General features: G+C 63.0%; 79 protein-coding genes (1 of these 79 running past the window's edge). 42 read left to right on the top strand and 37 right to left on the bottom strand.

Features of this window, described 5'->3' with window-relative positions:
* Both hrpB and NKJ37_RS18010 read right to left on the bottom strand, forming a co-directional pair.
* Nucleotides 1-1,630: ATP-dependent helicase HrpB (gene hrpB / locus NKJ37_RS18015; protein WP_352774516.1), on the bottom strand; the 1,630-nt coding region annotated here is incomplete at its 3' end.
* Between the two features lie 47 nt (nucleotides 1,631-1,677).
* Nucleotides 1,678-2,568, bottom strand: a complete 891-nt coding sequence (locus NKJ37_RS18010) for a DMT family transporter (RefSeq protein WP_023811623.1) — start codon at nucleotides 2,566-2,568, stop codon at nucleotides 1,678-1,680.
* Between the two features lie 28 nt (nucleotides 2,569-2,596).
* Here NKJ37_RS18010 and NKJ37_RS18005 point away from each other — a divergent pair, with 28 nt between their 5' ends.
* The 15 genes from NKJ37_RS18005 (at nucleotide 2,597) to NKJ37_RS17935 (ending at nucleotide 16,449) form a co-directional block, all read left to right on the top strand.
* A complete protein-coding gene (locus NKJ37_RS18005; protein ID WP_023811622.1) occupies nucleotides 2,597-3,286 on the top strand; it encodes a PIG-L deacetylase family protein in 690 nt (229 codons plus the stop codon).
* Nucleotides 3,287-3,563: 277 nt separating this feature from the next.
* On the top strand, nucleotides 3,564-4,895 hold the full coding sequence (locus tag NKJ37_RS18000; protein ID WP_352774514.1) for an ABC transporter substrate-binding protein: 1,332 nt from the start codon (nucleotides 3,564-3,566) through the stop codon (nucleotides 4,893-4,895).
* A 112-nt stretch (nucleotides 4,896-5,007) separates the two neighbouring features.
* Nucleotides 5,008-5,955 carry a carbohydrate ABC transporter permease gene (locus tag NKJ37_RS17995; RefSeq protein WP_502902000.1) on the top strand — a complete coding sequence of 316 codons (948 nt, stop codon included), beginning with the start codon at nucleotides 5,008-5,010 and terminating at the stop codon, nucleotides 5,953-5,955.
* Nucleotides 5,952-6,902: a carbohydrate ABC transporter permease gene (locus tag NKJ37_RS17990; protein WP_023811619.1), complete on the top strand. Its 951-nt coding sequence runs from the start codon at nucleotides 5,952-5,954 to the stop codon at nucleotides 6,900-6,902. The genes NKJ37_RS17995 and NKJ37_RS17990 overlap by 4 nt, the downstream gene beginning before the upstream one ends.
* Nucleotides 6,899-7,105, top strand: a complete 207-nt coding sequence (locus NKJ37_RS17985; RefSeq protein WP_352439744.1) for a hypothetical protein — start codon at nucleotides 6,899-6,901, stop codon at nucleotides 7,103-7,105. Before NKJ37_RS17990 ends, NKJ37_RS17985 begins: the two co-directional genes overlap by 4 nt.
* A 2-nt stretch (nucleotides 7,106-7,107) precedes the next feature.
* Complete coding sequence (locus NKJ37_RS17980) at nucleotides 7,108-8,220, top strand: ABC transporter ATP-binding protein (RefSeq protein WP_023811617.1); 1,113 nt, start codon at nucleotides 7,108-7,110, stop codon at nucleotides 8,218-8,220.
* Entirely contained in the window at nucleotides 8,213-9,226 is a 1,014-nt protein-coding gene (locus NKJ37_RS17975) for an ABC transporter ATP-binding protein (RefSeq protein ID WP_023811616.1), read from the top strand. Before NKJ37_RS17980 ends, NKJ37_RS17975 begins: the two co-directional genes overlap by 8 nt.
* Nucleotides 9,227-9,281: 55 nt before the next feature.
* The gene (locus tag NKJ37_RS17970) at nucleotides 9,282-10,925 is read left to right on the top strand and encodes a dihydroxyacetone kinase subunit DhaK (protein ID WP_023811615.1); all 1,644 of its coding nucleotides are present in this window, start codon (nucleotides 9,282-9,284) and stop codon (nucleotides 10,923-10,925) included.
* A gap of 48 nt (nucleotides 10,926-10,973) precedes the next feature.
* Nucleotides 10,974-11,576 carry a dihydroxyacetone kinase subunit DhaL gene (gene dhaL, locus NKJ37_RS17965; protein WP_023811614.1) on the top strand — a complete coding sequence of 201 codons (603 nt, stop codon included), beginning with the start codon at nucleotides 10,974-10,976 and terminating at the stop codon, nucleotides 11,574-11,576.
* Entirely contained in the window at nucleotides 11,573-11,962 is a 390-nt protein-coding gene (gene dhaM, locus NKJ37_RS17960; protein ID WP_013528085.1) for a dihydroxyacetone kinase phosphoryl donor subunit DhaM, read from the top strand. Before dhaL ends, dhaM begins: the two co-directional genes overlap by 4 nt.
* Before the next feature lie 21 nt (nucleotides 11,963-11,983).
* Nucleotides 11,984-12,286, top strand: coding sequence for an HPr family phosphocarrier protein (locus NKJ37_RS17955; RefSeq protein WP_023811613.1), 303 nt, complete (start codon nucleotides 11,984-11,986; stop codon nucleotides 12,284-12,286).
* Nucleotides 12,270-13,856, top strand: a complete 1,587-nt coding sequence (gene ptsP, locus NKJ37_RS17950; RefSeq protein WP_128302875.1) for a phosphoenolpyruvate--protein phosphotransferase — start codon at nucleotides 12,270-12,272, stop codon at nucleotides 13,854-13,856. Before NKJ37_RS17955 ends, ptsP begins: the two co-directional genes overlap by 17 nt.
* A gap of 11 nt (nucleotides 13,857-13,867) precedes the next feature.
* Entirely contained in the window at nucleotides 13,868-14,290 is a 423-nt protein-coding gene (locus NKJ37_RS17945; protein WP_128302874.1) for a hypothetical protein, read from the top strand.
* Between the two features lie 89 nt (nucleotides 14,291-14,379).
* Complete coding sequence (dhaK, locus tag NKJ37_RS17940) at nucleotides 14,380-15,366, top strand: dihydroxyacetone kinase subunit DhaK (protein WP_128302873.1); 987 nt, start codon at nucleotides 14,380-14,382, stop codon at nucleotides 15,364-15,366.
* Nucleotides 15,367-15,429: 63 nt separating this feature from the next.
* Nucleotides 15,430-16,449, top strand: a complete 1,020-nt coding sequence (locus NKJ37_RS17935; protein ID WP_023811609.1) for a nucleotidyltransferase family protein — start codon at nucleotides 15,430-15,432, stop codon at nucleotides 16,447-16,449.
* A 7-nt stretch (nucleotides 16,450-16,456) separates the two neighbouring features.
* Here the strand turns inward: NKJ37_RS17935 and NKJ37_RS17930 are convergent, their stop codons facing one another.
* The 4 genes from NKJ37_RS17930 to NKJ37_RS17915 all read right to left on the bottom strand — a co-directional run bounded on the left by NKJ37_RS17930 (nucleotide 16,457) and on the right by NKJ37_RS17915 (nucleotide 19,377).
* Nucleotides 16,457-17,434 (bottom strand): phosphoenolpyruvate carboxykinase (ATP), encoded by a 978-nt coding sequence (locus NKJ37_RS17930; protein ID WP_023811608.1) that lies wholly within the window; start codon nucleotides 17,432-17,434, stop codon nucleotides 16,457-16,459.
* A complete protein-coding gene (locus NKJ37_RS17925) occupies nucleotides 17,431-17,865 on the bottom strand; it encodes a lasso peptide biosynthesis B2 protein (protein WP_023811607.1) in 435 nt (144 codons plus the stop codon). The genes NKJ37_RS17930 and NKJ37_RS17925 overlap by 4 nt, the downstream gene beginning before the upstream one ends.
* Nucleotides 17,865-18,350, bottom strand: coding sequence for a PqqD family protein (locus tag NKJ37_RS17920; RefSeq protein ID WP_245273226.1), 486 nt, complete (start codon nucleotides 18,348-18,350; stop codon nucleotides 17,865-17,867). The genes NKJ37_RS17925 and NKJ37_RS17920 overlap by 1 nt, the downstream gene beginning before the upstream one ends.
* A 244-nt stretch (nucleotides 18,351-18,594) precedes the next feature.
* Nucleotides 18,595-19,377, bottom strand: a complete 783-nt coding sequence (locus NKJ37_RS17915) for a DUF2259 domain-containing protein (protein WP_352774509.1) — start codon at nucleotides 19,375-19,377, stop codon at nucleotides 18,595-18,597.
* Between the two features lie 209 nt (nucleotides 19,378-19,586).
* Between NKJ37_RS17915 and NKJ37_RS17910 the strand changes: the two genes are divergently transcribed.
* The 3 genes from NKJ37_RS17910 to NKJ37_RS17900 all read left to right on the top strand — a co-directional run bounded on the left by NKJ37_RS17910 (nucleotide 19,587) and on the right by NKJ37_RS17900 (nucleotide 23,687).
* A complete protein-coding gene (locus tag NKJ37_RS17910) occupies nucleotides 19,587-21,494 on the top strand; it encodes a propionyl-CoA synthetase (protein WP_352439747.1) in 1,908 nt (635 codons plus the stop codon).
* A gap of 115 nt (nucleotides 21,495-21,609) precedes the next feature.
* Nucleotides 21,610-22,692: an acyltransferase family protein gene (locus tag NKJ37_RS17905; protein WP_023811604.1), complete on the top strand. Its 1,083-nt coding sequence runs from the start codon at nucleotides 21,610-21,612 to the stop codon at nucleotides 22,690-22,692.
* A gap of 236 nt (nucleotides 22,693-22,928) precedes the next feature.
* Nucleotides 22,929-23,687, top strand: coding sequence for a metallophosphoesterase family protein (locus NKJ37_RS17900; protein WP_023811603.1), 759 nt, complete (start codon nucleotides 22,929-22,931; stop codon nucleotides 23,685-23,687).
* A gap of 74 nt (nucleotides 23,688-23,761) precedes the next feature.
* On the opposite strand, the gene NKJ37_RS17895 is transcribed toward NKJ37_RS17900, so the two are convergent.
* The 6 genes from NKJ37_RS17895 to NKJ37_RS17870 all read right to left on the bottom strand — a co-directional run bounded on the left by NKJ37_RS17895 (nucleotide 23,762) and on the right by NKJ37_RS17870 (nucleotide 31,462).
* Nucleotides 23,762-26,149 carry a polysaccharide biosynthesis tyrosine autokinase gene (locus tag NKJ37_RS17895; RefSeq protein WP_352439750.1) on the bottom strand — a complete coding sequence of 796 codons (2,388 nt, stop codon included), beginning with the start codon at nucleotides 26,147-26,149 and terminating at the stop codon, nucleotides 23,762-23,764.
* Nucleotides 26,150-26,374: 225 nt separating this feature from the next.
* On the bottom strand, nucleotides 26,375-27,271 hold the full coding sequence (locus NKJ37_RS17890) for a UTP--glucose-1-phosphate uridylyltransferase (protein ID WP_013528099.1): 897 nt from the start codon (nucleotides 27,269-27,271) through the stop codon (nucleotides 26,375-26,377).
* Nucleotides 27,272-27,345: 74 nt separating this feature from the next.
* Nucleotides 27,346-28,314: a glycosyltransferase family 2 protein gene (locus tag NKJ37_RS17885; RefSeq protein ID WP_352439751.1), complete on the bottom strand. Its 969-nt coding sequence runs from the start codon at nucleotides 28,312-28,314 to the stop codon at nucleotides 27,346-27,348.
* Nucleotides 28,304-29,254, bottom strand: a complete 951-nt coding sequence (locus NKJ37_RS17880; RefSeq protein WP_023811600.1) for a glycosyltransferase family 2 protein — start codon at nucleotides 29,252-29,254, stop codon at nucleotides 28,304-28,306. The genes NKJ37_RS17885 and NKJ37_RS17880 overlap by 11 nt, the downstream gene beginning before the upstream one ends.
* Complete coding sequence (locus tag NKJ37_RS17875) at nucleotides 29,254-30,249, bottom strand: glycosyltransferase family 2 protein (RefSeq protein ID WP_023811599.1); 996 nt, start codon at nucleotides 30,247-30,249, stop codon at nucleotides 29,254-29,256. Before NKJ37_RS17875 ends, NKJ37_RS17880 begins: the two co-directional genes overlap by 1 nt.
* Nucleotides 30,250-30,289: 40 nt before the next feature.
* Complete coding sequence (locus NKJ37_RS17870) at nucleotides 30,290-31,462, bottom strand: glycosyltransferase family protein (protein ID WP_023811598.1); 1,173 nt, start codon at nucleotides 31,460-31,462, stop codon at nucleotides 30,290-30,292.
* A 184-nt stretch (nucleotides 31,463-31,646) separates the two neighbouring features.
* Between NKJ37_RS17870 and NKJ37_RS17865 the strand changes: the two genes are divergently transcribed.
* Both NKJ37_RS17865 and NKJ37_RS17860 read left to right on the top strand, forming a co-directional pair.
* Nucleotides 31,647-33,143, top strand: a complete 1,497-nt coding sequence (locus tag NKJ37_RS17865; RefSeq protein WP_023811597.1) for a lipopolysaccharide biosynthesis protein — start codon at nucleotides 31,647-31,649, stop codon at nucleotides 33,141-33,143.
* A 52-nt stretch (nucleotides 33,144-33,195) separates the two neighbouring features.
* A complete protein-coding gene (locus tag NKJ37_RS17860) occupies nucleotides 33,196-34,218 on the top strand; it encodes a phosphoribosyltransferase family protein (protein WP_023811596.1) in 1,023 nt (340 codons plus the stop codon).
* Between the two features lie 142 nt (nucleotides 34,219-34,360).
* Here NKJ37_RS17860 and NKJ37_RS17855 read toward each other — a convergent pair whose 3' ends face one another.
* The 8 genes from NKJ37_RS17855 to NKJ37_RS17820 all read right to left on the bottom strand — a co-directional run bounded on the left by NKJ37_RS17855 (nucleotide 34,361) and on the right by NKJ37_RS17820 (nucleotide 42,844).
* Complete coding sequence (locus NKJ37_RS17855; RefSeq protein WP_023811595.1) at nucleotides 34,361-35,440, bottom strand: glycosyltransferase; 1,080 nt, start codon at nucleotides 35,438-35,440, stop codon at nucleotides 34,361-34,363.
* Between the two features lie 74 nt (nucleotides 35,441-35,514).
* The gene (locus NKJ37_RS17850) at nucleotides 35,515-35,964 is read right to left on the bottom strand and encodes a hypothetical protein (RefSeq protein ID WP_023811594.1); all 450 of its coding nucleotides are present in this window, start codon (nucleotides 35,962-35,964) and stop codon (nucleotides 35,515-35,517) included.
* 13 nt (nucleotides 35,965-35,977) lie between these two features.
* Nucleotides 35,978-37,420 carry a GMC oxidoreductase gene (locus tag NKJ37_RS17845; RefSeq protein WP_023811593.1) on the bottom strand — a complete coding sequence of 481 codons (1,443 nt, stop codon included), beginning with the start codon at nucleotides 37,418-37,420 and terminating at the stop codon, nucleotides 35,978-35,980.
* A gap of 92 nt (nucleotides 37,421-37,512) precedes the next feature.
* Nucleotides 37,513-38,844, bottom strand: coding sequence for a UDP-glucose dehydrogenase family protein (locus NKJ37_RS17840; protein WP_023811592.1), 1,332 nt, complete (start codon nucleotides 38,842-38,844; stop codon nucleotides 37,513-37,515).
* A 67-nt stretch (nucleotides 38,845-38,911) separates the two neighbouring features.
* Nucleotides 38,912-39,769: an endo-1,3-1,4-beta-glycanase ExoK gene (exoK, locus tag NKJ37_RS17835; protein WP_127289886.1), complete on the bottom strand. Its 858-nt coding sequence runs from the start codon at nucleotides 39,767-39,769 to the stop codon at nucleotides 38,912-38,914.
* Nucleotides 39,770-39,917: 148 nt separating this feature from the next.
* A complete protein-coding gene (locus NKJ37_RS17830; RefSeq protein WP_023811590.1) occupies nucleotides 39,918-40,313 on the bottom strand; it encodes a single stranded DNA-binding domain-containing protein in 396 nt (131 codons plus the stop codon).
* 282 nt (nucleotides 40,314-40,595) lie between these two features.
* Nucleotides 40,596-41,618 carry a glycosyltransferase family 2 protein gene (locus NKJ37_RS17825; protein ID WP_023811589.1) on the bottom strand — a complete coding sequence of 341 codons (1,023 nt, stop codon included), beginning with the start codon at nucleotides 41,616-41,618 and terminating at the stop codon, nucleotides 40,596-40,598.
* A 95-nt stretch (nucleotides 41,619-41,713) separates the two neighbouring features.
* A complete protein-coding gene (locus NKJ37_RS17820) occupies nucleotides 41,714-42,844 on the bottom strand; it encodes a nucleotidyltransferase family protein (protein WP_023811588.1) in 1,131 nt (376 codons plus the stop codon).
* A gap of 512 nt (nucleotides 42,845-43,356) precedes the next feature.
* On the opposite strand from NKJ37_RS17820, the gene NKJ37_RS17815 reads away from it, so the two are divergent.
* The 6 genes from NKJ37_RS17815 to NKJ37_RS17790 all read left to right on the top strand — a co-directional run bounded on the left by NKJ37_RS17815 (nucleotide 43,357) and on the right by NKJ37_RS17790 (nucleotide 49,304).
* A complete protein-coding gene (locus NKJ37_RS17815) occupies nucleotides 43,357-43,509 on the top strand; it encodes a lasso peptide (RefSeq protein ID WP_013891488.1) in 153 nt (50 codons plus the stop codon).
* A gap of 136 nt (nucleotides 43,510-43,645) precedes the next feature.
* Nucleotides 43,646-43,960 carry a PqqD family protein gene (locus NKJ37_RS17810; RefSeq protein WP_023811587.1) on the top strand — a complete coding sequence of 105 codons (315 nt, stop codon included), beginning with the start codon at nucleotides 43,646-43,648 and terminating at the stop codon, nucleotides 43,958-43,960.
* Nucleotides 43,944-44,552 carry a lasso peptide biosynthesis B2 protein gene (locus NKJ37_RS17805; protein ID WP_352629834.1) on the top strand — a complete coding sequence of 203 codons (609 nt, stop codon included), beginning with the start codon at nucleotides 43,944-43,946 and terminating at the stop codon, nucleotides 44,550-44,552. Before NKJ37_RS17810 ends, NKJ37_RS17805 begins: the two co-directional genes overlap by 17 nt.
* On the top strand, nucleotides 44,549-46,471 hold the full coding sequence (locus NKJ37_RS17800) for a lasso peptide isopeptide bond-forming cyclase (RefSeq protein WP_352774506.1): 1,923 nt from the start codon (nucleotides 44,549-44,551) through the stop codon (nucleotides 46,469-46,471). The genes NKJ37_RS17805 and NKJ37_RS17800 overlap by 4 nt, the downstream gene beginning before the upstream one ends.
* Complete coding sequence (locus tag NKJ37_RS17795; protein ID WP_352774504.1) at nucleotides 46,468-47,454, top strand: phosphoenolpyruvate carboxykinase (ATP); 987 nt, start codon at nucleotides 46,468-46,470, stop codon at nucleotides 47,452-47,454. Before NKJ37_RS17800 ends, NKJ37_RS17795 begins: the two co-directional genes overlap by 4 nt.
* An 8-nt stretch (nucleotides 47,455-47,462) precedes the next feature.
* Nucleotides 47,463-49,304 (top strand): ABC transporter ATP-binding protein, encoded by a 1,842-nt coding sequence (locus tag NKJ37_RS17790; protein ID WP_352774503.1) that lies wholly within the window; start codon nucleotides 47,463-47,465, stop codon nucleotides 49,302-49,304.
* A 97-nt stretch (nucleotides 49,305-49,401) separates the two neighbouring features.
* On the opposite strand, the gene NKJ37_RS17785 is transcribed toward NKJ37_RS17790, so the two are convergent.
* Nucleotides 49,402-49,677: an exopolysaccharide production repressor protein gene (locus NKJ37_RS17785; RefSeq protein WP_023811582.1), complete on the bottom strand. Its 276-nt coding sequence runs from the start codon at nucleotides 49,675-49,677 to the stop codon at nucleotides 49,402-49,404.
* A 600-nt stretch (nucleotides 49,678-50,277) separates the two neighbouring features.
* Here NKJ37_RS17785 and NKJ37_RS17780 point away from each other — a divergent pair.
* On the top strand, nucleotides 50,278-50,955 hold the full coding sequence (locus tag NKJ37_RS17780) for a sugar transferase (protein ID WP_023811581.1): 678 nt from the start codon (nucleotides 50,278-50,280) through the stop codon (nucleotides 50,953-50,955).
* Between the two features lie 100 nt (nucleotides 50,956-51,055).
* Entirely contained in the window at nucleotides 51,056-52,321 is a 1,266-nt protein-coding gene (locus NKJ37_RS17775; protein WP_352774524.1) for a polysaccharide biosynthesis/export family protein, read from the top strand.
* A gap of 356 nt (nucleotides 52,322-52,677) precedes the next feature.
* Here the strand turns inward: NKJ37_RS17775 and NKJ37_RS17770 are convergent, their stop codons facing one another.
* From NKJ37_RS17770 to NKJ37_RS17750, 5 genes are all read right to left on the bottom strand, one after another.
* Entirely contained in the window at nucleotides 52,678-53,991 is a 1,314-nt protein-coding gene (locus tag NKJ37_RS17770) for an O-antigen ligase family protein (protein ID WP_023811579.1), read from the bottom strand.
* A 201-nt stretch (nucleotides 53,992-54,192) separates the two neighbouring features.
* Nucleotides 54,193-55,020: an SDR family NAD(P)-dependent oxidoreductase gene (locus tag NKJ37_RS17765; RefSeq protein ID WP_352774501.1), complete on the bottom strand. Its 828-nt coding sequence runs from the start codon at nucleotides 55,018-55,020 to the stop codon at nucleotides 54,193-54,195.
* Nucleotides 55,021-55,108: 88 nt separating this feature from the next.
* Complete coding sequence (locus NKJ37_RS17760) at nucleotides 55,109-55,603, bottom strand: acetone carboxylase subunit gamma (RefSeq protein WP_352673324.1); 495 nt, start codon at nucleotides 55,601-55,603, stop codon at nucleotides 55,109-55,111.
* Entirely contained in the window at nucleotides 55,600-57,804 is a 2,205-nt protein-coding gene (locus NKJ37_RS17755) for a hydantoinase B/oxoprolinase family protein (protein ID WP_352774499.1), read from the bottom strand. Before NKJ37_RS17755 ends, NKJ37_RS17760 begins: the two co-directional genes overlap by 4 nt.
* Nucleotides 57,805-57,817: 13 nt before the next feature.
* On the bottom strand, nucleotides 57,818-59,977 hold the full coding sequence (locus tag NKJ37_RS17750) for a hydantoinase/oxoprolinase family protein (protein ID WP_352774498.1): 2,160 nt from the start codon (nucleotides 59,975-59,977) through the stop codon (nucleotides 57,818-57,820).
* Between the two features lie 112 nt (nucleotides 59,978-60,089).
* Here NKJ37_RS17750 and NKJ37_RS17745 point away from each other — a divergent pair, with 112 nt between their 5' ends.
* Entirely contained in the window at nucleotides 60,090-60,866 is a 777-nt protein-coding gene (locus tag NKJ37_RS17745; RefSeq protein WP_023811574.1) for a helix-turn-helix transcriptional regulator, read from the top strand.
* Between the two features lie 49 nt (nucleotides 60,867-60,915).
* Here the strand turns inward: NKJ37_RS17745 and NKJ37_RS17740 are convergent, their stop codons facing one another.
* Together NKJ37_RS17740 and NKJ37_RS17735 are read right to left on the bottom strand one after the other, a co-directional pair.
* Nucleotides 60,916-61,110, bottom strand: a complete 195-nt coding sequence (locus NKJ37_RS17740) for a type II toxin-antitoxin system RelE/ParE family toxin (RefSeq protein ID WP_352774522.1) — start codon at nucleotides 61,108-61,110, stop codon at nucleotides 60,916-60,918.
* A 102-nt stretch (nucleotides 61,111-61,212) separates the two neighbouring features.
* Nucleotides 61,213-61,494, bottom strand: coding sequence for a type II toxin-antitoxin system ParD family antitoxin (locus NKJ37_RS17735; protein WP_352774496.1), 282 nt, complete (start codon nucleotides 61,492-61,494; stop codon nucleotides 61,213-61,215).
* Between the two features lie 279 nt (nucleotides 61,495-61,773).
* Between NKJ37_RS17735 and NKJ37_RS17730 the strand changes: the two genes are divergently transcribed.
* From NKJ37_RS17730 to NKJ37_RS17720, 3 genes are all read left to right on the top strand, one after another.
* Nucleotides 61,774-63,948 carry an alpha-ketoacid dehydrogenase subunit alpha/beta gene (locus tag NKJ37_RS17730; protein WP_352751727.1) on the top strand — a complete coding sequence of 725 codons (2,175 nt, stop codon included), beginning with the start codon at nucleotides 61,774-61,776 and terminating at the stop codon, nucleotides 63,946-63,948.
* Nucleotides 63,949-64,032: 84 nt separating this feature from the next.
* Nucleotides 64,033-65,595 carry an ABC transporter substrate-binding protein gene (locus NKJ37_RS17725; protein ID WP_352774520.1) on the top strand — a complete coding sequence of 521 codons (1,563 nt, stop codon included), beginning with the start codon at nucleotides 64,033-64,035 and terminating at the stop codon, nucleotides 65,593-65,595.
* A 118-nt stretch (nucleotides 65,596-65,713) separates the two neighbouring features.
* Nucleotides 65,714-66,943 carry an aminotransferase class III-fold pyridoxal phosphate-dependent enzyme gene (locus NKJ37_RS17720; protein WP_352439769.1) on the top strand — a complete coding sequence of 410 codons (1,230 nt, stop codon included), beginning with the start codon at nucleotides 65,714-65,716 and terminating at the stop codon, nucleotides 66,941-66,943.
* Between the two features lie 33 nt (nucleotides 66,944-66,976).
* Here the strand turns inward: NKJ37_RS17720 and NKJ37_RS17715 are convergent, their stop codons facing one another.
* On the bottom strand, nucleotides 66,977-67,714 hold the full coding sequence (locus NKJ37_RS17715) for a GntR family transcriptional regulator (RefSeq protein WP_027039784.1): 738 nt from the start codon (nucleotides 67,712-67,714) through the stop codon (nucleotides 66,977-66,979).
* A 146-nt stretch (nucleotides 67,715-67,860) separates the two neighbouring features.
* On the opposite strand from NKJ37_RS17715, the gene otnK reads away from it, so the two are divergent.
* Both otnK and NKJ37_RS17705 read left to right on the top strand, forming a co-directional pair.
* On the top strand, nucleotides 67,861-69,234 hold the full coding sequence (gene otnK / locus NKJ37_RS17710) for a 3-oxo-tetronate kinase (RefSeq protein WP_352774493.1): 1,374 nt from the start codon (nucleotides 67,861-67,863) through the stop codon (nucleotides 69,232-69,234).
* Nucleotides 69,234-69,872 carry a class II aldolase/adducin family protein gene (locus tag NKJ37_RS17705; protein WP_352774491.1) on the top strand — a complete coding sequence of 213 codons (639 nt, stop codon included), beginning with the start codon at nucleotides 69,234-69,236 and terminating at the stop codon, nucleotides 69,870-69,872. The genes otnK and NKJ37_RS17705 overlap by 1 nt, the downstream gene beginning before the upstream one ends.
* Before the next feature lie 170 nt (nucleotides 69,873-70,042).
* Here NKJ37_RS17705 and NKJ37_RS17700 read toward each other — a convergent pair whose 3' ends face one another.
* The 5 genes from NKJ37_RS17700 to NKJ37_RS17680 are packed head-to-tail and all read right to left on the bottom strand — an operon-like array spanning nucleotide 70,043 to nucleotide 75,317.
* The gene (locus tag NKJ37_RS17700; RefSeq protein WP_352551173.1) at nucleotides 70,043-71,314 is read right to left on the bottom strand and encodes a CaiB/BaiF CoA transferase family protein; all 1,272 of its coding nucleotides are present in this window, start codon (nucleotides 71,312-71,314) and stop codon (nucleotides 70,043-70,045) included.
* A 39-nt stretch (nucleotides 71,315-71,353) separates the two neighbouring features.
* On the bottom strand, nucleotides 71,354-72,385 hold the full coding sequence (locus tag NKJ37_RS17695) for an ABC transporter ATP-binding protein (RefSeq protein WP_352774490.1): 1,032 nt from the start codon (nucleotides 72,383-72,385) through the stop codon (nucleotides 71,354-71,356).
* Nucleotides 72,382-73,458: an ABC transporter ATP-binding protein gene (locus NKJ37_RS17690; protein ID WP_352551177.1), complete on the bottom strand. Its 1,077-nt coding sequence runs from the start codon at nucleotides 73,456-73,458 to the stop codon at nucleotides 72,382-72,384. Before NKJ37_RS17690 ends, NKJ37_RS17695 begins: the two co-directional genes overlap by 4 nt.
* 3 nt (nucleotides 73,459-73,461) lie before the next feature.
* Nucleotides 73,462-74,304, bottom strand: a complete 843-nt coding sequence (locus NKJ37_RS17685; protein ID WP_352774488.1) for an ABC transporter permease — start codon at nucleotides 74,302-74,304, stop codon at nucleotides 73,462-73,464.
* Nucleotides 74,304-75,317 carry an ABC transporter permease gene (locus NKJ37_RS17680; RefSeq protein WP_023811560.1) on the bottom strand — a complete coding sequence of 338 codons (1,014 nt, stop codon included), beginning with the start codon at nucleotides 75,315-75,317 and terminating at the stop codon, nucleotides 74,304-74,306. The genes NKJ37_RS17685 and NKJ37_RS17680 overlap by 1 nt, the downstream gene beginning before the upstream one ends.
* Nucleotides 75,318-75,501: 184 nt before the next feature.
* Here NKJ37_RS17680 and NKJ37_RS17675 point away from each other — a divergent pair, with 184 nt between their 5' ends.
* From NKJ37_RS17675 to NKJ37_RS17655, 5 genes are all read left to right on the top strand, one after another.
* Complete coding sequence (locus NKJ37_RS17675; RefSeq protein WP_023811559.1) at nucleotides 75,502-76,311, top strand: IclR family transcriptional regulator; 810 nt, start codon at nucleotides 75,502-75,504, stop codon at nucleotides 76,309-76,311.
* A 134-nt stretch (nucleotides 76,312-76,445) separates the two neighbouring features.
* On the top strand, nucleotides 76,446-77,198 hold the full coding sequence (locus NKJ37_RS17670; protein WP_352551182.1) for an SDR family NAD(P)-dependent oxidoreductase: 753 nt from the start codon (nucleotides 76,446-76,448) through the stop codon (nucleotides 77,196-77,198).
* A 212-nt stretch (nucleotides 77,199-77,410) separates the two neighbouring features.
* Nucleotides 77,411-78,760, top strand: coding sequence for a glucoamylase family protein (locus NKJ37_RS17665; protein ID WP_352774518.1), 1,350 nt, complete (start codon nucleotides 77,411-77,413; stop codon nucleotides 78,758-78,760).
* Nucleotides 78,750-80,282 (top strand): mercuric reductase, encoded by a 1,533-nt coding sequence (locus NKJ37_RS17660; RefSeq protein ID WP_023811556.1) that lies wholly within the window; start codon nucleotides 78,750-78,752, stop codon nucleotides 80,280-80,282. Before NKJ37_RS17665 ends, NKJ37_RS17660 begins: the two co-directional genes overlap by 11 nt.
* A 225-nt stretch (nucleotides 80,283-80,507) precedes the next feature.
* Entirely contained in the window at nucleotides 80,508-81,677 is a 1,170-nt protein-coding gene (locus tag NKJ37_RS17655) for a glycosyltransferase (RefSeq protein WP_032909249.1), read from the top strand.
* 100 nt (nucleotides 81,678-81,777) lie between these two features.
* On the opposite strand, the gene NKJ37_RS17650 is transcribed toward NKJ37_RS17655, so the two are convergent.
* The 3 genes from NKJ37_RS17650 to NKJ37_RS17640 all read right to left on the bottom strand — a co-directional run bounded on the left by NKJ37_RS17650 (nucleotide 81,778) and on the right by NKJ37_RS17640 (nucleotide 85,094).
* Nucleotides 81,778-82,752, bottom strand: a complete 975-nt coding sequence (locus NKJ37_RS17650; RefSeq protein WP_352439775.1) for a hypothetical protein — start codon at nucleotides 82,750-82,752, stop codon at nucleotides 81,778-81,780.
* 235 nt (nucleotides 82,753-82,987) lie between these two features.
* On the bottom strand, nucleotides 82,988-83,563 hold the full coding sequence (locus NKJ37_RS17645) for a DUF1349 domain-containing protein (RefSeq protein WP_352719537.1): 576 nt from the start codon (nucleotides 83,561-83,563) through the stop codon (nucleotides 82,988-82,990).
* Nucleotides 83,564-83,654: 91 nt separating this feature from the next.
* On the bottom strand, nucleotides 83,655-85,094 hold the full coding sequence (locus tag NKJ37_RS17640) for an aldehyde dehydrogenase family protein (protein ID WP_352751718.1): 1,440 nt from the start codon (nucleotides 85,092-85,094) through the stop codon (nucleotides 83,655-83,657).
* Nucleotides 85,095-85,362: 268 nt separating this feature from the next.
* On the opposite strand from NKJ37_RS17640, the gene NKJ37_RS17635 reads away from it, so the two are divergent.
* From NKJ37_RS17635 to NKJ37_RS17625, 3 genes are all read left to right on the top strand, one after another.
* On the top strand, nucleotides 85,363-86,022 hold the full coding sequence (locus NKJ37_RS17635; RefSeq protein WP_352751717.1) for a TetR/AcrR family transcriptional regulator: 660 nt from the start codon (nucleotides 85,363-85,365) through the stop codon (nucleotides 86,020-86,022).
* A gap of 212 nt (nucleotides 86,023-86,234) precedes the next feature.
* Nucleotides 86,235-88,646, top strand: coding sequence for a GcvT family protein (locus NKJ37_RS17630; protein WP_352751715.1), 2,412 nt, complete (start codon nucleotides 86,235-86,237; stop codon nucleotides 88,644-88,646).
* 82 nt (nucleotides 88,647-88,728) lie between these two features.
* Nucleotides 88,729-89,920 carry the 5' portion of a sarcosine oxidase subunit beta gene (locus NKJ37_RS17625; protein WP_352751713.1) on the top strand. Its footprint extends 62 nt past the window's final position, so only the first 1,192 of its 1,254 coding nucleotides appear in the window; the start codon lies at nucleotides 88,729-88,731; its stop codon lies beyond the right edge, outside the window.

Raw genomic sequence — 89,920 nt, 5'->3', positions numbered from 1 at the left:
GTCTCTCTCGTCCTGTACCCCCGGGTGGGGGCGCGCGCCGCCGGCCCGCCGCCCGGCCCGCGGGGCGCCGGGGGGGGGCTGCAGCGCTCGGCCTACCCCCACCCCGCTCCGCTTCGCGGATCGACCCTCCCCACAAGGGGGAGGGTGAAGAGGTGCCGGCCTGCCGCGCCAGCCGTTCGGCGAGCTGCTTGGCGGCGGTAGCGCGCGGAGATCTTTCCCCGCGAAAGCGCATCAGCCGTCGCTCCAGATCGGCGCCGTCGCCACCAAGACCCCGTTCGGTGAGCAGCACGGCAAGCATCGCCGCCTCGAAGGCATGGCCGCTCCGGGCTGCCTCGGCAACCATGTGCGCCAACCGCACCGGCAGAGCGAGCTTGCGCATCGCTGCACCCGCCTCCGTCAGGCGCCCCGTCTCGTCGATGGCGTCCAGCGCGCGCAACAGCCCCTTTGCCTCATTAAGGGCCGGAACAGGCGGCGGATCGAGAAAAGCGAGCCCTGCCGGATCGGCAACGCCAAAGGCAGCGCAATCGAGCAGCAGTCCGGACAGATCGGCCTCGAGGATTTCCGGCGGCGTGAAAGTGGGAAGTGCAGCCGTCTGCTCGGCCCGCCACAGCCGGATGGCGACGCCTGGCTGCGTGCGTCCGGCACGGCCGGCGCGCTGGTCGGCGGAAGCCTTGCTGACGCGCACGGTCTCCAACCGGGTGAGGCCGCTGGCCGGCTCATAGCGCGGCAGCCGCGAAAGGCCCGAATCGATGACGACGCGCACGCCGTCTATGGTGATCGAGGTTTCGGCGATCGAGGTGGCCAGCACCACCTTGCGGCGGCCGGCCGGCGGCGGCTTGATCGCCGCGTCCTGCGCCTTGCCGTCGAGCATGCCGTAGAGCGGCACGATGTCGGTTTCAGTGCCGACCTTGCCGGCCAGCCGCTCGGCGGTTCGCTCGATCTCGCGTTGGCCGGGCAGGAAGGCAAGCACGCTGCCGATCTCGTCGGCAAGGGCTGTGCGGATCGCCTTGGCCATCGCGTCCTCGATGGCGATGCCGGCGGGACGCTCGTCATAGCGGATGTCGACAGGGAAGGCGCGACCCTCGCTCTCGATCACCGGCGCGCCCGACATGAGTTTGGCGACACGTGCGCCGTCGAGCGTCGCCGACATCACAGCCAAGCGCAGGTCCGGCCGCAGCGCACCCTGCACGTCGAGCGCCAGTGCGAGCCCAAAATCGCCATCGAGCGAACGCTCGTGGAATTCGTCGAAAATGACAGCCGAAACGCCGGGCAATTCGGGATCGTCGAGGATCATGCGCGCCAGCACGCCTTCGGTGACGACTACGATCCTGGTCTTTGCCGAAATGCGGTTTTCCATGCGCATGGCATAGCCGACGGTGGCGCCAGGTTCCTCACCAAGCAATTCAGCCATCCGGCGGGCGGCGGCGCGGGCGGCGAGGCGGCGCGGTTCAAGCAGGATGATCTTGCCGGCGCCGAGCCAAGGCGCGTCAAGCAGCGCCAGCGGCACCAGCGTCGTCTTGCCGGCGCCCGGCGGCGCCACCAGCACGGCGCTGTTGCCATGGCCGAGCGCTTCCCTCAGCGCCGGCAGCACGGCAGATACAGGAAGCTCCGGCAGGGGTTTTGTGGTCATGGCGCCCGCATATCAGCGGTTGTGGCCACGGCGCAACCAGAGACGGTTCAAAGCCGGGTGCGCGAAAACGGGTTCCAGCGCACGGTGCCCAGCCGCGCTTCCTCCCGCACCATGGTCAACAGGCCGGCGCCGCCAACGACCGCCAGACCAACCAGCGACAGCCCGTCCGGATATTCCTGGAAGAACAACGCGCCGAGGACCACCGCCCAGGCGATCTGCGAATAATGCGTCGGCGCAACGCGGTTGGCGGGCGCGTATTTCATGGCCAGCAGTTGAAGGAATTGTCCACCTGCGGTGAAGGCTCCGGCCATTGCCAGCCACAGCAACTGCTTTCCGCTGGGAACAGTGAAGGCGGTGGCGGCGGCACCGATGCCGTTGAACAGCAGGCCGCAACCGACCAGCACGCCGAGCATGGTGGTGCGCTTTTCCTGCTGCGCCAGCGAGCGCATCAGGATGACGCTGATGGCGGCGAGGAAGGCAACGCCGAAGGCGGCAAGATGGCCGAGATTGAGCTCGCGAAAGCCAGGCCGCACCACCAGCATGACACCGGCAAAACCGGCGACCACCGCCAGCCAGCGCCAGGGGCCGACCTTCTCCTTGAGGATCACCGTGGAGAGGATGGTGACGCAGAGCGGCGCCAGGAAGATCAGCGCATAGGACTCGGCCAGCGGAATGGTGGTGAAGGCGTAGACGCTGAGCACGCCGGAAGCGATACCCGCCCAGGCGCGCGCCTGCACCGCCCATGGCCTTTTGGTGCGCCAGAAATCGCGCCAGCGTTCGCCCGCAGGTCGCGTGAAGAATAGGAAGAAGCCCGCGAACAAGGTTATGAAAAAGCCGATCTCGAAGATCGTGAGCTGACCGCCCAGGCTTTTGACAACGGCATCGCTGCCCGAATAGCTTGCGTAGGCGATCAGGGCGAGCAGGATTCCGTTCGTCACGTTGTTCCAGTTCCGGGGAGAGAGTGATTTGAAAATCCTAGCGCTCGGTGCGCATCCGGACGACATCGAGATCTTCATGTTCGGTACGATGGCCGCCTATGCCGCGCAAGGCGCAGAGCTCACTTTTGCCATGGCCACGGATGGTGCCAGGGGCGGCACGAGTGATCCCGCTGTTCTCGCTCGTGTCCGTCGCGATGAAGCAACGGCCGCGGCTGCGCTGGTAGGCGCAATGCCACGCTTCCTCGACTTCCCGGACGGCGAGTTGGTGGCCGATGCAGCGCTGATCGGAGCTCTGAAAGCACTGATTGGTCAAACCGGCCCGGATCTGGTGATCACGCATGCGCCCAACGACTATCACGCCGACCATCGCGCGCTGTCGGACGGCGTGCGCATCGCGGCGTCTTTCGCCGTCCCGGTGCTGCATGCCGACACGATGGGCGGCACCGGTTTTTCGCCGACGCACTACGTCGACATTTCCGGGTATGCCGACGTCAAAGCTGAGGCGATCCGAATGCATCAGTCGCAGGATCCCGACCGCTTCGTCGACATCGCGCGGACACAGAACGCCTTTCGCGCCGGCCAGTGCAACAGCGCGCAAGGCTCATCGGCCGAAGCGTTCCGTTTCGAACCGTCGTTCCCGTTCGCCGATATCCGCGCGCTGCTGCCGCCGGCGCCGCCAATCCGCAAGGTGATGGTGAGCACCAGAAGGGTGGATTGAAAACCGAGGCTGCCCCACGTCCTGGTCAGAATCGGCCTGAAGAGCTTCGGTAGGCCGACCAGCGACCCGCGCTTTTCCCAAGGTTTTCAGACATCGCCATAAGCATGCTGCGGCGCAGCAACGAATTCGCTTGCCTTGTTTAGTAAAAATTGCATCACTAAACAAATTACTAAACATCCGCAGCGTGACCGCGCCGCCATGTTTGGGCCCCTGAGGAGAGGGGTTGAGGGCTTTTTGAAACCGTCATCCGGGCGCGTTTCGCAAATGGGAGGAAGTCATGAAATCGAGCTTGAAACTGGCGTTGGGACTGACCTCGGCGATCACAGCGTCGACAGCCGTCTCGAATGTCGCGCACGCTGAAGACCTGACGCTGTGCTGGGCCGCTTGGGACCCGGCCAACGCGCTTGTCGAACTGTCCAAGGATTTTACCAAGGAAACCGGCATCGGCATGAAATTCGAGTTCGTGCCGTGGACCAATTATGCAGACCGTTTCCTCAACGAGCTGAATTCGCACGGCAAATTGTGCGACCTGATCATCGGCGACAGCCAGTGGATCGGCGGTTCGGCCGAGAACGGCCACTATGTCAAGCTGAACGACTTCTTCGACAAGGAGAAGATCAGCATGGACGACTTCGTGCCGGCAACCGTCGTCGGCTATTCGGAATGGCCGAAGAACACGCCGAACTACTGGGCGCTGCCAGCCATGGGCGACGTCGTCGGCTGGACCTATCGCAAGGACTGGTTCTCCAAGCCGGAGCTGCAGAAGGAATTCAAGGAGAAGTACGGCTGGGATCTCGGTCCGCCGACCACCTTCGACCAGTTGAAGCAGGTCGCCGAGTTCTTCCAGAAGCGCGAGATTGACGGCAAGACCGTCTACGGCGCCTCGATCTATACCGAGCGCGGCTCGGAAGGCATCACCATGGGCGCCATGGACGTGCTCTACAGCTACGGCTTCCAGTACGAAAACCCGAAGAAGCCCTACGAGATGGAAGGCTTCGTCAACTCCGAGAAGTCGGTGAAGGGCCTGGAATTCTACAAGGCGCTTTATGATTGCTGTACCCCTCCGGGCGCGTCGAACAGCTACATGGGCGAAGGCGTCGATGCCTTCAAATCCGGCCAGGTGGCGATGCACATGAACTTCGCCTTCACATGGCCGGGCCTGCAGAAGGACGAGAATGTCGGCGGCGACAAGATCGGCTACTTCGTCAACCCGAAGGGTCCCGACGGTGAGCAGTTCGCCCAGCTCGGCGGCCAGGGCATCTCGGTAGTGTCCTATTCCGACAAGCAGGAGGCGGCGCTGAAATACATCAAGTGGTTCGCCAACAAGGACGTGCAGGCCAAATGGTGGTCCCTCGGCGGCTATTCCTGCCTCAACGCGGTGGTCAAGGATCCGAAGTTCCCGGCCAGCCAGCCCTACGCGCAGACCTTCCTCGACTCGATGGCCATCGTGAAGGACTTCTGGGCCGAGCCGAGCTACGCACCGCTGCTGCAGGCTTCGCAGAAACGCTTCCATGACTATGTCGTGGCCGGCCAGGGCTCGGCCAAGGATGCGCTCGACGGCCTGGTCAAGGACTGGACGCAGGTCTTCCAGGACGACGGCAAGATGTAACCCCGGCTCCTCCCGAGCTAGGGCCCTAGCGTCCCGTGCCGCCCTTGGCACGGGACGCAGTTCAGATAAATTCCATGACAGAGACGACCAAGTGACCGAAGCAGGACTCACCATGCTCAATCGGACTGCGGAGAACGTTGCCCGGGCGACCCCGGAACCGTTGGCCGGCAAGGTCCGGGGCATCAGCGACAAGGGCCTCGCCTGGCTGTTCATCTCGCCGACAATCCTGTTGCTGCTGGCCATCAACATCTTTCCGCTGTTCTGGGCGATGTATCTGTCGTTCACCAACTACCGGGCCAACCGGCCGAACGAGGTGGTGAAGAATCTCGGCTTCGCCAACTACCAGCGCATCCTCGGCGACAAGGATATCTGGATCGCCATGCAGACGACGGCGCATTTCGTGTTCTGGACCATCCTGTTGCAGACGCTGATCGGCTTCACGCTGGCCTGGCTGATCGACAGGAAGTTTCGCGGCCATGCCTTCTGGACGACGCTGATCCTGGTGCCGATGATGCTGTCGCCGGCGGTGGTCGGCAATTTCTGGCGCTTCCTCTACGAGCCGCAGATCGGCCTGTTCGCCTACGCCATCTCCTTCGTCACGAGGATCCCGCCAACCGATATCCAGATGCTCTCCAACGTGTCGCTGGCGCCGTGGTCGATCATCATCGTCGACACGTGGATGTGGACGCCCTACGTGATGCTGATCTGCCTCGCCGGCTTACGCTCGATCCCCGAATACATCTACGAGGCGGCCGAGGTCGACCGCGCCTCCAACTGGCGGCAGTTCTGGTCGATCACGCTGCCGATGGCGCTGCCCTTCATCATGCTGGCGGTGCTGTTTCGCGGCATCGAGAACTTCAAGATGTTCGACATGGTCAACCTCTTGACCGGCGGTGGGCCGGGCTCGACCACCGAGGTCGCCTCGATCACGCTGAAGCGGCAGGCTTTTGAGAGCTGGCGCACCGGCTACTCCTCGGCCTTCGCCATCATCCTGTTCGTCGCGGTGTTCGGGCTGGCCAACATCTACGTCAAGGCGCTCAACAAGGTGAAGCAGAGATGAGCCTGACCACTGCCCACTCGGTCGTCGCACCGTCCACGAATTCGAAGCGCATCGCCGGCACGATCATCGTGCTCTACGCGCTGATCTCGATCGTGCCGCTGCTGTGGATCTTCGCCACCAGCTTCAAGACGCCGCCGGATTCGATCGCCTATCCGCCCAAGATCCTGTTCCAGCCCAGCCTCGAAGGCTACTGCAATCTGTTCACGACGCGGACGCGGCAGACGCCGGAATACATCAACTCGCTGGGTCCCGCGACGGGCTTCTGCGACGAGACCACGCGCAAGCGCAACATGGTGATCGCCGGCCCGTCCAACTTCCTGCCGCGCTTCGTCAATTCGCTGATCATCGCCTTCGGTTCGACCTTCTGCGCCGTGTTCCTCGGCACGCTGTCTGCCTATGGCTTCTCGCGCTTCAAGGTGCCGCTCGCCGACGACCTTTTGTTCTTCATCCTGTCGACGCGCTTCATGCCGCCGATCGCTGTCGCCATTCCGATCTACCTGATGTACCGCGAGCTTGGCTTGTCGGACACGGCGCTCGGCATGATCCTGCTCTACACGGCAGTCAATGTGTCGCTGGCTGTATGGCTGCTGAAAGGCTTCATCGATGAGATCCCGCGCGAATATGAGGAGGCGGCGATGATCGACGGCTATACGCGGCTGCAGGCCTTCTGGCGCACAGTGCTGCCGCAGGCGACGACCGGCATTGCCGCGACCGCCATCTTCTGCCTGATCTTCGCCTGGAACGAGTATGCGTTCGCGGCACTCCTGACTTCCGGCACCGCGCAGACTGCGCCGCCCTTCATCCCAACCATCATCGGCGAAGGCGGCCAGGACTGGCCGGCGGTAGCGGCCGGCACGACGATCTTCCTGGTGCCGATCCTGGTCTTCACCATCCTGCTTCGCAAACAATTGCTGCGCGGCATCACCTTCGGCGCGGTGCGCAAATGAGCCTGACCAAGCCTGATAAACGCAAATCGCGCTGGCCGGTCTGGGCACGGCGCGGGCTGATGGAAAACATCGCGACGGCGCTGATCGCCATCGGCTTCCTGATGCTATTCCAGCCCTTCGTGCTGTCGCTCTACACCTACTCCTTCATCACCATGCTCGCCGGCACCGTGATGTTCATCATCGTCTCGAAATTCCCGGAATAATCATGGCCGAAATCCGCGTCCAGCACCTGAGAAAGGCCTTCGGCGATTTCGTCGCCGTGCAGGATTCCAACTTCGTTGTCGAGGATGGCGAGTTCTTCGTCATGCTCGGCCCGTCCGGCTGCGGCAAGACGACGACCTTGCGCATGATCGCGGGACTCGAATTGCCGACCGGCGGCCAGATCCTGCTCGGCGGCGACGACGTCACCATGCTGCGGGCCCGCGAGCGCGACATCGCCTTCGTCTTTCAGCTCTTCGCGCTCTATCCGCACATGAATGTGCGCAAGAACATCGGCTTCCCGCTCCTGGCGCAAGGCATGCCTTCGGCCGAAATCCGCACCCGTGTCGAGGAGACGGCGAAGCTGCTGCGCATCGACCATCTGCTCAACAAATCCGTCTCCGGCCTGGCCGGCGGCGACCGCCAGCGCGTCGCGCTCGGCCGCGCCATCGTGCGGCGGCCAAAATGCTTCCTGATGGATGAGCCGCTCGGCACGCTCGACACCGAATTCCGCGATCTGATGGTCCGCGAGCTGCGCGAGCTGCACAACCGCATCCACGCCACGACGGTCTATGTCACGCACGACCAGATGGAAGCGATGTCGATGGCCGACAAGATCGCGGTGATGAACCATGGTGTCATCGAACAATTCGGAAGCCCACGCGAAATCTACGACCGCCCGGCGACCATGTTCGTCGCCGACTTCATCGGCTCGCCGCCGATGAACTTTCTGGGATTTGGCGGCGGACTCGCCAAGGGCGCCAGGGAGATCATCGTGCAAGGTGCAAAGGTGGCGGTGCCGGAGGTGCGCGAGGACATCGCACCGAGCGACATGGCGCTCGGCATCCGCCCGGAGCACATACGCTTCGACGACGCCTCCAAGCTGCGTGGCGCCATCTATGGCACCGAATATCTCGGCACCACGCAGATCGTCGCGGTGGAGACGGCGGACGGCATCATCAAGGCGCGCGTGCCGGCTGAAATCCGGCTCTCGACCGGCGATCATGTCGGCCTGACGCTGAGCAGCGCGCGGCTGTCGCTGTTCGAGAAGGGGTCCGGCCGCGCGGTGAGAACCGCGATCCACGATGTCGCCTCGGAGCGGAGGGCCCAGCATGGCTGAGGTGCACATCAAGAACGTGACCAAGAGTTTCGGCGACCATGTCGCCGTCGACGGCCTCGACCTGCACATAGCAGATGGTGAATTCGTCGTGCTGCTCGGGCCGACCGGGGCCGGCAAGACAACGACGCTGCGGCTCATCGCCGGGTTGGAACGGCCGGATACCGGCACGATCGAGATCGGCGGACACAATGCCACGACACTGTCGCCGGCGGAGCGCGACACGGCTTTTGTGTTCCAACAATATTCGCTCTATCCGCATCTGTCGGTGTTCGACAATCTCGCCTTCCCGCTGCGCTCACCGGCCCGAAAGATGCCGGAAGAGCAGATCCGCCGCCGGGTCGAGGAGGTGGCCAGGATGGTGCGCATCCATCACAAGCTCGCCAATCGCTCGACCAAGCTTTCGGGCGGCGAAATGCAGCGCGTTGCCATCGGCCGGGCGCTGGTGCGCAAGCCCTCGATCTACCTGATGGACGAGCCGCTGTCGTCGCTCGATGCCAAGCTGCGCGGCGATCTCAGGCTCGAGCTGAAGCGCATCCAGACCGAACTCGGCGCCACCATGCTTTATGTCACGCATGATCAGATCGAGGCGATGACCATGGCCGACCGTATCGGCATCCTTGCCGATGGCGTGCTGGTGCAGATCGGTTCGCCGCGCACCATCTATTCCGAGCCGGCAAACCTGCATGTCGCGGCAAGGCTCGGCCAGCCGGCGATCAATCTTCTGCCAACCGGACTGCTGCCTGACGGCGGCGCACCGGCCGGGACCAAGACGATCGGCGCGCGCACCGAACATCTTTCGATCGCGAAGGCCGCGAATGGTCACGCCGACGGCGTTGTCGACTGGGTGGAGCATCTCGGTGATCAGAACCATTTGCATGTGACGGTAGGGACCAAGAAACTGGTGACGCTGACCGATCCCGACACGGATCTGGCGCAGGGCGACAGAGTGGTGATCCGCTACCGGGCGCCGCTGTATTTCGACGCCGATGGACAGCGATTGATGTGAGCGGTTTTCGGTGATTCAGCACCGGTTTTGACTTTGCCAGTACGGGACGAATTCGATGAAGCACTTTTTCAATCGCAGGGAAACGATCGTCACCGAGGCGCTCGACGGCCTGTTACGGACCATTGGCTCCGGCGATCTCGCGCGCCTCGACGGCTATCCCGAGATCAAGGTCATCCTGCGCACCGACTGGGACAGGACGAAAGTCAGCGTCGTCTCCGGCGGCGGGGCCGGGCACGAACCGTCCCATGCCGGCTTCGTCGGCAAGGGCATGCTGACGGCGGCGGTTTCGGGCGAGATCTTTGCCTCGCCAAGCGTCGAGGCGGTGCTGGCAGCGATTCGCGCGGTCACCGGTTCGGCCGGCTGCCTGCTGATCGTCAAGAACTACACCGGCGACCGTCTCAATTTCGGCCTCGCGGCAGAGAAGGCGCGCGCCGAGGGTTTTGCCGTCGAGATGGTGATCGTCGCCGACGACATCGCGCTGCCCGACATTGCCCAGCCGCGCGGCGTTGCCGGCACCTTGTTCGTCCACAAGATATCAGGCCACCTGTCGGAGACCGGGCACGATCTTGCCGATATAGCGGCTGTCGCGCGAGCGGCAGCGAAGGACGTTGTTTCGCTCGGCATGTCGCTGTCGTCCTGCTCGATTCCCGGCCAGCCGCACGAAGACAGGTTCGGCGAGAACGATGGCGAGCTCGGCCTCGGCATCCATGGCGAGCCGGGCGTCGAGCGGATTGCGGTGCAGAGCGCCGACAGGCTGGTGGCGATCATGGCGGCGCGCCTAGCGGCACGGCTTGATCCCAAGGCCGGCCACGCCTTGCTGATCAATAATCTCGGTTCGGTGCCGCCGCTCGAAATGTCCGTTATCGCCAACGCAGTGCTTGCCTCGCCGCTGGCCAAAACCATCAAGCTGGCGATCGGCCCGGGCCCGCTGATGACGGCGCTCAACATGAACGGCTTCTCGCTGTCGCTGATCCGGCTCGACCCCGCGCGCGAGACGGCCTTGCAGGCGCCGGTCGGTCCGCACGCCTGGATGCCGGCAAAGCCGGTTGTGCCGCCTGCCGTGGTGCCGATGGCGAAAGCGGCCGGACAGAGCGCGGCACGCAAGCCCAGCCAGGATGCACGGACCCGCTCTCTTCTCGTCACCATCTGCGAACGACTGATCGCGCTGGAAACCACGTTGAACGGGCTCGACGCCAAGGCGGGCGACGGCGACACGGGCTCGACGGTGGCGACCGGCGCGCGCAGCATCCTCGAGCGGCTTGATGCGCTGCCGCTTGCCGAGCCGGCGGCGACCCTTGGCGCGATGGGCGACATTCTGAGCGCCTCGATGGGCGGCTCCAGCGGCGTGCTGCTGTCGATCTTCTTCACGGCGGCGGCGCAGGCTCTGGATAGCGGCGCGAGCTTGGCCAAGGCGCTGCTTGCCGGCCTTGAGCGGATGACCTTTTATGGCGGCGCAAGGATGGGGGATCGTACAATGGTCGATGCCCTGGAGCCTGCCCTCAGAGCGCTCGATGCCAAGAGCCTGGACGAAGCGGCTATCGCGGCTCGCCATGGTGCCGAGGCCACCGCTGCCATGGACAGGGCAAAATCCGGGCGGTCCGCCTATGTCGGCAGCAAGCTGCAAGGCGTGGCCGACCCCGGCGCCTATGCAGTGGCCGAGGTTTTCGCGGCGGCGGCCGCGCTCCACGAAGCGGCCTGATTCATGCTCCAGTTGTCGAATGAGCGTTCTTTCGATACTGCGGGTGACATGGCGGCATTGAACCTTGCCCGGCTGATCGCGGCCGCTGCGGATACCATTGCCGCTCACGCCGAGGAGTTGACGGCGCTCGACCAGGCGATCGGCGACGGCGACCACGGGCTGAACATGAAGCGCGGCTTCGAGGCCGTGCGCGCCGAAGCCGAAGCATTTTCGGCCAAACCGCTGCCCGATGCCCTGAAGGCGATCGGCACCAAGCTGGTGATGACGGTCGGCGGCGCCTCCGGCCCGCTATTCGGCACCCTGTTCCTGGCGCTCGGCAAGGAGATTTCAGCGGCGCCTAATCGCGCCAATCTGACGGCAGCGTTCGGCAAGGCAATCGAAGCGGTGGCCGCGCGGGGCAAATCGCAGATCGGACAAAAAACCCTGCTCGACGTGCTGCAGCCGGTGCATGACGCGCTGCTGCAGGGAAAGACAGCTCTTGAAATCGCCGATATCGCCGACGCGGCGGCCGAGGCGACCGTGCCTATGAAAGCCTTGCGTGGCCGCGCCTCGTTCCTTGGCGACCGCTCGATCGGCCACATGGATGCCGGTGCACGTTCGACCGCGCTTCTGGTGCGCACGATCGTCGAAACGTTGGAAGGTCAGCCATGAGCAATGTCGGCATCGTCATCGTTTCGCATTCGCCGCTGGTTGCCGAGGGCACGGCCGACATGGTGCGCCAGATGGTGGGCGACGAAGTGCCGCTTGCATGGTGCGGCGGAAACGGCCATGGCGGGCTCGGCACCAATGTCGAGGCGATCATGGGCGCCATCGACAAGGCCTGGTCGGAAGCCGGTGTCGCCATTCTGGTCGATCTCGGCGGTGCCGAGACCAACTCGGAAATGGCGGTGGAGATGATCGGCGAGCCACGCTCGCACAAGATCATCGTCTGCAACGCGCCGATCGTCGAAGGCGCGGTGATGGCGGCGACCGAGGCCTCAGGCGGCGCCTCGCTCAGGGAAGTGGTGGCGACGGCGCACGAATTGTCGCCGTCGTGAGTGAACGGGAAGCTTGAAGACATGTCCGCATCCGCCGAAGCGACCGTTGTCGTCACCCACGAGGTGGGCCTGCACGCGCGTCCTTCGGTGAAGTTCACCAAGCTGGCCAAGACTTTCGCCGCCGAGGTGGAAATAGCGCTGGCCGCCAACGGGCCATGGTTCGACGCCAAGAGCATCGTCAAGGTGATGGCGGCCAAGGCGCCGAAAGGCACGCTGCTGCATATCAGGGCCAGCGGCGACGGCGCCGATGATGCCGTCGATGCGCTGGTCGAGCTGGTGCGCCGCGATTTCGACGAAGGCACGGACCATGTCCGAACCGCTTAGGCTGCAAGGCATTTCGGCCTCGGCCGGCTATGCCGAAGGGCCGCTGTTCGATCTCGACCAGACTGTCGGCTCCTATGTCGGCAAAGAAACGGCCGACGACGAGAAGGCGGCGCTCGAAACCGCAATCGCCATCGCGGCGGGCCGCCTCACCGCATTGATAGACGCGGCTGAAGGCGACGCCGCCGACATCCTCGAGTTCCAGATCGCCATGCTGGAAGATGATGCGCTGAGCAGCCCGGCCTTTGCCGCTATCCACGCCGGCCAGCCGGCCGATCAGGCATGGCGGCAGGCGCTCGACGCCGAAATCGCCGGCTACGATGCTTCCGACCAGGATTACTTTCGCGCACGTGCCGCCGACATACGCGACATCAGGGATCAGGTGCTGCGGGCACTGACCGAGGCTGGTGACGTCCAGGTTCCAGCCGGCGCCATTCTCTGCGGCGAGGACATCGCGCCGACGCGCTTTCTCGAATCCGACTGGAGCAGCGGCGGCGGCATCGCGCTGAAGGCGGGCAGCACAGCCAGCCACGTCGCCATGCTGGCGCGCTCGCGCGGCGTGCCCATGATAGTCGGGCTTGGTGCTTTGCCGGCTCACTTTGCCGGCATTGCACTGCTCGATGCCGAACATGGCGGCATCGTGCTGTTGCCGTCCAAGGCTGAAATCGACGCCTTCCGCCAATTGTCTTCGTCGTTCACGGTGCGCCGCGACCAAGCCGGGACTTTCCTGGCGCGGCCGGCGGCGACCAGGACCGGCACGCCGGTACGCGTGCAGGTCAACATCGCCGACCCGTCCGAAGTCGACGGCATCGACATCGCCACCTGCGACGGTGTCGGCCTGATGCGCACCGAATTCCTGTTCGGCAAGTCGCTGCCGGATGAGGAGACGCAGTATCGCGCCTACCGCAAGGTGCTGGAGTGGGCCGGCGACAAGCCGGTGACGATCCGCACCGTCGATGCCGGCGGCGACAAGCCGGTGCCAGGCTTCACGGTCGACGAGAGCAATCCGTTCCTCGGCCAACGCGGAATCAGGCTGTCGCTGGCAAGACCGGAGGTGTTTCGTGTACAGATCCGTGCGCTGCTGCGCGCCGCCGTGCATGGCAGTCTGAAAGTGATGTTCCCGATGATCGCCATTGTTGAGGAATACAGGCAGGCAGCGGCGATGTTCGCCGAGGAGCAGGCGGTGCTTGCCACGCGCGGCATCGCGCACAAGATGCCGCCGCTTGGCATCATGGTCGAGGTGCCTTCGGTGGCGATCGTGCCGGAAGCCTTTACTGATGCCGCCTTCTTCTCGATCGGCTCCAATGACCTCACCCAGTATGTCATGGCGGCTGCCCGCGATAACGCTGCCGTGGCGCATCTCAATTCGGTCCGTCATCCAGCCGTGCTGCGGCTGATCGCTGCCGTGACCGCGTTTGGCGAACGAGAAAAAATACCGGTCAGCCTGTGCGGCGATGCCGGCGGCGATCCCGCCTCGATACCGTCACTGCTCGAGGCCGGCCTGCGCGATCTTTCCGTCGCTCCGGCGCAACTCGCCATGGCCAAGGCAGCCATCGCGGACGTTTCTGTCTAGGCGCGGCTGGCATGGTCGACATCAAACCCGAACCTGGCTCCGAGGAGGCGATCCGCGCCTACAAGACGATCCTGTCGCACGTCATCGACCAGCGCCCATCCGGCATGCGCCAGCGCCTTGCCGATGCGCTCGGCAAGCACCGCAGCTTCGTCACGCAGATTTCCAGCCCGGCCTATTCGATCCCGATTCCGTCAAAACATTTGCCGGCTATATTTTCGGTGTGCCATTTCAGCCCGGCCGAGCGTGACCAGTTTCTCGCCGCCTACCATCAGGCGCATCCGGGAAAAATGTCGATCGCATCAGGCATGCGCAAGACGCGGCATGTCTCGCTGATCGTGCCGGATTTCGGCGACGACAAGCAGAACGCCGCGCTCGACAAAGCGGTAAACGACTTCATCCAGAAGATCACCAGCATCACTGGCAAGGGTAGCTGATCGAACGCTTTGTTTTACGCAATTCCGGAAAAAACGCGACACACTTTTCCTGGAATTGTTTGGAAGGCCTATTTCCGGAGGAGACGATCGTGAAGAAGTTCATGAACTCGGTGGACACGGTGCTGACCGAGAGCCTCGACGGATTCGTGGCCGCCCATGCCGACATCCTGGTGCTTGGCGACGCGCACAAATTCATCCGGCGCAAGACCTTGCGGCCGGGCAAGGTGGCGCTGATCTCGGGCGGCGGCTCCGGCCACGAGCCGCTGCATGGCGGCTTTGTCGGTCACGGCATGCTGGACGCCGCCTGCCCCGGCCAGGTGTTCACCTCGCCGACACCGGACCAGATGCTGGCGGCGGCGCAAGCCGTCGACACCGGCGCCGGCTGCCTGTTCATCGTCAAGAACTATGAGGGCGACGTGATGAACTTCGACATGGCGGCCGAGATGTCGGAAGGCGTCCAGCAGATCGTGACCAATGACGATGTCGCCGTCGAGAATTCTTCTTATACGACGGGCCGGCGTGGCGTCGCCGGCACGCTGGTGGTGGAAAAGATCGTCGGCGCGGCGGCCGAACATGGCCTGGCGCTGGCGCCGTTGAAGGCGCTGGGCGACCGCGTCAACACGGCAACCCGCTCGATGGGCGTGGCGCTGACCAGTTGCACGGTGCCGGCGGCGGGCAAGCCGACTTTCGGCATCGGCGACGGCGAGATGGAATTCGGCGTCGGCATCCATGGCGAGCCCGGTCGCCGGCGCGACACGTTGAAAAGCGCCGATGCGATCGCGCAGGAGATTTGTGCCGCGATCCTGGGCGATCTCGGCGACAAGGCGAAAGGCCCGGCGCTGCTGTTCGTCAACGGCTTCGGCGGCACGCCGCTGATGGAACTCTATCTGATGTACAACAGCGCACGGCTGATCTTCGAGAAGCGTGGCGTGACGGTGGCCCGTTCGCTGGTCGGCTGCTACGTCACTTCGCTCGACATGGCCGGCTGCTCGATCACGCTGACCATGCTCGACGACGAGACGACCGGATTTTGGGATGCGCCGGTACACACGGCAGCGCTGCGCTGGGGTATGTAAAGCTGGCTTCCACCCTGCTTTTCTGCAACATCTTTCCCTTCAATCGCAACATTGTCCGGGTTGATGCTGCCACCGCTTACCCCTGCCGAAGAAAAGCTGCTGCTGCGCTACGCAGATCCGGAAGCGCCGACTGTCGACGTCGATAATTTGTCGGCAAAGACGCTGATGTCGCTGCTCGACAACGCCGAATTCCATGGCGTCCTGCCGATCATGCTGCGCAAGCTCAGCGGCGACGCGCAACTGCCATCGGATCAGGAGTTGGGAGACAAACTGGAGGACCTGCGCCAGAAAGCGACGATCGCCACCGGCCAGTCGATGCTGTTGAAGTATCATGGCGACCGCATCATGAAGGGACTGGCGGCGGACAATATTCCGGCGCGGATCGTCAAGGGGCCGGCCTTCGCGCGAAAGCTCTACCGCAACGTCGCCGACAGGCCGTTCACCGATATCGACATCCTCGTCGAACCCGCCAATCTGGCCAGGGCAAACCGGGTGATCGCGGCATGCGGCTTCGAGCTTGGCAGCAACGAGGCCGAATCCTACGAATTGCAGGAATTCAAATGGCTCGAAAAGGAGAATTCCAGCCTGCTGGTCGAACTGCATGGCGACCTCGTGCATGACACCGGCATGCGGCGGCGCCTGTCGCTGGGTTTCCCAGAATTGCGCGCCATTGACGGCGACGCGACCGACACGCCGGCGGCTCTTCTGACGATCGCCATCGTTCACGCCGCCGGCGGCCACAAATTCCACCGGCTGCAGCTTTGCGTCGACGTGCTGCAAGGGGTGCGGGCGCTGCAGTCGCCGGAAGCGGAAACATGCCTGTTCGATGCTGCCCGCATGACCGGCATCGAACTCGAACTGGCTGTTGTGCTCGATGTGACGGGCCAATTGTTCAAGGAGAGCCGAGCGCTTGAACTCGCCGCCCGGATCAAGCCCGATCTCTCGATACGGCTGGCCAAGCGGTTGATCACCACGAATACGCTGCTCGGCGTCAATTCCAGGGACAGACTGGGCTCGCGCCTGCGCCGCGACGCCTTCCGGTGGATCCAGAGATTGGCCAAGGCCAGGCCGCAAGTAGCCTGACTTGACGTCAATCCAGGGTGGCGCTGATCAGCGCCGCAGCGTCAGCCGGGCGCGCGCCCACCTCCAGCCGGAAGGTCGGCACCGCATTGACCAGCCCGCCGATGGTCGCCAGCCGGCGCTTCTGCATGGGCAGCAGCCCGGTCATGCCCGTGCGGACATTGTCCACTGCCAGCGCCACCATTGCGTCGGTCCCGGCCATGGCGACGAGCCGGGTCTGGCTGTCGGCGGAACGCGCCAGGTGCAGGAGGGCCGCCACCGGCCGGGCGGTCGCGTTTTCGACCCGAACGATCCCACTCAGCCTTTCAAGCGGGACGGGCTGTTCGCTGTTGCGATCCCACGTCTGGCCAAGGCATCGCGCCACCTGCGGGATCATTTCGGCAGTCTTCTGGTGGATTTTTACGGCGCGCGGCAAGCCCCAGGCGACGACCTTGCCAGAAGCGACATTCAGGATCATGGCGTCGTCGGAGCAGAGGCCAAAGCCCTGTGTTGCCAGCGCGAGCGACGTCGTGGTCTTGCCGGTGCCGCTCGGAGCATGGATCAGCACCACCGCATCGCTGTCCGGCAACGTCAAGCCGGCAGTGTGCAGCATATGCTGGCCACCGGCGTCGAGCGCGGCGTCGAGCACCAGCATTGCCGGTGTCCACGCGGCTTTCGCGCCAGGGCGGATCCGGAGTTCGGCCCAGCCCGCCACGCCATTGATGGCAACGGTCTGACGCTCGGGAAAGACCAGATGGATGATACCACCATCCTCGATCATCCGGCAGTGACCATCCTCCGGCACCTCGCCATCGAAGACGAGGGATCCGTTGGGTGCCTCGTCCAAGGTGACTGTCTCGGCGATCTCGAGACGAAAGTCCGGCTCGACGGGTTCCGCGATACGCAGGCTGCCCAGCATCCGGTCGAAATCCTGCCACAGCTCGGGGCGCTCGGCCGATATGCCAAGGATCAGGCCGTTGAGGCCATAGCAGGCTGAAGGTCTGGTCAAGCGGGGCGCGCCTTTACGGCATCGGCATGATGACGATAGATTTCGACCATGCCGGGAAGCTTGTCGCTGACCACCGGCCTGCCATCGAGGCAGACCCAGCAATGCGCTGCCAGGCGCTGCGCTTGCATCGACTGCGGATCGACGCCGAAGCGCAGGTCCGGATCGAAACCGGCTAGGCGCAGGAAACGATGACCTAGCAGACCCTCCCTCAGGCACCTGCGGTCACGCATCAGCCAGGGATGGCGGACGGCGCGGTTGACACTCGCGACGATGTAGGCGGACGGCAGACCGCGATAGGGCGTCGACGAGGCGAGCGGCGCCCATTTGAGCACCTCCTCGAAGCTCCGGTTGGTGACAAGGACCGGCATCAGCCGCGCGCTTGCCCAGAGATGGCAGCGAAACAGAGCGCGCAGGAGCGGGCCGTCAGCCATCAAGCACCTGGCGCGGCGAGGATACCTTCAGAGATCAGATCCGTGGCCAGTGCCGCCATGTCCTGATCGAGCGTCCCCTTGTCAACCTCGAACTCCTCGCAAAGCAGGTCGACGATCTGGTCGAGGTTGCGCGCGCCGTCCACCTTGTCGAGAAAGGCTTCGGTCGTGCCGTTGCATGTATAAAGCTGGCCGCTGCGCGCCAAAAGCACGACTGCGCCATCGCCCACATGCTGCACGGAGGCATCCTCGGCTAGCCGCAGAACGGTTCCAGAGACTATTTCCACCACGCCCCTCCAAGCCACGCTCATCCCGGAAATCAGATAGCGCGGAGGTGGAGCGCTGTCTATCAGCCGATCATGGGAGCCCAGTGCACCGGACCAACGGCTTTGCTGACAGATTCTCCGCCCCAGTCGCGTTAGAACCTGCTCGGTTGCGTCTTCCCGGCCGCATTCGTCCCAGAAATAGTCATCGGTGAAATGTGACAAGCAGCGGGCCGGCCGGCAGCGGACGTTGCATTTCTTCCCCTAAGTAAGATAAAACCTGTCCGGGTATTGGGGAGATAGCGTATGCGTTACAATTGGGAGCGAGCTCCGACGAGCTTCGAACGTCACAGAAAAGCGCTGGCTACAGCCATTTTGATCGCTGGCGGCATTGGCTTCATGCTTGTGGCCCTGCCGATCTAGAAACAACCTTCAGACACAGCGGCTGCCGGCGCCTGGGCGCAACCTCTCAGCGTGGCTGCCCGGTCACCGCGAGGAAGCGACGATCGCGCCCCTCGAAACCCTGGCTGAAACGCTGGACCAGCACGACGATCACCGCCGGCTTGCCGGCCGGGGTGAATTGGTAGGATTCCGACAGGCTGTAGGAGGTCGGGCAGTTTCTTGAGCCCGGCACGGTCTTGTCCTCGTGCAGGATCTTGATCGGCTTGCCATCCTGGCCTTGGAGCGTCAGCCGGAAGCCGAGCGCCTTGCCTGCCTTCTCACCTTGAAGTGGCTTTTCCCCTTGAAGTGCCTGGTCGCCTTGCTGCGTCGCATCGAAACTCGCCGAACAATCGGTCGCGCTGGCCGCCAGGATTTCGTCGAGCTGGATGGTCGAAATGCCTGTTTCGCCATGGAGCGGCGCCAGCCATTTCCGCGACACCTGTTCGAGGCGGGAGATGTCGTTGTAGGCAACCATTTCGCCCGGGAAGGTAAACTTGTCGGAAGCGGCCTGCTCGGCCACAGATGTGATCGCATATTGGGCGAGAACGGGCGCTGCCTGAGCGGCGGCCTGCGCCCCCGCCTGCTCCAGGGTCAGTGTCGCTTCCTCCGTCTCGTCGACGACGAGGATCGGCTTGCCGCCAACCACCTGATCCGTACGGGTATCGATGATATCGATCTGCGACCAGCCGGAGTCCGAGACACCGGCGTCGAGCGTTCCATATTGCTCGAAGGCGAAATAAGCGCCATCCGGCGAAAAGCCGATGATGTGCCGTGCCGCGGCATCGCCGGCTTCAGCGGTTCCGGTGGACATAGCAAGTAGGGCGCCCGTGACCGATGATTGCGCAAAGCGCCCGATGAACCGCACAGCAGCAAACATCACCAACCCCAATCCTGTCTCGCAATTCATAGCTGCTTGCCCCCAAGCGCCAGGTCGATGCCGTCGCCACAATGGCGTGGATTTGCGGCCAAGGTTAGAGCGCGCTATCTGGAAGGAAGAAAACATTTCCCGGGGAGGTACGGATGGCTTCACGCTATCACGAGGTCTATGAAGGCTGGAAGCGCGACCCGGAGCGCTTCTGGGCGGACGCGGCTAGCGGCATCGACTGGTATTCGCCCTGGGACAAGGTGTTCGACGCCGCGGCCGGCGTCTATGGCCGCTGGTTCACCGGCGCCACCTGCAACACCTGCTACAACGCCATCGACCGCCATGTCGCGGGCGGGCGCGCCGATCAGATCGCGCTGATCCATGACAGCGCCATCACAGGAATGGTCAGGAAGTTCACCTATGCCGAGCTGAAGCGCGAGGTGGTTGCACTCACCTCTGTGCTGAAGAATCGCGGCATCGGCAAGGGCGACCGCGTCATCATCTACATGCCGATGGTGGCCGAGGCGGCCATCGCCATGCTCGCCTGCGCCCGCATCGGCGCGGTGCATTCGGTGGTCTTCGGCGGCTTTGCCTCGCATGAGCTTGCCACCCGCATCGACGATGCCAGGCCGAAGCTGATCATTTCGGCATCCTGCGGCCTGGAGCCGGGCCGCGTCGTTGCCTACAAGCCGTTGCTCGACAAGGCGATAGAGATCTCCCGCCATAAGCCGGACGCCTGCCTGATCCTGCAGCGCGACCAGTTGCGCTGCGAGATGAAGGAGCATTTCGACATCGACTATGCCGATGCGGTCGCCCGCGAACGGGCAGCGGGCGCCAATGTCGATTGCGTGCCGGTGCTGGCCACCGATCCGCTCTACATCATCTACACATCGGGCACGACCGGCCAGCCCAAGGGCATCGTTCGTGACAATGGCGGCCACATGGTCGCGCTGAAATGGACGATGGAAAACGAGTTCGGCGTCAAGCCGGGCGAGGTGTTCTGGGCGGCGTCCGATGTCGGCTGGGTGGTCGGCCATTCCTACATCGTCTATGGACCGCTGCTGCATGGCTGCACCAGCATCCTGTTCGAGGGCAAGCCTGTCGGCACGCCCGATGCCGGCACCTACTGGCGGGTGATAGCGGAGCATGGCGTGGTCGCGCTGTTCACCGCGCCGACCGCATTCCGCGCCATCAAGGGGCAGGACCCGAAGGGCGAGTTCATTGCCAAACACGACCTCTCGAAATTCCGCACGCTGTTTCTTGCCGGCGAGCGCGCCGACCCGGAAACCATCAAATGGGCGGAGCAGAAGCTAGGCGTGCCTGTGGTCGACCATTGGTGGCAAACCGAGACCGGCTCGCCGATGACGATCAATCCCGCCGGCCTTGGCCTGCTGCCGGTGAAATACGGCTCGCCCGGCGTGCCGATGCCCGGCTACGACATCCGCGTGCTCGACGATGCTGGCCATCAGGTGCCTCGCGGCACACTGGGCAATGTGGTGGTCAAACTGCCGCTGCCGGCCGGCTGCCTGCCGACGCTGTGGCATGCCGACGCACGGTTCCGCCAAGCCTATCTCGACGAGTTCCCCGGCTTCTACAAGACGGCGGATGCCGGTATGGTCGACGACGACGGCTATCTCTACGTCATGGCCCGCACCGACGACATCATCAATGTCGCCGGCCACCGGCTTTCGACCGGCGCCATGGAAGAGGTGCTTTCGGCCCATCCCGATGTCGCCGAATGCGCGGTCATCGGCATTGCCGACGCCATGAAGGGCCAGGTTCCGCTGGGCTTCGTGGTGTTGAACGCAGGTGTAACCCGCGATGTCGGCTCCATCGAGAACGAGGTGGTCGGCCTGGTGCGCGAACGCATCGGCCCGGTAGCCGCCTTCAAGACGGTGGTGACGATCAAGCGCCTGCCCAAGACGCGTTCGGGCAAGATCCTGCGCGGCACCATGCAGAAGATCGCCGACAAGGAAGAATGGACCATGCCGGCGACGATCGACGATCCGATCATCATCGAGGAGATCACCAAGGCCCTGAAGGACCGTGGGATCGGCCTTTGAGCGGCTGAAGGCTTTGGCTTGTCGAGGCCGCTTTTCGGATCGACGAGCAATCTTTTATTGTGCAACGCAGCAATGCGCCCTACAGTGCTTGCGGGGGGCCATCGACACAGGTCGCATGGCTCAAAAGAAGATTACATTTGGCGGCGTCGACATCCTGCGCTTTCTCGCCGCCCTCATGGTCATGGTTTACCACTATGGCTTCTGGGTGTGGGCGTATCCGGACGGTGTTTCGGCGCGCGCGACGGGCGGCGTTCCCCCGCAGCCGGCAATAGGCGCCTGGGTCGAATCCGGCTGGGTCGGCGTCCAGATCTTCTTCGTCATCAGCGGTTTCGTCATCGCCTTCAGCGCCGAAAGGTCGACACCCCTACAGTTTTTCGAAGCAAGGGTGAAACGGCTGGCGCCGGCGGTTTGGATCTGCGCACCGGTCACGGCGGTGGTGCTGCTGCTTGTCGGCCTCAGTTGGCCGACCGATGCCGTTATCAGGCTCCTACGCACCGGCCTGTTCGTTCCGTACGCGCCTTGGGTGGACAGCGTCTACTGGACGCTGGGCATCGAGATCGCCTTCTATGCTATCGTCTGGATCTTACTCAGCCTTGGCCGCTTCCATCTGATGGAGATTGTGGCCGTCGCCATCGGCTTGGTCAGCACGCTGTTTTGGTGCCTGTATTACCCGCTCGGCTGGGCCGATCTTGCCGAAACACGCACGCTCGCCCTGCTTCTGGTGCATCACGGCGTTTTCTTCGCCACCGGCGTCATGCTGTGGCTGATGCGCTTCAAGGCGGTGACAGGCGCCCGACTTGCCTTCTGCGCCCTGTTCCTGGCCGGTGGTGTGCTGCAGATCGCCAGTTCGGTCGACGTTCATATCCTGAAGGTCGGGCGGGATATGCCGTTCGCGCCGCCGATCCTCATCTTCCTCATCGGCATCGCGCTGATGGCATGGTCGCTGCGGCTCGACCTTTCCTGGAGCGGCTGGCGCCGGATCGGCCTGATGACCTATCCGCTCTACCTGCTGCACGATGTCGTCGGCGCGGCCCTGCTCGGCATCCTGGTCCGCGCCGGTCTGCCACATCTGTTCTCGATGGCGGTCGTCGGCGCGACGATGATCGCGGCAAGCTGGCTGGTGGCGATCGAGGCCGAACCACGCATCCGGCTGCTGCTCGACCACACCGTTTTCCGTTATCGGCTCAAGGCAGCCTGACGACGATCCGGCATTACCGGCCCAACGGCCGACGTAAAGCATGTCGCGCCTGAGCGGATTCAGGCTTTGTTTCCACACAGGCCGTTCTTCCAAAACCGAGCTCATTTTTGGGCGACATGCATTGGCGGTCCCAACCCGGCGTGGTTGCATTTTCCACGATTGCGGAATTCTCCGTTTTGGTCAAGATATCAGGCGCTTATGCCTTCCGCATGAGAGTTCGCCTCGAGACGCCGCACGTGACCCTGTTCCAGCGAAAACCCCGCATCGCGGCGCGTCCGCGCCTGGATATCGACATGCAGGATGCCGTTGTCTACGCGATCGGCGACGTGCATGGCTGCTACAAGGAACTCCGCGCCCTGGAGCAGAACATCCTGCTCGATTCGCTGCGCTTCCAGAGCCGCAAGATCATCGTCATGCTTGGCGACTACATCGACCGGGGGCTCCAGTCGGCGCGGGTGCTCGATCACCTTCTGGCGCCGGCGCCGAAAGGGTTTCAGCGCATTTGTCTTGCGGGCAACCACGAAGTGGCCATGCTGAACTATCTCGACGGACATTTGTCGCGCGAGCCCTGGCTGGCGACGGGCGGCCTGCAAACCCTGTTTTCCTACGGCATCGATCCGGCGCGCCTCACCAGCCTCTACGGGAGCAGCGCGCAGATCGACAGGCGCATAAGGGAGATCATTCCAGAGGATCACGTCAGCTTCCTACGCGGGCTGCCGATCATGGTCCGTTCGCGGAAGTTCGTGTTTGTCCACGCCGGCATCAGGCCCGGCGTCGACCTTGCGGCGCAAACCGACCACGACCTAATTACCATCCGTTCGGACTTCTTCGAGGCAACACACCTGCTCGACCGCTGGGTGGTGCACGGGCATACGCCGGTGGATGTCCCGAAGCTCGAAGGGCGCCGGCTCGGCATCGACACAGCCGCCTTCCAGAGCGGACGCCTGACCGCCGTCAGGATCGCCGACAAGCAAGGCAGGCTGATCTTCTCCTGACGCATCGATGTTCAGGTGTGCTGACCTGAAGATCGATACACCTCAAAGTGGCCCCACGCGCGCAATGACCGATGTCAGACCGGCGCCTTGCCGCGCACTTCCGACTTTTCCAGATAGTAGCTCGAATATTTATCGAAGAACTTTTCCGAGCCACCGAACGATCCGTATTTGGCCAGTTTCTTCAAATCGACCTTGTTCAGCACCGCGCCGACGATCTTGTTGGCGACATAGGGTTCGGATTCCAGCATCGACCTGACCATCGCGCGAGGCGTGCGCCCCCACTCGGTGACCAGGACAAACCCGTCGACCAAGGGGGCGAAGGCCTTGGCGTCGACCACCGGTCCGAGCGGCGGCAGATCGACGACGATGTATTCGAACGTCTCCTTGGCGTTCTCGATGAAGCGCCGCATGCCGGCCGAGGAGAGAAGTTCGCTGGTATGCGAGAAGTGACCGCGCAGCACCGCCGGGATGATCGCCAGCTTCGTCTGCCTGTCGATCTTGCCGACAGACTGCCAAGTCTGGCCGCTGACAACCGCTTCCATCAAACCCTGCTCGGCTTCCATGCCAAGGCCCCGGCTGAGGCCGGGATTGCGCAAGTCGCCGTCGATCAGCAGCGTCTTGGCGCCATTGGCGGCAAGCAAGCCCGCGAGATTTGCCGCGACCGTCGACTTGCCCTCGCCGGGAAGCACCGAGATAATGCCGATGACGCGGCTGCCTTGCCCTTCCATCACGACGTCGAAGGCGATCTTGGCGCTGCGCAGCGTTTCGGAGAACATCGAGGCTGGAGAATCGATGCTGACCCGCATGCGCGCCCGCCTTTCGGCCGCCGACAGCGATTGAGTGGTCTTAGCGTCCACCTGGATATCGCCCGGCTTTTCTTCCTTGCCGAGCTTGCCGCCGATCGTCGGCAGATAGCCGAGGAATTTCAGGTTGACGCGGTCGCGCACGTCCTCGCCGGTCCTGAAGAAGCGTTCATTGAACTCGTTCAGCCCACCAAAGCCGGCGCCCATCAGCAGGCCAAGCACCAGCGAAAGTCCGAGCACGACGATGGTGCGCGGGCTTGACGCGGCAAACGGCATCGAGGCGTCCGAGATGATGCGGATTTTGCCGACCGGGAAGGATTGCTGCTGCGCGGCTTCCTCGTAACGACCCAGGAATGTTTGATAGAGCGTGGTGAGCGCCGTCGCCTGCTGATCGAGTTCACGCAGCTTGACTTGCGTCTGGTTGTCGACGGAACTCTTGCCTTGCGCGGCCGCGACGTTGGCCCTGAGCGCGGTCTCGCGTGCCTGCGCCACCTCATATTCGTTGCGATAGCTTTCGGTCAGCTGCTTCAGCTCGCCGAAAATCTGCGTCGATATGTCGGCCTTCTCCTTGGAGAGAGCCACCGCCTGCGGGTGCTCGGGGCCGAAATTCGCCTCGACGTCCTGCAGCCGCTTGGCCACTGTGAGGTAGCGGGTCTTGAGCGCCGATATGACCGAACTGCTTGGCTGGTCGCTCGATATGGCGGCATCTTTGAAGGCGTTTTCGGAGCCGCTGTCGACAATGGCCTTGTACTGCTGGTAGCGGGCGCTGGCGCGTGCGGTGTCGGCCTGCGCCACGATAAGCTGGGCGTTGAGGTCGGAAAGCTGCTTGTCGCTCATCAGCTGGCCATCGCTGTTGGCGGCCAGCCCATGTTCGGCCCTGAATTTCTCAACCGCGAGCGAAGCTGCCTGCGAACTCTGGCGCAGCTCCGTCAACCGGCCCTGCAGCCACACCGCAGCCCGCTCGGTGGCATCGAAGCTCGCATCGAGCTGATCGGCGAGATAGGCATCGGCATAGGCCTTGGTGATGGCGTTTGCCAAGGCCGGATCCGTCGCCTGATAGCCGAGCGCGATGACGTAGCTTCGGCCGACGCGTTCCGCCCGGATCTCGTTCTGCAGCTTGAGGATAGCGTAGTCGCGGCGCGACGTGGCGATCAGCGCATCGCGGGCGGCGGGGTCGAGCTTGCTGAAGTCGGCGCCACCCGGAAGGGAAGGGCTGGGGCGGACATACTGGATCACGCTGCGGATGAGGCCTATGCCTTGGGCAAGCGCCGACTGGGGCGGATTCATGAACGTGTCGTTCTGGTCGAGCTTCAGCTTGTCGACGACCACGGCGGCAAGCCGCGTCGAGGTCAGGATCTCGATCTGGCTCAGGATGGCGGAATCGGTCTGCATGGTTGTCGACGCCGCCGAGATATCGTCGACAATCTTGTTCAAGCCTTCGTCGATCAGCACGCTCGCGACCGACTGATATTTGGGCGGCGTTGTCTGCAAATAGAACAGGCCCAGGAAGAGACCGATGACGGCACACACGGCAACCACCTTGGCCTGCCGTGCGGCCATGCCAAGCAGCCGCTCGATATCGATGAAGTCTTCGCCGTCTCCTGCGTCCGAATTCGGCAATGGCATCCTCTTGTCGAGAGGAAAATTGGCATAATTCATCTTCGGTCCAATTCTAGAGCCGGTCCGTCGCAATGGGCTCTATCTCACTGTTTCAACATGATCTTTTCCGGAAACCGGGACCCACTTTCCGGGATCATGCCTTGGCTTGCAGGCGCCTCGAAGATCGGGAGCATCGCCAGAAGCGAAGCAAGCGTCGTGCCAGACGGCGAGAACCTGCCGGCCCCTCTTCGCCAGCCATCGGACCATGCTCCCGAAAGATGGGCATTATGCGGCTTCTTCCTGGCGTTCATGCGACCGGACGAACTCCTGAAGCATCTCGAAAACCGGACCCTTCATGTCATCGCGCGCCAGCGCGAAGGCGATGTTGGCCTGGATGAACCCTTCCTTGGAACCACAGTCGAACATGCGGCCGAGGAAAGGCTGGGCGAAGAACGGCTGATCCTTCGACAGACGAACCATGGCATCCGTCAACTGGATCTCGTTGCCGGCGCCGCGCTGCTGATTGCCCAGAAGAGCGAAAATCTCGGGCTGCAGGATGTAGCGGCCGTTGATGTAGAAGTTCGACGGCGCATTGGCCGGCGCCGGCTTCTCGACCATGGCCGTCACCTCGAAACCGCCACCGATCTCGGCGCCACGGCCAACGATGCCGTATTTGTTGGTCTCGCTCGGTTCGCAACGCTCGACGGCGATCACGTTGCCGCCCGTGCGCTCATAAAGCTCGACGGTTTCGGCTAGGCATCCGCGCCCGCCGAAGGACACCATGTCCGGCAGCAGCAAGGCAAAGGGCTCGTTGCCGATAACCTCGCGCGCGCACCAGACGGCATGGCCGAGGCCTTGCGGCGATTGCTGGCGGATGAAGCTGGTGGCACCGGCCACAGGCAGCATGCTTTCGAGCGCCTCCAGCTGGGTCTTCTTGCCGGTCTGCTCCAGGGTGCCGATCAATTCCGGATGCAGGTCGAAATAGTCCTCGATCACCGCCTTGTTGCGACCGGTCACGAAGACGATGTGCTCGATGCCCGCTTCGAAGGCCTCGTCCACCGCATATTGCACGACAGGCCTGTCGACCACGGGAAGCATTTCCTTCGGCATCGACTTGGTCGCCGGCAGGAACCGTGTTCCAAGCCCCGCCACCGGTATCACGGCCTTCCTGATTTTCTTCATCGCAAATTCCTTCTGAGGAGATCGACTTCAGTCCATTCACAGGCCACGAAAAATCCCTCCATGTGCCTGCATCTTCACCTCCCCGCCCCAACGGCAAATTGTGCCGCCATTCTTCGCAACCGCACGGCGATCGGCATGCCCATATGCCTGACCGCCGCCGGGTCGCTGAGCGCTGTCCGGATCGCCTTGAGCGGGGACCGCGCCTTGATGTGCTGTACCAGTGACAGAAACGATGCCGCCTTGCGCAGGCTGCGGCCGCGCCGGGCAAACGCGGCTTGCGCAGCCTCATCCATCGCATGGGTTTGAGCGAACTCGGCATCTGCCTGGCTCATCGCTTCGACGTGGTGAAGCTCGAGCACGCGCGAGATGGAGCCGCTGCGGATATGATAGGCATAGCCGATATCAGGCTCGACCACGCATTTGCCACCCCTGGCCAGGGCTTCGGCAAATAGGACGTAGTCTTCGCCGATCCTCAGCTTTTCGTCGTAGCGAAGCCGGTTTTCGTTCAGGAACTCGCGCTGGAAGATCGGCTTGAGATAGCCGAGGTTGAACTTGGATTCGAAGACAACGTTGCCGGCGATGTAGGTGGCCAGCGAAATCTCGCGCAAGCCTTCCAGATACTGCCGCGGAAACATCGCGTCCTCGATGACGCCATCTTCGCGAACGACCTGCAGATTGTCGACGGCGATCTGGGCATCCGCGCTTTCGGCACGAGCGATCATGGCCGCGAGCCGGCCGGGAAAGACCGCGTCGTCGGAATCGAGAACCGCGATCCATCTGCCTTGGGCGGCGTCGAGGCCGGCATTCCTGGCGCCGCCGGGGCCGCGGTTGCTGGCCAGGGCGACGACACGGACGATATCCCCTGGATAGGCCCGCGCCACGTCGAGCGTAGCATCGCGCGACTTGTCGTCGACGACGATGATTTCGACGCTGACACCCTTCTGGGCGATGGCGCTGGCAATCGCCCGATCAAGGGTCGCCTCGGCGTTGTAGGCGGCAATGACGAAGGAAACATCGGGGACAGAGCTGACGTCAGACTGCACGCTTGCCTCCCTCCTGTGGCGACGGCTGGCCATAGAGGCGGATTTCGCGGATGCCGACGAGGCCGCTGACGACACCGACATGCATAATGCCGCGCAGCACGCTGCGGTTCCTGCGGACCGGACTGACGACGACCGGAAGTGCCGAGGCGAAGCAATAGATGGCCTTTGCCGAGGCCAGGCCGACCTGCTTGACCAGGCCGATGCCGCTGGCGCTGCTGCCCAGGAGATGGCCATGCGTCTGGCCGACGCGGAAGCGGCGGCGGCCGAGCCAGTCGAATGCCGCCCTTGAGCGCGGCACCACCTCGTCGACCCAGGCCTCGGGCGAGAACGCGATGCGGCCGCCCGCCTTGTGCATCTGATCGAAGAATTCGGTGTCCTCGCCGCCGGTCTGGCCACGCGCCAGGCTGAAGCGGCGGCCGCGCAGGCTATCCGAGCCCATCCGCAGCAGAACATTGCAGGTGTAGCCGGTGCGGATCTCGCCGCGCACCCAGACGGGCAAGGTCGAATGGAAATCGCCGCGCCGCATCCAGTCCGGCGCATCTGGGCGATAGCGCGCCCTGACCGGGCCGAGCACGACGGCGACACCGCTTTGCTGCGCCATCACGACCAGTTCGGCGAGCCATTGATGCGTGGCCGTCTCGTCGTCATCGATGAAGGCGACGAAATCCGCTGTGCTCGCATCGAGGCAGGCATTGCGGGCGATCGAGATGTTGCGCGCCGGGGCATGCCGATAGTGGATCGGCACCGTCAATTCCCGCGACAGCGCCGCCACCAGGTCACGGGCCGTCGGGGTGTCGTCATTGTCGGCGACGATAATGCGGATATCGAATCCCGCCGGCATCTCCATGGCGTCGAGCGAGCGCAGCGTGTCAGCCAGCTCCGGCCGGCGGAACGTGCAGACGCCGATGTCGATGCTGCGGTTCTTTGCCGACACTGCCATCAGGCCACTCCGCGTCGCGAGCCGAGGCCGAGAAGCTGCAGCCAGAAGCCAACCGACCAGCCAAGATGCATGACCATGGCCGAGACACCGGCCAGCGCAACGTCAGCCTTGCGCTGGCGGATAGCCGCCACCAGTCCGTAGCCCAGGCACACCGACACCCACAGCAACAAAGGCACTGCCGCAATCCAATGCACGAAGGAGAAGGCCGCAAGAAGAACCACCGGGAACACCGCCAGCGGCACCATCTGCCGGATCTTTGGGATGACGCGGTGCTTCAGCACATTCTTGGCACGCCCGCGACCGTAGCCGAGATACTGGAAATAGAGGCCTGAGAGCGAGGCGCGCGGATAGTAGACCATCTGCGTCTTGCCACTCATCCAGATCTTGTAGCCGGCCTTGCGCAGGCGATAATCGAGCTCGGCGTCCTCGTTATGGCTGAACGTTTCGTCATAGCCGCCAACAGCGCCGAACGCCGATATCCGCATCAGTGCATGATGGCCGTGATCGATCCACTGTCCCTGCGAAAGATGCCTATGCTTCGAGCCGCCGGTGCCGAGCTTGGAGTTCTGCGCCGCAGCGGCCGCCTTCTGCACGGCGCCGCTGCCGCTGGTCAGCATCGAAACGACAACCGAATCCGCTGATGTAGCCAGGGCTTCCTCGACCAGCCGGTCGCAATAATCGTCGGGATAACCGCCATGCGCATCGATGCGGATGAGATAGTCGGCACCATCGCCGAAGGTACCGACGGCGAGATTGATCGCCGCGCTCTGGATGCGCCGCTTGTTGTGGAGCAGGATAACCCGCGGGTCCTTGGCAATCACGTCCTCGACGATGGAAAGCGTGCCGTCGGTGCTGCCGCCATCGGCGACGATGATCCGGGCGCCAAGCCGGGCGGCCGCGGGCCGCAATTGATCGAGCAGCGCACCGATATGGGCGGCTTCATTCAGGCACGGAATAACGATCAGGTTGGATGAGGGTCTTTCGGTTTGCGTCATCAACCCCTGTCCATCTTGCCTCTGTCCATCCCCGGCCATCCTATGCCAATGCCTCGGCGGCAAAGGAGCCGGGCACGGCCGTCAGGCTGCGCAGCCGCTCGACAAGCGCCCGGCAGTCGCTGCGATCGTAGCTCCAGGTCCTCGGATTGCGCGCCAGAACACGCCCTTTCAGCCTGGCGAAGCGATGCTCTTCCATCTTGCCTAGCGCGGCTTCGAGTGCCTCGGGCGAAGCCTGCGGCAACAGCACGCCGATGTCCTGCTGTTTGAGGAACCGCCCGGTCTCGGTGTTGCCCATAGAGATCGGCACCGCGCCGAAACGGCAGCCTTCGTAGAGCCGGTTGGGCAGAAGCCATTCGGAGTTCTGCCCCGCTTCGAAGAAATCGATCGCCCAGGAAAAATGGACATCGTTGTAGATCGCCGCCATGTCTTCCGGATTGCGGTAGGGCCCGAGAAACGACAGCCACGGCTCGGCTTCGACAAAGCCGTGAAAGTCAGGGAATTCCGACAAAGCCGGACGTCCGCGCAGCACGATTTCAAAGCGGCCCTCCATGCGGCGGGAGAAATCGGCCAGCAGCTCGAGCGAGCGGCGGCAGCGCAGCGCACCGAACCAGCCGATCCGCCATGGCGGACCGGCCGGGCTCTCTTCAGCCTCCGGAGCGCCGGGCAAGATCGTCGCGGCCTCGAAATATTTGTTTTCGACCAGCTCGATGGGTGCCGCGACCTGGCCGAACGGCTTGAAATAATTGGCGATAAAGGCAGGAGAACTGGTCACCAGCAGCTTCACATCCCTGGCCAGAAAGCGTTCGGTGGCGCGCAGCGCCTTGCCCAGGACATCGTTGCGCAGCACAAGCCGATGAATGTCGAGGCACTCGTATACGATCGGGACCGATGCACCGAAGGCTGACCTGGCGCGGCGGGCAAGCGCCAGCATTTCCAGGTTGCGCGCGATGATGAGATCCGGTTTTGGCATGCCGCCAAGCTTCGAGCCTGTCGAAACGGCTGCTTTGGCGATGGCCGCGAGGCGTTGGCCGAATCGCCCGTCACGCGTCGCGCCGAGGTCGATCGGCCGCAGTCCCTCGATATCCGCAATCGGATTCGCGGTGCGACGGAAGCCGGCCAAAGTGACCTGGGCCCCACCTGCCCTGAGCATCGTGATCCGCCGGCGCACCGCCGGGTCGGAAACGTCGTGCACAAGGTACAAGACATGCAGCATAAACACTCGACCGCTGTTGGCCCACCCGAGGGAATGCTAGTACAGCTCTTGCTGCATCGCAACATTTTTGCTGCACACATCGACGTTTTCTGTTGCACTGCAAAATTATTGCCGTAGTTTGTAGTCGGCGGCGGTCGTGGATTTCGGGCTCGGAAATCCACGTAAAAAATCAGGAATCCTGAATTTGGAAGCCAATGCATTCGATCCGCCAGAAGGCTCCTTGCGCAAATCGGTTGGGCGCGGCGCGGTTGTCACGGCCATGGCGCAATCGGTGCGGGTCGCGACACAGATCCTGTCCGTCATCGTGCTGTCGCGGTTATTGTCGCCACAGGATTTCGGTGTCGTGGCGATGTGCGCGCCGGTGCTTGCCTTTATCGCCCTGTTCCAGGATTTCGGCCTGACCCAGGCGACGATCCAGAAATCAGGCATCCGGCATGAGGAGGTGAACTACCTCTTCTGGATCAATGTCGCCGTCAGCGCTATCCTGGCTTGCGTGCTTGCGGGTGCGGCGCCGCTGGTTGCTGCCTTCTACGGCGAGCCGCGCGTGACGGGCCTGGTGGCTGCGTTCGGGCTGCAGATCATGGCCTATGGGCTGGGCGCCCAGCATCTGGCGCTCTTGACACGCCGCATGCAGTTCGGCCGGCTGGCCGTCATCGACGTCGCCAGCGCCATTGCCGGGCTTGCGGTGTCGATCGCCTGGACCTTTATCGATCGCTCCTATTGGGCCCTGTTTGCCGGTACGCTGACCGGTGCCGTGTTGCCGACGCTCTGCTATTGGGCGAGCTCGCGCTGGCGTCCGGGCCTGCCGCGCAAGGTCGCCGGCATCGGCGAGCTGATCAATTTCGGCGCCGGCATCACCGGCTTCAACTTCGCCAATTTCTTTGCCCGCAACCTCGACAATGTGCTGATCGGCAAATATTGGGGCGAGGCGCAACTCGGCCTCTATGACCGCGCCTACAAGCTGCTTCTGTTTCCGTTGAGCCAGATCACCAACCCGCTGTCGAAGGTGATGGTTCCGGCGCTTTCCAGGCTTAAGGACGAGCCGGATCGCTACCGCAGCGCCTATCTGCGCGTCATGCCGCTGATCCTTCTGGTGGCGCTTCCCGGCGTCGCCTTCGCCACCGCGATGTCGGATGTGCTGATCCCCTTCGTGCTCGGCGAGCAATGGCGCGCAAGCGCCTCGATTTTCCTGGCGCTCGGCTTTGCCGGGCTGCTGCAGCCGCTCAACAATCCGGCCGGGTGGCTTTTCGTCAGCCAGGGCCGCTCCGGCGATTTCATGCGCTGGGGCATCATAACGGCCGTGACGTCGGTGCTGGCTTTCATGCTCGGCCTGCCCTATGGCGCGCTGGGCGTGGCGATCGCCTATGCGATCAGCGAATATCTGCGGACGCCGTTCCTGTGGCTTTATGTCGGCAGGAGCGGGCCGCTGCAGGCGCACCATGTGCTTCGCGCGGCAACGCCGTTCGTGCTTGGCGCCCATCTGGCGCTGGCCGTGATCTGGTTCATCAAGCCCCTGCTGCCCCAGCAGCATGTCGTCGCCCTGGCCAGCGGCGCCGTGCTCTCCTACCTCATCACCATCGTCATCGCACTGGCATTCGCCTCCGGCCGCGAAGCCTTGCGCGAGGCCCTCAAGATGCTGCCGGCAAGGCTGCCTGCGGCGGCGGCGCGCGAAGCGCAATAATTTGGGCGTCTTCGACTGCTACGGACATCTCCTCCAGGACCAGGTCTGAACCATGCACTACCGATCGATCTCCGATATGAACGACGCCATCGTCAGGGGCCTGCACCGGCTGCCGCGCGATATCGACCTCGTGGTCGGTGTGCCGAGAAGCGGCGTTTTGGCAGCGACGCTGGTCAGCCTTGCCGCGAACATCCCGATGACCGATCTCGACAGCTTCCTGGCAGGTCGGATCTATACGTCTGGCGTCACCAAGCGCCGTGCCGCTCTCGACCGCAAGGTTTCCGAGATGCGCAAGGTGCTGGTGATCGACGACAGCGTCGCCGGCGGCAACGCCATGCGCGACGCACGCGCCCGCATCCAGGCTTCGGGCATCGAGGCGGAGTTCACCTTTGCCGCCGTGTTCGGCCTTGAGCCCCAGCACCAGGAAACCGACCTCGTCTTCGAAGTCGTGCCGCATCCGCGCATGTTCCAGTGGAACTTCATGCATCATAAATTCCTGGCGCAATGCTGCGTCGATATTGACGGCGTGCTGTGCCTCGATCCGACAGAGGCGGAAAACGACGACGGCCCGGCCTATGAGAAATTCCTCAGCGAAGCGCGGCCGCTCCATGTCGCGACCCACAGGATCGGCTGGCTGGTCACCAGCCGGCTGGAGAAATACCGCGCGCTCACCGAGGCATGGCTCGCCAAGCATGAGATCAAATACGACCAGTTGATCATGCTCGATCTGCCGAGCAAGGCGGAACGGCAACGGCTCGGCGCGCATGGCAGTTTCAAGGCCGACTTCTACCGCAAGTCCGATGCCATCCTGTTCATCGAGAGCGAGCACGAACAGGCGCTGAGGATCACCGAACTGTCAGGCAAGCCGGTGCTGTGCGTGGAAACGCATATGGTCAGCTTTCCCAACACGCTGTCGCTGCCGGCACTTGGTCAGGCGGCCAGGAACCTGCCGGCAAGGCTGCGGCAGATCAAGTCGCAAGAGGGCCGCAAGAGCGCTGCCAAGACCATTGCCCGCGCCCTGCTTGGCGCCCGCGGCTACGAGACGCTGAAAAGCCGGGTCAAACGCCCGGCCTGACCTGCTCAGGCGGCGCCGTTAGGGCAATTCCAGGAAAAGTGTGAACGGTTTTCCCGGGAAAAGCGCATAGCGCTTTCCCTTGGGAATTGATCAAAACAAAGAGTTAGAGGAGTTCGCCGTTTCCGTGACACGGCGAACTCCTCTAGGCCGCCTGTCGCGCGCGTTGCTGCATCGCCCTGTCCAGTATCGAGAAGAAGGTGATGAACTGGCGATCGGGATCGAGTTCCGGGCGCCCGGCGAAGCTGCGGGCGAGGCTTGAAAGCCGGTCATATTCCTGGTTGTCGTTCCACAGCCGCCTGACGGCCGCGACCCAATCGGCCAGCGGAGCATCGTAATCCAGCACCACGCCACCGGAGCCGACAGCCTCGGGCAGACCGCCGCGCCGCGAGCCGACAACCGGGATTCCGCTGCAATGGGCCTCCGAAGCGACGCGGCCCCACGCCTCTTCCCACTTGCTGGGAGCAAGCAGGATCTTCGTGCGGCCATAGACCGTCTTCATGTCGCTGGTGCGGCTCTCCAGGACGACATTGCCCAAGGGAGCGATCGTCTGTTCGATCCGCGCCCGGTGATCGTCGTCGAGCTTCCAGCTTTCGACGAACAGGAATGGGATTTCGCGGCAGGCGCCGGCGATCCGCACCGCGAGTTCAAACCCCTTTTCCTCATAAGGGTTGATCAGCGTGACGAACTGGCCCGTCGTTGGCGTCGAGTAGTGCGCCGGGTTGATGGTGGGCGGGATTACCACCGCCTCGATGCCGAACTCCTGTCTGTAGGTACGTGCGGTGAAGTCCGAATTGGCGATGTAAAGCGCTGAATGCAATTCGCGCAGATCGCCGCCCAATTCATGGAACTCGACATTGCGGAGATAAACGACCAGAGGCACGCCCTCCGCCTGCAGCGCCTTGCCGATCGGAACCGATTTGTGACACTGGACCACGGCGACATCGGGTTTCAGCCTGTCGACGGCATAGCCCGCCGCTTCCCAGGGAAACCAGGCCCGCACCACCGGATAGCCGGGATAGCTGTCGACAACCGCCGGCTGCCGCAACAGCTTCATCTTGGCGCGCGCCTTGAAGCCGAAGACACCATCACCGAACAGGGCGGCGAGCACAGCGGCTTCATGACCGTGCTCGATCAGCTGTTCGGCCAGATGATGCGTGCTCGACTGAACGCCGCCGCTGAACTCAGGCGGGTAGCCGTTGCCGCCTGCAAAGAGAACTTTCATGATCGGGCTCCTTGTCGCATCTCGTATTCCTTGCTCGGAGACAACAGCAAAGTCCGCCGCCTCTCTTTTCGACGTCAGGCAAGTTTCGGCGGCTCCAGATTGGCGAAGGGATTGGTACAGGATTGCCAGCCGGTAAATCGGATCGGGTCGTTGGGCGAACTGCGCCAGGCGTAGTCCGTCAGCATATGGAATTCGGCGACGACCCAGCGGTCGAAATGCAGCAGATCTTCCCGCTTCCGCTGGGGCAGCAAGCGGCGCGCGGCCCCCAGTTTGAGCTCCTCCACCAAGGTGACGGCGTCACTCAGTTTTTCGCTCGGAAAGTTCCATGGATTCCTGTCGCGGAACGCCAGCACGAACTGCTGCAGATGCTCGATGCGGATGTTCAACTTGCCAAGGTATTTTTCCAGCGTGACGCGCACCAGATCCTCGTCCGAGAACGAGGAAACGGCGGCGTAGGCGACCCCTGTCGAAACCACTCCGCCAGCCATGACGGCCAGGGCCGAGCGTCGGGAAATCTCGATCATGCGATACCTCCTTTCACGCGATCCGGCTCGCCGCCCGCAAGGACAGCGCTGCCGCGGTCAGGCTCGGGTTGGCGCAGGAGCAGCTCGGATAGGTGCTGGTGCCGACGACGACCAGATTTCTGAGCTGGTGGTGGATCATGCCGCTGTCGATGACCGAATCGGCTGCGCCCGTACCCATCCTCAGCGTGCCCTGGACGTGCGATTCGGTCGGCCGGATGCCGCGATCGAAGAGCTTTTCGACCGGCAGCGGCGCCAGAAGGCCAGGCAATTTCTCCAGAGCGCGCGCCATGCCCTTCACCGCATAGTCCGATGGCGCCTTGAAGCTGACGAAGGCATTCTCATCCTCGTCAAGCGTGACGAAGTTCTCGGGATCGAGCAAGTCCTCGGTGACCACGACAAGCGGCAGCGCCTGGCGTAGCCGCCCTTTTTCGGCACGCAGTCCGTGCTGCCAGCGGTTCTCGAAATAGACCAGTGCCGCCGCATGCTCCGATCGGTGAGGACCATCATAGAGGCCGAAATTCAGGCCGGTGGTGATGGTGCTGCCGTCGAAATTGTCGACGCCGTCTAGATAGACCTCGAAATTCCAGCCGTAGGATTCATGCAGGCCGCTGCCGACGAATTCGCCGCCCAGGCCGGATCGCAGCATGATCGCCGCGCTCTGGATGGCATTGGCGCCGAGAATGAAGAGATCGCCGCTGACCTGGTATTCCTTGCCGTCATGGCTGAACGTGACCGAACGGACAGCGCCGCCGACGTGATCGAGCCGGCGCACTTCCGCACCGAGGCAGACCGAAACGTCGGGATGCTCGAAGACGTGCATCAAGCCGTTGTTGACGGTGAATTTGGCGTCGACCGGACACAGCCAGCAACGCAGATTGGCACAGCACGAGGTGCGTTGCGATGTCGGCAGCCGCGCCCGCGCGGTTGGCATGACGAAGTGCTGGCCGGGCTGCGCCGCCTTCATCATCCTGTCCGGTGTCGACATGCGATGCGGCGGTTGCGGAAACGGCTTCGAGCGGGGCAGCATCGCCGCCATGTCGGGATCGCCGGAGATCGACATGATGTCTTCCGCGTCGCAATAGAACGGCTCGACGTCGTCATAGCTGATCGGCCAGTCATTGCCGATGCCGTAGGTGCTTTTCAGCCGGAAATCATTGGGATGAAATCTTGGCGTCTGCGCGAACCAGCAGTTCGTCCCGCCACCCAGTCCGATCGTGTAGTTCCACGGCTTGTTGGAATTGGTCTTGTAGGTCGTCTCGTCTTCGATGTCGGTGTTGACGTTCTGCTCGAGCTGCCATTCATGGGTGTTGTGGCGTCCCCACTCCAGCACCAGAATGCGCGCCTTTCGGCGCTTGGCGAACTCATGCAGGAAGAAGGCCGAACCGAAGCCGGAGCCGATCGCAACGAGATCGAAATGGTCCTTGGTGATTTGCCCCGGCTTTACGTCCAGCACCATCGGCTACAACTCCACACAGAAATACGCGCTCAGTCCCAGCGCCCGCAGGCCATGTGCGGACCGGTCTTGCATCCGTCTGCCAGGACCTGGTCTCATGCCGCCATTCTGCCGATCGAGTGATATTCGATGCCGTGGCGGGCGATGACCTTGGGGTCATAGAGGTTGCGGCCGTCGAAGATGACCGGCGTAATCAGCGCATCCTTCACCGCATCGAAGGAGGGCGCACGGAAGCTCTTCCATTCCGTGGCGATCAGCAGCGCATCGGCGCCGCGCAGCGCCGCCTCCTTGGTGCCGCACAGAAGCAGGTCGTCGCGCAGTCCGTAGATGGCCTGGCATTCCTGCATCGCCTCGGGATCATAGGCCTGCACATTGGCGCCGGCCTTCCAGAGCGCTTCCATCAGGACGCGCGCCGGCGCCTCACGCATGTCGTCGGTGTTGGGCTTGAAGGCCAGGCCCCAGAGCGCAAAGGTCTTGCCTTTGAGGTTGCCCTTGAAATAGCGGTCCACCTTGTCGAAGAGAACCGATTTCTGTGCGTTGTTGCGCTCCTCGACGGCGCGCAGCAGCTTGGCGTCGAACTTGACGCCTTCGGCGGTCTTGATCAGCGCCCGCACGTCCTTGGGGAAGCACGAGCCGCCATAACCCAGACCCGGATAGATGAAATGGTAGCCGATGCGGGGATCGCTGCCGATGCCCTTGCGGACCTCCTCGATGTCGGCGCCGAGCTGTTCGGCCAAATTGGCCATCTCGTTCATGAAGCTGATCTTGGTCGCCAGCATGCAGTTGGCGGCATATTTGGTGAATTCGGCGCTGCGCACGTCCATCACGATCATCTTCTCGTGGTTGCGGTTGAACGGCGCGTAGAGTTCGCGCATCACAGCCTCGGTGTCCTCGCTGTCGGTGCCGACGATGATGCGGTCCGGCTTCATGCAGTCGGCGACCGCGGACCCCTCCTTGAGGAACTCGGGATTCGAAGCGACATCGAAAGCCAGGTCCTCGCGGCCTCTTTTCTTCAACGTGTCGGCGATCCTAGCTTTCACCCTTTCGCAGGTGCCGACCGGCACCGTAGACTTGCCGACGACGATCTTGGGTTTGTCCATTTCGCGGCCGATGGTCTCGGCGACGGCCAGCACATATTTGAGGTCGGCCGAGCCGTCCTCGCCCGGCGGCGTGCCGACCGCGATCATCTGGATCTCGCCATGCCTGACCGCGGCGGCGGCATCGGTGGTGAACTTGATGCGGCCGGCAGCATGGTTTTCCTTAACGAGGTTTTCCAAACCGGGTTCGAAAATGGGGACCAGGCCCTGGTTGAGCCGCTCGACCTTGGCGGCGTCGATGTCGACGCACACGACCTGGTGCCCGACTTCGGCAAGGACCGCAGCCTGCACGAGGCCGACATAGCCAATTCCAAACACCGTCAAATTCATTCGGTTTCATTCCCATGCAAGGCAGCGGACCGTTTTCGGTCCCGCCGGTTCAAATCGACTTTCCCAACTACTTTACACTGCATGCCAGCGATTCCGGAAATTGACAGGGTTCGCCGAGCGCCGTGAAGGCAACCCGCTCGATCTGCAGGGAAAGCTTGCGGCCCGGATCCGCGAACGCTCCCATCCAACCCTTCATCGTATCGCTGCCCCAAAAACTGAAGAATATCTTCTGTGCATGGCTGGGCAGCTTCGCCGGGTCGGTAATCGTGTTCACCAGCTGGCCGTTGACGTACCATCGCAAGCTGTCCTTCTGCCAGACGAAGGCGTAGTCGTTGAAGGCGTTCTCCGTGCCGCCCGGCACGTCGACGAGCTTCTCGTTCTTGCCCTTGCCCGCGATATAGGCATTGACCTGCACCTTGGAGGTGTCCTTGGTCAGGACCTCGAAGTCGATCTCGTCCCAGGGCTGCTTGTCGCTGGGACCGATATAGGTGAAGAACGCCGCGTTGAGGCCGGAGCCGGTATCGGTCTTCAGCCGTGCCTCATAGGTGCCGTAGCCGAAGCGCTGCTTGGTCTGGATCTCGCCGCAGACGTAGTCGCGATCCTTCAACGTCTGCTTTTCGAAGCCGAGCGACAGCACATTATTCGACAGTCCGACCATGCCTTTCGACCAGGTGCAATTCTGATGGCTGCCGTTGTTCCAGCCGTCGGAAACATACCAGCGCGCACGATCGAAGCTTTTGAAATCATCGACGAAGGACGGCGATGTCGGAATGTCCTGGGCGTAGGAAGGGGTTGCCACGAAAGCGCCAAGAGCAGCCAGCAGCAACGCACCGAGCGACCCCAGCCGCCGCCGGGCGGCTTGCCCGGCCCGATATGAGAGAGACGGTGCGTCAATTGCTGTCGTAGGTTTCGGATTCGAATTCATACCAAACTCACCTTTGCGCTGTGTGTCCCCAACCCAAAGTCGACGTTCGAACCGCTCCTGAACGGGCCAACCTTGACCTCCCTTGTGACCCTCTCGATTGCTTCCCGCCCTGCATCAAATCTGTTGCAACAGTTCCGAGCCTTCACGTTCAACCTCTGCCTGCGCCTGCCGGCCAGGCGAATTCCGCCGAGGTGGCCGAATCGGCATTCTCGTCGAAGACCATATCCAGCGAATGACGGAGCTCTTTCATCATGCCGTCCTGGCGCGACAGCGCCGCGATGCGGCGTTCGCAATTCAGGATCGACTGTGTCAGTGCGCTGACTTCCGAAGACCGCTTGTCGGAAGCTGAGCCGTTTTCCATGGCTTCGACCAGGAAGGCGGCGTTGGTCGACGTTGTCCGGTAGCGATTCTCAAGCCCGGTTCTCTCGGCCTCGATCTCGGCCGCAATCTGCTCGAACAGCTTTGCCAGACGATCAAGACGTGAAACATCGGCCTGCCGGTCGCGGGCCGGATCCCTTGATCTGAAACCGAATATCGAGGCCATGGACTCAGGTTCCTGTCATCGCCGGCTTGTGGGCCGGGCTTCTGGCCGATCCCCGCAGCCGGGGCTCAAAAACTCGTGTTGCGTTGTCCTGCTCCGGAGAGACATCAGACCAATCCGATCGGGGGCCAGTTCGGCTGGTCGTCCACTATGCTGCACCGCAACATAGACTGCCATCGTCGGAGCCGCGAGGCAACCACCCAATTCGTAAACTCATAAATCCGGCCGAAATGGTTTCCGTGATGACGTGCCGCGAGGACAAATTGCAAGCACCGGGGCCCGCTCTCAGCGTTCCTTGCCCATGCTGGTTCCGGCCATCAGAAAACGCCGCGGCGGGACATGTTTTTGGCTGGACATAAGGCCGACGCGACGAAACAGCGCCTCGAGCTTGTCGGAAGCCACGCCCTGGACGATGGGGACGAGGTTGGACAGGCTGGCGAAAGCGTAAGCCGCAGCCGATGCCAGCCCCCGCTCAGCCTTGACGTCAAGGAAATTGCGCAGCCGATATTTGTCGCGCACGTGCCGTTCATGCCGCCTTAGCACCGCCTTCGAGCCTTCTGGCAGACTGTCTATCGCCAGCAGCGCCAGATCCGCATCGGCCAAACGCTTCAGGTCCTGGGTCTTGTGGCGGCCGCTCAGAGAATCGGCGCGGACGACGGCGCCGTAGCCGCAGGAGCGAATGACCTTGAACCGTGCCCCGCATGCGACCGCGCGGGCGTAGAGTTCATAGTCCTCGCCCAGCCGCAGGCTCTCGTCGTAGCTCAACCCGTGGCGGTCGAGGAAGGCACGGCTGATCACCGGCTTCAAAAAGCCCAGTTCGCCCCTCTGCACGCGGCGCCTGGAGATGTTGCCTTCGACGAAGCGCTCGAAATCGAGGAATTCCGGATCGGCGGCAAATTGCGGCGCGACGATTTTCGTCGCGTCGCCCGTCGCATCATCCCTGATCAGCATGATGTTGTCGGCTGCGAAATCCCAATCGGCGCCGGCAAACAGGTTGCGAAACCGGCCTTCGAGGAAGAAATCGTCGGCATCAAGAATGCTGATGAACGGCGATTTCGAGCCGGCGATGGCTGCGTTGCGGGCAAAGGAGGGGCCGCGATTGACATCGAGGCGCATCACGGAGAGCCGCCCGCTGCCATCATCGGCGGATCGTGCGACATCGGCGGTGTGGTCGGTGGAGGCATCATCGACAACGACGACCTCCGCCACTTCCGGTTCGCGCAACGCGGATGCGATGGCGACGGCGATTGTCGCTGCGGCGTTTTTTGCCGCGATGATCACGCAGACCTCGGATTTCGTCATCGACATGGATTTGCCTCTCGTACAGGTAATATCGATTTGCCCTCGCCCCGTACTCCTTCGATGCCCTACAGAATTGCCATCAGCACCCAATTTGCCTTCATTCAGCGCCTCCCCGGCCGCTCGAAGATGCGGCGGCTGATATCGGCGGACGCCGCCCAGCCGGCTTCGGCCAGATAGCGGACCGGCGCGCGGCCGCACAGTTCCCACAGCACCGTTCGCCGCTGTGGCCACCGCAGCGACGGCAGCCACGGCGCGATGACCATGCTGAGCAGATCCTCATTGCCGATGCGCGACAGGATCCTGGTCGCGCGCTGCGACAGCAGCGTGCCAGCACCGCCGAGTAGCACATCGGCGGCGCGCAGGCCAAGCAGCAGCGTGTCGTCCAAACCTTGCACGGTTGCGGCATCGAGCAAACGCTGCTGATCCGCCTCGTCGAGTCGGCCGGCGCTGGCGCTGATATCACAGACGTAGCCCGCGCAAGGTTCCCGGTTGAAAAGTGCCTTGGCAACGCTGATGCAGGACAAAAGCAAAGTATCGGCAACCGAGGTGAACGGCACCGTCGCACCGGCGATTTCGACCTGTCGTTTGCGCCGCAGGAACCCGTCCGCGTCGCGCGGGCTTGGCGAGCCGGGCTGCTGGAGGCGGTAGTGGAGATCTACCGTGGACGACCTCGGCCCGTCGTCCCGGGTCATGTGCTGTTCGCCGAGGAAGCGGACCCACCAGACGGAGTTCGACTTGCCTGATACCTCATAACCGATCTTGCGAAGGGCATCACGCGCCCTGACAAATCCGAGCGGCGAAACCAAAATGTCGACATCGCCGGACGGCTTCATGAAGTGGTCGTCGTAGAGAAGCTGCTGCTGGAACGGACCCTTCAGAAAAACAAAATCGATCTCGCTGGCGCGCAGCACATCATGGACCGCCATGGAATCCATGATGCAGGACGCGTTCATCGAAACCGTTCTCCTGCGGTAGGTGTCGAGCCATCGGAAAAGCTCAGGCGGCCTCTCAAGCGCGGGTGCGCGCGAAAGGGCCTTGAGGACAAAGGTGGCGACCTTGTTCAGCCTGGCGATGTCGGCAATTTTGGCACCGTCCAGATCACGCATCGAAATGTCGCCCGCGCCGGCGTGCGGCCCGGCAAAATAGAATCGCAGGCAGGCCTGCACGTAGGCCACCTCGTCGGCACAGCCGGCGGCGCGCAATCGTTCGTATGAGCCGTCAGGCAATGCCATTTAGCGCACAATCTCCAAAGAAAGCGGTTTGCGCGAACACTTATGCTGCATGTGCGAAGCAAACATCACCAAAAACCTCGGTGCCGTAAAGCCTTTCCTTTTGCAGTGCGAATTTTTGCAACCGAGCGCCTATCGAGATCGCGTCGGAAAGAAGTGAGAACCGCGGCTGAAATATCCTTGTCAGGTCTTTTGCCGATCCCCGGCCGAATTTTCCAAACAGAAAATTCTTTCCATTAGCGACGCCTAAAAATAGGCACAAAGCAAACGACTTATGCAAGCAAAATCACATGCTTAAAGAATCAGCGCGGGCGCTGCCATCGTGCCCAAGGAATCGGCTAAAAAGTGACAAGTTTTAGGCATGGCCGCTCATGTCCTGACGCCAGCAACGTAATTGATTAACGGAAGGTAAAACAGTCTTGACTCATAAATGCTGCCGTGCAGCTATTGCATTGCAGCATAAAAGTGCTGACGGCACTCGACAGGCCGTTTCCAGTCCTAAATCGGAGAGTAAAATGGAACAGAATGTTGAAAAGCATGAATACGAGACACCAAGCCTGACGGTTCATGGTTCGATTGAGACCATCACCCAGGGTGGCGGCGGCAACACGGCGATCGACGCATCGTTCCCCGCGCACACGCCGATCGGCGACCTGACGTTCTCCTGAGACTTATAGCCGTTTCCAGAGTGACATTTCGGGACTCTGGATTCAAAAGCAGACGTAAGAAGGTCGGGGGGCCAGCCTCCCGACTTCTCCTGCGCCAACCGGAGATGTCGAAGCGTTTTGTCAGTGAGGTGCGGGGATGAACTGGAAGCAATCCGACCATGATCTGGCCGACCACGATAGCGTGAGTGCGACCAAGGATGCCGTGGCTTGCGAGTTCGGCGATGGCTTGGCTCTGCTCAATCTCAAATCCAATGTCTACTACAGCCTGAATGGCGTCGGCGCCTTCATCTGGGATTTGATCCAGGAGCCCCGGTCGCTCGGGGACATCCGCAGCGCCGTTCTTGCGCGCTATAATGTCGACCCGGTGCGCTGCCAGGCCGATGTCGACGCATTGCTGAAGGGCCTGGCCGAAAATGGGCTTGCGAGACGGCATCATGAGGCACTTGTCTAAGCCGACCCAGCACAAGGCGCTGGTTTGGCAGGCCATAGTTTCGCGGGCCCTGGTTTCGCGGGCCCTGGTTTCGCGGGCCCTGGTTTCGCGGGCCCTGGTTTCGCGGGCAACGGCTTTACGGCAGGAACCCGCGAGGGAAACAGGCCTCAAGCAGTCGAAGCGCGGCGGAAGCCGGCACGGGCTGGTCAGGATTTTCTCCCTGAGCGGCTCGGAAATGATCTTCCTTGGCCATTGCCTGCTGGTGGTGGCGACAGTTCGGCTGGGGCTGACCCTGCTGTCCTACAATCGTGTACGCAGCCTGGTGACGCGGCTCGACGCGCGGCAGTGCGCCTCGATGGGCGAACTGCGGCGTGTCGCCTGGGGTGTTGCCGCCGCGGCCCGTTTCGTCCCTTACGCTACGTGCCTGACCCAAGCGCTCTCCGGCCAGTATATTCTCGCCCGCCAAGGCAATGAATCGACGATACGCATCGGCATCGAACGTGGTACGGGCGAGCAGTTGAAAGCACATGCCTGGCTGGTCAGCGACAACCATATCGTGCTTGGCGGATCGATCGACGGCTTCGCCCATCTCGTCGACCACGGCAGCCGATGAGCGGCGTCGCCGGAATCCTGCTGCGCGGAGCACACGCACCAGCGGTCGCGGCGGCAGACATTCAGCAAATGCTGGCGCGCATGCGCCATCGCGGTCCCGACGGCGGTTCATGGTGGCTGGACACCAGCATCGCCCTTGGCCACGCCTGGCTCAACACATCGGATGAGGTCGGTCCAGGCCCTTTGACGATGGCTGGCGGCCGGCTCGCCATCACCGCCGATTGCCGGCTGGACAACCGTGACGAGTTGCTGGCCAGGCTCGGTATCCGCAACCAGTCGGTGGCCGACGCGATCGTGCTGATGCGGGCCTATCTGCATTGGGGCGAAGCCTGTCCGGAGCATCTGCAAGGCGATTTCGCGTTCGCCATCTGGGATGACGAGCGGCAATCGCTGTTTTGCGCGCGAGATCATTTTGGCGTCAAGCCGTTCTACTACCACGCGGCGGACCGGCGTTTTGCCTTTGCGTCCGAGATCGGGCCGATCCTGGGCGTCGAAGGTATCCGCGCGCGTGTCAGCGAGCGCCAGATCTCCGGTTTCCTGGCCGGGCTTCCCGACGACCCGCAGTCGACCCCCTACAGCGATATATTCAGCCTGCCGGCCCGCCACAGCCTGACCGTTACCGCGCAACAGGTGATGTTGCGTCGATACTGGCAGATCGAGCCGTCGGCGCGGCCCTTGCGGTCGGATGCATCGGAGGAATTCGCCCATCTGTTCTCGCAATCGGTGCGCAGCCGCATGCGAGGGACCTCGGCAGTCGGCGCAATGCTGAGCGGCGGCCTCGATTCCTCATCTATCGCCTGTGTCGCCGGCCTGCAGAATGCCGCTGCGCGCAGGCCGAAGCTGCCGACCTTCTCGCTGATTTTCGAGAGGGGCTCGCCGATGGACGAGCGGCCCTTCATCGATGCCGTTCTCGACCAGCAGAAGGTCGACGCGACGCTGATCCCGGTCGGCAACTATGCCCCATTCGCCGAATTCGAACGCGTGCTGGAAGAACAGGAAGGAACGTTCCTGGCGCCGGGCCTGACGCTCACCCGCGGTATCTACCGGACTGCCGGCGCCAAGGGCATCAAGGTGCTGCTGGACGGCCATGGCGGCGACGAGGTCGTTTCCCAAGGCCATGGTCACCTGCACGAGCTTGCGAATGGCGGCCGATGGATGGATCTGTGGCGCGAGGTCCGCAGCGCCTCCAATACCTATGGCGACAGCACGCTTGGCCTTTATCTCCAGTTCCTGACCCTCTACGGGCCGGCCTGGCGCATCGCCAAGCTGAGGCATCTGGCCAACCGTGCCCTTAACAGGATCCGCAAGCCCGCGCACGTGCAGCGCGCACGAAGCTGGCGCGACCTGATCAATCCGGACCTTGCCAAGCGCACCGAGCTTGTCGACCGGTTTCACCGGGCCGGCTATATGCCGCCCGGCGTTCAGGCCAGCGACGCCTTGAGCCATCGCTGGATCCTGTCGAACGGCTATGTCCCGCATGCTTTCGAGGTTCTCGACAAGGCCGCCGCCAATTTCGGCGTCGAGCCGCGATACCCATTCTGGGATAAGCCGCTGGTCGAGTTCTGCCTGGCATTGCCGGGCGAGGAGAAGCTGAGCCACGGCTTTGGTCGCTATGTGCTGCGTCGCGCCATGCAAGGCGTATTGCCGGAGGCGGTGCAGTGGCGGCGCGACAAGATCGACTTCACCGCCAATCTCGTCAACGGCATGCTGCGCAACCATCGCGACCTCCTGGAACAGCTGCTGGTCTCGGATGCGAACCGCATCGCGCCTTATGTCAATCTGCCGCAAGTGAGTGCTGCCTATGCGCGACTGCTGCGCCAGCCCGATCAGGCAGCCCCCCTGGATGTCCAGTATGTCTGGCGCTCGGCCTCGCTGTCGCTCTGGCTGCGGCAACTCCAGCACGGCGGGAGCCCCACGTGATGCCGCGCAACGAGCAGCTCGCTCTATACAATGATGATGCCTTTTCACATGGCCGGGCCATGCGAGAACGCCGCTTCTACCGCGCCTATGGTCTGACCATCGCGTCGGAGGTGATGTTGCCCGAACTGCAGCCGGCGCCGCCGGGGGCGGCGGATCTCGTGATCGCTGTCGGCGCGATCGACCTGCCAAAGCCGGCGCTCGAAGCCGCGGCCGACTTTCGCTTCGAGCCGGACCGGCAATATCTGGCTTGGCATGCCGTGGGCGCGTTCCTGATCACCGATTTCAGCCGTATCGACATCGAACCGGCGCCCGGCGTCGACGATGCGCTGCTCGCGTTTCCGCTGCTCGGTCCGGTCATGGCGCTGCTCTTGCACCGGCGCGGCCTGCTTGTCCTGCATGCCAGTGCCATCGCCGCCGCCGGCACGAGCGCCATCTTCATGGGTGACAAGGGAGCCGGCAAGTCGACGACGGCAAGCGCGATGATCCGGGCCGGGCATCGACTGCTTACCGATGACGTGGTGGCGCTGGACCTTGCCAATCCGAGTGAGCCAATGACCGTTCCGGGCTTTCCGCAGATCAAGCTGGCGGCCGACGCCGCTGCGGCGATCTCGCTCGGGGGAGCGGAAGTGCGGCCGCAAGTGCATCCGGCGATCGACAAAATGCAGCATCGCCTGAGCGGTGACTTTTCGGGCGACAAGGTGCCGGCGACCAGGATCTATGTCCTCGAGCGCGGCGAAAGGGCTGACATCACGCCCTTGCCCGCCATTGCCGCCCTGCCGGCCATCATCAAATTCTCCTATGTGACGCGCTTCGGCCGTGCGGCGCTGCCCGACGACTTCGCGGCGGCGCATCTTCAGCAATGTTCATGGATTGCTAACCATATCGGCGTGTACCGGCTGGAAATCCCGACGGGCCTGGACAGGATCGGCGAAGCCGTGGAGCTGATCGAAAAGGATCTGTCGGCTGGCAGCCGGCGGCCGTGAGCGCAACCATGTCGAAGCCAATCCTTCGCCTGTCGCTGTTTCGAGAAATTGCCGCATTCGGCGCCGCCATTGCCCGGATCGGCGGCCGGCGAACATGGACGGCGCTGTTCTTCCTCATCCTCGGCAGCCTGACCGAGGGCATCTCCATCCTGCTGCTCATCCCGCTGCTGCATCTGGTCGGACGCGCCGACCAGGATTTCGCTGTTCGGCTGCCCAACAATGATTTCGTGCGCTGGCTGGTGCCTGACGGCACGCTGCAGCTGGCGACCGTGCTTTGCGCGCTGGTCGGGCTTGTTGCAGCGCAGGCGGCGTTCAATCGCTTCAAGTCGGTCTACATGGCCAAATTGCTGTTCGATTTCGTCAACCGCGTTCGCATGAACCTGTTCGAAAGCATCGGCAAGGCGCGCTGGGGCGTTTTCACACGCATGCGCAGTTCCGATCTCGATCATGCCCTGACCGGCGACATCGACCGCGTCCAGGGCGCGGCTTTCGCACTGCTGATGCTGGTGCAGATCGCCGTTCTTCTGGCCGGCTATCTCCTGGTTTCCGTGTTCATCTCACCGGTCATGACGCTGTTTGCCGTCGTCATCGGCATCCTGATGTTCGTGGCGCTGCGGCCCTTCCGGGCACGGGCCACTGCCTTCGGCCGTGTGCTGACTGCCAATCGCCAGGATCAGTACCGGACGGTTTCGGAATTTCTCGGCGGCATCAAGGTGGCCAAGAGCCTGAATGTCGAGGACAGCTATTTCGCGCAACTGCGGTCGACGCTTGAGAGGATGAAAGCCGACAACATCGACTATGTGCGCAACAGCACCATCGGCACCGCGGTATTCCAGGTGGCGAGCGTGGTGGGCCTGAGCCTGTTCATCTATGTGGCTTTGGTCCGCTTCAACCTGTCGCTGGCCGAGATCGTCGTCCTGCTCCTGGTCTTCATGCGCATCGCGCCGCGCTTCATGGACATGCAGACGCAGGCCCAGCAAGTGCTGATCAACCTGCCTGCCTTTACGGCAATGCGCAGCCTGCAGGCACGTTTCGACGCCGAACGCGAACCGGGCCATACCGAGTTCGCCGACGCCGGGACACTCTCCCTCAATACGGGATTGAATATTCGCGGTGTCTCCTTCGCCTACGGAGATGCTGGCGCCAAGATGGTGGTGAGCGGCATCACCTTCGGCCTGCCGGCCGGCAAGGTCACCGCCCTGATCGGCCCGTCCGGATCGGGCAAGAGCACGATCGCCGATATGCTGCTTGGCCTGCTGGAGCCCACCACCGGCAAGATGCTCGTCGACGGCGTCGAGATCGATGCCAGCAATCGCCGTCGCTGGCGCGACCAGGTGGCCTATGTGCCGCAGGACGTGTTCCTCCTGCACGACACGATCGCGGCGAACCTGCGCCTCGCCGCGCCACGGGCCAGCGATGGCGACCTGTGGGCCGCGCTGCGTCAGGCACACGCCGGCGAGTTTGTCGAACGGCTCAACCTCAGACTCGAGACGGTGGTCGGCGATCGCGGCGTGCGGCTCTCGGGCGGCGAACGCCAGCGCATCGCGCTCGCACGCGCGCTGCTGCGCAAGCCGTCGCTGCTCATCCTGGACGAGGCGACCAGCGCGCTCGACTGGCAGAACCAGTCGCTGATCGCCAGGTCGATCGACGGATTGCGCGGCACGATGACGATCCTGACCATCGCGCACCGGCCGTCGATGATCGCCTTCGCCGACTGGGTGGTGGCGATGGAAAACGGCCGTATCGTCGAGGTCGGCCAATATCGGCGGTTGAAGGAAAAAACCGGCAGCCGGTTGTCGAGGATGCTGTCGGGGGAACAGTCAGAGAGCGAACCCGCCGATGTCGCGTGAGCCGGCGACCAAGACGCGCCGAAACGGATTCACGCGGCGCCTGGTCTCTTGTTTCGAAGCATGCCTCCAAACCGGGGGCAGGTTTGAGCAATCTGCATCAATGCAGGCCGCGCCTGGCACCGCCCAGCTTCTCGCTTTCGGCGACCTCTGGTGCGTTCAGTTTGCGCTCGGCGTCACGGGCTATGTCGGCAGGCGTCGGAGCGCTCCTGGCGATCATGGTGTAGATGAGCACGAAATAGCCGGCCTGAATGATCACGGCGCAGATGATGACGCGCACCAATATCGTGCCTATCGACGCACCGCCCAGCCAGGACCAGCCGACGACGATCGCCAGAGCGAAAATCATCCCGAGGATGAATTTTGGAAGTGCCATGCCCAACAGCCCATAAACCGGCTCGGGTATTTATCACGATTGCCCCACCCGAGCGCCGTCCCTTGTCATGTGGGCTTGTTAAGGTCGCCCACTCTCGACCGGTTGCTTCCGGCCTTTTCCACCTGTCGTCACCGTGACAGGTATAATTTGCAATTCTATTAAGGCGAGCAATAGGCGGCAAGGGCAACTTCGGATATTTTTGATCGAGCTTTTGCGATCGACTCTGCCATGCTGCAATGCACGCGACGGGAGCTAAGCCGATCTGCTCTCCTCGGCATTTTCAGTAAGATAGACAATATTAAGTAGTATTTTATACGGTTTTCACCATCATTAGGGCAGGATAAAGCACTAGTTTGCAGCTTGCCTTGACAGATAGGTAGGTCTGCCTAAAAACGGCCCCACAAAGGCCCCTATTTTTTCGGCCGTGCCCATTTATTGTCACAAATGTGCTAAATACGCCGAAATTTGTGCATAACAAGCTTATTATTTAGTCAATTCATGACGTGACTATTTCAATGGGGTGGTAAATTGTGTGTTGCGCTGCAACATTTTTTTGGTATCGTGCGCTGAACCATTCGTTCAACGCATGGAGTTTACGGCATGAGGGACGTTGCCAAGTCGGCCACGGCGAGCTTTTCGCAGGCTGACATCGATTTTCCGCCACCGATCGGCGGCTTGCTCAAACGCAGCTTCGATATCGCCGGTTCACTGATTGGATTGATCGCACTCAGCCCGCTGTTTGTCATGATAGCGCTGCTGGTCAAGTTTTCCGACGGCGGCTCGATTTTCTACGGTCACAGGCGAATTGGACGCGGCGGGCGGATTTTTCCTTGCCTGAAGTTCCGCACCATGGTTCCGGACGGCGACAGGGTATTGGCAACCTATCTCGCCACCAACCCGGACGCCAACGCGGAATGGATCGCCACCCGCAAGCTGAAGAACGATCCGCGCGTTACCCGTGTCGGAGCAGTGCTGAGGAAACTCAGCCTCGACGAGCTGCCGCAGATCATCAACATCCTGCAGGGCGACATGAGCCTTGTCGGCCCTCGTCCGGTCGTGCGCGACGAGCTGGAGATCTATGGCACGTCCGCCGTCTATTACCTGAAATCCCGCCCGGGCCTGACTGGCCTGTGGCAAGTCAGCGGCCGCAACGATGTGTCCTATGACAGCCGCGTCGCCTTCGATCGCCACTATGTCGAGAACTGGTCGCTGTTCGAGGACGTTCGCATCATCATCAAGACCGTCCCGGCCGTCTGGATGTCGCGCGGTTCTTACTGACCGGCCGGTGGCCAATGCCAGACATTGGCATCGGCCATTCGACGCAAGCTCATCGGGCGATGGGGCTATAGCGGATCGGAACGTTGAGTTGAAAACAGATTTGTTCGAAGCCTTTCGCAGCGGCCCGGATTCCGGCCGGCTGCGGCGGGCGCGTTTGCTGGCCACATGCCTTGCCATGGCGCTCGTCGTCCCGCATATCGCCGCCGCCGGCGACTATCGCCTCGGCTCGCAAGACAAGCTCACCATCCGCGTCGCCGAATGGCAGACCGTCGAAGGCACATTTCGTGACTGGTCGGCGGTGAATGGCGAGTACACGGTCGGTCCATCCGGTACGCTGTCGGTGCCGTTCGCCGGCGAGTTGCCGGCATCCGGCAAGACCACGTCCGAAATCGCGGCGGCGATCGGCGAGGCTTTGCAGAAAAAGCTCGCTTTGTCAGACCGACCGGAAGCCTCGGTCGAGATGGCGCAGTTCAGGCCATTCTACATTTCGGGCGAAGTCCAGAACCCAGGCCAATTTCCTTATGTCCCAGACCTGACGGTGTTGAAGGCGATCAGCGTCGCGGGCGGCATCAGGCGCAACGGCGATTACGGCCCCCAGCTCGGCAAGGACCTTGTCACCGCCAAGGGCATGTTCGACATCTCCGACGACCAGCGCATTCGACTGATCGTCAGGCGCGCCCGCATCGATGCGGACATGGCCGGCAAGGCGAGTTTCGACGTGCCTAAGGAAGTCGAGGGCGATCCAAGGCTGCCAGCCATCGTCGCGGACGAGATGACGATCCTGACGGCCGACCAAAAGGCGCTGAAGCTGAAACTCGAGGCGCTCGACGATCTGAAAGGTGTCTTGGAGTCCGAGATCGAATCGCTGCAGAAGAAGATCGTCAATCAGCAGCAGCAGGTCGACCTGGCGCAGCAGCAACTCGCCAGCATCGGTCCGCTGGCGCAAAAGGGCCTGATCGCCAATGCCCGTCTGCTGGATTCGCGCCAGTCCGTGGCCGACCTGCAGGGCAAGATCCTGGACTACGAAACCGCCATCCTCACCGCCAAGCAGGCGATCAGCAAGGCGAAGCAGGATGCTATCGATGCCCAGAACACCTTGAGTTCAAGTCTCGCCACTGACCGGCAGCAGACCGAAGCCGACCTGAACGAGGCCGCGTTGAAGGTGAACATGCAGAAAGGCCTGATAGCCCAGGCCAGCGATCCCGCGATGGCGGCCGCTATAACAAACGATCAGCAACCTACCCTGCTCTATTCACTGGTGCGCAATCTCGATGGCAAGACCACCGAGATAGCCGCCAAGGAAGAAACCCCGGTGCTGCCTGGCGATGTGATCAAGGTCAAGCTGGCGCCGCTGGCCAGCCAGTAGACTTGCTAAGCGCTGAGCGGTTCATCATTTTACAGAAATGCAGAACCGCTTCATACGCTCGTCGCCTTCTGTGAGCGGATGGTCCGCGGATATTCGCATTTGCACGTTCTGAGATTGGTTTTCGCGGCGCCGTAACTGGAAGTGCCGGCCGGACGCCCTGGCGCTTCTGGAGCACGGCTTTTGGACAGTAACAGCTGCGCGCCGGACGTCCTGGTCGCTCGGAGCACGCGAGTCTGACAATCCAGCGTTTCAGTCTATTTCGCGGAGGCATGGATTTCCCGCCTCGCGCCCGGCCTGCTTGAGCCTTCGATCAGGGGAATTTGTATTGACGCGACTTCAGGTCCCGAGACGATAGCTCACGCCTGATCGGCGACCGCCGGACGGCGGGCATGCCGAGGCCAGTCAGCCTCGCCCCCGGCCGCGTCAGCCGGCTCGGGACGCGGCGACCGCCGCCTGCGGGTAACGGGCAGCCGCGCCAGCTTGAAGAAGCTGAAATACATCAGGAAAGAACCCATGATGTAGGGGTTGAGAATCTCGACCTCGACGAAGGAGCGGATCAGCAGCAGCACCATCACGCCGAAAAGGATCACCGAGTCCGCCTGCCATGCCTTGAAGATCACCGCCGAGACGTGGCCGTAGAGCGTGCGCAGCATGATCAGCGACACCAGCGTCGCTCCGACGAAGCCGAGTTCGACGAGGGCCTCGATGTAGGTGTTGTGGAAGTGAAAGCCGGTGCGGGTGGTGATGTAGAATTCGTTCCACAGCCGCTCGGCTTCAGCGAAGCCCTGCACCCAATAGGCGGCATAGCCGACGCCGAGAATCGGCGATTTCTGCACCGTGTTCCAGCCTTGTTCCCAAAGATAGGTTCGCCCGGTGAGCGTCGAATCCTTGCCGAAGAGGCCGAGGACGAAGTCCATCAGCCCGAGATTCAAGGCGACGAAGGCCGTCACGACCAGCAGGCCGGCGCCGATCAGGAAGATGACCCGGCGATAGCGGCGTGACAGAAGTTTGCTCATCGCAAGAAGCGCCACCAGCGCCAGAACCGCGGGTATCGAGGCCATCGAGGTGGCGGAATGCGAGGCGACCAGTACATAGGCCGACAGCAGCACGACGGGCACCGCCAGTATGAAGCTCAGCCGGCCGCGTCTGTAGAACGCAAGGAAGACAACGCAGAAATAGATGCCAAGCGAGCCGACAAAGCCGATCTGATTCTTGGAGGCGAAGGCGCCGACGAAGTTCACGGTGCCGTCGAGGACATCCTCGGAATAATTCCCGACCTTCACAGAATAGAGAAGGACGACGAATATCCCGACCAGCGCCCCTATGGTCAACGTGCGCACGCTGACGGTGCGCGCAGCTATGTAGGCGCAGGCAATATGGGAAAAATACTGGACCGACGTCCTTGCGGTGACGCCGGGAGCCTGCGACCAGAAAACCGAGAAGCAGACATAGGCCGCAAACAGCAGCGGCAGCCAGGCGCTGGACAGATGTCGCAAAAACCGCCGGTAGTCGACCAGGATGAGCGGAAGCCAGACCGCATAGTAGGCCAGGATCAGCACCTGGCCGAAAATGACCGAATAGGAAAACGCCCAGATCGAGACGACTACGGCAAAGGCGCCATAGACCGAATTCTTCTCGGGATCGATCAGCAGGGACTTTGGAATCTTCATCTCAGAGTCTCGCCGACACGACCCAGGGCCGGCAAGCCATGAGCCGGCCGGAATCTTCGCAAATATGGGCCTGCAATAAACGGCGTCTCCATTGTGCAGTGCAATATAACCTATTGCGCCCGGCGCTCAATGGCAAATCCGGTCACCTTGTCTTACAGCGAGGCATCTGCGGAGAGATCGGCTGGTTGCGCGTCCGAGACGCTACCAAAGCGCTCCGCCGGTGATCTGGATGTTCTCCATGGTGATGCCCTTGGCGAGATCCGAGCACAGGAATACCGCCAGAGCCGCAATCTCCTGCGGCTGCAGCATGCGCTGCTGCGGGTTGCCTTTGGCGATCTCGGCCATCGCTTCCTCAGTGGTGCGCCCCTTGCCTTCGCGCTCGACGACCTGCGCCACATTGCGGCGCATCAGTTCGGTCTCGACCCAGGTCGGGCTGATCATGACACAGGTGACGCCATGCGCTGCCCCTTCCAGCGCCACGCAGCGTGTGAGGCCGAGAAGGCCGGCCTTGGACGCGCAGTAGGCTGGGTTGTCCTTCCAGCCGACCGAGGCGGCGGTTGAGCCGATGTTGACGATGCGGCCCCAGCCGCGTTCGATCATGCCCGGCAGTACCGCACGCGTGACGCGGAAGGCGCCCGTCAGGTTGGTATCGACGATCTTGTCCCACAGCGCATCGGAATGACCGCAGACCGGCTGCTCCGCGGTCGTCCCAGCGGCATTGACCAGGATGTCGGCGGGGCCGATGGCCGCCTCGGCGTCAGCCGCGAATCGATTGGTGACGTCGCTGTCGCGCACGTCGAGATGAGCGGCGTGAACCCTCGTTCCGTGGGCGGCAAGGGCCGCACGCACGCGCTCGATCTCGTCCGCGCCGGGATAGTAAGCGGCGTCGGACCTGTCGGCGCCGGACGGCGCGATGTAGGAGCCGACGGCAACGTTGGCGCCGGCTTCAGCCAAAGCCGTGGCAATGGCAAAGCCCATGCCCGAGAACCCACCGGTAACGATGGCGCTACGGCCGGAAAGGTTTGTCATGGCGCACGGTCTCCACTTCGTTCCGGGCAGGCAATCAGGCCTGACCGGATTTGGCAATCACACCGGCGCAGCCTCCATCGCCAGCGTTTCATGTTTGCTGGAGCGGTTTGCCTAGCCATTCGCGATAGAAGCCTTCGAGGTCGGGCTCGAAATCGTGGACGATGGGATAGCCAGGTGCCGCCGCCTCCACCTCGTGCAGCGTGCCGCACTCAGGACAGATGAATTCGCGGATTTCCATCCACTCGGGATCGGGGAGATCGCTGTTCGGATAGATTTCGCGCAAAGCCTCCTCGGTGTTGCGGACGTTGATCGCAGCCTTCAGCTTCCAGTTCTTGCGATAGTCGCCGAAGGAGTGGCCGCATTCACAGCGGGTAATGCGCTCATCGCCGCTCTGGCAGATGAACAGATGGTCCGAGACCGGCAGCAGGATCGGGTCCTTCCAGGCAACGCGATCCTGATAGACGGCAACCATCTTGAAGAAACGGTCATCGTCCTTGTAGGCACTCATGATCCGCCTTGTCTGTGGCCAGGGCAGCTTGCCTGCGGCCAGATCGCCCAGGACTTCCTTGCTGTACGAGGTCATGGTTTTGCTCCCGGCATGAAGATCGATCTGGCATCGACGTTCCAGAACTCGCTGAATTCGCTGGTGAAGCGCGGCGACAGCTTGATCGCGCTGGCGTACATTTTCTTCACCTCAGGCGCGAAGTCGGCTTTCTCGACACGGCCGCGCTCGGCCGCAATCCAATCCGCCACCGCAATCGCCTTGACCAGACGCTGCTTGCGCATGGCGGCTCGGCGCTCGACCGTGGCGTCGATATCGGCGATGGGATAACCGTCCTCATCGTCCTTAAGCACGATGCCGAACACCTGGTCCGCCGCTTGCCGGGTGAGAAAGCCGTTCTCGACGTCCCAGGCCGTCTTGATCGGATCGCGCTCCAGAACGTCGCCGTAACCGCCGCCGCCATTGTAGGAATGGCTGAAGATGTCGCCGGACTTGTGCGGCGAGGTGATGTAGGGGCCCTCGACCACGACATGGTCGCCACCGATGTTCCGCTCGTAGTCGGAGACATGCGGATCGATGCCGGGCGCATGCGCCAGCGGTTCGCCTTTTGCCGCGAGTTCGTGAATGTCTGAGTTGCGCACCGCGCGATGCTTCTGGCAGGTCGGCGCCGGATAACCGCCGCACATGCCGCCATTGTCGAACACGCGCGAAGAATGTTCGGAGGTGTGGAGCCGCAGATGCGACGTCTTGTTGATCAGCCAGGTCGAGACGAAGGAACAGCCGCCGCGATATTTGCCGGCACCGCCGGAGTTGGGCACGATCGAGCGGCCGATATAGACCATCGGCATCGACTGTTCCCAGACCTCGATGTTGCCCATGTCGGATTCCGGGTTCCAGCCGACATAGGCGGTGTCGAGACCATCCTTGATGGCCAGTGCGCCGGAACCGGCGGCGGCGCACTCGAAATGCGCCATGCCGAACGGCGTGCCGTACTGGCTTTCACCGCCCATCTCGATCATCGGGCTGTTGACCTGGCCGACGAAGGCCTCCTCGACATAGCCGCGGGCGATGAAGCCGCGCGACAGCAGGCGCTGGAAGACGCCATAGGCCGGCAGCAGCAAAGCCCATGAGGTGGCGGTGGCCACCATCTCATTGTCGGGATTGGTCCAGGTGCCGTGCGGCAGTTTCAGCTCGGTCGCCATCCAGGCGCCGTCATTGACCAGCCCTTCGAAATTCATGTGCTGGGTCAGCGTCACGAACATGCCGCCATCCATGCCGGCCGGCGTGCAGTTCATCGAATGGTAGCCCCAGGGCTGCGTGCCCTCGAAGTCCATGGTGATCTTGCCGTCGGTGGTGATCTCCATCTCGATCGGGATGTTGTAGAGCCAGTCGGGATCGCCGAGCAGCTGGAAGCCGGGCTTTCCCGCCGTGACGTGGCCGTAAAAAGTGTGGCCGCGATAGATGCCGGGGACGGTGAGCTGGCGGGTGCGGGCGAGCTGGGCGCGGCGGCCCTCCTCGATGAACTCCTTCGATACCTTCATCCAGTAGTCTAGGCCGATCTCCGAGATCAGCTGCTTGACGCTTTCGCGCATGTCGATGCAGGAGGCGACCTTGGCCTTTTCGTCCAGCACCCAGTAGATCGGCATGCGCAGATTGCGTTCGCAGCGGATGACGTAGTCGCGGCGGATCTCGTCATTCTCGCCGATTTTCTCGGCGCAGACGAACAGACCCTCGGTGAAGCGCTCCTGCGCGAGACACACGTCGCCGCCCGGCGTGATGCCGCCGGCTTCCAGCTCGTGGCAGACAGCGCCGGCCCAGCCGACCAGCGTGCCTTCATGGAAGATCGGCACGACGTCCATGACGTCGGGCACCTGCACGGTGCCTATGAAGGCATCGTTGTTGGCGAAGATGTCGCCTTCGCGGATGCGAGGGTTGTCCTCGTAGCCGTTTTTGATCATCCATTTGATGAAGCGGCTCATCGTATGGACATGCACCATGATGCCGTTGGAGAGCGCAATGGCGTCGCCCTCGGGCGTGTAGATGGCGACCACCATTTCGCCGACCTCTCGCACGCCGGGCGAAGCCGAGATGCGGCGGGCCATTTCGCGTGCCGAGACGCAATAGGCGCGCAGCTTGGTGTGCAGCGTCTCGAATTTCAGCGGATCCTGGTTGCGCAGCGTGAGTTCGGTGATGCCGTCATAGCAACCGGTCTCCTCCATCAGCCGCTCGGAATCGAGCAGTCTTTCGCGAAGGCGCAGGGCCGAGGCAGGTTTGTCCAACATGGCGGTCGCCCTCTCAAGCGTGGGTGTAGTGCAGCAGCGTCCATTCATCGACATGGACACGGTCCTGCGGATGAACGACGAGCGTGGTGGCGGGATGTTCGATGATGGCCGGGCCGATGACTTCGTGGCCTGGCTGCAAAAGGTCCATCTCGTAGAGATTGGCCTTGTGCCAGCGCCCGCCAATATAGGCCTCGCGCACACCCTTGTGGGCGGCTGCCGGATCCGACTTGCCGAGCGGTCGCTTGAGCAGCACCGGCTTGACCTTGTCGGCGGTGGCGATCAGCCCGAGTTCGGTGATGGTGAAGCCGGCCTCGCCATAGCGCGACACGCGATGGTTGACCTTGGCATAGACCGCCTCGAACTCGTCGATAACCCTACGCATGTCGTCGGCCGAATCGACCTTGGCAAGCGGCGCCATGACCTCGACGTCCTCGAGCTGGCCGGTGTAGCGCATCATCAGGAATGGCACGGTCCTGATCTTCTCCCTGGCATGGCCGTCGGCGATCATCTCGTCGACCGCGGCCCTGGTCAGGTCGTCCCAGACAGTGGTGACCTTGGCGCCGAAGGCGGCCAGCGTAGCCTCGTCGGGACGTGACGTGATGTCGTGCTGCGTCGAGACGGAATGACGGCGCATGAAATCGGCCGTGGTGCAGCCGAAGGCGGAGAAGGCGGCCGCGAACTGGAAGGTGATGATGTCCTTGAAGCCGATGCCCCTGGAGCAGCCGGCCAGATGCAGAGGACCGGAGCCGCCATAGGACAGCAGCGTGAATTCCGAGGGGTGGATGCCTTGCCCGGAAATGACCCGGCGCAGCGCGTTGTTGGCGTCGGACTCCAACATGTCGATCATGCCTTCGGCGGCTTCCTCCAGCCCAACGCCCAATATGTCGGAGCATTTCTCCTGGAAGGCGCGGCGGGCCTTTTCGACCTGCAGCACGACCTTGCCGCCGAGGAAGTAGTGCGGGTTGAGGCGACCGAGAATGGCGTCGCAATCGGCGATGGTCGGTTCGGTGCCGCCGCGATCGAAGCAGATCGGACCGGGATCCGAGCCAGCGCTTTCCGGCCCAAGCGAGACCTTCTTGGTCAGCGGATCGACCTTGAGGATCATGCCGGCGCCGGCGCCGATGGTGTCGAGATGCAGCGTCGGCACGTTGAGCTTGAAACGGTCCATCAGCGGCTCGTTCTCGATCCGCGTCTGGCCGCGCGTGATGACGCCCATGTCGAAGGAGGTACCGCCCATATCCGAGCAGATCAGCGAGTCGTTGCCGATCAGCTTGCCGACATAGGCAGCGCCCAGAATGCCGCCGATCGGGCCGGAGATCATGGTTTCATGCAGGCGCGGATGGTTGATCGAGGTCAGGCCGCCGAAGGAGAGCAGCGTCTGCACGCCATACTTGAAGCCGTATTTCTTCGAGACGTCCTCGATACCCCTAAGTTGCTTGCGGCCACGCGAAGTCGCGTAGGCCTCGATCAGCACCGAGTTCAGCCGTGACTGCTCACGGATGACCGGACGAACCTCGTGGCTGGTGTAGACGATGATGTCAGCGCCGGCCTCCTCCACCTCTTCGCGGCAAATCTCGGCGATGCGCTTCTCGTGCACGGGATTGACGTGCGAGAAGATGGTCATGATGCAGATCGCCTCGACCTTGTCGGCGATCAGTTTTTTGGCGGCGATGGAGACCTCGTGTTCGTAGAGCGGCAGCACGATGTCGCCGAACTGGTCGATTCGCTCGGTGACGCCATGCGTGCGGCGGCGCGGCACCAGCGGATCGGGGTGATGATGGGTGACCGCATGCAGCCGGTCGGCGTAGGAATAGTCGGCCCAGGCCTGCAGCCCTCGGCCCATCAGGATCATGTCCTCGAGGCCCTTGGTGGTGATCAGGCCGAGCCTGCGGCCGGTGCGCGACAACAGTGTGTTGAGCATGCCGGTGCCGGAATAGAGCACGACGTTGACGCCGGAAAACAATGATTCCAGCGAGATGCCCCAGGCATCCGCCGCGTCCTCAGCAGACGCGAGGAAGCCCTCGGCTTCGTTCTTCGGCGTGGTCGCCGACTTGCCGATCTTGAAGTGGCCGTCCTGATCGACAAGGATCGTGTCGGTCATGGTGCCGCCGGCGTCGATACCGATGACGATTGGATTGCCGACGATGGGGGCGGTGAGATTGGGTTGGGTCACGGTCGCCTCGGGATCTGGTCTAGGTTGACGCTAGGCTAGATTCGACAGGCGGCTTCGCGCCATATGCCTAAAGACATAATGACGGCTGGGCTGACATCGCCGAGAAAAGGGCATGCGCATGGACAATATCTGGGCGCCGCTCGCCAAAGCGATCGCCGCCACCGGCACCGACAGGCATGTCGACTGCCTGATCGACCTGATCGGCGCCGACATCGAGCACGACCTCGTCACGGTGACGCGCTATTCGGCGACGCAGACGCCGGAATTCGTCAAGCACCGGCGCTTCTCGGATGAAATGGTCCGGCGCTATCTCGACAACTACTACGTCTTCGACCCGTTCTATGCCTCGTGGCGGCGCGAGCGAAGGCTGGGCATCATGCCGCTGAAGCGGCTCGCCGACGACGAGGCCAAGCGCGGCCAGTACATTGCCGGCTTCCTGGCACAGTCGGAGATCTGCGACGAGGTCGGCATCATGCTGGCCGATGGCGGTGACTGGTGCCTCGGCATCTTCCTCGATCGCTCGACCGCTTCTTTCAAGGACAGCGAGATCGCCCTGCTGGACGAGCGGCTGCCGGTGTTCGAGGCGCTGCATGCGCTCGACATCAAGGCGCGCGGAACCGAATTCTCCCGCACATCGGCACCGACCAGCCCCGGCGCCTCGCCCCGGCAGGAGCCGACCATTCCGGCCAGCCTGTGGCCGGAGCTGTCGCTGCGCGAGCGGGAGTTGGTCCAGTTGATCCTCGCCGGCCACCCGACGGCGAACATCGCCGAGCGCCTCGGCATCACCGTCGGCACGGTCAAGAACCACCGCCGGCGTATCTACGAGAAGCTCGACATCACCACCGAGCGGGAATTGTTTTTGCAGTTCTTCCAGCATCTGGTCGACTGACAGCCGGGGTTCGGACAGCTAGGCGGTTTACGCTTTTTCCCGTTGCAGGTTAGAGCTCATCCTCCCAATTGGCGCCGCCATAGAACACACGGAAAATCACCACTTGGTCGGATTCCACTGTAAAGGTCACCGTTACACGGCGTTCGAAACCGACAACCCGAAGCCCTGGCCGCAGATCATCACGGCGTGTTCCGCGCTCCGAGGCGTAGTCGAGACCCTTGCAGTAGGCTTCGATACGCTCGATATAGCGTATGGCGATGACGTTGCCGGCGGCGATCTCGATGGTGTCGTATATCCATCTTAAAGTCCGCTAGGGCTTCCGGCAACAGAACAATATGCCGGCGCTTCACACATCCCTCTTAAAGCGGGCGGCGTGGTGAGCGCGGATGTCGTCAAAAGCCTGGTTGGCTGGGATAACTCGGGAAGGGTCTGCCTTCCATCTGTCATAGGTCGGCACGACTTCCTCGCGCAGCCAACGCTCTACGGCCGCGTCGCGCTCTTGCAGGGCACGAAGCCCGGCGCGGATCACTTCACTGCTGGTCGCATAGGTTCCTGATTCAATGAGACGGTCGATGAAAGCAGCCTGCTCTGTTGGCAGGCTGAAGGTGCGCTTTTCGGTGGCAGCCATGATTTCTCCTATAATGTCGGTGTGATTATATCATACCAATATCAAATAGGGTTAGAAAATCTGTCGGGCGAAGAACCGACATGGGGCCTGCTAGCAGTCTCAAAATTCCTCTTGCGGAACCGCGCCGTCCCGGCTTAGTCTCTGCCTCGTCACAAAAATGAAATTTAATTCCATTTGTGTGCAAACCTTCTAGCCAGCATCGTGCCCCAGGAAAAATGAACGGCCTAATCGACTGAGAAAATATTTGATATATCATCTACCAGAACGGAAATAGCTGACATGGTCCAGCAGACATCGATCCAGCCATCGGCGCCCTGGTTGCGGCTAGAGGTTGACGATTCGGACTGGAACGACGCCGAGGTTTCGGGCCTGGTGCGCTGGTACCACCAGATGCTGCTCATCCGCCGTTTCGAGGAAAAAGTGCTCGATCTCGCCAATGCGGGGCTGGTGCATGGTCCGGCGCATGCCAGCATCGGCCAGGAGGCGACGGCGGTCGGCGCCATGTCCGTGCTCGGCACGGGTGACCGCATCAACGGCACCCACCGCGCCCATCACCAGGTGCTGGCCAAGCTTGTCAACGCGCAGACGCCCGGCGGATTCGACCCGCTGCATGACGCTTTCAACCCGGACATGCAGGGCTCGGTGCGCGGCCTGATGGCCGAGATCATGGGCCTCAAGTCAGGCTATTGCGGCGGCCGTGGCGGCTCGATGCATATGCGCGACGATAGCTCAGGGATTCCTGGCACCAGCGCCATCATCGGTGGCAACCTGCCGCATGCGGCAGGCTACGCGCTCGCCGACAAGCTGCTTGGTACCGGCAACATCTCGGTCGCCTTCTTCGGCGACGGCACGATGATGGCAGGGCCGGCCTATGAGGCGATGAACATCGCCGCGCTATACCGGTTGCCGGTGATCTTTTTCGCCGAAAACAATCTCTATGCCGTCTCGACGCACATCAACGAGCAGACGCGCGAGACGCGGCTGGCCTCGCGCGGACCTATGCTCGGCTTTCGCGGCATCGAATGCGACGGCATGGATGTGGTGGCCGTCCACCATGCCATGCGCAAGGCGCGCCGGACGATCGAGGAAGACGGCGGCCCGGTGCTGGTCGAGGCGCTCTGCTACCGCTTCCTGCATCAGAGCGGCGCCCGCCCGGGCAGCGAATTCGGCTACCGCACGCGGGCCGAAGAGGACGCCTGGAAAGCGCGCGACCCGCTTGCCACCATGGCGGCTCGCCTGAAGACGATGGGCATCCTGAACGATTCGGACCTCGGCACACTCGACCAGCGCGTCATGGAGGTGGTCAACACCGCTGCCGATTCGCTGACCGAAATGAGCGGCAACGCGCTGCGCATTCCTGATCATCTGTGGCCGGACCCAAGCGACGTCGACAACCAGATCCGCGGCGATCTTTCCGAACTGAAGAGCGAGCGCTTCCTCGAGATCGAGGACGTGCCGCCGGCCGAGACCAAGCCGGTCAAATTCATGGTTGCCGCGTCCGAGGTCATCGCTCGCGCCATGGAGCAGGATCCGCGCATCATCATCATGGGCGAGGACGTGCACCGGCTGCGCGGCGGCGTTTCGGGCGCCACAAAAGGTGCGCTGGAACGCTGGCCGGAGCGCGTGCTGGCGATGCCGATCGCCGAGAACGGTTTTGTCGGGGTGGCGCTGGGTGCGGCGCTTTGCGGCTTGCGGCCGATCGTCGAGATCATGTTCGGCGACTTCTGTCTGGTTGCCGCCGACCAGCTGTTCAACGCGGTCAGCAAGGTGCGTCACATGTTCGGCGGCGGTTTTCCGGTGCCCATCGTGGTCAGGGTGCGCGTCTCGCCGCACACCGGCTACGGCTCGCAGCATTCGGGTGATCCGTCCGGCCTGTTCGCCCTGTTTCCCGGCTGGCGCATCGTCGCGCCGACGACGCCCTTCGACTATATCGGCCTGATGAATTCAGCGCTGAAATGCGACGATCCGGTCGTCGTCATCGAGCATGTCGAACTGTTCCCGAGCGAAGGCCCTGTGCCTGCGGACGACCGCGACTATTGCGTGCGGCTCGGCAAGGCGAAGATAGTCAGGCCGGGCAGCGCCTGCACACTGCTCACCAGCGCCAGCATGGTTGCTGTCGCCAGACAGGTGGTCGAGGAGACCGGCGCCGATGCCGAGATCATCGACCTGCGCAGCCTCGACCCGACCGGGCTCGACTGGCCGCTGGTGGAAGCCTCGATCCGCAAGACCAACCGAGTGGCCGTCATCGAGCAGGTGCAGCGTGGGCTATCGCTTGGCGGACGACTGACACAGGAGATTCAGGATCGCGTGTTCGATTATCTCGATCACGAGATCCTGCATGTGACGGGAAGCCTTTCTGCTCCCGTCGTATCGGCCCCGCTCAACCGCGCCGCACTGGGCGGCGCTGAAAAGCTCAAGGCCGCGCTTCAATCCCTCACTGGCGTGGGCGGATAGAGCGAACGCATTGCCACAAAGATCCGACAAGAAAATGGGAGAACTGACATGACCATCCTACCGAGAAGCAAGACCAGAGCGACGATGCTGGCAGCCGTGCTGCTGGCCACCAGCGCCTTCTGGGCACCGGCCACCTTCGCGCAGGACAGCAAGCCGCTGGTCATCGCACGCAACATCGACCTCAACTCGCTCGACCCGCACCGCGCCTTCTGCGACACCTGCCAGATCTACAATTCCAGCGTCTATGAATCCCTGCTGACGCTCGACAAGGACAACAAGCTGATCCCACTGCTCGCCTCGAAGTGGGAAGGCAATGCCGACCAGAGCAGCTTCACCTTCACACTCGACCCGGCCGCCAAATTCTCGGACGGTTCGCCGGTCGAAGCCAAGGACGTGAAATGGTCCTGGGAGCGGCTGAAGAACCTCAAGGGCAGCGCCTCGTTCCTGATGGACAATGTCGCCTCGATCGAGACCCCGGACGCGCATACGGTCGTCGTCAAGATGGTCGCGCCGAGCTCCGAATTCCTCAACATCGCGGCAGCACCCTACGCGGCGGTCGTCAACAGCAAGGTTGCTTCCGAAGCCGGCGCCAAGGCCGATGCGGACGCCTCGACGACAGACAATGCCGAGGCCTGGTTCCTGGCGCATTCGGCCGGCAGCGCACCGTTCGTGCTGAAATCCTATGAGCCCAATTCGGAACTGCGGCTGGCGCGCAACGACAAGTACTGGCGCACGGCGCCGGCGCTGAGCGAGGTCGTCATCCGCCAGACCAAGGATGCGGTGGCGCAGGCGCAGATGCTGCAGAGCGGCACCGCCGACATCGCCATGCAGATCGATCCGGACACGGCCAAGACGATGACCGGCAGCGACGTGAAAATCGAGACCGTGCCGTCCTACAATTTCATCTATGTGGCGCTGTCGCCCGGCGCCAAGGCCAACAAGGTTCCGCTGACGCCCGAAGTGCGCGAGGCCATTTCGCTCGGTCTCGACCGTCCGAGCATCCTCGATTTCACCATCGGCTCCGAGGGCCAGCTGATCAGCGCGCCGATCCCGCTTGGCTTCCCCGGCGGTTCGGGCTTCGAGGCGCAGCCCTATGACGTCGCCAAGGCAAAGGAACTTCTGGCCAAGGCCGGCCATGCCGACGGCTTCGAGATGGAAGCGGCGTTTCCCGGCATGAACGTCTACGGCGTCGATCTCTCGCTGTTGATGCAGAAGGTCCAGCAAGATCTGGCCAAGATCAACATCAAGCTCGACCTGCAGCCGATCCCCTTCGCCAATTGGCGCGAACGCGTCAATGGCGACGGCATTCCGATGACGGCGGTGTTCTACGCGCCGGACTTTTACGGCACGTCGCAATACATCGACTATTTCGCCATGACCAAGGGCAGCCCGTGGTCACGCCGCGCCGGCGCGGAGCGCGATCCGTCGGTGCTCAATCCGAAGGAAGCGGATATCTACAAGGCAGCCCTTGCGGCAAGCGGCGACGAGGCCGCCAAGCTGTGGCACCAGGCCGGCGAAGAAATGATCAAGGACAGGATCATCCTGCCGCTGATCAGCCCGAACCTGATCCTGGCCTACAAGTCGGACGTCAAGGGCGTGCGCTACAGCGCCTGCTGCAACCTGCCGCTGGCGGAACTCAGCCACTGAGCGAAAAGATGCGGGAGGCGGCCAGCCGTCTCCCGCTTCTTCATTCTGGACGATCAGCAATCTTGTTCTTCCAGCACCAAAACCAATATATGATATATCAACGCGTGGAGACCTCGTTATGCCTTCCCTGATCAACTCCAAGGACCAGCTGCTGCGCGAGCGTGCGGCCTCGGTCATTCCGGGCGGCATGTGGGGACACATGGCGACGCGCTATCTCGGCTCCGCCTATCCGCAGTTCTTCGAGCGTGCCGACGGCTGCCGGGTCTGGGACGTCGATGGGCGCGAATACATCGACCTGATGTGCAGTTGGGGTCCCAACATCCTCGGCCACCATCATCAGGCGGTCGAGGCAGCAGCCGAGCGGCAGCGTCGCCTCGGCGACGCTATGAACGGCCCCGGCGAAGTGCTGGTCGAACTGGCGGAGTTGCTGGTCAAGACCGTCGCGCATGCCGACTGGGCGATGCTGCAGAAGAACGGCACCGACGCCACCACGGCCTGCGTGACGATCGCGCGCGCCGGCACCGGCCGACGCAAGGTGCTGGTCGCGCGCGGCTCTTATCACGGCGCCGTGCCGTGGTGCACGCCTTCGCTCGCCGGCGTCACCGCCGAAGACCGCGCCCATCTGATCCATTTCGACTACAATGACGTTGCCAGCCTGGAGGCAGCCGTCGAGCAGGCCGGGGATGATCTTGCGGCGGTCGTAGTGACCGCCTTCCGGCACGACATCGCCCGCGACCAGGAATTGCCGACCGCCGCCTTCGCCAGACGGGCGCGCGAACTCACCACCGCCGCCGATGCGGCGCTGATCGTCGATGATGTCAGGGCCGGGTTCCGCATCGACCTCGCCGGCAGCTGGGAGCCACTCGGCGTACGGCCGGACCTGTCCGCCTTCTCCAAGGCGATCGCCAATGGCTACCCGCTTGCCGCGATCACCGGCACCGACCGGTTCCGCGAGGCCGCGACCAAGGTCTATGTGACGGGTTCGTTCTGGTACGGCGCCGTCGCCATGGCCGCCGCGATCGCCACCATCAACACGCTGCGCGACACCGACGCGATTGCCCGCATGACTGAAGCCGGCGACAGGCTGCGCTCAGGCCTCGATGCGGCTGCCAGGAAGCATGGCCTGTCGCTTCGCCAGACCGGCCCGGTGTCGATGCCGATGGTGCTTTTCGATTGCGATGCCGAGTTCAAGCTGGCCAATGCCTTCTGCTCGGCCGCCTTGCGCGAAGGCGCCTATTTCCATCCCCGGCACAACATGTTCCTGAGCGCCGCGCACACCGCAAAAGACATAGATCTCGCCCTGCAGGCTGCCGATGCGGGCATGGCTGCCGCGGCGCAGGTGGCGTGACCGGCGCCGATGCGGTTCGGAGAAAAAGTTCGTTCAGCCGGCGGCCGACACCAGTCGGCCGTTCTGCGCCGCGCGGCGCAGTTCCTCGGGCGTGACCGCACCGTCGTTCAGCCGCTCGAGCACCTTGACCAACAGGCGGCCGCCTTCGATCATGTCCTGCTGAATGCCCTTGCGCACGCCGTTCTCGTCGCGCGCGCGCAGCGCGTCGAGGATGTCGAGATGCCGGTGGCGGCCGTCATAGGTCGGCCTCGCGTGCGGGTACTGATAGTTCACCAGCGGACCGTTGCGCAGCCAGATGCCCTCGATGATGGCCAGCAGCTCCGGCATTTGCGCCGCCTCGTAGATAGAGTGGTGGAATTCCCAATTGTCGCGGACGGCTTCGAACCAATGGCCATTGTCCTCGTTGGCAATCAGTTTCTCATGCACCGCAGCCAGACGGTCGATTTCGCGCGGCTCGATGCGCGTCGTTGCCGCGGCACCGGCCATGCCTTCGAGATGCAATCTTATGCTCCGCAGTTCCAGATATTGGGCCAGCGACAACTGGGCGACGGTGATCGAACGACCGGCCTCCATCTCCAGGCCTTTTTCGCGCACCAGCTGCATCAGTGCCTCGCGCACCGGCGTTTCGGAAACCTGAAGGCTGGCGGCGAGGTCGCGGATCTTGAAGCGATGGCCCGGCCAGAAACGGCCTTCCATCATGGCGCGGCGAAGCTCCTCGTAGACGCGCGTCGTCAGATTGTCGCGCGCGATCGGCGCGATAGAAGCAGTCACATCCGCTCTCCGTTCTTGCAGTGGCGCAGGCGTCGCCTGCGTCGCATGGGCTGTGTATATGATACCACGGATGGCCTGACCACCGACATGAGACAGGCAACTGTGAGACGGGCAGCCATGGTGCAGACGGATATGAGACGGGGCGCATGACCGCGACGCCTTCACTCCTGTTCGGCGCCATAGCCGACGATCTGACCGGCGGCACCGAGCTGGCGTCGATGCTGGTGGCGCGCGGCATTCCAACGGGATGCACGGTCGGACTGAGTGCGCCGATCCCACCAGGCAATCTTGCCCATGTGATCCTGCTCAAGACACGCGTCATCGCGGCCAGCGATGCGGTGCGCCAGGTTCTGGAGGCGGCGGACCGGCTGCTTGAAGCTGGTGCCCGGCAGATCTTCTTCAAATATTGCGCCACTTTCGATTCGACACATGCCGGCAACATCGGTCCTTGCGCCGAGGCGCTGCTCGAGCGGCTTGGCGGCGGCGTCACGCTGTTCGCCCCGGCGCTGTGTGAGACCGGCCGCACCGTCTATCAGGGACACATGTTCGGCGGCGCCCAATTGCTGGGTGAATCGCCCAAGCGCTTCGATCCGCTGACGCCGATGACCGATTCCAATCTGGTTCGCGTGCTGCAGGCGCAGAGCAAGGGCAAGGTCGGGCTGGTGCCCTATCTCGTCGTCGATGCCGGGGCGGAGGCCATCCGCAACGCCATACGAGAGCACAGCGCGGGCGGCGAGACGCTGCTGATCACCGACACGATCCGCGAGCGCGACCTGGTTGCGACCGCGGAAGCGACCTTCGACCTGCCGCTGATGACCGGCAATTCCTCGGTCGCCGCGCATCTGCCGCCGGCCTGGCTCACGCATGGGCTGCTGAATTCAGGCGATCTCGTTGCCGCCAGCCTGCCGGCCGTCGAAGGGCCGGCAGCGGTGCTGGCCGGCAGCGTCGCCGACCGCACCATCGAACAGCTCGAGCGTTTTGCGCGCAACAATCCACTGCTGACGATCGACCTTGCCAGCGCCTTTGCCGGCGCCGATATCATGGCCGAAGCGCGTGCCTTTGCCGAGCGGCATTTGCCCGGTGCGATGATCGCCATTGCCACGACCGCGCCGCAAGCGACGGTCGAAGCGCTGCAGCAGGCGCACGGCCGCGATGTGGTGGCAGCAAGGGCGGAAGAGATCCTGGCCGGGATTGCACAGATTCTGGTGCGTGAACTCGGCGTCCGCCGGCTCGTCGTCGCCGGCGGCGAGACAGCCGGTTCGGTGGTCAAGGCGCTCGGCATCGACCGGATCGCCATGGGCGCCTATGAGGGCCCGGGACTGTCGCGCGCCATCGCCCACCTCCCCGACCTGCCATCCGATCCGCTGGCGCTGATGCTGAAATCGGGAAAGCTCGGCGGCCCGGATATTTTCGCCGACGTCCTGCAAGACATGACACGGGCGACCACCGTCGCGCCGGCGATCGATATATGGCCACCGGCAAAACCTGTCATGCGGCCAACCACAGGAAAGGCATCGTGATGGATACCGAGACTGCACGCGCCAGCCTGATCACCGCGACGCAGACGCTGGACGCTAGTGGGATGAATGTCGGCACCACCGGAAACATCAGCGTGCGCACGACAGCCGGCATGCTGATCACGCCGACGGGAATAGCCACGAGCGCCTTGCGGCCGGAGAAGATGGTGGCGATGCAGCTCGATGGAGCCTGGGACGGTGCGTTCAGGCCATCGAGCGAATGGGAAATGCACGCCGAGATCTACAAGGCCTTTCCCGAGGCCGGCGCCGTCGTCCATGCCCATCCCGACCATTGCGTGGCGCTATCGTGCCTGCGCGAGGGACTGCCGCTGTTCCATTACATGGTCGCGGGTTTCGGTGGCGATGATGTGCGCTGTTCGGACTATGCGCTGTTCGCGTCAAGCGACCTGGCCAAGGTTGCCGTCGTCGCGCTCAAGGACAGGTCGGCCTGCCTGCTCGCCAATCATGGCATGATCGCTTTCGGCGGCGATCTCGACATGGCGCTCATCCGCACCATCAAGCTCGAAACCTTGGCGCGGCAATATCTGCTGGCGCGCAGCGCCGGCACGCCGGTGCTCATCGAGGGCAACGAACTCGCCGCCATTCGCGGGCGCTACAAGAGCTACGGCCAGCAGAAATAACCGGCCGAGCAATTCCAGGAAAAGTGTGAAGCGGTTTTCCCGGGAAAACCGCATAGCGCTTTCCCTTGGGAATAGCGCCAAAACAAGGAACGGCTCTTCGCGCTCTTGAAGTAGAGAACCACTCAGTCGACCCCACAAATGCGACGAGGGCTGTCACGCTCCGTGAAAGATCAGGCGGGGATCGGTTCGGCGGCAGGCGCATAGACGCTGACAGCCCCAGTGCCGACCAACTGGTAGATGGTCTCGGCGCTGTAGCCGAGCACGTCGGCCAGCACGGCAGCTGTGTCCTGGCCCAGCATCGGTGGCGCGGTGAAGTCGGCGGTCAACTGCGCGGCAAGTCCCTGCGCCGGGCGCACCATGGCGACGGAACCGAGATGCGGATGCGGCAAGGTCTGAACGAGGCCACGTTCGCGCACATTGGGACTATCGAAGACTTCCGGTATCGATTTTACCGTGCCGGCCGGCACGCTGGCGGCGGCACAGGCCGACATCCAGTGATCACGCGGCTTGGTCTTGAAGACGGCGGTGAGGTGCGGGATCAGCGCCTCGCGGTTGGTGGCGCGCGCCCCTGCCTTGATGAAGCGCGCATCCCCAGCCAGATGTGGCAGATCAACGACCTTCTCGCACAGCGCCGCGAACTGGCGGTCATTGCCGACCGCCAGCGCAAAGCTGCCATCGGAGGCTTCGAATATCTGATAGGGAACGACCGTCGGATGGGCATTGCCGTATCGGGCGACCTCTCGGCCGGTGTTGAGATAACCGCTGCCGACATTGATCAGCAGGCTGAGCGCGCAGTCGATCAGCGACAGGTCGAGGAACTGCCCCTTGCCGGTCGTCGTTCGCTCGAAAAGCGCTGCCAGGATCGACTGCGTGGCGACCATGCCGCAGACGATGTCGGTGATGGCGACGCCGACACGCATCGGCTCGCCATTGCTCTCGCCAGTGATGGCCATCAGGCCGCTTTCGGCCTGCATAACGAAATCATAGCCGGGCCGTCCGGCATCGGGGCCGGTCTGGCCGTAACCGGAGATCGAGCAATAGATCAGCCGTGGGTTTGAGGCACTGAGCTCCTTGAAACCAACGCCAAGGCGATCGGCGGTGCCGGAGCGGAAATTCTCGACGACGATGTCGGCCTTCGCCGCCAGCTCGCGCACGATGGCCAGCCCCTGCGGGCTCTTCATGTCGAGCGCGATGCTCTGCTTGCCGCGATTGGCGCAGAGATAGTAGGTCGAGACACCCTTGTAGCTCGGCACCGACCACGCCCTGGTGTCATCGCCGCCGTCGATGTTCTCGATCTTCCAGACTTCGGCGCCGAGATCGGCCAAGCTCATCGTCGCCCACGGACCGGCCAGCACGCGCGAAAGATCGAGAACCTTGATGCCTTCGAGCGGCAGGCGCCCACGGCCCGCCGTGCTGGCATCGTCAGTTTGGGCTTCAGTCACGATAATATCCTTCGTGGGTACAGCAATCGTGAGGACCGGTCAGACAGCCTTTAAAGTGTTGACCGGCTCCGGGAAATGACAGGCGACCCGATGCGAACCGCCAGGCGGATCGAGCGGCGGTTCGACGGCAGCGCAGATCGCCTGCGCCTTGAAGCAGCGCGTGCGGAAGCGGCAGCCTGACGGCGGGTTGAGCGGGCTCGGCACGTCACCGGTCAGCACGATGCGCTCGCGCCTGCGCTCCTTCTCGGGATTGGCGAGCGGCACCGCCGACAGCAGCGCCTGCGTGTAGGGATGCAGCGCACTGGAATAGAGCTCGGCCGCGGGCGCGATCTCGACGATCTTGCCGAGATACATCACCGCGACCTGGTGCGAGATGTGGCGCACGACGGACAGATCATGGGCGATGAACAGATAGGAGGTGCCGAAGGATTGCTGAATATCCCTAAGCAAATTGAGCACGCCAGCCTGCACCGAAACGTCGAGCGCCGAAACCGGTTCGTCGAGGATCACCACTTGCGGGTTGAGGGCCAGCGCGCGGGCGATGACCACACGCTGGCGCTGGCCGCCGGACAGCTCGTGCGGATAGCGCTTGCCGTGATCGGGATTGAGCCGGACGAGTTCGAGCAGTTCGGCGACGCGCACGCGGCGGTCGGCCGCCGACATGTCGCTCATGCGCAGCGGCTCGGCGATGTTGTCGGCGATGCGCATGCGCGGATGCAGCGACCCGTACGGATCCTGGAAGACCAGCTGGATGTAGCGCCGCATCAGGCGCATGTCTTCGTGATTGAGCGCGAGCAGGTTCTGGCCCCGGAACCAGCTTTCGCCGCTGGTCGGCTCGATCAGCCGCATCAGGCAGCGCCCGAGGGTCGACTTGCCGCAACCGGATTCACCGACGAGGCCCAGCGTTTCGCCGGGGGCTACGTCGAACGAGACATCAGCGACCGCACGGACATGGGCAACGGCACAGTCGAAGACGAGGCCGCCGCGAACCGGAAAGTCCTTGACGAGATGGCGTACCGAAAGCGCTGCCGCCGGCTTGGTTTCGACTTGAATTTGCTCCGCTGCGCTCATGGGCTCACGCTTCCATTGTCCAGGCTGGCCGCCACCAGCGCAGCGCTGTGGAAGGGCGGCAAGGTCGTCGCGAAATGGCAGGCCGAGAACCGGCCGCCAATATCGTGCAAAGGCGGATCCTCGGTCCGGCAGCGTGCCTCGGCATAGATGCAGCGCGGATGGAAGGCGCAGCCGCCCGGCAAGCGGCCAAGTGCGGGCGGCGAACCGTCGATCGAGAACAGCCGCTCGCGGCTTTCCTCGAGGTTGGGGATCGAGGCAATGAGGCCGCGCGTGTAGGGATGGCGCGGGTCGGCGAACAGCTCGGACACGCCAGCCTGTTCGACGACGCGGCCGGAATAGACGACCGCGACGCGGTCGGCATGACCGGCGACGACGCCGAGATCATGGGTAATCAGCACCAGGCCAAGGCCGAGCCGCTCCTGCAGCGAACGCAGCACCGACAGGATCTGCGCCTGCACCGTGACATCGAGCGCCGTGGTCGGTTCGTCGGCGATTAGCAAATCGGGATCGTTGGCGACGGCCATGGCTATGACCGCGCGCTGGCGCATGCCGCCGGAGAATTCATGCGGATACTGGTTCACCCGGCGCTCCGGCTGCGGGATCGCCACCAGATTGAGCAATTCCACCGCGCGCGCCATGGCCTGTTTGCGGGTGACGCGCTGATGCAGCCTGACCGCCTCGGCGATCTGGGCGCCGACAGTCATCACCGGGTTTAGCGAGGACAGCGGGTCCTGAAAAATCATGGCTATCCGCGCGCCCCTGATCTTGCGCATTTCGCGTGACGATTTGCCGACCAGTTCGTCGCCGTTGAAGCGGACCGAACCGGTGACCACCGCATTCTTCGACGTCAGGCCGAGCGCGGCGAGCATGCCAACGGACTTGCCCGAGCCGGACTCCCCGACAATGCCGACCACTTCGCCCTTGGCGACGTCGAGGTCGATGCCGCGCACCGCTTCGAACTGATCGCCTGCCCGTCGGAAGCCTACCCGCAGGCCGCGTATGGACAGCAGCGGCTCACCTCTGCCCGCCTTGTCGACTGCGCCCGGTGGCGCTGAAGATATCTGTGCGCTCATCGCTTAATCCGACCTTGGATCGAGAATGTCGCGCAAGCCGTCGCCGATGAAGTTGAAGCCGAGCACGATGGTGAGGATGGCGACGCCGGGACCGAAGGCGATCCACCATTGGTAGAAATGGACGGCGCCATCGGAGATCATCGACCCCCATTCAGGCGTCGGCGGCGTGGCGCCGAGCCCGATGAAGCTGAGCGACGCGGCAAGCAGCACGACCTGGCCGAGATCCATGGTCGCGCTGATCAGCACCGGGGTCCAGCAAAGCGGCAATATGTGCGTGAACAGCACGCGTCGAGGCCTGGCGCCGGCAGCGATCGCCGCCTCGACATGCTCGCGCTCCTTCACCTCCAGCACCTGCGCCCGCATCAGCCGGGCGTAGACCGGCCACCAGACCAGCACCATGGCGATGGCGGCATTGCCGAGGCCGGGGCCGAGCGACGCCGCGACGGCCATGGCCAGCAGCATCGGCGGAAAGGACAGAGTGACGTCGACAAGCCGCATAATCGCCGCGCCGGTCAGGCCGCCGACGAAGCCGGAAATGGCGCCGAGCAGCGAGCCGATGATCACAGCGGAGACGACGACCAGTACCGCGATAGGCAGCGAATGCGCGGCCCCGTGCAGAGTGCGGGCCAGCACATCGCGCCCGAGTGCGTCGGTGCCCAGCCAGTGCGCCCAGCTCGGCGGCTGCAGCCGGCGCGCCACCATTTCGAGCGGATCGAACTGCACGACCAGATTGGCGAACACGGTCATGAACAGCCAAAACAGGATGACGATCGTGCCGATGACCAAAGGCGCGGTCAGCCATTCGGGAACAGCGGTGGAACGGGATCTGGTTTCGACCGCCGACATCAGCTCAATCTCACGCGCGGATTGGCCACGACATAGAGTATGTCGGTGATGAGATTGGTGACCAGGAAGGCGAGGCCGCCGACGATGGTAACGCCGATGATTGCCGGGAAGTCGAGCGCGCGCGCCGCCTCGACGGCATAGGAACCCATGCCCGGCCAGGAAAAGATGGTCTCGGTCAGCACCGCGCCGGTGATCAGATAGGCGAAGGAGTAGCCGATGACGGTCAAGGTCGGCACCATGGTGTTGCGCAGCGCGTGGACAATGACGACGCGGAATTCGCTGGCCCCCTTGGCGCGCGCGGTGAGCACGAACTCGCGGCTCATCACATCCAGCATGTTGGCGCGCACCAGCCGCGATATGGTGCCGGAAACCGTCCAGCCGAGCACGAAGGCCGGCAGAAGCAGGTGCCAGAGCGCATCCTTAAACACCGTCCAGTCGCCGGCCAGCAACGAGTCGATGGTCAGGAAACCGGTGATACCGGGCGGTAATGCCAGGCGGGCATCGACCCTGCCCGGCCCCGGCAGCCAGTTCAGCATGACGGAGAAGATGAACAACAGGCCGAGCCCCGACCAGAACACCGGCAGCGAAGAGCCGAACAAGGCGAACAGCCGCGCGCCATGGTCAATCAGGCTGTTGCGGAAATAGGCGGCCAGCACACCAAGCACAATGCCGAGCGTGGTGCCGAAGATCATCGCAGCGAAAACCAGTTCGAGCGTTGCCGGCAAGCGGTAGAGAATGTCGGTGCCGACATTGCGCTTGGTGATGAACGAGGTGCCAAGATCGCCGCTCAGCAGATTCCCAAGATATATCATATAGCGTTCCGGCAAAGGACGATCGAGACCCCAGCGCGCCTTGGCGGCGGCCACCACTTCGGGGTTGCTCATCTGCTGTTCGGCGACAATCGCGGTCAGCGGATCGCCCTTGGTCACCGTGGTGATCAGGAAGGCAATGGTGACGATGCCGAGCACCAGAAACGGCATGGCGATAAGCCGGCGCAAAATATAGCGAGACACGTGGCTACCTTCACAAGGAGGGGCTTCGTAAGATGGCACAGGGCGCTTGGAGATGCCATCGAGGGAAGCATATTGACAGTGGGGGAAAGCGCCTGTCAATATAAATGGAATTTAATTTCATTTTTGATACAACGCCGGCGACACCGGCCCGACAGGCGGACGACGACGCCAGAAAGACCTCAGCGTGCGCAAGCGAGCCACCAGGGACGAGACGGAGCTTGAAGTCGAAGGCGCGCAGCTTTCGTCGTCGCTGGTGCGCGGGCTCGGCATCCTGCGCGCTTTCCGCCCGGGCGATGCCTCACTCGGCAATCAGGACATCATTGCCCGCACCGGCCTGCCCAAGGCCACGGTTTCGCGCATCACCTATACGCTAAGCGCGCTCGGCTATCTCCTCTACGACAAGGACCTTGGCCGCTACAGCCTGGGACCAGCCACCGTGGCGCTGGGTTATTCGGCACTGAGTTCCAGTGCGGTTGTCCACGTCGCCCGGCCGCTGATGCAGCCGCTGGCCGATTTGACGGGGGCGGCGGTGGCGCTCGGCACCCGCGACAGCCTCAACATGGTCTATCTCGCCAACTGCCGGTCGGAGAGCCTTGTCACGCTGCGCCTCAACCCGGGCTCCTATCTGCCGATCTGGAAGACATCGATGGGGCTGGCCTATGCGGCGGCACTTTCATCCGAGGAGCGTGCCAGCCTTGTGGGGGCTTTGCAGGAGGCCGAGCCGGACAGGGCGGCGATGATCGCGGCGGCGATCGACGATGCGATCGCCCAGTATGCCGACAAGGGCTATGTGACGTCGTTCGGCGCCTGGCACAGCTACATCCATGCAGTCGGCGTGCCGTTCCGTCCGAGTGACGGCTCGCCGCTGGTTGCCATCACCTGCGGCGGCATCGGCGAGATCATCACGGAAGAGCGCGCGCATGCCGAGATCGGACCGGCGCTGGTGGCGATGGTGAAGGCGCTGGGCAGAGAGCTCGAGGGGAGTCCCGGGTAACGGGATTGGCCCAGACGATCGGACTCGCATGCCGGCTTGAACTTGCCTGATCGTGACCGCACAGTCGCCGTCGATGGTATGGCGGTCGCGCGTGGTTGGCGTCCATCGGGTTCAGGTGACGGGGGGAGAATCAGATGCCGATGAATTTTGCAGGACGGTTCAGCGGTCGAGCGGCGGTGATCACCGGCGGCGCATCGGGCATCGGTCTGGCAGTGGCTCAGAGGATTGTCGAAGAGGGCGGACGGGTTTCAGTCTGGGATCGCGATCCTGCTCAGATCGAACAGGCCAGGACTACCCTTCCCGGCCTCCACGGTGTTGCCATTGACGTCGCCAATGCGGCCGGCGTGGAACGCGCCAAACAGTCGGCGATCGAAGCGCTTGGCGGTGTCGACATCCTGGTCACCAGTGCGGCGATCACCGGACCCAACATGACGACCTGGAATTACTCGGTCGAAGATTGGCAGAAGGTCATCGACATCAACATCAATGGCGTCTTCTATTGCAACAAGGCGCTTGTCCCGCACATGCTCGAGCGCAACTATGGCCGCATCGTCAACATCGCTTCGATCGCCGGCAAGGAAGGCAATCCCAACGCTTCGGCCTACAGCACCTCGAAGGCCGCGGTGATCGGCCTGACCAAGTCGCTCGGCAAGGAGTTGGCCAAGACCAAGGTGACGGTCAATTGCGTCACACCGGCGGCCGTGCGCACCGCGATCTTCAGGCAGATGAGCCAGGAGCACATCGACTTCATGCTGTCCAAGATACCGATGGCGCGCTTCGGCGAGGTCGACGAGGTGGCGGCGCTGATCTGCTGGATCGCCTCGGAAGAGTGTTCGTTCACGACCGCCGCCGTATTCGACGTTTCCGGCGGCCGCGCCACCTACTGAGGCAGGACGCATCTCAATTCCGCGTGACGACGCAACGAACTGGAGCGTAGGGGCGTATAGTCCCAGACGTCGAATCGACGTTGACGCAACAAAGCTATGCGGGAAAGCTATGACGCGGCATGACAGTTCAGCATGCGTGATGACCTGCCGGCGCGGGGCAACTGGTTGGCGGTTGACGGACGCTGCAGCCATCCGACGGGAGCTTGCTTCTTTTGCTTAGGGCCGAGCCTTGCGCGCTGTCCGACGACGAGCTTCTGGACCGCTATCAGCGCGCCGCCTTCGACTATTTCCTCGAGAACGTGAACCCCGAAAACGGATTGGTCGCCGACACCTCGCGGCCGAATTCGCCGGCCAGCATCGCTGTCGTCGGCTTCGCGCTGTCCAGCTATCCGGTCGGCGTCGAGCGCGGCTGGATGGCGCGCGATGCCGCCGCGAAGCTGACGCTGGCCGCGTTGCGTTTCTTCTCGGCCGGCTCGCAAGGCAATGGCGAGGAGGTCACCGGCCACAAGGGTTTCTACTACCATTTCCTCGACATGCGGACCGGCCTGCGCGTCTGGCGCTGCGAACTGTCGATGGTGGATACGGCATTGCTGATATCGGGCATGCTGGTGGCGGGCGCCTATTTCTCCGGTGATGATGACGAGGAAGCCGAAATCCGCCAACTGGCCGAGGCGCTCTACCGGCGCGCCGACTGGCGGTGGGCACAAGGCTCAAGCCCGACCTTGCGACAAGGCTGGAAGCCGAGGAGCGGCTTTCTCCACTATGGCTGGGAGGGCTACAACGAAGCCACGATCCTCTACGTCCTGTCGATGGCCTCGCCCGACAGCCCGACCTCGGACAACAGCTACGAGGGCTGGACGGCGACCTATCAGTGGGAGAACATTTACGGCTACGACGTGCTGTATGGCGGTCCGCTGTTCATGCACCAGTTCTCGCATGCCTGGATCGATTTCGCCGGCATCCGCGACGCCTTCATGCGCGAGAAGAACTCGGACTATTTCGAAAACAGCCGCCGCTCGACCTATCTGCATCGCGACTATGCACGCCACAACCCTTACGGCTATGGCGGCTACGACGAGAACCTTTGGGGTCTTTCGGCGGGCGACGGGCCAGGCGGTTTTCGCACCAGCGTGGAGCGACAGCGCCGGCGGTTTTCCGGCTATGCCGCGCGCGGCGCGCCGTTCGGGCCCGATGACGGGACGATCGCGCCTTGGTCCTATCCGGCATCACTGCCTTTCGCCCCGGAGATCTGCCTGGCGGCGTTGCGCCATCTCGGTGATCGCTACCCCGAGGTGATCGACAATTTCCGACTGCCGAGCGGTTTCAATCCGACATTGGCGAACCGACGTAAATTCGGGAGGCACGGCTGGGTGTCGGAAGGCCACTATGGGCTGGATCAAGGCATCGTGGTGATGATGATCGAGAACCATCGGTCAGGGTTGATCTGGAGACTGATGCGGTCAAATCAACACATCCGCAACGGCTTGCGCAAGGCCGGATTCAATGGCGGCTGGCTGTCTCAGCCGGCAAGCCCGGCGTCGGGTGGCGGCGATGTCGCGTGACCGGACCAGGGCTGCCGCCTTTCCTGTCGATCACAACGACATTGAGCTGATCAAGGGCGCCCATCCGCCGCACCGGAAGAACCCGCAGCCGGACGGTCCCTACAACCTCGTCGTCATCGGTGCCGGACCGGCTGGACTGACCGCCGCCTACGAAGCGGCCGGCCTCGGCGCAAAGGTCGCGCTCATCGAGCGCAACCTGATCGGCGGAACTTGCGTCAATGTCGGCTGCATCCCGTCGAAGTCGATCATCCGCACCGCAAGGCTTTATGCCGACATGCGCGACGCCGAGAATTTCGGCGGCGACATGCCGGACCGTCTTCACGTCAACTTTCAGCGCGCCATGACGCGGATGCGGCAGATCCGGCAGCGGATCAGCCGCGCCGATGCCGCCGATAGCCTGATTGCCGAAGGCATCGACCTTTATTTCGGTGAAGCGCGGTTTTCCGGAAGGGACGCTGTCACGGTCGCCGGACAAACCTTGCGTTTCAGAAAGGCGCTGATCGCGACAGGCGCGCGCCCGAGGCTGCCGACGATCTCGGGGCTTGCCGACGCCGGCTATCTCAGCAACGAGACCATGTTCGATCTCACGGAGTGCCCGAAGCGGCTTCTGGTCATCGGCGGCGGACCACTCGGTTGCGAAGCGGCGCAGGCCTTCTGCCTGCTGGGCGCGAAGGTCATCCAGGCGCAGCGCGAACCGATGTTCCTGCCCGGTGAGGAACGCGATGCCGCCCAAATTCTTTCGGACGCGCTGGCGCGCGAAGGTGTCGAGGTTCGCCTCAACACCGAGGTGGTGGCGGTACGAACGGAAGGCGGCAAGAAGCTCGCCGACCTGGTGTGCGACGACATCACGACAACGATTTCCGTCGACGAGATCATCACCGGCATCGGCCGATCGCCCAATGTCGACGGTCTCGACCTGGAGAACGCCGGGGTGGCATATGATGCCGACGGCATCAAGGTGGACGATTATCTCCGAACCGCCAATCCACGCATCTATGCGGCGGGCGACGTCTGCCTCGCCTACAAATTCACCCATACCGCCGAGGCGACAGCCCGCATGGTCGTGCGCAATGCCCTGTTTCTCGGACGCAGGAAACTGAGCGAACTGGTCATTCCGTGGTGCACCTATACCGATCCGGAGATCGCCCATGTCGGCCTCTATCCGGCGGAGGCGCGCCAGAGCGGCATTCCGGTCAAGACCTATACGGTGCTGATGCACGATGTCGCCCGTGCGGTGATGGACGGCGAGGAGGAGGGTTTTGTCAAAATCCACGTCAGGGAGGGGTCCGACCGCATCCTGGGCGCCACGGTCGTCGCCAGCCATGCCGGCGAGATGATCAATGCGGTGTCGCTGGCGATCAAATCGGGCATGAGATTGCGGGCGCTGGCCGACGTCATCCATCCATTCCCGACGCAGGCGCAAGGCATCAAGATGGCCGGTGACGCCTATCGGCGGACAAGGCTCACCTCATCATGGAAGCATCTGGCGGGCCGCTGGTTGGCGTGGTCCAGGCGATGGTGACATTCGGCAGGGCGCGCAGCTGGTGCATCTGACATTCAGCGACGATGCGGCGCTTGACGAAAGCGGCGTTCGGCTGAACAAGTCGAAGCCGATTGTTGTGGTTTTGGGGCCGTCGCGCATGTCGTCTGGAATGAAGCCTCCGGCGCAAAGCCCAGAGCGTCCGCTTTGAAACCCGCGGACGCACAACCGCTCGACGCTGCCTCCGCGGCGAAAGCCGGGCGACGTGTGCTGGTTGTGTCCCACGATCCGGCCTTTCCGCCGATCTCCGGCGCGGATTTGCGGAACTACCGCAATGCTGAGTCTGCTGCGCAATTCGGCCCGGTCTGCCTGGTGTCTGTGCTGCCGCAGGCGACGGAAACAACCGATCCGTCGATCCGCACCGAAGCCTTGTCGATCAAGGGAGAGGCCCGCTCCGCTTCGATCGGGTGGTGGCGCATAAGGGCGGAGCGTCGCATCTCGCGCGTCGCCTTGACGCGGCTGGAGGCACTGGTTCGGGACTTCCGCCCCGATACGGTGCTGATCGAGGGCATCGGCCTGTTCAAGCTGCTGCGGCCTTTGCGGGCATTGACGAAACATCTCATCCTCGACATGCACAACGTCGAGTCCGACTTGGCGGGGCAGTTGCGGCACGTCGATGTGAAGCGGCCTGCGGTGGCGACGATCAGCGCGGGCATCAGGCGTCTCGAGAGAAAAGCGATTGCCCTTGTCGACCGGGTCTGGGTCTGCTCGAGCCAGGATCGAGAGCGGTTGATGGCGCTTTCCCGGCATAAGTTGCCGATCGATGTCGTTCCAAACGGAATTCCGCACGCCGGGCACAGCCCCGAAACGCTGCCCGCCGAGCCCGGATCCGGCGAAAGCTTTCCGGTGATCCTGTTCGTCGGCCATCTCGGCTATCCGCCAAACGTCGACGCCGTCCAGAGATTAGCCGGCTCCATACTTACGCGCATCCGACTGGCCTTGCCGACCGCGACATTGATTCTCGCTGGGCGCAACCCGACAACGGCCGTGCAAGCGCTGGCAGGATTGCGGGGCGTGGAGCTTGTCGAAGACCCCGAAGACATGGCGCCGCTTCTTTCGAGAGCGCATCTCACCATCATCCCGCTTGCGGCAGGCGGCGGCACCCGCATCAAGATTTTGGAGGCGATGGCGTGGGGCGTGCCGGTGATCGCCACGCCTCTGGCGGCCGAGGGCCTGGATCTGGTCGACGGGGAGGAGCTGCTGCTGTCGGATACCGATGAAGGGCTTGCCGGAATGGCTGTCGGACTCTGCCTGGATGCCGACCGCAGGGCACGGCAGCGCATCCGCGCGCATCAAGCGGTTTGGGCAAGGTTCGGCCCAGAAGCCATCCGCAATGCTGTCCGCGGCGGGCTGGGGCTGGACGAGGCTGGCACATGATCCGTCCCTCCACCAGATATGGAGGAGCCACATCGTTCCACATCGCTTGCAGGAGCCCCGCTTCGCACCACGTCCAGCCGGAATTTCGTGGTCTGCCCTATCAGGATGCGTGCTGAAGCTCTTGCCGAATGGGGCCGAGATAGGTTTGCGGATGCAAGCGTCCCCAAACATGGCCCCGGTCGGTCAGATGCGCGACCTGCTCTATCCAGCGTCTCGGCGCATCGGGGTCCCTCACCTCATGCCAGTCGTCGACGATAATGACAGGCAGGCCCTGGTAGAGCGGGTCGAGCGGCGAGGTCCTGGTGACGACGATGCAGCCGAGATAAAACAGCTCCCATGTCCTATGGCAGTCCAGGCCATTGCCTTCGGTGGACAGCACGAGCGGGTATTGCGAGTATAGTTGCCAGATCGAGCGCTGGGAGACCCGTTTCGTCAGGAAATCGACATGCGGACATCCGCCCAGGGCATCAAGCAGTTCCCGGCGCTGCCTCGAGCCATTGCTGATGCTGAAATCAGAGAACAGCCTGGGCGGGCGGCGGTCCACATGATCCTGCCGGGCGCGTATGATTTCCAGTTGCTTCACAAGCCCTGCCGGCGTGGCAAGGGACCGAGGCGTGTGAAGATCGAGCCCGATCGGGAAAGGCTTCACTCTGGGGTGAGTGCCGTCACAATTCTGGCTGTACCAAGAGACCAGGAAAGGGTTGGCGAGAAGTTGGTCGACGGTGTCCTTCGCCAGATCCGACGGCACCGAAGCATCTCCGTCGGTCGTCAGCAGCGTGAACGGTGCCGTGATCGTCGGCAGCACGATCCTGACGAACGTGTCGAGGTCGCAGGTTTGCGCATCCCTGGACAAGGTGCTCAGGCGCAGCCAGACGATGCCATGCGCGCCGCTGTAATGTTGGCGGAAAAATGCCTCGCTCTGCGTCGATGCAGTTGGCGCGTTGCGATACCAGCGCGGCCCGGCGAAATCGCAGAAATGCCCGATGCCCTGCGACCACAGCACGGGCGGAACGTCAAGAAACCTTAGCGCCCTGGAATAGACGACTCTTTTGACAGCCCTTCGAAACCTGCCCATCGGCAACTCCTAGCGCGGATGCCAATAGCGTTGCAACGTACTGCCTGGCATATTCGCCTTGAGCCGAACCCGGGCTAAAAATTTCGAGCCGTCTGGCGGCGTCGCAACTGGCTGACGATCTCGCCGGCTGCAGTGCCGCGACCAACTCCCGGCACGGACAGAGGCACGCGGCGGTCTACAGACTTGATCGCGGCAAAGGTCGAAGTGCTTGCGGTTCAGCGCAAGACCGCACATCTCAATCGTGCAATTCCCGCGATATCGGCGGACCGAGGGAGAAATCGGAGAACGTTACCTCAAAGCCCTCGCGTTGCGGCGAACAGCACATCATGCCGATATCGACCGTCTTCGAGGTCGGGAAATAGGCAAGCCGCACAGGCTTCCAGTGGCCGTCGGAAGCATCGAGGTACTGGACGCGGATCGCCTCGGCGTGACGGGTGAACCGGATCCTGACGCCGTTCGGATCGGCATGAATGGCGACCAGCGACCAGTCTGACGTGTCGTTGGTGACGACAACGGAGAAATAGGCAAGGCCGTCGGTGTACTCGATACCGGCCTTGATCCAGTGCGTTTCGCTGAGCCGGACCATCAGCCCGGCCTGATCATAGAGGACTTCGTAGTCGCCTTTGACCGTGACTTCGGCGCTGAAATCGCCTTCGACCGGCCGGTGCAGGAAGTGGCCGTTGTCGCGCCAGAAACCGTAGAAGGTCTCGCGCCAGAAATCGGTCTCCTTACCGGTGCGCACACGAACGCTGTCGCCGTCGATAGAATGGTGCGGCGGCGGGTTAAGCCAGATCAGATCTTGCACTGTCATCCTTTCGCGCCGTCCAATCCAGATGTGCATGGCGGTGTTGCCGGCATGATCGGCAGTGACCGATCAGTCAGGCTGATCGGTCGACGGCCGATCAGCCTGCGAACGTATAGGCCGTCTTCACCGTGGTGTAGAACTCCGCCGCATAGTGGCCCTGCTCGCGCGGCCCATAGCTCGAACCCTTGCGGCCGCCGAAGGGAACATGGAAATCGACACCCGCCGTCGGCAGGTTGACCATCACCATTCCGGCCTCCGAATTGCGCTTGAAGTGCGTGGCATGCTTGAGGCTCGAGGTGCAGATGCCGGAGGTCAAGCCGAAGGGCGTGTCGTTGGCGACGGAAAGCGCCTCGTCATAGTCCTTGACGCGAATGACGCTGGCGACAGGTCCGAAAATCTCCTCGCGCGAACTGCGCATGGCATTGGTGGCCTCGGTCAGCAATGCCGGCTGCAGATAGAAGCCTGGCGTCTTGCGGTCGAGCCGCTCGCCGCCGAAGGCGAGCGTGGCACCTTCCCTGACGCCGATGGCGATATAGTCCTCGTCCTGCTTCAGCTGCGTCGCGTCGACGACAGGACCGATCTGGGTCTGCGCGTCGAGCGCATCGCCGATGACCAGTTTGCTCATGCGATCCTTGAGGGCATCGACGAAACGGTCATGGATGGCCTCAGTCACGATCAGCCTGGACGACGCGGTGCAGCGCTGGCCGGTCGAGAAGAAGGCGCCATTGAGCGCGCAATCGACGGCGATCGCAAGATCGGCATCGTCGAGCACGACCAGTGGGTTCTTGCCGCCCATTTCAAGCTGGAACTTGCGCATGTGTTCGATGCTTGCCGCGGCAACGCGCTTGCCGGTACCGACCGAGCCGGTGAAGCTGATGGCGTTGACGTCGGGACTGTCGAGCATCGCCTGACCGACGACCGAGCCCTTGCCCATGACGAGATTGAGCACGCCCTTTGGCAGGCCGGCGCGATGCAGGATGTCGACGATGGTCCAGGCGCTCTCGGGAACCAGTTCAGCCGGCTTGAAGACGACGGTGTTGCCGTGTGTCAGCGCCGGAGCGATCTTCCAGGCCGGAATGGCGATCGGAAAATTCCACGGCGTGATGATGCCAACCACGCCGACCGCCTCGCGCGTCATCTCCACGCCGACGCCCGGCCGCACGCTCGGCATGACCTCTCCGGTCAAACGCAACGTTTCGCCGGCAAAGAAATCGAATATCTGGGCGGCGCGAATGGTCTCGCCGATGCCTTCTGCCAGCGTCTTGCCTTCCTCACGCGCCAGGTTGCGGCCAATCTCGTCCTTGCGCGCCAGAATCTCGTCGGAGGCCTTTTTCAACACCGCGTGACGCGCCAGCGGACCGGAGCGGGACCAAGCCGGGAACGCTGCCTTGGCCGCGGCGATCGCCTGCTTGGCCTGTTCGACACCCGCCGAGGCATAATCGCCGACGATGTCACCGGTATCCGAGGGGTTGATGTTGCGCGAACCGGCGTTGCCGACCCACTCGCCATCGATGAGGTTCTTTCGAAACAGCGTCATATCGTATGTTCCTGCTTGTTGGCCGCGCGGGCATCTGTCTGAACTGGTATTTGCCAGACAATTGCCTCGCGGGAAAGCAAACAGTGAACCAGCAGCCGCGACAAAAATCCCCGCTTGCGCCGCGCGGATGGCGGGCGACGACAATGCCCCATCGAGCCTCGATGCAGCCAACAGCCACGATGCATCATTCGGCTTGGGGCCGATTTGGTCTGTACACAAATGTCCATAGCCTTGATTTGCCTGAGGCAGCGTGTCATGCGTCGTGTCGATGGCAGCTCTCGAAACGACGATTCAGCGCGCCGGCGCCACCGGCAATATCAAGGCCACTCGCGAAGACTGGCTGAAGCTTGCGCTTGAAACGTTGATCTCTGACGGTGTCGAACGCGTCCGCGTGCTGACGCTTGGACAGAAGCTCGATGTGTCGCGTTCCAGCTTCTACTGGTATTTCAAGAGCCGACAGGATCTGCTCGATCAATTGCTGGATTACTGGCGGCAGACCAACACCAGGTTCATCGTCGAACGGGCCAGGCGGCCTTCCGCGACCGTGATCCGCGGGGTGATGAGCATTTTCGAATGCTGGGTGGACGAAAAACTGTTCGATCCGCAGCTGGATTTCGCGATCAGGGCCTGGGCCCGCCGCTCGCCCGCCATCAGGCGCGCGCTCGACGAGGCCGACGAGGAGCGCGTCAACGCCATCCGCGACATGTTCATGCGCCACGGCTATGAGGAAGAAGACGCGTTCGTGCGAGCCCGTGTGCTGTATTTCATGCAGATCGGCTATTACTCGCTTGAGCTCAACGAGCCGATGAGCAGCCGCCTGCCTCACGTCGCCGGTTATCTGCGCAGCTTCACCGGCCAGGAGCCTCCGGAGGAGGATGTCGAAGACTTCTCGCGCTATGTCGAGAAAACGCTTTCGCGCAACCGATAGTACGGCCCGCTCGGCCCCCGCAGCTGGCGACTTCGCGGGCGCATCGGCCCAAATAGCAAGCACGTTTGCTGCCGACAGCAGCGGAGACGCCCCTCTGCCGCATCGGCGCAAAGCGGCGTCATGGACCGTTCATTCCGTCCTCCGCCAAGCTCTAGACACATATGTACAATACCGATAGGGTACGCCACACTGACTGGGTGGAGTGCGACAGGATGAAATCCCAATACAGGGCGATCGTCATCGGCGGCGGCGTGGTTGGAGCCTCGGTGCTCTATCACCTGGCGAAGTTCGGCTGGAGCGACGTCGCGCTTATCGAACGCGAGGTACTGACAGCGGGATCGAGCTGGCATGCGGCCGGCGGGTTCCATGCGCTGAACGCCGATCCCAACATCGCCGCCCTGCAGGCCTATACGATCGACCTGCTCTCCGAGGTCGAGAAGGAATCGGGCCAGAGCATCGGCATGCACATGACCGGCGGCATCTCGGTCGCCTCGGCGCCCGAGCGCTGGAAATGGCTCAAGGCCTCCTACCGCATCTTCCAGACCATGGGCATCGACGATGTCCACCTGGTCGGTGTCGATGAGATCAAGCAGCGCTGCCCGATCCTCAACACCGACGGCATGCTGGGAGGCCTCTATGCCGCGCGCGAGGGCCATATCGATCCCTCAGGCGTCGTGCACGCCTATGCCAAGGCAGCCAGGCTGCGCGGCGCCGACATCATCGAGCACAACCGGGTGCTGGAACTGAACCGCCGCGCCGATGGCGGCTGGGACGTGGTCACCGAGAAGGGCATGGTGATTGCCGAGCACGTCGTCAATGCCGGCGGACTGTGGGCCAAGCAGGTCGGCAGGATGGCCGGCATCGACCTGCCGGTATCGCCGATGGAACACCATTATCTCGTCACCGAGGCATTGCCCGAAATCCAGGCGCTGGACATGGAATTGCCGCTGATCGTCGATCTCGAAGGCTTCACCTACATGCGCCAGGAGCAGAAAGGCCTTCTGCTTGGTATCTATGAGGTCAACCACAAGCACTGGAACATGGACGGGGCGCCCTGGGACTACGGCATCGAACTGATCCAGGAAGATACCGACCGCATCGCCGACGAGCTGGCGCTCGGCTTCAGCCGTTACCCCTGCCTAGAGACAGCCGGCATCAAGCGCTGGGTAAACGGCGCCTTCACCTTCTCACCGGACGGCAATCCGCTGGTCGGCCCGGTGCGCGGCGTGCCCAATTACTGGGTGGCGTGCGGCGTCATGGCCGGTTTCCTGCAAGGCGGCGGCGTCGGCAAGTCGCTGGCCGAATGGATGATCCATGGCGAGCCGGAAGCCGACGTCTACGGCATGGACATCGCCCGCTATGGCGACTTCGCCTCCAACCGCGAATACATCAGGCAGACCACCGGGCAGTTCTATTCGCGCCGCTTCGTCATGAGCTATCCCAACGAGCAGCTGCCGGCGGGACGGCCCTTGAAGACAGCCGGCGCGCATGACGCGATGGATGCCGCCGGCGCGCGCTGGGGCAATTCATGGGGCATGGAAGTGCCGCTCTATTTCGCGCCGCAAGGTTTCGTCGAGACACCGACGCTGAAGCGCTCCAACGCCTTCGACATTGTCGCACAGGAATGCCGCAAAGTGCGCGAAGGTGTCGGCCTGCTCGATATATCAGCTTTCTCGCGCTACGAGATCACCGGTCCGCGGGCCGAGGCTTGGCTGGACCGGCTGCTTGCCTGTGCGCTGCCCAAGCCGGGACGCGCCAAGCTCGCGCCGATGCTGGGCGAAAACGGCAAACTCAAGGGCGACCTCACCGTCTTCAACTGGGGAGATGGCTCCTGGTGGATCATGGGATCCTACTATCTGCGCCAGTGGCATATGCGCTGGTTCGAGCAGCATATGAGCGAAGGCGTCACCGTCCGCGACATTTCGGACGCCATTGTTGGTTTCTCGCTCGCCGGACCCAATGCGCGAATGCTGCTCGAGCGGCTGACACACCAGGATGTCTCGCACGAGGCTTTCGGCTTCCTCGCCTGCAAGACATTGGATGTCGGCCTGGTGCGGGCCAAGGTCGGTCGGCTGTCGGTCATCGGCGAGCTCGGCTACGAGATCCATTGCCAGGCCAATGAGCACGCGGGCCTGCGCCGTGCGCTGCTTGCCGCAGGCAGCGATCTGGGCGTCACCGAATACGGCTTCGGCGCGGTCAATTCGCTGCGCCTCGAAAAGAGCTTTGGCATCTGGTCGCGCGAGTTCACGCAGGACTATACGCCTGATGAGACCGGGATGGACCGCTGGATCGCCTTCGACAAGGGCGATTTCATCGGGCGGGAGGCGGCCCTGAAAGAGCAGAAGGCTTCATCGAGGCGCACGCTGGTGACGCTCGAAATCGACGCGGCGGATGCCGATGCCAGTGGCTACGAGCCGGTCTGGAACAGAGGCAGGCTTGCCGGCTTCGTCACCTCCGGCGGCTATGGCCATACGGTCGGCAAGAGCCTCGCCATGGCGCTGGTCGAGCGCGAGGCGGCCGAGATCGATACGCAGTTGACAACCCACATCGTCGGCGTCGAAAGAGGTGCGCGCGTCATCGCTTCGTCGCCATACGATCCACTGGGCAAGGCGATGCGGGCATGACCGATCGAACCGGCGGCATCCGTGCAAAAGACCATGCAATGATCCACGTTCCCTTCAGAAAATCAGATCTGTCCGGCACGCCATGACCAGACGCTATTCCGCATTGTCGCTGTTCAAGGAGGGCCTGGCCGGCCAGACCGGCTGGAAGCCGGCCTGGCGCTCGCCCGAGCCGAAGCCAGCCTACGACGCGATCGTCATCGGCGGCGGCGGCCATGGGCTGGCGACGGCCTATTACCTGGCAAAGAACCACAACATCACCAGGGTCGCTGTGCTGGAAAAGGGCTGGATCGGCGGCGGCAACACCGGCCGCAACACCACCGTGGTGCGCTCCAACTACTATTACCCGGAAAGCGTTGAGCTCTACGGGCTGGCGCACCGCCTTTACGAAGGGCTGGGCAAGGACCTGAACTACAATGTCATGCTGTCGCAGCGCGGCATGGTCAATCTGTGCCACTCGACCGTGGAGATGGAGATCGGGGCGCGCACCGTCAACGCTATGCAGATCAACGGCATCGATGCCGAATTGTTTTCTCCCGAGGATGTGCGCCGGGTGGCGCCGATCTACAATTTTTCGCCGGACGCGCGCTTCCCGGTGTTCGGCGGCATCTGGCAAGGCAGGGCCGGCACGGCGCGCCATGACGCCGTCGCCTGGGGCTACGCGCGGGCGGCGAGCCGGCTCGGCGTCGATATCATCCAGAACTGCGAGATCACTGATTTCATCATCGAAGGCGGCCGCTGTCGCGGCGTCCAGACTTCGCGTGGCGCGATCCGTGCCGAGCGCATCGGCATGGCGGTAGCCGGGCATTCTTCGGTGCTGGCGGCAAAGGCCGGCTTCCGGCTGCCGATCAATTCCTATGCGCTGCAAGCCTGCGTGTCCGAGCCGGTCAAGCCGATCCTCGACACGGTGGTGCTGTCGCCCGGCTGCGGCGTCTATGTCAGCCAGTCGGACAAGGGCGAGATCGTCATCGGCGGCGGCCTTGACCGCATCCCTTCCTATGCGCAGCGCGGCAATCTGCCGACGCTGGAGGGGGTGATTGCCGGCCTTTTGGAAATGTTTCCGATCTTCGGCCAGCTCAAGCTGATGCGGCAATGGGCCGGGATCGTCGATGTCGTGCCGGACTCCTCGCCGATCATCGGCGAATCGCCGCTGCCCGGCCTGTTTCTCAATTGCGGCTGGGGCACGGGCGGCTTCAAGGCCATTCCCGCCGGCGCAACGCTGCTTGCGAACCTGCTGGCGACCGGCAAGCACAACGACATCAGCCGCCCCTTCGACC

The organism is Mesorhizobium sp. M0140 (assembly GCF_040322475.1).
Taxonomy (GTDB): domain Bacteria; phylum Pseudomonadota; class Alphaproteobacteria; order Rhizobiales; family Rhizobiaceae; genus Mesorhizobium.
The sequence above is the reverse complement of the archived record's forward strand: the minus strand, read 5'-3'. Positions and strand labels throughout refer to the sequence as shown.

Excerpts from the sequence above, each read along its gene's own strand:
- NKJ37_RS18000 (WP_352774514.1), top strand. The coding sequence starts at position 3,564 with ATGAAATCGAGCTTGAAACTGGCGTTGGGACTGACCTCGGCGATCACA.
- NKJ37_RS17995 (WP_502902000.1), top strand. The coding sequence starts at position 5,008 with ATGCTCAATCGGACTGCGGAGAACGTTGCCCGGGCGACCCCGGAACCG.
- NKJ37_RS17990 (WP_023811619.1), top strand. The coding sequence starts at position 5,952 with ATGAGCCTGACCACTGCCCACTCGGTCGTCGCACCGTCCACGAATTCG.
- NKJ37_RS17985 (WP_352439744.1), top strand. The coding sequence starts at position 6,899 with ATGAGCCTGACCAAGCCTGATAAACGCAAATCGCGCTGGCCGGTCTGG.
- NKJ37_RS17980 (WP_023811617.1), top strand. The coding sequence starts at position 7,108 with ATGGCCGAAATCCGCGTCCAGCACCTGAGAAAGGCCTTCGGCGATTTC.
- NKJ37_RS17975 (WP_023811616.1), top strand. The coding sequence starts at position 8,213 with ATGGCTGAGGTGCACATCAAGAACGTGACCAAGAGTTTCGGCGACCAT.
- NKJ37_RS17970 (WP_023811615.1), top strand. The coding sequence starts at position 9,282 with ATGAAGCACTTTTTCAATCGCAGGGAAACGATCGTCACCGAGGCGCTC.
- dhaL (WP_023811614.1), top strand. The coding sequence starts at position 10,974 with ATGGCGGCATTGAACCTTGCCCGGCTGATCGCGGCCGCTGCGGATACC.
- dhaM (WP_013528085.1), top strand. The coding sequence starts at position 11,573 with ATGAGCAATGTCGGCATCGTCATCGTTTCGCATTCGCCGCTGGTTGCC.
- NKJ37_RS17955 (WP_023811613.1), top strand. The coding sequence starts at position 11,984 with ATGTCCGCATCCGCCGAAGCGACCGTTGTCGTCACCCACGAGGTGGGC.
- ptsP (WP_128302875.1), top strand. The coding sequence starts at position 12,270 with ATGTCCGAACCGCTTAGGCTGCAAGGCATTTCGGCCTCGGCCGGCTAT.
- NKJ37_RS17945 (WP_128302874.1), top strand. The coding sequence starts at position 13,868 with ATGGTCGACATCAAACCCGAACCTGGCTCCGAGGAGGCGATCCGCGCC.
- NKJ37_RS17935 (WP_023811609.1), top strand. The coding sequence starts at position 15,430 with ATGCTGCCACCGCTTACCCCTGCCGAAGAAAAGCTGCTGCTGCGCTAC.
- NKJ37_RS17925 (WP_023811607.1), bottom strand. The coding sequence starts at position 17,865 with ATGGCTGACGGCCCGCTCCTGCGCGCTCTGTTTCGCTGCCATCTCTGG.
- NKJ37_RS17915 (WP_352774509.1), bottom strand. The coding sequence starts at position 19,377 with ATGTCCACCGGAACCGCTGAAGCCGGCGATGCCGCGGCACGGCACATC.
- NKJ37_RS17910 (WP_352439747.1), top strand. The coding sequence starts at position 19,587 with ATGGCTTCACGCTATCACGAGGTCTATGAAGGCTGGAAGCGCGACCCG.
- NKJ37_RS17905 (WP_023811604.1), top strand. The coding sequence starts at position 21,610 with ATGGCTCAAAAGAAGATTACATTTGGCGGCGTCGACATCCTGCGCTTT.
- NKJ37_RS17895 (WP_352439750.1), bottom strand. The coding sequence starts at position 26,149 with ATGAATTATGCCAATTTTCCTCTCGACAAGAGGATGCCATTGCCGAAT.
- NKJ37_RS17890 (WP_013528099.1), bottom strand. The coding sequence starts at position 27,271 with ATGAAGAAAATCAGGAAGGCCGTGATACCGGTGGCGGGGCTTGGAACA.
- NKJ37_RS17880 (WP_023811600.1), bottom strand. The coding sequence starts at position 29,254 with ATGGCAGTGTCGGCAAAGAACCGCAGCATCGACATCGGCGTCTGCACG.
- NKJ37_RS17875 (WP_023811599.1), bottom strand. The coding sequence starts at position 30,249 with ATGACGCAAACCGAAAGACCCTCATCCAACCTGATCGTTATTCCGTGC.
- NKJ37_RS17870 (WP_023811598.1), bottom strand. The coding sequence starts at position 31,462 with ATGCTGCATGTCTTGTACCTTGTGCACGACGTTTCCGACCCGGCGGTG.
- NKJ37_RS17860 (WP_023811596.1), top strand. The coding sequence starts at position 33,196 with ATGCACTACCGATCGATCTCCGATATGAACGACGCCATCGTCAGGGGC.
- NKJ37_RS17855 (WP_023811595.1), bottom strand. The coding sequence starts at position 35,440 with ATGAAAGTTCTCTTTGCAGGCGGCAACGGCTACCCGCCTGAGTTCAGC.
- NKJ37_RS17850 (WP_023811594.1), bottom strand. The coding sequence starts at position 35,964 with ATGATCGAGATTTCCCGACGCTCGGCCCTGGCCGTCATGGCTGGCGGA.
- NKJ37_RS17845 (WP_023811593.1), bottom strand. The coding sequence starts at position 37,420 with ATGGTGCTGGACGTAAAGCCGGGGCAAATCACCAAGGACCATTTCGAT.
- NKJ37_RS17840 (WP_023811592.1), bottom strand. The coding sequence starts at position 38,844 with ATGAATTTGACGGTGTTTGGAATTGGCTATGTCGGCCTCGTGCAGGCT.
- exoK (WP_127289886.1), bottom strand. The coding sequence starts at position 39,769 with ATGAATTCGAATCCGAAACCTACGACAGCAATTGACGCACCGTCTCTC.
- NKJ37_RS17830 (WP_023811590.1), bottom strand. The coding sequence starts at position 40,313 with ATGGCCTCGATATTCGGTTTCAGATCAAGGGATCCGGCCCGCGACCGG.
- NKJ37_RS17825 (WP_023811589.1), bottom strand. The coding sequence starts at position 41,618 with ATGTCGATGACGAAATCCGAGGTCTGCGTGATCATCGCGGCAAAAAAC.
- NKJ37_RS17820 (WP_023811588.1), bottom strand. The coding sequence starts at position 42,844 with ATGGCATTGCCTGACGGCTCATACGAACGATTGCGCGCCGCCGGCTGT.
- NKJ37_RS17815 (WP_013891488.1), top strand. The coding sequence starts at position 43,357 with ATGGAACAGAATGTTGAAAAGCATGAATACGAGACACCAAGCCTGACG.
- NKJ37_RS17810 (WP_023811587.1), top strand. The coding sequence starts at position 43,646 with ATGAACTGGAAGCAATCCGACCATGATCTGGCCGACCACGATAGCGTG.
- NKJ37_RS17805 (WP_352629834.1), top strand. The coding sequence starts at position 43,944 with ATGAGGCACTTGTCTAAGCCGACCCAGCACAAGGCGCTGGTTTGGCAG.
- NKJ37_RS17800 (WP_352774506.1), top strand. The coding sequence starts at position 44,549 with ATGAGCGGCGTCGCCGGAATCCTGCTGCGCGGAGCACACGCACCAGCG.
- NKJ37_RS17790 (WP_352774503.1), top strand. The coding sequence starts at position 47,463 with ATGTCGAAGCCAATCCTTCGCCTGTCGCTGTTTCGAGAAATTGCCGCA.
- NKJ37_RS17785 (WP_023811582.1), bottom strand. The coding sequence starts at position 49,677 with ATGGCACTTCCAAAATTCATCCTCGGGATGATTTTCGCTCTGGCGATC.
- NKJ37_RS17780 (WP_023811581.1), top strand. The coding sequence starts at position 50,278 with ATGAGGGACGTTGCCAAGTCGGCCACGGCGAGCTTTTCGCAGGCTGAC.
- NKJ37_RS17770 (WP_023811579.1), bottom strand. The coding sequence starts at position 53,991 with ATGAAGATTCCAAAGTCCCTGCTGATCGATCCCGAGAAGAATTCGGTC.
- NKJ37_RS17765 (WP_352774501.1), bottom strand. The coding sequence starts at position 55,020 with ATGACAAACCTTTCCGGCCGTAGCGCCATCGTTACCGGTGGGTTCTCG.
- NKJ37_RS17760 (WP_352673324.1), bottom strand. The coding sequence starts at position 55,603 with ATGACCTCGTACAGCAAGGAAGTCCTGGGCGATCTGGCCGCAGGCAAG.
- NKJ37_RS17755 (WP_352774499.1), bottom strand. The coding sequence starts at position 57,804 with ATGTTGGACAAACCTGCCTCGGCCCTGCGCCTTCGCGAAAGACTGCTC.
- NKJ37_RS17745 (WP_023811574.1), top strand. The coding sequence starts at position 60,090 with ATGCGCATGGACAATATCTGGGCGCCGCTCGCCAAAGCGATCGCCGCC.
- NKJ37_RS17735 (WP_352774496.1), bottom strand. The coding sequence starts at position 61,494 with ATGGCTGCCACCGAAAAGCGCACCTTCAGCCTGCCAACAGAGCAGGCT.
- NKJ37_RS17730 (WP_352751727.1), top strand. The coding sequence starts at position 61,774 with ATGGTCCAGCAGACATCGATCCAGCCATCGGCGCCCTGGTTGCGGCTA.
- NKJ37_RS17725 (WP_352774520.1), top strand. The coding sequence starts at position 64,033 with ATGCTGGCAGCCGTGCTGCTGGCCACCAGCGCCTTCTGGGCACCGGCC.
- NKJ37_RS17720 (WP_352439769.1), top strand. The coding sequence starts at position 65,714 with ATGCCTTCCCTGATCAACTCCAAGGACCAGCTGCTGCGCGAGCGTGCG.
- otnK (WP_352774493.1), top strand. The coding sequence starts at position 67,861 with ATGACCGCGACGCCTTCACTCCTGTTCGGCGCCATAGCCGACGATCTG.
- NKJ37_RS17705 (WP_352774491.1), top strand. The coding sequence starts at position 69,234 with ATGGATACCGAGACTGCACGCGCCAGCCTGATCACCGCGACGCAGACG.
- NKJ37_RS17695 (WP_352774490.1), bottom strand. The coding sequence starts at position 72,385 with ATGAGCGCAGCGGAGCAAATTCAAGTCGAAACCAAGCCGGCGGCAGCG.
- NKJ37_RS17690 (WP_352551177.1), bottom strand. The coding sequence starts at position 73,458 with ATGAGCGCACAGATATCTTCAGCGCCACCGGGCGCAGTCGACAAGGCG.
- NKJ37_RS17685 (WP_352774488.1), bottom strand. The coding sequence starts at position 74,304 with ATGTCGGCGGTCGAAACCAGATCCCGTTCCACCGCTGTTCCCGAATGG.
- NKJ37_RS17670 (WP_352551182.1), top strand. The coding sequence starts at position 76,446 with ATGCCGATGAATTTTGCAGGACGGTTCAGCGGTCGAGCGGCGGTGATC.
- NKJ37_RS17660 (WP_023811556.1), top strand. The coding sequence starts at position 78,750 with ATGTCGCGTGACCGGACCAGGGCTGCCGCCTTTCCTGTCGATCACAAC.
- NKJ37_RS17650 (WP_352439775.1), bottom strand. The coding sequence starts at position 82,752 with ATGGGCAGGTTTCGAAGGGCTGTCAAAAGAGTCGTCTATTCCAGGGCG.
- NKJ37_RS17645 (WP_352719537.1), bottom strand. The coding sequence starts at position 83,563 with ATGACAGTGCAAGATCTGATCTGGCTTAACCCGCCGCCGCACCATTCT.
- NKJ37_RS17640 (WP_352751718.1), bottom strand. The coding sequence starts at position 85,094 with ATGACGCTGTTTCGAAAGAACCTCATCGATGGCGAGTGGGTCGGCAAC.
- NKJ37_RS17635 (WP_352751717.1), top strand. The coding sequence starts at position 85,363 with ATGGCAGCTCTCGAAACGACGATTCAGCGCGCCGGCGCCACCGGCAAT.
- NKJ37_RS17630 (WP_352751715.1), top strand. The coding sequence starts at position 86,235 with ATGAAATCCCAATACAGGGCGATCGTCATCGGCGGCGGCGTGGTTGGA.